Source organism: Streptosporangium sp. NPDC049046 (assembly GCF_040649155.1).
Lineage (GTDB): Bacteria > Actinomycetota > Actinomycetes > Streptosporangiales > Streptosporangiaceae > Streptosporangium.
Genome location: NZ_JBEZEZ010000008.1, coordinates 1 through 114,093, shown reverse-complemented (window position 1 = coordinate 114,093; position 114,093 = coordinate 1). Strand labels below are relative to the sequence as shown.

The window sequence follows — 114,093 nt, the reverse complement described above, 5'->3', positions numbered from 1 at the left end:
CGCGCCGCTCTGATCAGCGTGGGGGCGGACAACGGCTACGGCCACCCCGCCCCGTCGACCCTGGCCGCGCTGCGTCGACTCGGCGCCCGCGTCTACCGAACGGATCTGTCGGGAGACCTCGCCGTGGTGGTCCGCGAGGGGGCTCTGGCCGTCATCGCGAGGGGGGCGGAGACTCGTTCGCGGGCGGCTCGGGGCGTCCGGGCCGAGGTGGGCAGGCTGGTGGGCAGGCTTCCGGGTCCGGTCGCGCCGGTGCGGATCAGTTCCCGCTCCCGGCCTGGCGGCGGAACTCGGTGTCCACATCGGCGGCGTAGACCGACCGGCTGCAGCGCGCGCAACGGTACATGATCGGGCCCTCGTCGAGGGATGTTCCGCAGCGAGGGCAGGCGTGTCGGCGAATGGTGGAGTTTGTCATGGTTCTCACCTCCTCTGGTGTTTCCCAGGGTGCCCGGTGGCACCTGCATTTCGATTGCGAACGGCTTGCCGACGGCCCAGCCGGTCACCGGGACGTGGCATGCTGCTCGACATGGCGGCAATCGATCCGGCACCTGTGATCCTCATCCTCGGCGACGAGGAACTCCTGGCCGACCGCGCGGTGAGCGAGGTGACCTCGGCGGCGAAGGCGGCCGATCCGACCGCCGAGGTGCACGACCTCCCCGGCTCGAAGATGGAGCTCGGGGAGCTCACCCGCATGACGTCGCCCTCGCTGTTCGGCGAGAGGTCCGTGGTGGTCGTCCGCTCGGCCCAGGACCTCGGCAAGGACGTCATCGCCGAGGTCGTCTCCTACGCGGCACACCCGGCGGACGAGACCGTGCTCGTCCTCGTCCATCCGGGAGGAGTGAAGGGCAAGGCCCTGGTCGACGGGGTCAAGAAGGCCGGTGCCCAGGTGGTCTCCGTCACCAAGGTGACCAAACCGGCCGAGCGTCTCGCGTTCGTCAAGGCGGAGCTGAAGCGGGCCGGGCGCACCATCGGGGCCGACGCCGCCTCCGCCCTCCTCGACGCCGTGGGCAACGACCTGCGCGAGCTGGCCGCCGCGTGCAGCCAGCTCGCCTTCGACACCCCCGGCAAGACGATCGACGAGGCCGCCGTCGCGCGCTACCACCGGGGCAGGGCCGAGGTGAGCGGTTTCACCGTGGCGGACTCGGCGGTCGAGGGGCGGCTGGGCGACGCCCTGGAGCAGCTGCGCTGGGCGCTCTCGACCGGTACGGCCCCGGTCCTGCTGGTGAGCGCGCTCGCCGGGGGCCTGCGCTCGCTGGCCAAGGTGGGAGGCGCTCCCCGCAACCTCCGGGGTGGTCAGCTCGCCAGCCATCTCGGCATGCCGCCCTGGAAGATCGACCGGGTCCAGCGGCAGCTGAACGGCTGGGGGCCCGAAGGGCTCGCCCGTGCCATCCAGGCGGCCGCCACAGCCGATGCGCAGGTGAAGGGCGGCGGGGCCGACCCCGCGTACGCGCTGGAGCACATGGTCCAGACCGTGGTCGCCAGTCGCACGGGGCGTTAGGCGGATACGGGGGAGAGGAGCCCCTTACAGGACCGCCGGAAACCGAAGCCGCCGGGGCGGGACGGCGGGAAACGCAGAAACGCCGCATCCCAAAGGGATGCGGCGTTCGCGGAACCTGGGACTACTTGGCGGCCGACAGGGCGGCGGTGCGCTGGGCGATCGCCGACTTGCGGTTGGCGGCCTGGTTCTTGTGGATCACGCCCTTGCTGGCAGCCTTGTCCAGCTGGCGGGAGGCGGCGCGCTGCAGCGCGACAGCCTCTTCGACGTTACCCTGGTCGGCGGCCTCGCGGAACTTGCGGATGGCCGTCTTCAGGGAAGACTTGACAGCCTTGTTGCGCAGCCGGGCCTTCTCGTTCTGCCGGTTGCGCTTGATCTGGGACTTGATGTTCGCCACGAAGAAGCCTCGGTGAATGTCGTTGGATGGGGCGCGCGGGCAGAGAGGGCGCGCCACACGCAGTTGACTAGGCTACCAACTGCCGTGGTCGACACTCAAATCGACAGGCCGGGCAGAGGGATGCCTGATCAGTCTAGCGTGTGGTCCCGATGGCTCGGGCCGGAATCCTCATGGCTTGAACCAGAACTTCTCGTACTCCGCCCAGTCCTCCTTGGTGGCGGCGAAGTCGACGTAGAGCGCCAGGCCGAACCGTTCGCGCGGCTTGCCGTACGAGGTCAGCGCCAGCCGGGCGCCCGTCGCCGCCTTCTCGACGCTCTCGGCCTCGTCGGCCCAGGAGACACCGTGGTCGTGATAGGCCGGGGCGCCGATCAGCACCGTCTTCTCCTCGGGGACGATCTCCAGCGCGAGCGAGGTCTGCCGTACGACGTAGCCGCCGTAGACGGTGGGGAAGGGGAGGTAGGAGTCGTAGGTCATGATCGCCACCTGGTCGGTGAGCTTCGCGACCTCGCGAAAGTAGGCGGGCGACCAGTACTTGTCGTGGCCGAGGGCCGCGCGGACGGCCGGCCGGACGAGCGGGAACGGCTCGATCTGCGGGGTCGAGGTGGAGAGCAGGCCGTCGCCCACGATCGCCCGGGTCTGGGTGAGCAGGTCGAGGAAGTCGGTGTCGCCGTCGCCGATCGGCTCGAAGTTGTAGTGGACGCCGTCGAAGCCGAGCTCCGTGATCGCACGGGCCCCCTCCAGCACGCGCTGCCTGGAGGCGGCGTCGTCGAGATCCAGGACGCCGTCGACCTTCTGGCCGAGCCAGGCGGACACCCTGACCTTGGGGAGTTCCTCGCGCCACCACTTCAGGAAGTCGGCCGCCTTCGGATACGCGCCGGCGGGCAGTGTCCCGTCCGAGTCGAACGGGCCGGAATGGACGTACACGTCCTTGATCCCGGTCTTTCGCAGCCGGGCGGCGAGGGTCCGCACGTCGTCGGCCGTCTTGCGGCCGTCGACCCACGCGTGGCCCAGCCACAGGGCGTCGTGGCCGGTCGTCTTCGCCCATGGGGCGGGTGTCCCGGTAAACTGCAGGGTGAGGATGGCCACGGCCACCCCTGGAAGCGCGAGGAGCAGGGCCGCCACCGTAGCGAGGAACCGCAGGCCGCGCCGTGCTCTGGTCCGGGCAATCACCCGGACATGTCACCATGGAAGACGGCTGGCATGCCAGCCGTATGATCGTCATCAATCTGTTGAAACGGATCCCGGTGCGCATTCAGCCTGGCCAGACCGACCCCGCTGTGCTCCGCAACTTCTGCATCATCGCGCATATCGACCATGGCAAGTCGACGCTCGCCGATCGCATGCTGCAGATCACCGGAGTGGTCGACGACCGTTCCATGCGTGCCCAGTATCTCGACCGCATGGACATCGAGCGCGAGCGCGGCATCACGATCAAGTCGCAGGCGGTCAGGCTTCCCTGGAAGGTCGGCGACACCGACTACGTCCTCAACATGATCGACACCCCCGGGCACGTCGACTTCACCTACGAGGTCTCCCGGTCGCTCCAGGCGTGCGAGGGCGCGATCCTGCTGGTCGACGCCGCGCAGGGCATCGAGGCGCAGACACTGGCCAATCTCTACCTGGCGATGAACAACGACATGACGATCATCCCGGTGCTCAACAAGATCGACCTGCCCGCCGCCCAGCCGGAGAAGTACGCCGCGGAGATCGCCCACCTCATCGGCTGCGAGCCGGAGGACGTGCTGAGGGTCTCCGGCAAGACCGGCGTCGGCGTCCGCGAGCTGCTGGACCACGTGGTCTCGAACGTTCCGGCCCCGGTCGGCGACGCCGACGCGCCCGCCCGTGCGCTGATCTTCGACTCGGTGTACGACACCTACCGCGGCGTGATCACGTACGTCCGGGTGATGGACGGCCATCTGGGCAAGCGTGAGCGCATCCTGATGATGTCCACCACCGCGGCGCACGAGACGCTGGAGATCGGTGTCATCTCGCCCGAGCCGAAGATCGCCGACAAGGGGCTGGGCGTCGGCGAGGTGGGTTACCTGATCACCGGGGTGAAGGACGTCCGCCAGTCGCGGGTCGGCGACACGGTGACCTCCGTGACGCGTCCGGCCCTCCAGGCGCTCAGTGGTTACGAGCACCCCAAGCCCATGGTCTTCTCGGGTCTCTATCCGATCGACGGGGACGACTACCCCGACCTGCGCGAGGCCCTGGACAAGCTCCAGCTCAACGACGCCGCCCTGGACTACGAGCCGGAGACCTCCGCGGCGCTCGGCTTCGGATTCCGCTGCGGCTTCCTCGGCCTGCTCCACATGGAGATCGTCCGCGAGCGGCTGGAGCGCGAGTTCAACCTCTCGCTCATCTCGACCGCGCCCAACGTGGTCTATCGGGTGATCATGGAGGACGGCAAGGAGGTTGTCGTCACCAACCCCTCGGAGTTCCCCACCGGCAAGGTGGAGAAGGTCTTCGAGCCGATGGTCAAGACGACCGTGCTCGTCCCCTCGGAGTTCATCGGCGCGATCATGGAGCTCTGCCAGAACCGCCGGGGCAACCTGCAGGGCATGGACTACCTGTCCGAGGACCGCGTCGAGATCCGCTACACCATGCCGCTCGGTGAGATCATCTTCGACTTCTTCGACCAGCTCAAGTCCCGTACGCGCGGCTACGCCTCGCTGGACTACGAGCCCTCGGGCGAGCAGGAGTCGGATCTGGTCAAGGTCGACATCCTGCTCCAGGGCGAGGCCGTGGACGCCTTCAGCGCCATCGTCCACCGGGAGAAGTCGTACGCCTACGGGGTCGAGATGGCCAAGAAGCTGCGCGAGCTCATCCCCAGGCAGCAGTTCGAGGTGCCGATCCAGGCGGCGATCGGCGCCCGGGTCATCGCCCGTGAGAACATCCGCGCCATCCGCAAGGACGTCCTCGCCAAGTGCTACGGCGGCGACATCTCCAGAAAGCGCAAGCTGCTGGAGAAGCAGAAGGAGGGCAAGAAGCGGATGAAGATGGTCGGCCGGGTCGAGGTGCCTCAGGAGGCGTTCGTCGCCGCGCTGTCCACCGAGTCCTCCACGGACAAGGCCAAGAAATAGCTGAAACGTGCGGGCGAGGCCGCTGGTGACCCAGATCCTGCGGCCTCGCCCGGTATGAGGGGGATCGCTCAGCGCAGGACGCTGTAGAGCGCCGAGGTGAGCGACGCCCGGGTGTCGTCCTGGTCGATGGACCACATCATCGAGCCGCCGAGGCCCTTCAGGCGGATGTAGGCCGCCTTCTGCAGCAGCGTGGCCGGGTCGTCGTAGGACCAGAACTCGTTGCCGTCGTAGAGCCACACGGTCCCGGTCAGCAGGTCGCGGTGGCGCTTGCCCGGCTTCTTCACGAGGATCTTGTAGTCCTCGCTTCCGGCGGCGTAGGTGGCGGGAGCGGGGCCGGTGGCGGTGCCGTACAGGCCGTTCTTCCCGCCGGTGACGCCGGTCCAGCCCTGGCCGTACGCCGGTACGCCCACCACGAGCTTCTTGGCGGGTGCGCCGCGCGTGAGGTAGTCGCGGACCGTCTGGTCCACGCTGTACTTCACCGGGTGGGGGTCGCGCCGGTCGTTGAACAGGTTGCCGTTGTGGCCGGTGACGGTCTCCCACGAGCCGTGCAGGTCATAGCCCTGGATGGTGGCGAAGGTGAGCTGCTTGAAGACGTCGCGGACCTCGAAGCCCGCGTCGATCTTCGCGGCGGCGGCGGGCAGGAAGGCGGTCAGCTCGGTGCGCTGGTCGAACTGGTTCATCTGGCGGCGGATCTCGGCGACGAACAGGGTGAAGTTCCGCTTGTCCTCGGGGCGGATGATGTTGCCGACCTCCCCTGAGGAGCCGGGCCACTCCCAGTCGAGGTCGATGCCGTCGAACACACCGGCCCCGGTGCCGGGGGCGGTACCGGGCAGGTTGCCCTTCAGCCACAGGTCGATGCAGGAGGAGGCCAGCTTGGCGCGGCCCTGGGGGGTCAGCACCGCGTCGGAGAAGTACTTCGAGCCGGTCCAGCCGCCGAGGGAGATCAGGGCCTTGAGCCCGGGGTGCTTGGCCTTGAGCTTCTTCAGCTGGTTCAGGTTGCCGTTCAGTGCCTGCCCTTCGACGTCGGCGACGCCGTCCACGCTCTGCTCGGCGGGCACCGGGCGCTGCCAGTCGGCCCACGGGTCGGGGGAGTAGCAGGAGCCCTCGGCGTTGACGAAGCCGAAGGCGTAGTTGATGTGGGTGAGCTTGGCCGCGGCGCCGCTGGTGTCCATGTCCTTGACGTGGTAGTTGCGACCGTAGATGCCCCACTGGACGAAGTAGGCGACCCGCTTGTAGCGGTCACCGTGTCCCTGGAGTCCTTGAGATGCCTGAGCCTGGGCGGGGGCCGGCGCGGCCACCGCCACGAGACCCGCGGCGAGGGCTGTCGCGATCACTTTACGGAGGAGTCTCTGCACGGGCTTCTCCACTGCTTGGAATAGTAACTTATAGGAAACTTTCCTTTAAGTTTTCCCGGATCGTAGACCTGCGCGATCTGGCCGTCAACGGCCATCGGCGTTTTGACCGGTGGACGGCAGGACGCTTCGACTACCTTGGTAAGGCATGGAGCAGCAGGCGTTCTGCAACCGATGTGGCACCCCTGTGCGCGGGCTGTCGCGATGTCCCGGGTGTGGGGCGTCCACAGGGGGCCTGCCCTCGGCGAGCCGGTCCTCGCCGGCCGGGTTCCCGCCGCTCCAGGCCCCGTCGGCTCAGACGCCTTCGGTGCGGCCTTCCGGGGGCGTCCCTCCGGGCGGGAGCAGGATCCCGCCCGAAGAGTGGCGGCAGGATCCCGCCGACTGGCAGCAGCATCTTCCACCGGACGAGCGCCCCGGGCCGCCCGCGCCGGACGACCCGGCCCCGAGGGGCCGTGCCCGGTCGCCTCGCCAGGACCGCAAGGTCTGGCCCCCGCCTCCGCCGGCCGCGGTCCTCGCCGACGGAGGCGACTCCGGTCGATAGGCGAGGGCCGAGGCTCGAAGCCGACGGCCCTGGCTTCGAGCCGGTCGGTGTCCCTGAGCATCGGATCTTCGGCGTACCGGGCATCGCGGGGAAAGCGGCAGACTTGGGGCGTGCCATCCACACTTCCCGACGGGGATCCCGTACCCGCCTCCGGCGAGCTCCCGGAGAGCGCGCTCGCCGGACTCGGCGAGCGGCCCTTCGGCTTCTACGTCCACGTCCCCTTCTGCGTGACCCGGTGCGGTTACTGCGACTTCAACACCTACACGGCGTCCGAGCTCGGCCCCGGCGCCTCGCAGAAGGACTACGCGGACACCGCCGTCGAGGAGGTGCGGCGGGCGCGGGCCAACCTCGGCACCGCGCGTCTCCCGGTCGAGACCGTGTTCTTCGGCGGGGGAACCCCCACCCTGCTCCCCGCCGGGGATCTGGTACGGATCCTGAAGGCGATCGAGGAGGAGTTCGGGCTCGCCCCCGGCGCCGAGGTGAGCACCGAGGCCAACCCCGAGTCGGTGGATCCCGCCTACCTGGCGGAGCTGCGCGCGGGCGGGTTCAACCGGATGAGCTTCGGGATGCAGAGCGCCCGCGAGCACGTGCTCCAGGTGCTGGACCGCCGCCACACCCCCGGCCGCCCCGCGCGGGCGGTACGGGAGGCGAGGGAGGCGGGGTTCGACCACGTCAACCTCGACCTGATCTACAGCACGCCGGGGGAGAGCAACGACGACTGGCGCGCGTCGCTGGCCGCTGCGATCGAGGCGGGGCCGGACCACGTCTCCGCGTACTCGCTGATCGTCGAGGACGGAACGAAGCTGGCCGCCAGGATCAGGCGCGGCGAGCTCCCGATGCCCGACGACGACGTGGCCGCCGATCGTTACCTGATCGCCGACGCCATGCTGGCCGAGGCGGGGTTCGAGTGGTACGAGGTGTCCAACTGGGCGACCTCGGAGGCCGGGCGCTGCCGGCACAATCTGCTCTACTGGACCGGCGGCGACTGGTGGGGCGTCGGTCCCGGGGCGCACAGCCACGTCGGCGGCACTCGCTGGTGGAACGTGAAGCACCCCGCCGCCTACGCCCGGCGTCTGGCCGAGGGCACCTCGCCCGCGCACGCGCGCGAGGTGCTGGACCCTCAGGACCGGGCGGTGGAGCGGCTGATGCTGGAGCTGCGGCTAGCCCGGGGTTTCCCGCTCGGCGAGCTGGAACGCCCGCCCGTGGTCGCTCGCGCGCTCGCCGACGGCCTGCTGGAGGTGGAGCCGTTCAAGGCGGGCCGTGCGGTGCTCACCCTGCGCGGTCGTCTCCTGGCGGACGCCCTGGTCCGGGATCTCACCTGAGAGCTCCGGGGCACCGGCCGGTCCGCCGGGCGGGTCAGCCGACGAAGCGGATGTTTATCGGATAGCGGTAGGTCTCTCCCCGGTTGGCCGCCAGCGCGGCGACGATCGCCATGACGATCGATCCGACCCAGAGGAAGAACATCAGCAGGAAACCGATGAACACGAACGCCAGGACCCAGCAGACGGCGTAGGCGATCAGCACCGTGAGCTGGAAGTTGAGCGCCTCGGCGGCCTGGTCGCGCGCGTAGGGCGACTCGTCCTTCTTCGCCAGATAGAGCACCAGCGGCCCGACGAAGGAGGTGAGCAGGCCCAGCAGGTGGGCGAGCATCGCCATGGTGGTGTCGTCGCTGCCCGGTCGCGGGCCGTACGTTCCAGGGGGCGCCTGGTGGCCGTATCTCGGCGGGGGGCCGTACGCCCCGTATTCGGGGTATCCGTGCTGGTAACCACCCGGGTAGCCGTCGGAGGCGTACGGGGAGGTGTACGGCGGGTAGCCCCCGTACCGCTGGTCCGGTTGCCCGTGGGATCCGTATTCCTGGCCCGGTGGGGGGTGACCCTGGCCGCCGGGCCCGTATCCCTGGTCCGGGGGCGGGGTGCTCTGCCCCGGCCAGGAGTGGTCCGGCGGAGGGTTGCCGACCCGCCGCGTCGGGTCGTCGGCCGATGGGCCTTCGGGGTTCTCGCTCATGTCCCCTCCTGATGGGTTGACGGCCTATCCGTCCTCGTCCGGAACCGTCACGAAGTCGATCAGCTCCTCGACGGGGCCGAGGAGCTCTGGCTCCAGATCGGCATATGTCGTAACCGATCCGAGAATGCGGCGCCATGCGGCGGCAGGCTCCACATTCCAGCCCAGCGCGGCGATGACACCCTCCTTCCAGGGCACCCCGCGGGGCACCGACGGCCAGGAGGGGATCCTGAGCACCTGCGGTCTGACCGCCTGCCAGACGTCCACGAACGGGTGCCCGACGATCAGTACGTGCGGTGAGGAGATCCGCGCGGCGATCCGGCTCTCCTTGGAACCGGGGACGAGGTGGTCGACGAGCACACCCAGCCGCCGCCCCGGCCCCGGGCCGAACTCATCGACGATCGAGGGCAGGTGGTCGACCCCCTCCAGATACTCCACGACCACGCCCTCGACCCGCAGGTCGTGCCCCCAGACCTTCTCCACGAGCGCGGCGTCGTGCACGCCCTCCACGTAGATCCGGCTCTCCATCGCGACCTGGGCCCGCAGGCCCTCGACCGCGATGGAACCCGACGCGCTCCGCCTCGGGCCGCGCGGCGCGGCGGCGGGTCGTACGAGGGTCACGACCCTGCCCTCCAGAAGGAAGGCGGCCGGCTCCAGCGGGAAGACCCGCCGGCGCCCGAAGCGGTCCTCCAGGGTGACGGCCTCCTTGTCGCAGGCCACCACGGCGCCACAGAAGCCGCCGTCGGCGTCCTCGACGACCAGGTCGAGCTCCGCGGGCACCTGGGGGATCGTCCCCCTGCGCGGGCGCCGCCAGTCTCCCGCCAGAACGTCACGCTCGTACATCACCGACCGCCACCCTCTCTCGCCGGGGATCAGGTGGGACGCTAGCAAACACCGGCGTCACCTGCCGTAGGGTCCCGGCTGTCCCCACTGCCCCATCGACGACGCGGCGGCGGCCTGGCGCTTGCGGGCGCCGCTGCGCTTCACCAGCACGACGATCGTCACGACGATGGCGAGCAGGATCCCGATACCGGGGATCAAGAACAGGGCGGCCACCCCGCCCACCAGCGAGTCGGCGGACAGTTCCCTGCCCACGCCGAAGGTCGTGCCGTCGGCGGGGTCGGCGGAGCACTGGACCTGGTAGTCGCCCGCCTGGTCCACGCCGACCCGCAGGCCCATCTCCCAGGTGACGCCGTCGGATCCCGCGACGGTCTGCTGGATGTCCGGCTTCTGCAGGCGGGGCGTGCTCGTACCGCCGGTGAGCGTGCACTCGAACTTGGTGGGCCCGCCGGTGGCGACGTAGATCGCCGGCTTGTCCGCCGGGTCGAGCGCGACCGTCGCGGTCTCGCCGGGGGCGAACGTCCGCGTCGGGGCCGCGTCGGTGACCGCGCCGAGGATGCCACCGGCGAAGCCGCCGATGCCGACGACGATGCTGACCAGGGCGAGCAACCAGACCCCGACGATCCATCCGATGCCAGGCTTGATCTTTCCGCTGGGAGGCGGTCCCTGCGGGGCGCCGTAACCGGGAGGGGCGTAACCGTACGAGGGGGGCTGCTGGCCGTACGGCTGCTGACCGTATTGCTGGCCGGGCTGCTGCTGGCCGTACTGCTGACCATACGGCTGCTGAGGGCCGCCGTGACCGGGGCCGCGGGAGGCGTCGCCCGGATAAGAACCGAAATCGTTGGACATGTGCAAATTGTGGTGGGTATCGCTTGGATCGCGATAGCAGTTGACTTGACAAAGGCTTGCCGTCATCATCCACCGCTTTCGCTTATCGCGCCTTCCGTGCGGGGGCCGTACACTTGGCACTCGGGAACACAGAGTGCCAAGCCTCGTGTTTCCCTCTGAACGCAGGCAGGGAGGTGACCACGTTGGTCGACGACCGCAAGCTCGCCGTGCTCCGCGCCATCGTCGAGGACTACGTGTCCACCAACGAACCGGTGGGGTCGAAGGCTCTCGCGGACCGGCACAACCTGGGGGTGTCCCCGGCGACGATCCGTAACGACATGGCGATGCTGGAGGAGCAGGGCTACATCGCCCAACCCCACACCAGCGCCGGCCGGGTGCCCACCGACAAGGGCTACCGGCTCTTCGTCGACAGGCTCTCGCAGGTGAAACCCCTGTCGAGCGCGGAACGCAAGGCGATCGAGAGTTTCCTCGCGGGCGCCGTGGACATCGACGACGTCGTCATGCGGACGGTGCGGCTGCTGGCCCAGCTCACCCGGCAGGTCGCCGTGGTGCAGTATCCGACGCTGACCCACTCGACGGTCAGGCACGTCGAGCTGGTGCCGCTGAGCGAGCGCCGGCTGATGTTCGTGCTGATCACCAACACCGGCAGGGTCGAGCAGCGCGTGATCGAGGTGCCCGACGTCATCGACGAGCAGCGCGTGGCACACCTGCGCGCGATGCTCAACGCCTCCCTCGACGGATGCGGGCTCACCAGCGTTCCCGACCGGGTCGCCGATCTGCCGGAGCGGTTGCCCGCGGAGGATCGACCGCTCGCGGCGACTATCCTGTCCGTACTGCTCGAGTCCCTGGTGGACAGGCATGATGAGAAGATCGTTTTTGCCGGGGCCGCCAACCTCGCGGGAGCCGACTTCACCGTCGGGCTCCGCGACGTGCTGGAGGCCCTGGAAGAGCAGGTCGTGCTCATGCGACTGCTCGGTGAGACCTCGGACCTTTCCGCGCTGACCGTGCGGATCGGCTCGGAGAACCCCTACACCGGACTCCAGGGCACATCCATCGTCGCCGCTGGATACGGTTCCGGGGACAAGCAACTCGCCCGGCTCGGTGTGCTGGGCCCGACGCGAATGGACTACCCGGTCACGATGGGCGCGGTGCGCGCGGTGGCACGCTACGTCAGCCAGATTCTGGCTGCATCATAAGAGGTCAACGAAAAGTGGCTAAGAGCGACTACTACGGCACCCTCGGGGTGCGCCGTGACGCCAGTGCGGAAGAGATCAAGAAGGCGTACCGCCGCCTGGCACGCGAGTTGCATCCCGACGTCAACCCCGATCCTGAGACTCAGGAGCGCTTCAAGGAGATCACACAGGCCTACGAGGTCCTGTCCGACTCCGGCAAGCGGCAGATGTACGATATGGGTGCCGACCCGTTCGCCGCGGGCGGCGGTGCGGGCGCCGGGGGCTTCGGCGCCGGCTTCCCGTTCAGCGACATCATGGACGCCTTCTTCGGCGCGGCCGGTGGAGGCGGTGGCCGAGGCCCCCGCTCCCGTGCCCGCCGCGGGCGCAACGCGACCATCAGGGTCGAGCTCGACCTGCGCGAGTCGGGCTTCGGCACCACCCGCGAGCTGGTCGTCGACACCGCCGTGGTCTGTGAGGTCTGCACGGGCTCAGGGGCCGCGGCCGGCACCCACCCCGACACCTGTGACATGTGTCATGGCCGGGGAGAGGTCTCCCAGGTCACCCGGTCCTTCCTCGGCCAGGTCATGACCTCCCGCCCCTGCCCCCAGTGCGGCGGCTTCGGATCGATCATCCGCAACCCCTGCCAGGAGTGCTCGGGTGACGGCCGGGTCCGCACCCGGCGGACCATCAAGGTCCGCATCCCGGCCGGTGTCGAGGACGGCACCCACATCCAGCTCGCCGGCGAAGGCGAGATCGGCCCGGGCGGGGGTCCGCCCGGAGACCTGTTCCTGGAGATCGTCGAGCGTCCCCACGAGATCTTCGAGAGGCGCGGCGACGACCTGCACTGCACCGTGCAGATCCCGATGACCGCGGCCGCGCTCGGCACCATCCTGACCATGGAGACGCTCGACGGCGCCGAGGAGCTCGACATTCGTCCCGGCACGCAGTCCGGGCAGACGATCCCCCTCTACGGGCGGGGCGTGCAACGGCTGAACGAGACGGGCCGAGGCGACCTGCTAATCCATGTGAACGTGGAGACCCCCGCCCGCCTCGACGCTGAGCAGGAGACCCTCCTGAAGGAGCTCGCCAGGCTCCGCGGCGAGGAGCGCCCGCCCGGTAAGTTCGCCCCCGGGCAGCAGAGCTTCTTCTCCCGCCTGCGGGACGCTTTCAATGGCCGCTGACCAGGTCTCAACGGCCGCTCCGCCCCGCTTCCGGTCGCGTCGTCACGGTCCGGCCCGCACCCTGCCCGGTGCAGGTTCCCGGCCGGGGCGTCGGGTCCGTCCCGAGGCATCGTCCCGGTCGCGTTGCCGGGGGCACCTCGGGGCGGTCCGCCCGGACGGCCCATGACCGTCCCGGTCTTCCTGGCGGACCCGGCCGACCTGGCCAGGCCGGAGTTCGTCTTCGGCGGTCCCGAAGGACGCCACGCGGCGGCCGTACGGCGGCTGCGGGCGGGTGAGCGGCTCGACCTGACCGACGGGGCGGGCTCCGTCGCCGAGTGTGTGGTGACCGAGGCGGGCAGAGACTCACTCCGGGTCGAGGTACTGCGCCGCCACGACGTGCCCGTGCCGTCGCCGCGCCTGGTCGTGGTCCAGGGCCTGCCCAAGGGCGACCGGGGCGAGCTGGCCGTGGAGATGATGACCGAGGCGGGGGTCGACGTGATCGTCCCCTGGGCCGCGGCGAGGTGCGTCACCCAGTGGAAGGGCGAGCGGGCGGCCAAGGCGCTGGCCCGCTGGCGCTCCACGGCGCGCGAGGCGGGCAAGCAGTCGCGCCGCTTTCACCTGCCGGAGGTGACGGAGCTCGCGTCCACCGCGAAGGTGGCCGGCCTGTTGTCGGCGGCGGCGTTGGGCGTCGTACTGCACGAGGAGGCCGCCTCCCCGCTGTCCGGCCTGCCTCTCCCCGCGGGCGGCGACATCGTCGTGGTGGTCGGACCCGAGGGCGGGGTGTCGGGGGAGGAGATCGCCGCGTTCCGCGAGGCCAAGGCGGTGCCCGCGCTGCTCGGGCCGACGGTGCTGCGCACCTCGACGGCCGGCGTCGTCGCGGCGGCGGTGCTCCAGACGCGCAGTGGCCGCTGGTAGGGCGCCCCTGCCGACGCGCCACCGATCGCACGGCGACCACGGGGCCCGGGGGATCCGCGCCGTGAGGTCTCGGCAGCCGTGAGACAAAGAACCGGTCATGGCTTGCCGTGGCCGGTTACCAATGCTGGTTTGTGGGTGGGGGACCGGTCATGGCTTGCCGTGGCCGGTTACCAATGCTGGTTTGTGGGTGGGGGACCGGTCATGGCTTGCCGTGGCCGGTTACCAACGCGGGTTGTAGGTGGGGGACCGGTCACGGCTCGCTGTAACCGGTTACCAACGCGGGTTGTGAATGGAGGGCCGGTCACGGCTCGCCGTGACCGGTTACCGCGCTAGTTCTGGATGGGGGCCGGAGCCAGGGTGTTCGCCTCCGTCGGCATGGGGGGCGACACGTCGCTCGAGGGGGCGCACTCGTCGGGCGAGCACGGGCTCTCCGAGGGGGCCGGTGGCCTCGATCGCGACGGCGTCGGGGTCGCCTCGATCTCCTCGCACTTGCTGATGATCCCGCTGGGCTCGACCTCAGGGCTGTCGGGGGGAGTGGGGCAGGTCGGCGTCGGCGTCGGCGCCGCCCGGGGCGTCGGCGCCGAGTCGGTCCTGGACGGCCGGGTGCTGGACGCCGCGCTCCTGGACGGTGTGGGCGTCGGCGGGAGCATGGTGGCGCCGGAGCCGCCCGACCTGTCGAGAGTCGGAAGCGGGGCGTGGGCGGACGGTGGCTGCGAGGAGGCCGCAGGGGGGCGCGAGGTGGCGGACCCGTCGACGGGAGGAGTCGACTCGGCGTACTTGACCCCTTCGGTGCTCACTTGAGGGATCACCTGTTCGCGGAACTGGGGAACCACCATGACGACGGTCGCCGCGACGAGGACCGCACCGGCGACGGAGGCTCCGGCACGCCACCACATCAGCCCGCGGAGTCCGCGCCGCTCGATGCGGCCGCGGATTATCTCCAGCCCGTCCGGGGAGGGAACGACCGAGTTCGCCTCCGCGCTGAGCGCGCGGCGAAGCAGCTCGCCGTACTCATCCGGGGAGTCGGTCATGACAGTTGCTCCAGTGAGGTTCGTAGGGCGGCCATGCCACGAGCCGTGTGGCTCTTGACCGCGCCTTTGCTGATGCCCATCGCGTGGGCGATCTGCGCCTCGGACAGGTCTCCGTAGTAACGCAGGACCAGGGCCTCCCGCTGGCGTGCGGGCAACCCGCGCAGCGCTTCGATGACGGCGGAACGCTCGAACTCGCCGATCGCGCCGTTCTCGGCGCTCGGCGCGTCGGGCATGCCCTTGGGCGCGTACTTCTCGACGACCGCTCGATGCCGAAGCACCGAACGTGATCGGTTGACGACCGACTGACGCAGGTAGGCCAGTGCCTTGTCGGTGTCGCGCAGTCGGCGCCAGGCGCCATGGATGGCGACGAACGCGTCCTGCACGACCTCCTCCGCGGTTGCCATATCGCGGACGAGCAAGACGGCGAGACGGACAAGAGACCGATAGTGCGCGCTGTAGAGCGCGGTAACGGCCATGTCGGCGTCCCATCCGACGGGCACCGCCCCGAGCGACCTGTCGGCCACGAGGGTCTCGGTGGTCACATCAGTGGGACGCTTGGCCTTCCCAGAGGGTTTACGCTCTTCCGGTTCATTAGGGGGCATGACCCAGTCGTGTCCTCGCCAGGCGGCCATATATTGCTGTGCGCAAAGGGCTGTCGTGGTTGAAGTTTTGCACACCCACCATATCCGGGCGGATCTTTGTTTGCGGACGGGAACCATCACCGATTCACAACGTCCTCAGCGGTATGGTGCCTGTCATGGTGAGCGAAGCCGACTGCCTGTTCTGCAGGATCGTGGCCAAGGAGATTCCCGCGGAGATCGTCTACGAGACCGATCACGCGCTGGCCTTCCGCGATGTCAATCCCCAGGCGCCGACCCACGTGCTGGTGATCCCCAAGGACCATTACCGGGACGCGGCGGCCCTCGCCGCGGCCGACCACGGCCTGGCCGACGAGGTGATCAAGGCCGCGCACGAGGTCGCCCTGCTGGAGGGGGTCGCCGAGTCGGGCTACCGGCTGGTGTTCAACACCGGGCCCGGTGCCGGCCAGACCGTCTTCCACGTGCACGGACACGTGATCGGCGGGCGGGGCCTGCAGTGGCCGCCCGGCTGAAAACCGGTAGGCGTGATCTTGACGATCGCGGATAGCATGGCGTTGAAGTTCCGCGCCTATATCTGGAGGCGAACAGGCCGTAAGGCCCGCTCATGTCCGAGACAAACGATTCCAGCAGAACGCCGCCGAGGTCCCGGGGTGCCAGCCGGACCCAGGCGAAGGTGGTTATTCCGGACGATCAGTCGATGGTCAGCCTGCTGGGCTCGCGCGACGAGTTGTTGCGCGTCATCGAGGGCGCCTTCCGCGCCGACATCCACGTCCGGGGCAACGAGATCACCGTCACCGGCAGCCCTGAGGAGAGCAGCACCGTGGTGCGGCTCTTCGAGGAGATGTCCGAACTCGTCCGCGGGGGCGCGCAGCTCACGGCCGACGCGGTCGAGCGCAGCATCGCGATGCTGCGGATGACCTCCGACAGGCCCGCCGAGGTGCTCTCCCTGGACATCATCTCCTCGCGGGGCCGGACCATCCGCCCGAAGACCGTGAACCAGAAGCGTTACGTCGACGCGATCGACAAGTTCACCATCGTCTTCGGCATCGGTCCGGCAGGCACGGGCAAGACCTACCTCGCCATGGCGAAGGCCGTGAAGGCCCTCCAGGAGAAGAAGGTCAACCGGATCATCCTCACCCGCCCCGCCGTCGAGGCGGGCGAGAGGCTGGGCTTCCTGCCGGGCACGCTCTACGAGAAGATCGACCCCTACCTGCGCCCGCTCTACGACGCGCTGCACGACATGCTCGACCCCGACTCGATCCCCAGGCTGATGGCCGCGGGCACGATCGAGGTCGCCCCCCTGGCCTACATGCGCGGCCGTACGCTCAACGACGCCTACATCATCCTGGACGAGGCGCAGAACACCTCGCCGGAGCAGATGAAGATGTTCCTGACGCGGCTGGGCTTCAACTCGAAGATCGTTGTCACCGGAGACGTCACCCAGGTCGACCTGCCGAACGGCACACAGAGCGGCCTCCGGGTCGTCCAGGACATCCTGGATGGCATCTCCGACATTCACTTCAGCCGCCTGACCAGCGCTGACGTGGTGCGGCATAAGCTGGTGGGAGACATCGTGGACGCGTACGGGCGCTACGACGAGACGCAGCGCCAGAGCAGCGCGGTGGAGCAGATCAAGGGCGTGGTCAAGCGTCCCCGAGGGAGATCATGAGAACGGCCGGTCGAGAGGCGATGAGCGTGGAGCGACTCCGGCGCGGAAAACCGATCGGGGCGCGGGGCACGAGCCGGCCGCGTGGCGAGCGGGGAGCGAGGAGCGCCCGATGAGCGTCGAGGTCAACAACGAGTCCGGTGTCGAGATCGACGAGGGGCTCATCGTCTCGCTCGCGGGGCACGTGCTGGAGCGGATGGGCATCAACCCGCTCGCCGAGCTGTCGATCCTGGTCGTCGACGAAGAGGCGATGTCGGTGCTGCACGAGCAGTGGATGGGCGAGCCCGGCCCCACCGACGTGCTCGCCTTCCCGATGGACGAGTTGCGCCCCGGGCCCGGCGCGGGGGCGAGGCAGGAGGGCGACGCGCCCACCGACCCGGCGCTCCTCGGTGACGTGGTGCTCTGCCCGCAGGTGGCCGCCAAGCAGGGGGCCGAGGCCGGGCACGGCACCGAGGCCGAGCTGGAGCTGCTGTGCACGCACGGCATCCTCCACCTGCTCGGATACGACCACGCCGAGCCTGAGGAGCACAAGGAGATGTTCGGCCTTCAGGGCGAGCTTCTGGAGTCGTGGCGGGAGGTGCGCCCCCAGCGGTGAACCTCGCCAACGGGTGGTTGTTCGCGGCCGTCGTCCTCGTTGTGGTCGGCGGGTTGATCGCCAGCGCGGAGACGGCCCTGACCCGCATCTCAAGGGTTCGCGCGGAGGAGTTCTGCCGCGAAGGCCGCCGGGGCGCAGAGCGCCTGCAGGCCATCGTCGCCGACCCGCCGCGCTACCTGAACCTGCTGCTCCTGCTCCGGCTGAGCTGCGAGCTGGTCGCCACGGTGATCGCCACGCTGCTCTTCATCGACTGGCTCGGCGACCGGGGCGGTGCCTACGCCGCCGCCGCGGCCGTCATGATCGTCATCAGCTACGTGATCGTCGGGGTCTCCCCGCGCACGCTGGGGCGTCAGCACGCGGAGCCGATCGCGCTCGCGAGCGCGCCCCTCGTCTACGGGCTGACCCGGATCTTCGGCCCCCTGCCCAAGCTGCTCATCCTGCTCGGCAACGCCGTGACGCCCGGCAAGGGCTTCCGCGAGGGGCCCTTCACCTCGGAGGCCGAGCTGCGCGACCTGGTCGACCTGGCCGAGGAGCGCAGGGTGATCGAGCCCGACGAGCGGGAGATGATCCACTCGGTCTTCGAGCTCGGTGACACCCTGGCCCGCGAGGTCATGGTGCCCCGCACCGACATGGTGTTCATCGAGCGCGGCAAGACGCTGAACCAGGCTCTGTCGCTCGCTCTGCGCAGCGGTTTCTCGCGGATCCCCGTGGTCGGTGAGAACGAGGACGACGTCATCGGTATCGCCTACCTCAAGGACATCGCGCGCCGGGTGCAGGACACCGGTGACGAGGGGCGTGCCGAGCCGGTGGAGTCCCTCATGCGTCCGGCCACCTACGTGCCGGAGAGCAAGCCGATCGACCAGCTTCTCCGTGAGATGCAGGCCCGCCAGATCCACCAGGCCATCGTCATCGACGAGTACGGCGGCACGGCCGGTCTGGTCACCATCGAGGACATTCTGGAGGAGATCGTCGGTGAGATCGCCGACGAGTACGACCAGGAGGCGCCCAGGGTGGAGCCGCTGGAGGGCGGCGCGGTCCGGGTGACCGCGAGGCTCCCGGTGAGCGACCTGGAGGACCTGTTCGGCATCGAGCTTGAGGTCGACGACGTCGAGACCGTCGGAGGGTTGCTGGCGCACGCGCTGGGCCGGGTGCCGATCGCCGGTTCCCACGCGGTGGTGGAGGGTCTCAGCCTGACGGCCGAGAGCCTCGCCGGGCGCCGCAACCGGATCGGCACGGTCCTCGTCACCAGGGCCGTTCCCGCCGAGCCCGACTCGGTCTCGGCCTCCGCCGACCAGTGAGGGGTCCCGGGCCGCCGCGGCGGCCCGGGGAAGCGCCCCATGCGTTTTGGGTGGGTTATCCGTTTACAAGCCATTCGCAAGCCTCTCGCAACCGGGACGCGCGACTCTTCTCTCACGGCACCCGGTCGCGCGGGAGCCGGTGGGGAAGGTCCCGGTGCCCGGAGGGGTTCGCGGTGCGAGGGATCTACCTCAGGGGAGACAGGGTCACGCAGAGCTCCGAGGCTGTTCTGCGTGACTCGCGCAAGGGTGTTCTCGACCGTGAAGTGCGGTTGAGGGCACCCTTAGGCGTTTATTGAATGATTGCCGCTTTTGCCGATGGGGAAGAAAGCGGGTCGGTGGGGACAGGGATGCCTCGCACATGACATCGGGGGATTGGTCATGACACGGGGGATGAGTTTTGTCGTTTTTGTAGTGTTGTGTGGACTTTTATCGGGTGTTTTGGCCGGGTGCGGCGAGCAGGAAAAGGGCGGGGTGCCGGATCACGCCGCAGAGCGGGACCGGCTGCGGGCGGTACTCGGCGAGGCGCGAGGGCTGCCTGACGGGTTCACGGCACGCCCGCGCGCCGGCTGGCGCGCCCCCTTCAAAGCCGTCGACGAGGACTGCAGACTCGTCCTCGACGCCGCCGGAGGCAGGCCGCCGAAGCGGGCGCTGGAAGCGCGGGCCGCCGTGACCTACCAGGGCGACGGGGTCGGGGAACTGGCCGGGTTCGGCCTGGCCTCCTACGACGGCGACGACGCCGCACTCCACTTCGGCGAGCTCGCCGAGGCGCTGGGCGGCTGCCCTGTCGTGCGCACGCCCATGGCGGGTCGCGGCACCGCCTTCAGGGTCTCCGACCTGGACCTGGATTTGAGCGGGGTCGGTGACGGGGTGCGGGCGAGGCGGTTGAACGGCAGGCTGGACGGATACCCGTACGAGATCCACCTGGTGTTCGCGCTCAGCGGTCACACCCTGATCTCGCTGGTGCACGCCGGGGTGAGGGAGGTCGACGCCGCGCGTACCGGGCAGCTCGCCCGCCTGCTGGTCGACGAGGCCGGCACGTGAAAGGGCACGCCGTACCGGCGGATGCGCCGGCAGGATGCGGCCCGCGGTTCGCCGGGAGAACCGGCTTCGCCCCGGCGGGGTTCGCCGGGAGAACCCCGCCGGGGCGAGGCCGGGTCGCGGTGAGGGTCGATGGCTGAATACCCTTGTGCCGTGAGTGACGCGACCCTCGATCCCGAGGACAAGAAGATCATCGTGCTGGCCCGTTCCGCCCGTGCCCGCAACGGCGCCGCGGAGGGGGCCGCCGTGCGGGACGAGACGGGCAGGACCTACTCGGCGACCAACGTGGCGCTGCCGTCACTGACCCTCTCCGCGCTCCAGGTCGCCGTGGCGATGGCTGTCTCCAGCGGAGCGGAGTCACTGGAGGCCGCCGCGCTGGTCACGGCGGGTGAAGGCCCCTCGGATGCCGACACGCGGGCGGTCCGCGATCTGGGCGGTGAGACCGTGCTCGTGGCCGGCCCCGACGGGACACCGCGTCAGAGCTGAGTCCGGTATCGGGGACAATGGTGGACGTGAGTTCCTCAGCTGCTGATTTCCATGCCGGTTTCGCCTGCTTCGTCGGCCGGCCCAACGTCGGCAAGTCCACGCTGATGAACGCGTTGGTCGGCACGAAGGTGGCGATCACCTCCTCCAAGCCCCAGACGACCCGCCGGGCCATCCGTGGCATCGTGCACCGCCCCGACTCCCAGCTCATCATCGTCGACACTCCCGGGCTGCACCGGCCCCGCACGCTCCTGGGCGAGCGGCTGGACAGCCTGGTGCTCTCCACCCTCACCGAGGTCGACGTGATCGGCTTCTGCGTGCCCGCCAACGAGCCCATCGGCAAGGGCGACCGGTTCATCGCGGAGAAGCTCGCGGGCATCAAGAAGACCCCGGTGGTCGCCGTGGTGACCAAGTGCGACCTGGCGACCCGCGAGCAGATCGCCGCGCAGCTGCTCGCGATCTCCCAGCTCGCCGACTTCGATGACATCGTCCCGGTCTCCGCGCAGTCGGGCGAGCAGCTCGACGTGCTCGCCGACGTGCTGGTCCGGCGCCTGCCACCGAGCCCGCCGCTGTACGAGGGAGGCCGGCTCACCGACGAGCCCGAGCAGGTGCTGGTGGGCGAGCTGATCCGCGAGGCGGCCCTGGAGGGCGTACGCGACGAGTTGCCGCACTCGATCGCGGTCGTCGTCGACGAGATGATGCCCAGGGAGGGCCGCGACGACCTGCTCGACATCTACGCGCACATGTTCGTCGAGCGTCCGTCACAGAAGGCCATCGTGATCGGGCACAAGGGCTCCCGGCTCAAGGACGTCGGCAGCCGTGCCCGCGGGCAGATCGAGGCGCTTCTCGGCACCCGCGTCTACCTCGACCTGCGCATCAGCGTCGCCAAGGACTGGCAGCGCGACCCCAAGCAGCTCCGCCGCCTGGGCTTCTACGACTGAGAGCGGCACCGAGGCACTTCGAACCCGGCGAGAGCACGGCGGGTGCCGGTCCGTCTTTGAACGTTGACCGGGTATCACCACCTGATGACGGCCGGATCCGGTTTTTCCCGCAAGGTCGTTGTGACGGCCCGGTGGCTCCGCCTGCCGGGTCTCTACGAGCGAGGATCCGTCATCGTCGCCTCAAGGGCGGTCGCCTCCTCACCGTGCCCGAGCCGCCGCCGCAGCTCGACGGCGTCCCGGCCCAGCGCGGAGACCAGGGTGGCCGGGCCGGCGAGCGGAAGGACGGCCCAGCCGTCCCCCACCGTCGTCTCCGGCGCCCGTCCGGTGATCAGGGTGCTGCCCACGCAGCGGGCGTCACCGTAGACGGCGGAGCTGCCGTCGATCTCCGGATCGCCGACCACGAACTCCTGCCGCAACAGCGGCACCCCGCCGAGAACGGCGTCGAAGCGCGAGTGGCAACGCCCGGGCCGCTCGCCGTACCGGCCGAAGACGATCTCCTCGCGCCAGAACACCCGCGCGTCCTCGGCCAGGTCCAGCCGGACGGCCGTCCGGTGCAGGCAATCCGCCGCGAGCACCGTCGGTTCCGGCGCGAACCGCAGCGAGGCGCCCGCGCCGACCCTGGCCGTGATCGTCATCAGCGACTCGGCTCCCGTGAAACCGGGCAGCACCAGCGTGCTCGCCACCGACCGCACCTCAAGCGCGGTGCCCGGTGCCACCTCGATGTCGAGGGCGAGGTCGTCGCCGCCCAGCGGACCTGCGGCGGTGGACACCAGGTGCACCCGGCCCGGCGCGGTCGCCCGCACCGTGAGCGGCGGTCCGGAACGCATCGTGGCCAGGACGGTCCGGCCGCCGGAGTCCCGCCGGGTGACGATCTCCGCCCGTGCCCTCATCGACCGCCGCCCGGCCCGCCCGGGCTCGGGTCGTAGGGATCGTGCGGACCATGCGGTGGCGTTGTCGGCGGGTGCGGGAGCGGAGTCGGTGACGGACATGAGGTCAGACGCCGGAGTGTTCGTGGGCCCAGGACGAGACCAGGCCGGTGACCCATTCCGAGACCGCGTGCGCGCTCGGGTCCTCCCTGATCGAGGTGAACAGCACGGGCCTGCCCTCCCGTACGGCCGCCGCGTCGCGTGACATCACCGTGAGGTCCGCGCCGACCATCGGCGCCAGGTCGGTCTTGTTGACCACGAGCAGGTCGGCCGTCGTCACGCCGGGGCCGCCCTTGCGCGGGACCTTGTCGCCGCCCGACACGTCCAGGACGAAGATCTGCCGGTCGGCCAGGCCCCTGCTGAAGGTGGCGGTGAGGTTGTCCCCGCCACTCTCCACGATCACCAGATCGAGCGGGCCGAACCGCTCCTCCAGGCTCTCCACCGCGTCGAGGTTGGCCGCGATGTCGTCGCGGATGGCGGTGTGCGGGCAGCATCCGGTCTGGACGGCGACGATCCGCTCGGGATGGAGCACGCCCGCTCTGCGCAGGAAGTCGGCGTCCTCGGTGGTGTAGATGTCGTTGGTCACCACACCCAGGCGCATCGAGGGGCCGAGCGTCCGGCACAGGGCCGCGGTCAGCGCGGTCTTGCCGCTGCCGACCGGGCCTCCGATGCCCAGGCGTAATGCTCGTCCGTGAGGGTCGGCGGCGTGGTGGTGGTCGTCGTGGTTGGCGCCCATGGGGGTCACCGTCCTTCCAGATGGTCGTCAGGAGACGAAGAGCCTCAGATCTGCGCGGATGTGCTGTTCGGCGAGCAGGTCGAGCGCGGGGGCGGCGTGCGCGGGCAGTGACTCCCACGATTCCCACGACTCCCATGACATCCCGGGCCCTCGGGACTTTCCGGTTTCTCCGGACTCCCGCGTCTTCTCGGGCTCTCGGGGTTTTCCGGCTCCCCAGGACTCCCGGGATCGGGACGCAGGCCCGGTGGGGACGGCGGCCGCGACCCTTTCCAGGGCCGGGGCGAGTTCGGCGAGCAGGCGGTGGACGGCCACCGGGTCGAGTCCCAGCAGCCGTACCGCCGCCGTGGCGGGTCCGGTGACGGAGGTGTAGGCCGCCGCGAGGGCGGCCTCGGCGGGGGAGCAGCCCGCCACCGCCGCCACCGCGCCGAGCGCGAGAGGGTGGTGGACCCCCGAGGTGACGGCCCCGGCCAGCGCGTCGAGCATCGGGGAGGGCCAGATTCTCCGCGAGGTGCGCAGCAGCAGCCTGCCCTGCGTGCGGCTCGCCTCCCGCTGGGCGGGCGAGGAGATCCTGGCGTCTGCCTCCGCGTCCAGCCGTACCCAGAGCGAACGGCTCGTCTCCGGATCCGGAGACGAGCCGTTCGCGGGCGTGAGAGCCGGACCGTTCGCGAGAGCGGCGCCGTCAGCCGGGGGGAGGCCGTTCGTCCGCGTGGGAACCTCCGCCGGAGGGCCGCCCGCCGGAGGCGAGAGGCTCGCGGAGAGGTGGGCCGTGCCGAGCTCGCAGGCCGCGGCGGCGAGGGCGGCCGTCACGAGACCCGCGGTGGCGAGGCGGCCCCGCAGAAAGGCGGCGAGGCCGGGAAGGTCGTGGATCGCACCGATCCTGACCGCCTCCTCGACGCCTCCGGAGTGACCGTGACCCCCGGCGGGCAACCGGGAGTCGGCCAGGAGCAGCAACGCGGCGTTCATGCGCTACGGGGCCTCACCTTCGCTTGGACGGGACAGCGGGGCGGTCGATCGGGAACCGGTCAGAACAGGAAGTAGCGCTGGGTCATGGGCAGGGTCTCGGCGGGGGCGGGTTCGATCACCTCGCCGTCGACGCTGACGGCGAAGGTGTCGGGATGGACGTCGATCCTGGGCATCGCGTCGTTGAGCGGCATGCTCTCCTTGCCCCTGCGACGCACGTCGGCGACAGGCAGCAGGCGCCTGCGTACGGCGAGCCGGTCGGCGAGGCCGTCCTCGATCGCGAGGGGGGCGACGAAGTGGACCGACGTGGCGGCGGCGGTGAGCGGGGCGGCACCGAACATCGGGCGCGGCATGACCGGTTGCGGTGTCGGGATGGAGGCGTTGGCGTCACCCATCTGGGCGTACGCGATGACACCACCCTTGACCACCAGGTCCGGTTTGACGCCGAAGAAGGCCGGATCCCACAGGACGAGGTCGGCCAGCTTGCCGACCTCCACCGAGCCGACCTCGCCGTCCAGGCCGTGGGCCACGGCCGGGCAGATCGTGTACTTGGCGACGTAGCGCCGGGCGCGGAGGTTGTCCGCGGGGCCGTCACCGGGAAGCGCGCCCCGGCGGCGCTTCATCACGTGCGCGGTCTGCCAGGTGCGGATGATCGTCTCGCCCACCCGGCCCATCGCCTGGGAGTCCGAGCCGATCATCGAGATCGCACCCATGTCGTGCAGGATGTCCTCGGCCGCCATCGTGGACGGCCGGATCCGGGACTCGGCGAACGCCAGGTCCTCGGGGATGGACGGGTTGAGGTGGTGGCAGACCATCAGCATGTCGAGGTGCTCGTCGAGCGTGTTGACGGTGTGCGGGCGGGTCGGGTTCGTCGAGGACGGCAGGATGTTGCCGTAGGAGGCGACTCGGATGATGTCCGGCGCGTGACCGCCGCCCGCCCCCTCGGTGTGGTACGCGTGGATCATCCGGTCGCCGATCGCCGCGAGCGTCGACTCCACGAACCCGGCCTCGTTGAGGGTGTCGGTGTGGATCGTGACCTGGGTGCCGGTGTCGTCGGCGACCGAGAGGCAGGCGTCGATCGCGGCGGGGGTGGTGCCCCAGTCCTCGTGCAGCTTGAACCCCGAGGCCCCGGCGCGGAGCTGTTCGAGCAGCCCTTCGCGGCTGACCGTGTTGCCCTTGCCGAGCAGCGCGACGTTGATCGGGTAGGAGTCGAGCGACTCCAGCATCCGCGCGAGATACCAGGTGCCGGTGACGGTGGTGGCCTTGGTGCCCTCGGCGGGTCCCGTGCCGCCGCCCACGATGGTGGTCACCCCCGCGGCGAGGGCCTCGTCGAGGATCTGCGGGCAGATCAGGTGGACGTGGGAGTCGATCGCCCCGGCGGTCAGGATCTTCCCGTTGCCCGCGAGGATCTCGGTCGAGGGGCCGATGACCAGGTCGGGGTGGACGCCGTCCATGGTGTCGGGGTTTCCCGCCTTGCCGATCGCGACGATGCGGCCGTCGCTGACCCCGATGTCGGCCTTCACCACGCCCCAGTGGTCGAGGATCACCGCGCCGGTGATCACCAGGTCGGGCGAACCCTCGGCCCTGGTGGTCCTGGCCTGGCCCATCGACTCCCTGATGACCTTGCCGCCACCGAAGACGGCCTCGTCACCCGCTCCGGAAGGGCCCATCGACAGGTCCTCGGTGACCTCGATGAGCAGGTCGGTGTCGGCCAGCCTGACCCGGTCGCCGGTGGTGGGGCCGTAGAGCGCGGCGTAGCGCGATCGTTCAATGAACACCGGGGCTCCCGTCGAGAGGTCCGGCCCACTCGGGGCGGAGGCCGGGGACGATCCGCAGTCCGCCGATCGGTACGAGGGTGACGTCGCGCTCCACACCGGGCTCGAACCGCACCGCCGTGCCGGCGGGGACGTCGAGCCGGGTGCCCCAGGCCGCCTCGCGGTCGAACTCCAGGCCGGGGTTGCAGGCGGCGAAGTGGTAGTGCGAGCCGACCTGGATCGGCCGGTCGGCGGTGTTGACGACGCGGACGGTGACGCGCTCGCGGCCCGGGTTGAGCGGGATGGGCGCGTCGCCGTACTGGATCTCACCGGGTGTCATCGGCGCTCACCGTTCCTGGGATGTGAGGGGCCGGTGGAAAGTCGTGGGCTCTCATGAGATCGGCCGGGGCTCACGGGATCGGGTGGTGGACGGTGACGAGTTTGGTGCCGTCGGGGAAGGTGGCCTCGATCTGGACCGACGACAGCATCTCGGGCACCCCCTCCATGACGTCGTCGCGGGAGAGCACCTTGCGGCCCGCGTCCATCAGCTCGGCGACGGTGCGCCCGTCTCTGGCGCCCTCCATGAGGAAGGACGCGATGATCGCGGTGGCCTCGGGGTGGTTGAGCCGGAGGCCCCGTGACCTGCGGTCGCGGGCGACACCGGCGGCGACGTGGATGAGCAGGCGTTCCTGCTCGTGTGGTGTGAGCCGCATTCCCGGACCATAGGAACCGGCGGTTTCCATGATGTTGCACGTCGATGTCGTGCTGGTTTCCAGGTGGTGCGGATCGTACGAACGGGGGAGAAGCGGCCATCGGTGTCCCCTTTCCTGCGGGTATACCGACGCGTTCCGAAGTGAATATCACGAAATTTGCTGATTTGTCAGGATAAAAAGTGGCGCGGTGTCCGCGCCGCCACGTCCTGTCACAGCGGTGAAATCCCGGTAAAGCGCAATTAACAACTGCGAACTAGTCGGGAAACCTCACTCAGTCACCTTGACGGCAGATAGCTCGGTGCGGGGGCCGTACCGGCAAGGAGGAAAGTCATTGAGGAACACAGTGTGGCGCTCCGGAGTCGTCGCCGTGGCGCTGGCCATGGCACTGACCGCATGTGGAGGCGAAGCCCCTGCGGACAAGAACGCGGCCAGTGCCGGTGGCGGTGAGGACGGTATCAAGGTCGGCATCCTGCACTCGCTCAGCGGGACCATGGCCATCAGCGAGGTGACCGTGCGGGACTCCGAGCTGCTCGCGATCGAGGAGATCAACGCCGCCGGAGGCGTACTCGGCAAGAAGCTGATCCCCGTCGTGGAGGACGGCGCGTCCGACTGGCCGACCTTCGCGGAGAAGGCCACCAAGCTCATCCGCCAGGACAAGGTCGCCACCACCTTCGGTGGATGGACCTCCGCCAGCCGCAAGGCGATGCTGCCGGTGTTCGAGCGGAGCAAGGCCCTGCTGTGGTATCCGGTCCAGTACGAGGGCCTGGAGAGCTCGCCCTACATCTTCTACACCGGCGCCACCACCAACCAGCAGATCATCCCTGGCCTGGACTACCTCAAGGAACAGGGCAAGAAGAAGATATTCCTGGTCGGCAGCGACTACGTCTTCCCCCGCACCGCCAACAAGATCATCAAGGCGTACGCGGCGGCGAACGGGATGGAGATCCTCGGCGAGGAGTACACCCCCCTCGGTCACACCGAGTACAGCACGCTGACCAACAAGGTCGTCCAGGCCAAACCGGACGCGGTCTTCAACACCCTCAACGGTGACAGCAACGTCGCCTTCTTCAAGCAGCTCAACAGCGCGGGGGTCACCGCCGAGAAGATGCCCGTCCTGTCGGTGAGCGTCGCCGAGGAGGAGGTCAAGGGCATCGGCGTCGACAACATCGCCGGCCACCCCGTCGCCTGGAACTACTACCAGACCACGGAGAACCCGGCGAACGAGAAGTTCGTCGCCGCGTTCAAGGCCAAGTACGGCGCCGACAAGGTGACCTCCGACCCGATGGAGGCCGGATACAACGCCGTCTACCTCTGGGCCGAGGCCGCCAAGAAGGCCGGAACCGTCGAGGTCGAAGCCGTCAAGAAGGCCGCCGGGGGCATCGCCCTGGAGCGCCCCGAGGGCCTGGTCACCATCGACGGCGAGAACCAGCACATGTACAAGACGGCGAGGATCGGAGTGATCCAGCCCGACGGCCTCATCAAGGAGGTCTGGAACTCCGGCGAACCGATCAAGCCCGACCCCTACCTCAAGGGCTACCCCTGGGCGAGCGGCCTGGCCAACGGCTGACCCCCTCTCAGACCGGCTCCGGACCGGGCCGTGACCAGATCACGGGCAGCACCGTGGCGCACCCACAATGCGGCACGGCCCGCTCCGGAGCCAGACACTCCTAGGAAGGGGATTCGGTGGAGGCCTTCCTCAACCAGCTCCCGATCGGCCTGTCCATCGGCGCCGTACTGCTCCTCATCGCCCTCGGCCTGACGTTCACGTTCGGCCAGATGGGCGTGATCAACATGGCCCACGGCGAGTTCATCATGGCGGGCGCGTACACCGCCTACCTGCTCCAGGACCTCACCGGCCGGATGGCCGTGATCGTCGCCCTGCCCGTCGCCTTCCTGGTCGCCGGGCTGATGGGGCTCATCCTCGAACGGACCGCGATCCGCCACTTCTACGGCCGCCCGCTCGACACCCTGCTGCTCACCTGGGGCGTGAGCCTCGTGCTGCAGCAGCTCGCCCGCGACCTGTTCGGGGCGCCCAACGTGCAGGTACAGGCACCCACCTGGCTGCAGGGCGGCATCGCGTCCCTGCCCTACAACCGGCTCTTCATCTTCGCCCTCGCCATCGTCACCGTCGTCGGCATCTGGGCCTACATGAACCGCACCGGCCAGGGGCGGCGGATGCAGGCGGTGATGCAGAACCGCCAGCTGGCCGCGGTCAGCGGCATCAACACCGCCCACGTGGACCAGCGCACCTTCTTCATCGGCTCCGGCCTGGCCGGGGTCGCCGGAGTGGCCCTCACCCTCATCGGCCCCGTCGGACCCGCCCTCGGCACCTACTACATCGTCGACGCCTTCCTCGTGGTCGTCGCCGGAGGCCTCGGCCAGCTGCGCGGCGCCGTCATCGCCGCCGCCGGCCTCGGCCTGCTCAACTCCTACGCCGAGTTCTGGAGCGACGCCAGCCTGGCGAAGGTGATCGTGTTCGCCGCGATCATCGCCTTCCTCCAGTTCCGGCCCCAGGGCCTGTTCGTACTCCGATCGAGGGCGCTGACATGAATCTCGCACGTCTCAGGGGGCCCGGGGTCTTCGCGGTGGTGGCCGTGCTCGCCCTCGTGGTCGCGCCGCTCCTGCTGGAGCCCTTCCGTCTCGGCCTGCTGGCCAAGTATCTCTGCTTCGCGATCATCGCCCTGGGCATCGGCCTGGCCTGGGGGCAGGGCGGCATGCTCACCCTGGGCCAGGGCGTGTTCTTCGGCCTCGGCGGCTATGCCATGGCGATGCACCTGAAACTGGTGGACGCCCAGGGCGACCTGCCCGACTTCATGGTGTGGAGCGGGGTCGAGCAGCTGCCCGCCCTGTGGAAACCGTTCGCGAACCCGGTGTTCGCGCTCGCCATGGTCGTCGTCGGGCCGATGGCGATCGCCACGGTGCTCGGCCTGCTGGTGTTCAGGCAGCGGGTGCGCGGCGCCTACTTCGCGATCCTCACCCAGGCGCTCGCCGCCGCGTTCGTCATCCTGCTCGTCGGCCAGCAGGGCCTGACCGGCGGCACCAACGGCCTGACCAACTTCTACGACCTGTTCGGCCAGGACCTGGCGGCCGACTCCACCCAGCGCGGGCTGTACTTCGCGGTCGCGATCGTCACGGGACTGCTCTATCTCGGTGCCCGCCAGCTGGTCAAAAGCCGCTTCGGGCGGCTGCTCGTCGCGATCAGGGACGGCGAGGACCGCGTCAGGTTCCTCGGCTACGACCCCGCCAGGATCAAGACCGTCACCTTCGCGCTCTCAGCGGGCATGGCCGGGCTCGCGGGGGCCCTGTTCGTGCCCGTGGTCGGCATCATCTCGCCCGCGCTGCTGGGAGTGGTCCCCTCCCTCGAACTCGTCGTCGCGGTCGCGGTGGGCGGCAGATTCGCGCTGGCCGGGGCGATCCTCGGCGCGGTCGTGATGGGGTACGCCAAGACGTCCTTCAGCGAGCAGTTCGCCGACGGCTGGCTCTACCTGCAGGGCGCGCTGTTCATCCTCGTCATGACCCTGGCCCCCAAGGGGATCCTCGGCGTGGCGGCGTCGGCGCGCGACGCCTGGGCGCGCAGGTCGAGACGTCGTACGGACCCGGAACCGCCGCCCGCGGACGCCCCCGGAGTGAGAGTCATGGAGGAGGTCGGATGAGCCCGATGATCGAGGTGCGCGGGCTGTCGGTGGTCTTCGACGGCTTCCGCGCCATCGACGGCATCGACCTCACCGTCGAGAAGGGGGAGCTGCGCTTCCTGATCGGCCCCAACGGGGCGGGGAAGACCACGCTCATCGACGTCATCACCGGCCTCACCCGCCCGACCACCGGCGAGGTCGTCTTCGACGGGAAAAGCCTGGTCGGGCAGCGCGAACACAAGATCGTACGGCTCGGCGTCGGGCGGACCTTCCAGACCTCGGTGGTCTTCGAGGAGCTGACCGTCCTGGAGAACCTCGACCTGGCCGCGTCGTTCCGCAGGCCGCTCTGGTCGCTGACCCGGCGCAGGCGGGGCATCTCAGACGCCGTCGCCGAGGCCCTGGAGACCACCGGCCTCAAAGAGCTGGCCGACCGGCCCGCGGGGGTGCTCTCCCACGGTCAGCGGCAGTGGCTGGAGATCGGCATGCTGCTCACCCAGAGTCCCAAGCTGCTCCTGCTGGACGAGCCGGTGGCCGGTATGTCCAAGGACGAGCGGGAGCGCACCGGCGAGCTTCTCACGTCCGTGGCGAACGACCACACGGTGATCGTGATCGAACATGACATGGAGTTCCTGCGCAGGTACGCCTCGCAGGTCACCGTCCTGCACGAGGGCAAGGTGCTGATCGAGGGGTCGGTCGACGAGGTTCGCGACGATCCGCGCGTGCAGGAGGTCTATATCGGAAGGAAGCGCAGCGATGCTGTCGGTACAGGAACTTGACGCCGGGTACGGCAGGGCCCGGGTGCTGTTCGGAGTCTCCCTGGAGGTGGAGCCGGGGCAGCTGATGTGCGTGATGGGCCGCAACGGGGTCGGCAAGACCACCCTGCTCAACACGGTGATGGGCGTGCTGCCCGCCACCGCGGGATCGGTCACCTTCGAGGGCCGCGACGTGACCCGCATGCCGCCGCACGAGCGGGTCCGGCTCGGCATGGCGTACGTCCCCCAGGGGCACGAGACGTTCCCGCAGCTCAGCGTGCTCGGCAATCTGCAGGTCACGCTGGAGGCCGCCAAGGGGTCGCAGGAGGCGCTGGAGGAGGCCCTGGAGACCTTCCCGCGTCTGAAGCCGCTGCTCAAACGGCGCGCCGGATTCCTGTCCGGCGGGCAGCAACAGCAGCTCGCCATCGCCCGCGCCCTCGTCACCCGTCCCAAGCTGCTCATCCTCGACGAGCCCACCGAGGGCATCCAGCCGTCGATCGTCATCGAGATCGAGGAGGCGATCGAGCGGCTGCACGCCACGGGCCTGTCGGTTCTGCTGGTCGAGCAGTATCTGGATCTGGCGCTCCGCCTCGCCGACCGTTTCCTCATCCTCGACGCCGGGCACGTCGTCCACTCTGGCGCGGCCGAAGAACTGCGCGGGGAGGGAATTCACCGTCTTCTCGCCGTCTGATCCGCAGAAAATCCGAATCGGACTTCCAATATCAAGAAGGGCCCATTTGATCACTTCTTGATGAAGAGCCTCCCGCGGCGGGTGACGACGACATAATCTGCCCAGAAAAGCGGAGTCCGGGGGTGTCATGGCGAAGGAACCTGCGGACGGGGAGACGGGCCTGGAAAGGGCTCCCTCACCTCCCGAGAAGCAGCGCCGGTCTTCCCCGGGAGAGAGTGGCGGCTTGGCCGCGGGCTCGGGGGAGACCGGCCCTCCGGCCGTCGGCGAGCGCGAGACACCGCCCGGCGGGGCGATCGGCGAGCCGGACGGTGGTGCCTCCGGTGCCCCCGCCGCCCCCGGCTCGCGAGGCGACGAGGGACGCGACCGGCAGGGGCGTGATCCCGATGACCGCCACGACCGCGATCAGAGGTCTGATGACCGCTATGACCGTGACCGGCGGGGCGACGATCGGTATGAGCGTGACCGGCGGGGTGGTGATCCCGATGACCGAGATGACCGAGATGACCGCTATGACCGGGACCGCTGGAACGATGACGGGTACGGACGCGACCGGCGCGACGGCGGACGATATGAGCGCGGCCGGAGGTCTGACGACCGCTATGACCGTGACCGCCGGGACGATGACGGGTACGGACGTGACCGGCGCTACGACGACCGCCATGATCGCGCTCCGCGATTCGACGACGCGGACGTCAAGGGCTTCCAGCCCGGGCCGCCGACCACCCCGGCCGGAGCGCCGGGGCCGCCCCGCAGGCGCCGTTTCCGCCGTTTCCGGCTGGCCGCCTGGATCGCGCTGGTCCTCGCCGCGGTCGTGGTCGGGGTGTCCATCGCGTGGGTGAACGGGCCTCCCACCGAGGCCGAGCTGCGGGAGAAGGCGGGACTCCTCAACAAGGACAGACTGTTGATCGGGGTGAAGGAGGACACCCCCGGCATCGCCCTGCGGGAGCCGGGCGGGACCGGTTTCACCGGCTTCGACATCGACATCGCCTACATGATCGCGGCGGATCTGGGATTCCGGCCCGACCAGGTCGACTTCCTCGCCATCGAGACCGAGGACAGGGCGCGTATGCAGGCCCGCGACACGGACGGCACGTTCGTCAAGGTCGACCTCGTGGTGGCGACCTTCAGCGTGACGCCGGAACGCAGGGCCGACCCCTCCGTCGGTTTCTCCACGCCCTACCTCTACACCGAGCAGTCGGTGGTGACCAGGGCCGACTACCCCGACGACAACGTCGCCTCGCTGGGTCAGCTTGAGGGCAGGAAGGTCTGCTCACTCGGCACCTCGACCTCCCTGGCCGAACTGAGGAAGGCGATCAAGACCGATCCCATCGCCGAGCTCCTGATCAGCAAGTGCGTGGACCGTCTGGCGGACGGTGTGCCGAGCGACAGGGCGGCCGAGGCGGTGACGACCGACGCGGCGCTGCTGGCCGGGTTCGTCGCACAGCCGGAGAGGAAGCTGCGCCACCACGACATCGCGCTGGAGAAGACGGAGATGTGGGCGGTCAACGCGGGTTCCAACCGCGCGCTGCGTACCCTGGTCGACCTCGCGCTCTACCGCTCCTACGCCGATCCGGGCAACAAGATGTGGGAGGAGGCGTACGAGAAGCACATCCGGCCGTTGCTGGCGGCCAACCCGGGGGTGGACGTGGCGCAGGCGCAGCAGCCGTGCGCGCTTCCCCCGGACGTACGCCGCTGGCCCTGGGAGCGGACCCTCCCCGTGCGGGATTGCCCCTCCGCGCCTTGAAGCCCAACGCGCGGTTGAGGGACGCGCCGAGGAACCAGGAGTGGTTCCTCACGCTGCTGCCGGTGTTCCCGATCGTCCTGCTGGTGATGCGGCTGTGGTACGCCAGCAGGCAGGACACCCAGACGCTGCTCCTGCTCGTGCAGACCATCAGCCCGCTGGGCCTGCTGAGCGCGGTCCTGCTGACCACGGTGTGGGTGCTGCCCGTCGTCGTGGTCGGGGGCAGGCTTCTCGGCACCCTCTACTGGATCAGCACCGGCCGCTTCTCGTGGCTGGTGCACAGCGCCCAGCGGCTGCCCGGCTGGGTCGTGGTCCTCGCCGTCGCGATGGGTGTGTGCACCTGGCAGCTGCGCTTCCTGCCGACGCTCGCGATGATGTCACTCGCCCTGCTCGGGCTGACCGTGCGCGAACGGTTCCCGGATCACGAGGAGCTGCGGACGACGTTCTGCTACGCGCTGCCGGTGATCGCCGCCGTGCTGTCGTACGTCATGCTGTGGCCGGCGATCGTCTCGGCGTTCACCGCGCGGGACGTGGCGACCGCGATCCTGCTCACGCTTCCCCCGGTGTTCGCGGCGCTGCTGACCGGTCCCGTGCCCGAGGCACCGGCCAGGGTGCTGACCCACGGCATCGCGATCGGGATGGCGGTGTTCACACCGTTCCTGGTCGGCGTGGTCGTGATGAGGGCGCCGATCCTCCCGCTGATCGCCATACAGATCAGCGTGGAGAGTCCGACCGCGAAGAGGCCCGCCGAGGTGGTCGTGGGTTACATGGTCGCCAGCGACGACCAGATGACCACCGTCCTCAAGCGTGACGGTGCCGTGGAGTTCATCCAGAACGACAGGCTGCAGTCGAAGGTGCTCTGCCCCGATCCCGGTGAGGTGCCCAGGACGTGGGTGAACCTGCACGGCTGGTACGTCGAACAGAGTGTGATCTCCTGGCTCGCCCCGGCGTCGCAGCGGACTTCGGCGGACTCGCGCTGCGAGGGCCGTCCGGAGAAGGCGACCGGCCCGCTGTCACCGTCCTCCGACCGGTCCCCGGATCCGTCTCCACATCCGTCTCCGAGTACGGAGAAGTCTCCGACCCCGCCAGGTCTCCGACTTCCGCCGAGTCTCCGTCCGTGACCGAGCCGCGCGCCGGGTGAGTGCGGCGGAGCGGCAGGGGCGGGCGAGCGGGAGTGACGGGTCAGCTCGCGGGCCGGCCGACGCACTCCCTGTGACGAATTTTCGGGCGAACGGTCACTGACGGTAGTCTTCGACCTCGTCGATCGGGCGGGGGGCCGCCGAGTCGGGGTCCTCGCCGAACTCGCGGAGCGCCCGGCGCTGCCTGAGCAGGTCCCAAGCCTGGTCGAGAGCCTCCTCCAGCTGCTTGATCCGGTTGTTCTCCTCGTGTGAGGAGATCGAGTGCGAGCCCAGCTTCGCCCGGAGCTCCCGCTCCTCGGCGATCAGCTCGTTGATGTGGGCGAGGATGTCGCCGTCCTTCATGGCCGTTCCCCCTGTCAGAGTATTTCTGGACTGTATCCGATCAGTGGATCGTCGCACCGGGGGAATCGGGCGGCCTCGCGCGGCGGCCGTCGTGGGCGGCGCCTCCCGTACGGACGGGATCTGGAAGATCTTCGAAGTCCCGCGATGTGAGACCGAGGCACGGGGATCCTGAGACGTCTGCTAACGTGCTAGGCATGCTGCGCGGTCTGCTTCTTAGCTGCCGCGACGAGGGCCTGTAGAGGCCGGCTCCCTCGTCGCGGAGCGAGCCATGCGCGTCGGCCACGATTGTTTTCCCAGTCGAGGAGCCTTGCATGTATCCGCAGCAGCAACCCAGTCCCATGCCCTTCACGCGTTACCAGTCCTTCGCGCCGGTCCGGCTGGACGACCGCACCTGGCCCGGCAAGGTCATCGACCGAGCCCCCCGATGGTGTGCCGTCGACCTGCGTGACGGTAACCAGGCACTGATCGATCCCATGGACTCCCACCGCAAGCTCAAGATGTTCGAGTTGCTGGTGAAGATGGGATACAAGGAGATCGAGGTGGGCTTTCCCGCCGCCTCCCAGACCGACTTCGACTTCGTACGGCAGATCATCGAAGAGGACCTGATCCCCGACGACGTGGTGATCCAGGTCCTCACCCAGGCGCGGGCCGAGCTGATCGAGCGGACCTTCGAGTCGGTGCGCGGGGCCAAGCAGGCGATCGTCCACCTGTACAACTCCACCTCCACCCTCCAGCGGCGGGTCGTCTTCGGCCAGGACCGTGAGGGCATCACCGCGATCGCGGTCGAGGGCGCCAAGCTCTGCAAGAAGCTCGCCGCCCAGATGGACGACACGGAGATCTACTTCCAGTACTCCCCCGAGTCCTTCACCGGCACCGAGCTGGAGTACGCGGTGGAGGTCTGCGATGCCGTCAACGACGTCTGGCAGCCCACCCCCGACCGCAAGGTCATCATCAACCTGCCCGCCACCGTCGAGATGGCCACGCCCAACGTCTACGCCGACCAGATCGAGTGGATGCACCGCAATCTCGCCCACCGCGACTCGATCGTGCTGTCCCTGCACCCCCACAACGACCGAGGCACCGCCGTCGCCGCCGCCGAACTGGGCTACATGGCGGGGGCCGACCGGATCGAGGGCTGCCTGTTCGGCAACGGTGAGCGCACCGGCAACGTCTGCCTGGTCACGCTGGGCATGAACCTGTTCTCGCAGGGCGTCGACCCCGAGGTCGACATCTCCGACATCGACGAGATCCGCCGGGTCACCGAATACTGCAACCAGCTGCCCGTCCACCCGCGCCACCCGTGGGGCGGCGAGCTCGTCTACACCGCCTTCTCCGGCTCCCACCAGGACGCCATCAAGAAGGGCTTCGAGCACCTGGAGCGTGACGCGGCCGCCGCGGGCGTTCCGGTCGAGGAGTTCACCTGGGCGGTCCCGTACCTGCCGATCGACCCCAAGGACATCGGCCGCACCTACGAGGCGGTCATCCGGGTCAACAGCCAGTCCGGCAAGGGCGGCGTCGCCTACATCATGAAGGCCGACCACCACCTGGACCTGCCGCGCCGCCTGCAGATCGAGTTCTCCCGCGCGGTCCAGGCCCACACCGACACCGTCGGCGGCGAGGTGAACGCCACCCGGATGTGGGAGGTCTTCACCGACGAATACCTGCCCAACCCGGCCAGCCCGTGGGGCCGTCTGGGTCTGCTGGCCCACCGCACCACCTCCAGGGGTGACGGCAAGGACGCCATCAGCGCCGATCTGCGCCTCGACGGTGAGATCCGCGAGGTCGAGGGGGTCGGCAACGGTCCCATCTCCGCCTTCTGCGACGCCCTGGCGAGGGTCGGCGTCCAGGTGCGCGTCCTCGACTACGCCGAGCACGCCATGAGCGCGGGGACCGACGCCAAGGCCGCCTCCTACATCGAGTGCGAGATCGCCGGCCGCACCCTGTGGGGTGTCGGCATCGACTCCAACACCACCACCGCCTCGCTCAAGGCCGTCATCTCCGCGGTCAACCGCGCCGGCCGTTAGCGAAGGACCGTACGGCACGATCTGCCGTAGGAGGTTTCGACAGAGGCCCACAAGGCATCGACGTCGCTCACCCGACCGCGCCCACCGCGAAATCCGCCCGGGCGCGGTCGAGTCGTCTCCGCTCGCCTTCCGGTGCCGGAGACGCTCGTGACCTCAGGGCGAAGACGGTGTCGCGGTCGTCCTGGGTGGCTCCGAACAGTTGGCCGTGTGTGGTGGGTGACTATCTGCCTTCATGGTGTTCGGGGGGCTTCGGGCATGTTGGCCACGTCAGGCGCACTGCCTCGGTACCACTGGCCTGAGCGGGCGACGGGGCCGACTGTGGTTCTGGTGAATCGGCGGGCGAGGTGTTCGAAGGCGCCGGCGAGTTCGTCGGGGCCGACGACTTCGAAGTCGGCGTCGTAGCGGGCGATGGCTGCGGCAAGGCTGGGCCAGGACCAGGATCCGAGGGTGAGCCGGCAGCGGTAGGGGCCGATCTCCTCGACGACTCCGTCGCGGGTGTAGAGGGCCACGGTGGCGGCGGGCAGGTCGAGGATCACCGTGCCCTGGCAGGGCCAGTTGCCCGAGGAGTCGCCGGAGCCGCGGAACGTGCCGGTGACGAAGGCGGCGACGTCTCCTCCGGGCAGTACGCGTGGGGTGAACCGGGGCCCGTTGGGGGTGTGCGTGGTGATCCGGTCGGCGCGGAAGGTGCGCCAGTCGTCGCGGTCGAGGTCCCAGGCGATGAGGTACCAGCGTCCGTCCCAGGTGATGACGTGGTGGGGTTCGACGCGGCGCGGGGGTTCGTCTGCGGCCCCGGCGGCGTAGTCGAAGCGCAGGATCTCGCGGGCGTGGACGGCGGCGCTGACAGTCAGGAGTACGTCGCCGTCGACCGGGGCGGCCGGTCGGGTGGCAGGGGGTTCGACGGCGGTGACGCGCACCGCGTCGACGCGGTGCCGGAGCCGGGAGGGCATGACCTGCCGGATGGTGTTCAGTGCCCGTTCGGCGGGTTCGGCGAGGCCGCTGCCCGGGGTGGTGGCGGCGATCTGGAGGGCGATGGTGAGGGCGACGGCCTGTTCGTCGTCGAACAGCAGCGGGGGGAGGTCGGTGCCGGCGCCGAGCCGGTAGCCGCCGTCGGGACCCTTGACGGCGGCGATGGGGTAGCCGAGCTCGCGGAGCCGGTCGACATCGCGGCGCACGGTGCGCAGGCTGATGTCCAGGCGATCGGCCAGCACCGTGCCGGACCAGTCCCGGCGGGTCTGCAGCAGCGACAGCAGGGCCAGCAGTCGGGCGGAAGTCTTCGGCATGAACCTGATTCTGTCCGAAGTAGGTGCCACATCCTGTCACCTACCCCTGCGAATCTTCGTTTCGAGCCGGCCAGCCACCGCGACCCGGACACCCCTTTTTTTCGCCGGTGCTCTTACCACCCCATACGGGCCGTACCGCGCCTGGAAAATCAACAAGGAGTCACCCACATGGCCATTTCCACCACCACCCACCTGAACTTCCGCGGCGACGCCCGCGCGGCGCTGGAGTTCTACCAGACCGTGTTCGGCGGCCACCTCACCACCATCACCTACGGCGACTTCGGCATGCCGAAGGACATGCCCGACGCCGACAAGATCGTCTTCGGCCAGGTCGCGGCCGACAACGGTTTCGCCGTCATGGCCTACGACGTGCCCGGCCAGGCACCGGCCGCCGCCGTGCCCGCCGCCACCACTCGTGAGCACGGCATGACGCTGACCGGCGAGCGGTTCTTCGTGTCCGTCCGCGGCGAAACCGCCGAGGAGGTCGGCGCGTTGTGGGACAGGCTCGCCGACGGCGCCGACCTCATCGAGAAGTACGGTCCCTCGCAGTGGGCGCCGGGCTTCGGGATGCTGACCGACCGCTTCGGCGTCACCTGGATCCTCGATGTCGCCGCCCCCTACGCTGGCTGACCACCGCACCCATCCGGTCCGAGTCCGGCCCGAGGCGGCCTTCCCGGGCCGCCTCGGACCACCCGGCCTTCAGCCCCGGGCCCCGGCCTTCGTCATCAGCCATCCCGCGGTCACCTCGGCGATCATCGGAAACCCACGCCCTCACCGCGGACGGTGCCATCTGCGGTGTGATCGATCATGCTCGCGGACCTTTGCCCCGAGCGGCCGTTCGGAGACGCCCTCGACCGGTGAATTCATGGCATTCCGTGGCGAGTCACTGCGAGACATCCCCGCGTTATCGACGTAGCCTCTTCGCAGCTCAGGTACGACTCGCTCCCCCCGAATAAACCGAAAACGACTTATCGGTTATATGCGAAATTTGTATTTATCGGGGGAAACTATGCGATGTATTCTCGGCCTGGCCACCGCCGGGCTCGTCATCCTCAGCGGTACCGCCACCGCGGACACGCAGTCACCACCGAACCACATACCCGACCCGCCCGTGGCCCAGTCGGTCGCCGATCCGCCCCCGGTTCCGCCCAAGCCCATCGCGACCCCGCCCGTTCCGATGCCGCTCTGGCCCACTTCGATCCCGCGCCCGCCGTGGGGTCAGCCCATCCCGCCTCCGCCGATTCCGGCCCCGATGCCGCCCCGCCCGCCGTGGCCGACGGCCGGAGGCCCGTACGCCAAGCACCTCACGCTGACCGTCTCGCGCATAGGCAGGAAGCGGACCATCCGCCTCGGATGCGCGCCGCCCTACGGCATGCACCCCGAGGGAAGCCAGGCATGCTCGCTACTGCTCAGGGCGCAGGGCGACCCCGCACGCATCAGGCTGCCCTGGAGGGCCTGCCCGCAGTACTACGACCCCATCACCGTCACCGCGACAGGCACCTGGAACGGCCGCTTCATCAGATACCAGCGGACCTTCAGCAACCAGTGCGAGCTGCGCACCGCGACAGGGCCGATCTTCTCCTTCTGACACCCGTCCCGTGAAACACGCCGCTCCGGGCACGGGGCGGCGTCCGGGACACGGGAGGGCCCGCTGATCGGTGCCGGAGAGGATCGAGCGTGCCTGCCGTGGAACGGCGGGCCCGATCCCCGGTCCCCGTTCCCGCGAAAGGCTCCTACGGCGGCGAGGGTGCCCACGTCGCCGTACGGGCCGTTCCCCCTCACGCGTCCTGAACCGGGGGAAGGACACAGGTCGGTGGCCTCATGACATGGGTCGACGATGCTCACGGCCAGGAGTGGATCCGCGACAGGACGGGGGAGACGGCGATGGGCGAGCGGCCCGGGAAAACCGTGCTGTCCTCCTCCCAGCGGGCGGCGATGCGAGATCTGCTCGCCGAGGACCGCGAGAGGACGGTGGCCCAGATCGCGGCGCTGACACGTGACTGGGACGACCTCGTCGAGGCGTCGGCGCTGGTGGGCAATGACGACGAGCACGACCCGGAGGGGGCGACGATCGCCTTCGAACGGTCCCATCTCCAGGCCCTGCTCGACAGGGCGCGAGCCCATCTCGACGATCTCGACGAGGTGGCGGGGCGACTTCGGCGGGGCACCTACGGCGTGTGCGACGACTGCGGGCGCCCCATCGCCCTGGAGCGCCTGAAGGCACGCCCGATCGCCAGGACCTGCATCGAGTGCGCGGCCCGCGGCCGATGAAGGCCCCCGGTGATGTCCAGACATTTCTGAACTAACCTGGGGGCGGCAATGCCCGCCGTCGCGTCTCGCGCGATCACCGGTCATGAGCCGTGCTCGCGCACGGCCACGACCGCGACCGCCCGGCCGCGATCCGTGCCCCCGCCCGGTCGCCCGAGTGAGTCCGTGTCCCGGCACGATCACCGCGTGTGGCGCGCATCCGCCGCGTACGGCCTGGCGTGAGGCGTGGAGAGGGCACATCGTGACCAGAGGGTTGCTGAACTGGGCGGGCAACATCACCTACGGCGCCGCGCGGATCCACCGCCCCGGCGACGTCGAGGAGCTCCAGGAGGTGGTCGCGGGCAGCGCCGCCATCGGGGCGCTCGGCACCCGCCACTCCTTCAACGAGATCGCCGACCGTCCCGGCGGTGACCTCGTCTCGCTGGAGGGCCTGCCCGCCGCCTTCGAACTCGACCCGGAGCGGGGCACGGTCACGGTCGGCGGCGGGGTGCGCTACGGCGAGCTGAGCCGGTGGCTGTACGGCGAGGGCTACGCGCTGCCCAACCTCGGCTCCCTGCCGCACATCTCGGTCGCCGGCGCCTGCGCCACGGCCACGCACGGTTCCGGCGTCGCCAACGGCAACCTGGCCACCGCGGTCTCCGGCCTCGAACTCGTCACCGCGGACGGTGAGATCACCGTCCTCAGCCGCGAGAAGGACGGCGACCGCTTCGCCGGGGCGGTCGTCGGCCTCGGCGCGCTGGGCGTCGTCACCAGGGTCGTCCTCGATGTCGTCCCGGCCTTCGAGGTGCGGCAGTACGTCTACGAGAACCTGCCGTGGGCGCGTCTGGAGGAGCACTTCGAGGAGGTCCTCTCCGCCGCGTACAGCGTGAGCCTGTTCACCGGCTGGATCGGCCCCCGGATCGACCAGGTGTGGGTGAAGCGCCGCGAGGACGAGTCCGGTCCGTGGGAGGCGGCGCCGCGCTGGCTGGACGCCACGGCGGCCACGGCCGACCGGCACCCGCTGCCGGGGATCTCCGCCGTCAACTGCACCGCGCAGATGGGCGTCCCCGGCCCCTGGTACGACCGGCTGCCGCACTTCCGTCTGGACTTCACCCCGAGCAGCGGGGAGGAGCTCCAGTCGGAGTATCTGTTGCCGCGCCGCCACGCCCTCGCCGCGCTCCGCGCGCTGGACGCGGTCAGGGACGTCATCGCCCCCGTCCTGCAGATCTCGGAGATCCGTACCGTCGCGGCGGACGACCTGTGGCTGAGCACCGCCTACCGCGAGGACGTCGTCGCCGTCCACTTCACCTGGAAGAAGGACTGGCCCGCGGTGAGCCGGGTGCTCGCCGTGGTCGAGGAGTCGCTGGAGCCCTTTGAGGCCCGCCCACACTGGGGCAAACTCTTCCTCATGGGACCCGATCGCCTGAACTCCCTGTACGACCGGCTCCCGGACTTCCGGCGCCTGGCCGCCGACCTCGATCCCACGGGCAAGTTCCGTACCCCGTTCCTCGACGCCCGTGTCTTCGCTTCCTGACGGTTCCCAGCCTCAACCTTGATCCGGACATCAACTCACAAGCGGATCTTACGATCGGATCAGGGTAGTCAACTCCCATCACAGTGATAACAGTGCGATATCCACCGTTAGAGCTCGTGAATCCAGCGCTGGTGATGAGGGGGAGAGCATGGAACGCAATACGGTCGTGCGCGCGATGCACGATGTCGGGCTGGCCGCCTGGTTCGGGGGATCGTTGATGGGAGCGATCGGCCTCAACGGTGCCACCGCCGCGGTGAGCGACAGGAGCGAGCGCCTGCGGGTCGCGAACGCGGGATGGGGCAGGTGGGCGCCGGTCAGCGCGGCGAGCGTCGGCGCCTTTCTCGTCGGCTCGCTCGGTCTGCTGTCCGCCAACAGGCGGCGCGTGGCGTACCAGCGCGGGGTGGGGGCGAGCACCGCGGCCAAGGCCGTGCTGACCGCCGGGGCGCTCGCCGCGACCGCCTACACCGGGGTGCTCGGTGCCAAACTCGCGGACGCGGGCGACGTGCCGGTGGAAGGTGCCGTGAAACCGGAGAAGGAGACTCCGGAGGACGTCGCCAAGACACAACAGCAGCTGCGTCTCATGCAGTGGGTCGTCCCCGCCGTCACCGGGGTGCTCGTCGTGCTCACCTCCCTGCACGGAGAGCAGCAGCGGCCGGGCCAGGTCATCCGGGGAGCCGCGCGCAAGAAGTTCTCCCGGTAGAGGGCCTGCGGCCCTTCACACGGTCTCACGTGGACCGTCGTCCCACGGCCCCTCGGGGCCGTGGATCGCCGGGTGCCCGTCTGACCGACGCCAGGAAGACCCTGGAATTCAATACCTTGAGTACGGCGCGATCGCCCCTCTCTCTGCAACCTGGTGTGACATGTGACGACAAATAGCGTCCATGCCGAGGCCCTGCTGTGCGGGGTGAATTACCCGGCCAACTCGTGACGTATCAGACAGACAGCCCGAGGGTGCGGGCCTGACAGCGCATGGCGTGGTCGAAGGCCGACGCGGGATCGAGGATCGCGTTGTCGAACTGGCCGAACACCTCGAAGTTGATCCAGCCGAACAGGCCGGTCCAGGAGATCAGACCGCGGACGACCACGTCGTCGGGGACGTCGGGTATCAGTTCGCGCACGCGTGCGGCGTCCTCGTGGAAGGACGGCGGGACGGGCGGGTGGGTGGTGTCGGGCGGGTTCAGCGCTCCGGCGCGGTGGGCATCGGAGACGATCCGGCCGTAGACGGCGGTGTCGCGGACCGCGGCCGGGACGGTGTCCTGGGGGGCGCGGTAGCCGGGGACGGGTGAGCCGTACAGCAGGGCGTACTCGTGCGGGTGGGTGAGTGCCCAGTCCCGCACGGCGTGGCAGACCGCCATCCACCGCCTCCCGTGGTCTTCCGGCGGGACGGCCGCGTCGGCGTTCTCCACGGCCTCGCCGATGGCGTTGTAGCCGTCGATGATCAGGGTCGTGAGCAGGTCGTCCCTGGACGGGAAGTAGCGGTAAATCGCCGAGGAGGCCATGCCCATCTCGCGGGCGACGGCGCGCAGGGACAGGCCGCTCGCGCCGTCGACGGCGAGCTGCCTGCGGGCGACGTCGGTGATCTCGCGGGTCAGCTCGGCCCTGACCCTCTCGCGTGCGCTGAGGCTCGAACTCATGTCGCGACCATATCAGAGCACTGTCAAAAAACGAGAGCACTGCTCTTGACGAGCGGTGCTCTCTAGCGAGAGCATTGCTCTCAGAACGGAACGGGTAAGCCACCGCACAGGAAGAGGAATCATGGCCAAGCACGTCATCGCCGGAGCCGGACAGGTCGGCTCGGAGGTCGCCAGGCTGCTGACCGGGCAGGGGCACGAGGTCGTCCTCATCAGTCGCTCGGGCTCGGGCCCCGACCTGCCGGGTGTCCGCAGGGTCGCCGCCGACGTGAGCGACCGCGAGAAGCTGACCGCCCTGACCCGGGGCGCCGCCGTCCTCTACAACTGCGTCAACCCGCGCTACCACGAGTGGGCGCGCGACTGGCCGCCGCTCGCCGCGTCCCTGCTGGGAGCCGCCGAGACCACCGGCGCCGGATACGTCATCCTCGGCAACCTGTACGTCTACGCGGCGCCCGACCGGCCGATGAGGGAGAACGACCCCCTCGACCCGCCCAGCGCCAAGGGCGCGATCCGGGTGAAGGTGTGGCGGGACGCCCTGGCCGCGCACGAGGCGGGCCGGGTCAGGGTGACCGAGGTGCGCGGATCCGACTACTTCGGCCCCGGCTGCCTGGACCAGTCGCACCTCGGGGAGAGGTTCGTCCCCGCACTGCTCGCCGGCAGGACCGTCCGCTTCGCCGGAGACCCCGACCAGCCGCACAGCTGGACCTATGTGCCCGACGTCGCGCGGACCCTGGTCGCGGCGGGTGAGGGCGAGGACGCCTGGGGTCGCGCGTGGCACGTCCCCACGAACGAGCCGATGCCGGTGCGCGAGGTCGCCGAGCGCCTGTGCGCGCTCGCGGGAGTGCCCAACCCGGGGGTGAAGGCCCTGCCCCACTGGATGCTGCGCACCGGCGGGGTCTTCTCACCGATGCTCAGGGAGCTGGAGGAGTTGCGTTACCAGTTCGTCCGTCCCTTCGTCCTCGACTCCGACGTCTCCCAGGCGGCCCTCGGTCTCGCGCCGACCCCGATGGACGAGGCGCTGGCCGCGACGCTCGCGTGGTGGCGCGGCCGCCTGGCCGTGGCGGCGTGACGGCGCGCCTTCGTACGCGGGGACGGGTGCCACGACGCTCTGAAGGCGGGCGCGGACCATCGGGCACACCCGGTACGCGGGACGGGGGAACGCCGGTTCCCGCCGCCGGGGAGGGCCGGTATGTCCGGGCCGGTGTGCGGCACGTCCCCGACGGTCTCAGGAATGCGGCGCGCGTGCCCGGTGGGCGTCGGCGACCCGGCCGACACCGATCACATGGGCGGCCTCGCGCAGGGTGATCCCGCACTCGGCGGAGACCGCCGCGGTCGTGTCGAACGCGTCCCGCACGATGCCGCGAAGCCTCGCGTCGACCTCGCGCGCGCTCCAGCGACGCGCCTGCATGTCCTGGAGCCACTCCAGGTAGGAGACGATCACACCTCCGGCGTTGGCCAGGATGTCGGGGACCACGGTGACGCCCGCGTCGGCGAGGACGCGGTCCGCACCGGGCGTGGTGGGGGAGCTGGCGCCCTCCACGACCAGGCCGGCCCTGATCCGGGTGGCGTTCTCCTCGGTGATCGCCCCCTGCATGGCGGCGGGGACGAGCACGTCCACGTCGAGCTCCAGCAGTTCCTCCGCCGGCAGTGCGTCCGCCCGGCGGTAGCCGCGTACCCCGCCGGTCTCCTCCGACCAGGCCCGCAGGTCGTCGATGTCCAGGCCGGAGCGGTCGATCACGGCCCCGGTGCGGTCGGAGACCGCGATCACGAGGCAGCCCGCGTCGGCGAGGTAGCGCGCGGCGGGGGCGCCGACCTTGCCGAAGCCCTGGATCGCGACGGTACGGCCCTCGGGGGAGCCGCCCAGAGCCCTGAGCGCGGCGATCCGCACGCCGCGGGCGGTCGCGGTCCCGGCCGTGTCGGGCACGCCGCCGGGGGAGACGGGGCCGCCGATCGTCACGCCGGGCACCGGGTAGCCCGCGTTCACCGAGTAGGTGTCCATGATCCAGGCCATGGTGCGCTCGTCGGTGCCGACGTCGGGGGCCGGGATGTCCCGCTCGGGACCGATGACGGGCAGGACCTCGTTGACGTAGCGCCGGGTGACCCGTTCCAGCTCGCGGGCGCTCAGCGAGGCCGGGTCCAGGGAGACGCCGCCCTTGGCGCCCCCGTAGGGGATGCCGGCCAGCGCGCACTTCCACGTCATGCCCATGGCCAGGGCGGTGACCTCGTGGACGTCGGTGCGGGGGTGGAAGCGGATGCCTCCCTTCGCCGGGCCGCGGGTAGTGTTGTGCTGCACCCGGAAACCCTGCACGACGTCCATCCGGCCGTCCTCGCGGCGGACCGGGACCGAGACGGTGAGCGAGCGGCGGGGGGTGGCGAGCATGGTGCGCAGGCTGTCGTCCAGGTCCAGCCGGCCCGCGGCCCGGTCGAGCTGGAAGAGCGCGGAGTCGAGGGCCTGTCGGCCGGGACTGACGGGAGCGGTGGCGGCCGGCGTCGTCGACGGCACCGTGAGCGTTCTCAAGGGATACCTCCGTACGGTGAGCGAAGCGCCCTTGCTCCGCTCGGGGCACATGGTCACGATCAGACTAGGCGCGGTTTTTTGCCCGCAGGGTCGGGCCGTGTTTCGTTCTCATGACTGATTCGCGGATCGGGTCGCGAGCCTGCGAGCAGGAGGTGTGTTGTTATCTGCCTGCTCCCCTGGGCAATCTGGGAGTAAAACATAGATTTTCCAGAATCCGGTCAGGATTCCTACCGTTGTGCAGCCGAGGGGATGAAAGTGCCGGAACTTGTGGTCGGGCCGATGTTGCGTTACGTGGACGAGACGAGCGCGTCGGTGTGGATGGAGACGAGCGAGCCGTGCGAGGTGACGGTCGAGGTCGGCGGCGTGCGCTCGGAGGCGAGGACGTTCACCGTCCACGGTCACCACTACGCGATCGTGGACGTGGAGGGCGGAGGCGCCTACGAGGTGCGCCTGGGCGGGGAGACCGTGTGGCCCCTGCCCGATCAGCCGCCGAGCCGCATCCGCCTGCTCGGCCCCGACGGTCCGAATCGCGTCATGTTCGGCTCCTGCCGGACCAGCGTGCCGCACGACCTCGTGTACACGATCTCCCACGGGGTGGACGTGCTGCGCGCGTACGGTGGCACGCTGCCCGAGACGCCCGACGAGCGCTGGCCCGACCTGCTGCTGCTGCTCGGTGACCAGGTCTACGCCGACGAGCCGTCCGCGGAGATGCTGGAGTTCATCGCGGGCCGCAGGGACACCGAGCCGAAGAAGGAGATCGCCGACTTCGAGGAGTACGCCGAGCTGTACCGCCTGGCGTGGACCGACCCGGAGATCCGCTGGCTCCTCTCCACGGTGCCCAGCGCGATGATCTTCGATGACCACGACCTGCGCGACGACTTCAACACCTCCATCTCCTGGCGTACGTCGATGGAGGAGGTGCCGTGGTGGCGGCACCGGGTGATCTCCGGGATCGGCGCCTACTGGGTCTACCAGCACCTGGGTAACCTGTCGCCGGCGGAACGCGCCTCGGACGAGCTGCTCAGCAAGGTGTGCGCGGCCGAGGGGGACGGCGCCGAGGTCCTCGACGCCTTCGCCGAGCACGCCTACGACGTTCCCGCCGACAGCCGGTGGAGTTACGCCCGCGACCTCGGCGACACTCGCCTGATCATGCTCGACTCCCGCTGCTCCCGCCAGCTCGACCCCGATGACCGGCGCATGATCGACCCGGTGGAGTGGGAGTGGCTCACCGAGCAGCTGCACAAGGGGGGCGCGAAGCGCTTCGTGATCGGCTCCTCGGTGCCGTTCCTGCTCCCCGCGGGCATCCACCACATCCAGAACTGGAACGAGGCCCTCGCCCAGGGGGCCTGGGGCAAGACCGTGGCGCGCTGGGCCGAGGCCCTGCGCCAGGCCGTCGACCTGGAGCACTGGGCGGCCTTCCGCCGCTCGTTCGAGGACCTGTCCAAGCTGCTGGCCGGGCTGGGAAAGCCGGTGATCATGCTCTCCGGCGACGTGCACTACTCCTACGTGGCCAAGGCGCGCGACCTTCCCGTCTACCAGCTGGTCTGCTCCCCGATCCGCAACCCGCTGAGCCGCACCCTCCGCCTGGCCAACATCGTCGCCCAGTTCGGCATCGCGAGCCTGGTCGGCCGCACACTCTCCCGCACGGCGAGGATTCCCAAGCCGCCCTTCAAGTGGCGGATCACCGACGGCCCGTGGTTCTCCAACGCGGTCGCGACCCTCTCCCTGGACACGGCCCCCACGTCGGTCCGCTGGGACACCGCCACGGGAACCGAGGTATCGGAGATCACCGTCGTGAAGCTGGAGGAGGGCTAGCGAAGCGCCCTCCGTTCCCCCGCGCTCCGAAGAGGGCCGGGGGCCGTCGCGATCTTCCGGCCGGGGGCCGGTCGGCGGACCGCGGCGCTCTTCTCGCGCGCCGGGAAGTATGTGAGGCGTGCTCACCTGGGCGGATGCGGAAATCGCTTACCGGGGGCCGCGGGCGTGCTCGTTTTGATCATAAAAAACGTTGACATCGAACGTCACTCGGTTTTACATAGTGATCATCAGCGCTGATTTGCCCCTTTTCTACCAGGTGACACAGCTTTGTGCTGCCGTCATCTCTTTTTCTGGTGAGGCGCATGTCAACGTTACGGGGCCTGGCGGCCGTACTGGCCGCCGGGGTTATCGCTACGGGGTCAACAGTTGCGATCGACGTTCATGGAGGGGCTCCGAGAGCCGTCGCCTCCTCGGCGGAGCCGGTGGCTCCGACGGATGAGCAGGCCGGCAGGATCGCCCGCGAGACGGGCCGCAGTACGGAAATCCTCGCCAAGCGAGGTGAGAGCAGGGAGGTCTTCGCCAATCCCGACGGTTCCTTCACCGCGGTGGAGCACCTTCGCCCTGTCAGGGTCCGGCAGGACAGTTCCTGGGTGGCGCCGGACGTCACCCTGATCCGCAGGCCCGACGGGTCCATCGGGCCCAAGGCCTCCACCGTCGACCTGACCCTCTCCGGGGGAGGGGACGAGCCCATGGTGCGGATGGCGCGCGCCGGCCGGGAGATGTCGCTGAAGTGGCCGGAAAAGCTGCCGGAGCCGGAACTGCAGGGCGACTCGGCCGTCTACCGCTCGGTGCTCAAGGACATCGACCTGGTCGTTCGGGCCGACACCGACGGGTTCGCGCACACGCTCGTCGTGAAGACCAGGGAGGCGGCGGAGAACGGAGCCCTCGCCCGGCTCGGCTTCGACCTGGGCGAAACCGAGCTGGCGGTGCGCGCCGAGCCGGACGGGCGACTGCGTGCCGTCGACACCGAGGGAGGGGGCGCGGTCTTCGAGGCCCCGTCGGCGATCATGTGGGATTCCGGCACGCAGGCCGGGAGCACGCCTGCTGAGACGGCGCCTGCTGAGACGGCGCCCGCAGAGACGCCCGCAGAGTCGGCGCCCGCTGAGACGGCGAGGCGCACGACGGCCGAGCCGGAGGAGGACCTCGCCAGGGGCCCCGCCCCGACCTCGAAGGTGGCCGATGTCGGGACCGCCGTCGAGGACGGTTCGCTCACCCTCACCCCCGAGACCACGCTGCTGACCGCCCCCGACACACGGTTCCCCGTCTACATCGACCCGGTGTGGAAGACGGTCAAGGCGTCCGCCTGGGGATATGTCTCGCGTACCTACCCGAGCACGTCGTACTACAAGTTCAGCGGCAAGGCCGACTCCGGCATGGGCTACTGCTCGGGTGACGCCAGGTGCGCGCCCTCGGACGTGAAGCGCATCTTCTACCGGATGCCCACCAGCGCCTACGCGGGCAAGCACATCATCTCCGCGGAGTTCGTCGCCAAGGAGACCTGGTCCTACTCCTGCGACGGCCGTACCGTGCAGCTCTGGCGGACCAAGGGGTTCGTCGAGGGCTCGACCTGGAACTCCACCAAGGACAACTGGCTCGAACACCTCGCCACCCGGGACGTGGCGAAGGGCTGGTCCTCCGACTGCCCGGGTGGCGACGTGGAGTTCAACGCGACCGCGGCGGTGAAGGACGCCGCGGCGGGCAAGTGGTCGACCACCACGTTCGGACTCAGGGCCGGGTACGAGACCGACCCGAAGGGGTGGAAGCGGTTCGCCGACGACGCCTGGCTCCGGGTCAACTACAACACCCCACCGCCGCAGCCGAAGATGTCCAACCTGACGATGGACCCGGGCGGCAAGTGCGTCTACTCCCCGGCCCCGGCGGTGCGGGTGCCCCCGACGCTCTCGGCGGTGCTGCACGACTCCGACTCCGCCGACGCCAAGAAGGTGTACGCCGAGTTCCAGGCCAGCTGGGACGGCGCGACGAAGTGGACCTCCGGCAGGATCGGCCCCAAGACCACCGGATCGACGTTCCAGGTCAAGATGCCCTCGACGATCCCCGAGAAGAAGACGATCGCCTGGTCGGTACGCACCTGGGACGGCTACCAGTACAGTCCGTGGAGCTACGCGGGCGACGCGACCGGCTGCTACTACACCTATGACAAGAGCGTGCCGGCCGCCCCCGCGCTGACCTCGACCGCCTACCCCAAATCGGATCCCGAGGACGAGCTGGACCCGTGGTACGACGGGGTGGGCCGCTACGGACGCTTCACCGCCACCTCCACCTCCACCGACGTCGTCAAGTACTGGTTCGGGATCAACGGCAACCCCACGCAGGCCAACGAGCGCAAGCCCGCCACCAACGGCGGGCCGGTGACGATCGACATCGCGCCCGAGCACGCGGGACTGAACTACGTCACGGTCCAGGCCTTCGACGCGGCCGGCAACGTCAGCGAGATCGGCCGTCACGCCTTCAGGGTCAAGACCGGGGCGCCGGCGAAGGCGGAGTGGCCGCTGGACGAGCCCATCGACTCCCCGCAGGTCACGGATGTCGGGGGAACCTTCCCCGCCACCGTCACCGGCGGCGTCACGCTGGGGGTGGACGGCGTCTCGAAGAGCGCCGCGCAGTTCAACGGCTCCACCGGGTACGCCAGGACGACGGCCCCGGTGGTGAACACCACCACGAGTTTCTCGGTGTCGGCGTGGGCGAGGCTCCCCGAGGTCAAACCCACCCACGCCGGAGTGATCGCCACCCAGGCGGGCACGGCTCGACCGGGCTTCGAGCTGTACTACTCCTCCTCCTACGACCGGTGGATCTTCAACAGGTTCAGCACCGACAGCACGAGCGCCACGATCGTGCGGGCGATAGGGGCCACCGCGCCGCAGGGCGGGGAGTGGGCGCACCTGGTCGGCGTGTACGACTCGGTCGCCAAGCACATCAGGCTCTACGTCAACGGCAAGCTCGCCTCGACCACCGCGTTCACCACGCCGTGGAACGCCACCGGACCGGTACAACTCGGCGCGAGCCTGTACAGCACGGTCCCGGACGCGTTCTTCCCCGGTGAGATCGACGACCTGCGGATCTTCGACCGGATCGTCACCGCGGAGGAGGTCGGCAACCTCTTCAGCCAGCACCCGGTGGTGAACGCCCGCTGGAAGCTGAACGACTCGGCCTCGGCGGTCCGGGCGAGCAAGGCGTACTGGAAGCTGGACGAGGCGGCGGGCGCGACCCGCGCCGAGGAGGTGGGCGGCGTCCACCCGGCGAGCAAGGTCGGCACCGTCACCTTCGGGACGACCGGGAAGTCCGGCAAGGCCGTCACCCTCAACGGCACGAACGGGTACCTGAAGACCACCGGGGCCGTGCTCGACACCACCAAGAGCTTCTCGGTGTCGGCGTGGGCGAGGCTCCCCGCCACCAAACCCACCCACGCGGGGATCATCGCCACCCAGACCGCGTCGGTGAAACCGGCGTTCGAGCTGTACTACTCCTCCTCCTACGACCGGTGGATCTTCAACCGTTTCAGCGCGAACAACGCCTCCGCCACGATCATCCGGGCGCAGTCCACCTCGGTGCCGCAGGGCGGGGTGTGGACGCATCTGACCGGGACCTACGACGCGGCGGCCAAGCAGATCAGGCTCTACGTCAACGGCAAGCTGGCCTCGACCACGGCGTTCACCACGCCGTGGAACGCCACCGGACCCGTGCAGCTGGGCGCGGGTTCCTACGACGGCGCGGCCGGGTCGTTCTTCCCCGGCGAGATCGACGACCTGCGGATCTTCGACCAGGTCGTCACCGACTCCGAGATCGCCACGCTGGCCTCGGGATCCCCGCTGACCATCGCGGCCGACGACGGCACCGCGGGCCGGCACGTCACCCTGTACGGCAACGCCCGCATCGACCAGGGCGCAGGCTGGGTCGGCACCCCGCCCGGCGCGCTGGTCCTGGACGGTGACGGCGACTACGCGGCCAGCGCCGGTCCCGTGGTGCGCACGGACGACAGCTTCACCGTCGCCGGCTGGGTGACCAGTGCGGGCCGTCCCGGCCGGCCGGCGACGGTTTTCAGCCAGGAGGGCGCGGTCAACAGCGCCTTCACCCTCCGCTACCGGCCGGACCCGGCGGATCCGGTCAACGCGGGCGGCTACCAGATCGAGATGCCGGACTCCGACGCCACCGGAGCCACCCGCCCCACCTCGGAGCACTCGGCCTTCCAGTCGGGCTTCGAGTGGGACCACGTGGCGATCGCCTACGACGCGCTCCAGGACGAGATGCGGCTCTACGTGAACGGGGAGCTGGAACAGACCGAGGAGCAGGTGTCGTGGCGGTTCAACGTGCTGGGCTTCAACGCCACGAAGGGATTGCAGCTCGGCCGGACCAAGGGCGACGGCGCCTGGGGCGAGTACTGGCCCGGCGTGATCGACGACGTGTGGGCCTTCCAGGGAGTCGCCACACAGGAGCAGATCCAGATGCTGGCCGCGGGCAACGAGCTCGACACCGAGACCGGCCCCTGACCTGAGGAACGGGATCGCGGGCCACGGCCCGCGATCCCCTTCCCATCCCCATTTCCCGAGGTGCCCCGGCCGCCGCGTACGGCGGCCGGTGGCCTGCGCCTGTGCGGAGGATTTTCATGAAGGGGTTATACGAATCGGGTACCCGGCGTTGGCTGGCCGTGTTCACGGCACTGGTCACCGCCGCGGGCCTGCTGGTGGCGCCACCGGCGCACGCCGGGGCCGGGCCGGACGGAGAGCGTCCCGAGGTCGAGAGCGCCGAGCGCGTGGTGCCCGGCAGGGCGGAGACGGTGAGGCCGCGCAAGCCCGACCCCGCGGCCGCCGAGCCAGACCCGGCCCCGGCGGGCTGGCCGGAGCCGGGAGTGACCGAGGCGAAGGTACCGGCGAGTGGGGAGGCGGTCCGCGCCGGGAAGCTGCCGGTCCGGGTACGAGCTCCCCAGTCGCGGGCCAGGGGGGCGGCGCCCCCCGTGGAGGAGGTGAAGGTCCAGGTCCTGGAACGGGCGGCGGCCCGGCGGGCCGGCGTGGACGGGGTCGTGCTGACCGTGGGCGGTCCCGGGACCGGCCAGGTCGGTGTCGAGCTGGACTACTCCGGGTTCGCCGGAGGTTTCGGCGGGTCCTACGGCAGCCGGCTGCGCCTGGTCCGGCTGCCGGCCTGCGCGCTGACCACCCCTGACGCGCCGCAGTGCCGTACCGGCACCGAGATCCCCTCGCGCAACGACACCGAGGCGAGAACGCTGTCGGCCGAGGTGACGGCCGCACCGCAGGCGACGGTGCTCGCCGCGGTGGCGGGGGAGTCCAGTGAGAAGGGCGACTACAAGGCGACGGCGCTGTCGGCCTCGTCGACCTGGGCGGTCTCCGAGCAGTCGGGCGACTTCGCCTGGTCGTACCCGATGCGGGTGCCGCCCGTCCCCGGTGAGCTCGCGCCCAAGGTGGAGATCGGCTACTCCTCGGGTGCGATGGACGGCCGCACGTCCAACACCAACAACCAGCCGTCCTGGGTGGGAGAGGGATTCGACTACTGGCCCGGCTACATCCAGCGTGGCTACAAGCCGTGTGCCGACGACGGGGCTCCCAAGGACCAGTGGGGCACCCCGCCGGGCGACCAGTGCTGGGCCTACGACAACGCCACGCTCAGCTGGAACGGCAAGGGCGGCGAGCTGGTCCAGGCCGCGGACGGCACCTGGCGGATGAAGAACGACGACGGCACGCGTATCGAGCGGGTCAAGGACACCGGGAAGGCCAACGGCGACAACGACGGCGAGTACTGGAAGCTGACCACCACCGAGGGCGTGCAGTACTTCTTCGGCATGAACCGCCTGCCCGGCTGGAGCACCGGCAAGGAGGAGACGAAGTCGACGTGGACCCACCCGGTCTTCGGCGACGACGCCGACGAGCCCTGTCACGGTTCCACGTTCGCCACCTCCTGGTGCCAGCAGGCCTACCGGTGGAACCTCGACTACGTCGTGGACCCACGGGGCAACGCCATCTCCTACTTCTACACGCAGGAGGGCAACCGCTACGGCCGCAACCTCAAGCCCGCCGACGACACCCCCTACGTGCGGGGCGGCTGGCTGGACCGGATCGACTACGGCCAGCGCGCCGCCACCCTGTTCTCGGCGAAGCCGTCGGCCAGGGTGGTCTTCGGCCTCTCGGAGCGCTGCCTGTCGGCGACCGCCGCCGACTGCGCGGAGGACAAGATCGGTGACCATCCGACCAGGTGGCCGGACGTGCCCTGGGACCTGAACTGCGCCGCGGGCACCGAGTGCAAGGGCACCAAGGGCACACTGGCGCCCACCTTCTGGTCACGCAAGCGGCTGACCAAGGTCACCACCCAGGTGCTGAAGGCGGACGGAGCCTACCGGGACGTCGACTCCTGGAAGCTGGACCACCTCTGGGGCGACGCCGACATCGACCGGGCCCTGCTGGTCAAGTCGATCCAGCACACCGGTCATGCGGCGTCCCCGGCCGTCACGCTGCCCCCGGTGACGTTCAACCACGTCCAGTTGCCGAACCGGGTCGACAAACTGGGCGACGACATCGCGCCGTTCGTCAAGTACAGGGTCGGGGCGATCTACGACGAGTCCGGTGGCCAGATCGACGTCAACTACTCCGACGCCGACTGCACGCTGTCCTCGCTGCCGACGCCGGAGACCAACACCCGGCGCTGCTTCCCGGTCAAGTGGACACCGGCCGGTTACGCCGACCCGATCCGGGACTGGTTCCACAAGTACGTGGTCACCCAGGTCGTGCAGAGCGACAGGACCGGCAAGGCGCCGGACATGCTCACCACCTACGAATACCTCGACGGCGCCGCCTGGCACTACGACGACGACGACGGCATGACCAAGGAGAAGTACAAGACCTGGTCGCAGTGGCGCGGTTACGGCCGGGTGCGGATCAAGACGGGAGGCTGGAACGACCTGCGCTCCCAGAGCGAGCGCCTGTTCCTGCGGGGCATGGACGGTGACCGGCTCGACGCCGACGGCGGCACCAAGAAGGTCTCCGTCGCCGACGGCGAGGGCGGAACGCACGTCGACCACGAGGCGCTGCAGGGTTTCGAGCTGAAGCGGACGGAGTACGAGGGGGTCGGCGGCGCGGTGGCCGTCAAGACGGTCAACACGCCGTGGCGCCGGCAGACCGCCAGCCGCACCAGGAGCTGGGGGACGGTCACCGCGAACCTGACGGACGTCGCCAAGAGCCACACCTGGACCGCGATGGACGGAGGGAAGTGGCGGGAGACCGAGATCGTGACCTCCTACGACCCCGACACGGGTCTCGCCACCCAGGTCGACGACAAGGGCGACCTGGCCACGGCGGCCGACGACCGGTGCGTCAGGACCACGTACGCGCAGGACAAGACCGCCTGGATGCTGAAGTTCCCCTCGCGGGTGGAGAGCCTCTCGGTGGCCTGCTCGGTCACGCCCGACCGGTCCAAACACGTGATCGAGGACGGGCGCTCCTTCTACGACGGCAAAGCCTTCGGCGCGGCGCCGGACAGGGGAGAGGTCACCAGGGTCGAGAAGATAGCGAGCCACAACGGCACCGCCGCGACGTACGTTCCCACCGAGATCTCCACCTACGACTCCTACGGCCGTGAGCTCACCACCAAGGACGCCGTGGGCAACGTCACCACCGTCGCCTACACCGACACCGCGGGCCTGGCCACGCTGGTGAAGACCACCGGGCCACCGGTCACCCCCGGCGACCCCGGTACGGCCCACGTCACGAGCGAGGAACTCGACCCGGCCTTCGGCTTCGAGACGGTCAAGGTGGACGCCGGAGGCAAGCGGACCGACCTGGAGTACGACGCGCTGGGCCGCCTGCTCAAGGTGTGGATGGCAGACCGCTCCAAGGCGGCCAAGCAGACACCGAACCTGGAGTTCAGCTACCGGGTTTCCGACGGTCAGATCATCGCGATCGGCACGAAACGGCTGACCGCCGAGGGCGGCCAGACCGAGCCCACCTACGAGCTGTACGACGGCAGGCTGCGGCTGCGTCAGACCCAGGACCCGGGGCCGGACGGCGGGCGGCTGATCTCCGACAAGCTCTACGACTCCCGGGGCAACGTCGCGCGCGAGTACGGGCAGTACTACTCGACCGGGGCGCCCTCGACCACCCTTTTCGGGGCCTTCGACGGCAACGTCGAGTCGCAGAAGGTCTTCGAGTTCGACGGCCGCAATCGGGTGACCGTCGAGCGGTTCCTCGTCGGCAACGGCGAGACCCAGGAGAAGTGGCGCACGATCACCTCGTACGCGGGAGGCCGGGTCACGGTCGACCCGCCGACCGGGGACACGCCGGTCACCACCTTCACCGACGCGCGCGACCACATCGTCGAGCTGCGCCAGTATCGGGGGGACTCGCCGACCGGCGACTTCGACCGGACCCGCTACACCTACACCCCGCTGGGCAAGCTCGCCACGGTCGAGGACGCGGCGGGCAACACCTGGACCCACCACTACGACCTGCGCGGCAGGGAGATCCGGGTGGACGACCCGGACAAGGGCACGACCAGGTCCGCCTACGACGACCTGGACCGGGTGACCTCCACCGAGGACGCCAGGGGCGCCAAGCTGTTCACCACCTATGACGCGCTCGGCCGCAAGACCGAGGTCCGCGAGGGGTCCGCGACCGGCAACGTCCTGACGGCGTGGACCTACGACACGGTCCGCAAGGGGCAGCTCTCCAGCTCCACCAGGAACGCGGGCGGCCAGGCGTACACGACGACCGTCAACGCCTACGACAACCTGGACCGGGCGATCCGGACCACCATCACCGTCCCGGAGACCGAGAAGGAGCTGGGGGGCAGCTACCAGTTCGACACCCGCTACAAGCTGGACGGCACGGTGCAGTCCGCCACCTTCCCCGCCTCGGGGGGCCTGGCGGCCGAGACCGTCGTCTACTCCTACGACGAGCTGCGGCGGCCCACGGCCACCTCCGGTCTCACCTCCTACGTGACCAGGTCGATCCACAGCCTCACCGGCAAACCCGAGCAGTACGAGCTCTCCACCGGAGGCAAGAAGGTCTGGCTCACCAACTCCTACGAGTACGGCACACAGCGGCTGAAGTCGGCGCGGGTCGACCGTGAGGACGTCGCCGGTGTGGACCGCCACGCCACCTACACCTACGACGCGGCGGGCAACGTCACCGCGGTCTCCGACGTCTCCCGGTCCGGCACGGACACCCAGTGCTTCTCCTACGACCACCTGCGCAGGATGACCGAGGCGTGGACGCAGGGCACCCAGAGCTGCGCCACCACGCCCGCGGCGAACCTCGTCGGAGGGGTGGCACCGTACTGGCAGTCGTTCGGCTACGACGCGACGGGCAACAGGACGAAGGAGGTCGAGCACGGCGTCGGCGGGGCCGCCGACACCCAGCGTGTCTACGGCTACCCGGCCGCGGGGTCCCCGCAGCCGCACGCGCTGGCCTCGGTGACCCAGACCGGGGCCGCGGGTGCTCGCGTGGAGAGCTACGGCTACGACGCCACCGGCAACACGACCAGCCGTAAGATCGGCGCCGTCGACCAGAAGCTGGACTGGGACGTCGAGGGACGGCTGAGCAAGGTCACCGACGGGGCCAAGGTCACCTCCTATCTCTACGACGCCGACGGCAACCGGCTGATCCGCAGGGAGCCGACCGCCACGACCCTGTACCTGCCGGGCATGGAGCTCCGGCTGGACACCGCGACCGCGAAGGTCGCCGCGACCAGGTACTACGTCCACGACACGGTCGCGGTCGCGGTCAGGACCACGGCGGGGGTGACCTTCGTCGCCAACGACCACAACGGCACCGGTGAGCTCGCGGTCAACGCCGCGACCCAGGCGGTCTCCCAGCGCCGCTTCAAGCCCTTCGGCCAGCTTCGGGGGGCACCGCCGGGGTCATGGCCCTCGGAGAAGGGGTTCGTCGGCGGCACCGTCGACTCCTCCACCGGCCTGACCCATCTGGGCGCCCGCGAGTACGACCCGGCGACCGGCCGCTTCATCAGCGTCGACCCGATCATCGACCCGCAGGACCCCCAGCAGATGAACGGGTACGCCTACGCGAACAACAACCCGGTCACCTTCACCGACCCGGACGGCAAGTTCTGGGGAAGCTGGATCGCCGCCCTGCTGGCGATCATCCGGGCGCTGGCGGCGCTGCTCAACGGCGGCGGTGGCGGCCACAAGGGCGGCGGCGGCAACGGTGGCGGTGGCGGTGGTGGTGGCGGTGCGCCGCACCGCCCGGCGCCGAGCGGCGGCGTGAGCACCTCCTACGGCAAAACCGTCAAGACCAACACCCTCAGCAGCGTCGATCCCCGCAAGTTCACCGCGCTCGGCTGGCTCGCCTACGGCTTCGGCGGCCCGTCCGACATGCTCAACACCTGGGGAACCAACGTCGCCGAGAAGGGGCGGGTGATGGGTGGCATCTACGCCCTCAAGGCGGCGAGCTACCCGCAGGGAAACTGGAAGTCCAGCTGGTTCTGGAACGGGCTGCGCAAGTGGTACGACGCCAAGTCGGTCAGGGTCGAGGCGCGCGGCATCAAGTGGGGCGGACGCCTGGCCAAGGCAGGGAAGTTCCTGGGCCGGTTCGGACTGGTGACCACCTTCGCCGACGGCGCGCTGACCCAGTGGAACTCCGACAAGGGAAAGGACATCAACAAGGGCGAGAAAGCCCTGCGAGCCGGTATCCGCGGCGCCGCGGTGGCCGGCGGCGCCTACGCGGGTGCCACCATCGGGGCCGCGGCGTGCAGCCCCGGAGTGGTCCTCGCGGCGGTCTGCGGTGCGGCCGGCGCCTACATCGGAGGTATGGTCGGCGGAGTCGTCGGTGACACCGCCATCGCCGCCTACGACAAGGCGCGAGATCCGGTGGTGAACACCGCCAAGTCCATCGGTTCCGGGATCAAGAAGGGATGGAACAAGCTCTTTGGATGAGACAGCCGTGCTGACGGGGTACCCGCACGCGCCGGTGTGGGCGGTGCTCGCCACCGCCCTCATGGCGGTCCTCGGGTTCGTCAACCATCGCCGGTTCCGTGGAGCGGACGCGCAGAGCGTGTGGGCCGAGCGCTACTTCGACGAGGCCAAGCCGAAGGAGTGGCGCAACCTGCCCTTCGCCCAGGTCCCGGGGGCGATCATGTTCTCCCTCTGGGCGGTGCTGCTGGCCTACACCTGGGTGTCCGGGCAGGAGATCCTCGACGCGCTCGTCGGGCTCGGCTTTCTCGGGTCCTTCGTCTTCGGCGGGATCGCCGTCAAGCGGCTCTACCGGCCTCCGGCCAAGGCGAGGCCGGCCTGGCTGGTGGCGGAGGAGGAACGGCGCAGACGGCTGGGCCTGACCACCCGCGACGGCTGGACCACCTAGGAGTTGCCTTCCGGTCCCCGCCGCTCGGGGACCGGGAGACGGAAACGTGAGGAGCCGGTGCGGCTCTCCCGTCCTGGACGGGAGAGCCGCACCGGCTCCGTCATGCCCGGGCTCGGCCGGGGTGGTTCACTTCGCCAGTTCGGCGAGGGCCGCGCCGAGCTGGTCGACCGCCCAGAGGAGGTCCTCCTCGGAGACGACGATCGGCGGGGCGAGGCGGATGGTCGAGCCGTGGGTGTCCTTGGCCAGCACGCCGTGGGCCATGAGCGCCTTGGAGACCTCACGCCCGCTCGCCAGCGACGGGTCGATGTCGACCCCCGCCCACAGGCCGCGCCCGCGCACGGTGACCACGCCGTGGCCGATCAGCCCGCGCAGCCTCTCGTGCATGACCTCGCCGAGCTCCCTGGCCCGCGCCTGGTACTCGCCGGTGCCGAGCATCTCGATGACCGCGTTCGCGACCGCGCAGGCGAGCGGGTTGCCACCGAAGGTGGAGCCGTGCTGCCCCGGCCTGATCACACCGAGCACGTCCTCGTTCGCGGTGATCGCCGAGACCGGGACGACGCCGCCGCCCAGGGCCTTGCCCAGCACGTAGATGTCGGGGACGACGCCCTCGTGGTCGCAGGCGAAGGTCTCGCCGGTACGGCCGAGACCCGACTGGATCTCGTCGGCGATCATCAGGATGTTCTCCGCGGTGCACAGCTCACGGACCTGGGTGAGGTAGCCGTCCGGCGGTACCAGCACCCCGGCCTCACCCTGGATGGGCTCGAGCAGCACCGCGACCGTGTTGGCGTCGACGGCCTCGCGGATCGCCTCGACGGAGCCGTACTTCACGATCCTGAAGCCGGGGGGGTAGGGGCCGAAGCCGCCCCGGGCGTCGGGGTCGGTGGAGAAACCGACGATCGTGGTGGTCCGGCCGTGGAAGTTGTCCTCCATCACGATGATGTTGGCCTGCTCGGCGGCCACGCCCTTGACCTCGTAGCCCCACTTGCGGGCCACCTTGATCGCGGTCTCCACGGCCTCGGCGCCGGTGTTCATCGGCAGGACCATGTCCTTGCCGGTGAGGTCGCCCAGCCCGGCGGCGAAGGAGGCGAACTGGTCGTGGAAGAAGGCGCGGCTGGTCAGGGTGAGCCGCGACAGCTGCTCCTGCGCCGCTGCGATGATCTTCGGGTTGCCGTGCCCGAAGTTCAGGGAGGAGTAGCCGGACAGGCAGTCGAGGAACCGCCTGCCCTCCACGTCGACGACCCAGGCGCCCCGCGCCTCGTGGATCACGATGGGCAGGGGGTGGTAGTTGTGCGCGCTGCGGCGCTCACTCAGCTCGATGAACTCGTCGGTGCCGGTCATCCGATGATCCGCCCCTCCCCGATATGTCCGGTCCGCCCGGTACGTCTGGTCTGTGGTTGTCATGCCCCGCCCTGTCCCCGGATCTCCAGCGTGCAGCACTTGGGGCCGCCACCCGCCTTGCGAAGCTCCGACAGGTCCACCGCGATGACCTCGAAGCCCCGGCGCTTGAGTTCGAGCTGCAGGTCGGAGGCCTCGGCGTTGATCACCACGTTGACGCCGTCGCTGACGGCGTTGAGGCCCAGCACGGCCGCGTCGTCCTCGTTCGCGATGACGGCCTCGGGGAAGAGGGTGCGGAGCACCTCCTGGCTTCCAGGAGAGAAAGCCTCCGGGAAGTATGCCACGTTATGTCCGTTAAGCGGGAAGAGTGCGGTGTCCAGGTGGTAGAAGCGGGGGTCCACCAGCTGCAGCGTCACCACCGGGCGACCGAGGAACTCCTGGGCCTCCTTGTGCGCGGTGATGTCGGTACGGAACCCGGTCCCGGCCAGCACCAGGTGGTCGAGCGTGAGGAAGTCCCCCTCGCCCTCGTTGGTGAAGGCCGCCTCACGGACCCGCCGGTAGCCGTTGTCGACGAACCAGCGCAGGTACGCGGGTCCCTCGGCCGCGCGCTGCGGGTGGGTGAACCGCGCACCGTACACGCGGCCGTCCACGACCAGCGCGCCGTTGGCGGCGAAGACCATGTCCGGCAGGCCCTCCACCGGGTCGATGAGGCTGACGCGGTGCCCGAGCTCCTCGTAGACGCTCTTGAGCGCCTCCCACTGACGGATCGCCACCTCGCGGTCGGCCCCGGCCTCGGGGTGCATCCACGGGTTGATCGCGTACTCGACCGCGAAGTGGTCGGGCCGACACATGAGGTAGTGCCTGGTCATGGATAACCCCCGCGTGTGAAAGGTCGTGGTGACAGCCGCCCATCACGGTCCCGATGGCGGCGTCATCAGCCTAGGAAGCGCGTTCTCGCAGGCCAAGAGCCTGCTTTTGCGCGTCGGCGCGGGTTTCCCGCGTGCTTCAGGTCAGAAACGTCGATTCGTTGTGCGGGGCGATGAAGGGCTCGCTGCGCGAGGTCACCAGGGGTGCCTCGATCAGCCGGGAGAGCACGATGGAGCTCTTGGTCCGCACCACGAACGACTCGGAGGCGATCCGCTCGATCACCCTCTCCACGTGCCGCACGTCGGTGGCCCTGATGTGCAGCAGCGCGTCGGCCTCACCGGTGATGGTGCACGCCGAGACCACCTCCGGATGGCGGCCGATGGCCACCCCGATCTCCGACGGCGAGGTCTTGCCCGCGCAGAACAACTCCACGTAGGCCTCGGTGGTCCAGCCGAGCGCCGCGGGCTCCACCCGGGCGGTGAACCCGGTGATGGCGCCGGTCTCGCGCAGCCGGTCCACCCGGCGTTTCACCGCCGACGCCGACAGGCCGACCCGCTGCCCGATCTCCGCGTACGTGGCGCGGGCGTCCTCGACGAGCGCCCCGATGATGTCGCGATCCAGCCTGTCCAGTTCCACGAAGACCTGTATACCGCTTCGGACGGGCGCGGGTTCGCGACGGGCGCCGGTGGCCCGCGCCCGGAAGACACGAACGCCGCCGGACGGATCATCCGTCCGGCGGCGTTCGCCGTTCGTGCAGCCCCGATCAGTCCTGATCAGCCCTGATCGATCTTGATCAGGTCCGGTCGGACCGGGCCGGAGCAGCTCAGGTCTGGTCGGCCTCGCCGGTGGCCTGCTCCTGGGCCTCCTCGGGGGAGGTCTCCAGGTCGTCGCTCGCCTGCGCGGCGTTCGCCGTCTGCTTGTCCAGGCCGACCCAGCTCGTCACGCTCTCCACCGCGAACAACACACCGAGATAGAGCGTGAGCGCGGCCAGCACCCACGTCATCACGCCCAGCACGGCGCCGACGCTGATGATCAGCAGCCGGAGCTCCCAGCCGAGCCCCGCCCTGAACACCCAGGGGGCGGGCCAGATGCTCTGCCGCGTCCGGTACACCGTGTCGTAGGTGTGGTAGCCGATCACGTAGATCAGCACGTAGAGCAGCCACTTGGGCGCGTCGACCGCGAGGCCGACGAGGATGATCGTGAGGAACTCGGTCCCCCGGATCAGCGGCGGCGCGAGCCAGTCGAGCTTGCCGAGATGGTCGCGGGCCGCGGTGGGCAGCACCAGGACGATCATGACCAGTGCCGGGACGAGCAGGATCGGCCCCTCCACCAGTATCCCGGTCACGGCCATCGCGATGATCGCCAGCAGCGCGGCGAGCGTGGCGGGAACCGGGGGCAGCCCCGGCCCCACCTTGTCGCGGAGCAGCGTCACCAGCGGGCCGTCGTCGCGGTAGGCGAGCAGCCGCGCGGTCTGCACGCGCAACCGCTCCTCGTATGGATCCGGAACGGGGGTGGTCTGCGGCTGGGTGATCATGCGAGAGACCTCATCAGGCGTCCGGTGAGCGAGTAGGCGGCACCGATGCCGCCCCAGATGATCAGGGTGAGGAAGGTGATCCTGGCGTCGAACAGGGCGCTGACGATCGCGATGGCGGCGAAACGCTCGCCGATGGGGAACACGATCATCTTGCGGGCCCAGTGCACGGCGCGGTATCTGCCGGCCCTGCCCCACATCTTCAGCAGGCTGCGGATCCCGCCGGTCACCGCGTTCTTGCGCTCCTCCAGCGCCTGGCGCAGCCCGGTGTCGGCGCTCACCGTGAGCGGGACCGACGGCAGCGGCGACGGGGGCTTGCGCCGGTTCGCCGCGCCGTAGGAGAAGTCGAGGAGGTGCCTGATGGACTGCACGCCGAGCGCGATCAGCGCGAGCGTCCAGACGTCGCCCACCCCGGAGACCGCCGCGCCGACCGCCAGGCCCGCGAAGACCACGTATTCCTTGAACCGGTCGAACGTGGCGTCCAGCCACGCCCCGAGCACGCCGAACTTACGGGCGTATCGTGCGACCTGGCCGTCCACGCAGTCGAACACGAACGCGAAGTAGATCAGCACCCCGCCCGCGACCATCCCGGCCCGCTCACCGGTGGCGAAGCACAGCGCCGCCGCCACGCCCAGCGCGATGGAGATCAACGTGACCTGGTTGGGGGTGAGCCCCCGCCTCGCCGCCCATCGGGCGATGAACCGGGAGTAGGTGCTGACGAAGTACGTGGTGAAGAAGCCGTCGGCGCCCTTCACCGCGTTGTCCAGCCGCGCCCTGTCCTCGTTGAACGTGGACATCTCGGCCAGCGCCTCCGCGGCCTGCTCGGGAGTGGAGACCCGGCGGAAGAACAGGTCCCGGCGGCCGCGGATGCCGACGGAGACGCCCTTGCGCACCAGCCCCAGCACCAGCAGCTGGACCAGGTCGTCCTCGGGCCCCAGCAGGTGGGCCATGTCGGCCAGCTCGCGGGCGGCCTCCGCCAGGACGGGCGCGTGCTTGTGGTGCAGGTGCAGCGGGCCGAGCAGGACCGAGTTGGGCCTGGTCACCCCGTGGAAGGCCGAGCCCACCGAGATGACCCGGGACCTGCGGGCGCGCACCCTGACGGGCAGGCCCTCCAGCGTCCGCGCGCCGATCTCCGGCAGCGCCTCCTCGATCGGGACGTCCGGGACGACGACGTCGCCGTTCTCGTCCTCCTCGCGCGGCTCCTTGGCGATCAGCGCGAGGGCTCCGCGCTTCGACTTGGTGATCTGGTAGATCAGCTCGTCGTGGATCAGCGAGTTGGCCGGAAGGAGAAGCAGGTTCTCGGTGGCGTTTTCGACCGCGTCGGCCACGGCGCGCAGGTCACCGGCGAGGTCGGAGGTCTCGACAAGGCTGCCGGGGAAGCCCCGGTGGGCGGCGGCGTCGCCCGAGCGGACGATGGTCACCGGCTCGGAGTCGAGTGAGGCGAGCTGGCCGTGCAGCTTGCCGATCACCGTGGGGCAGCCGGGAAGCGCGGGCAGGGGCAACGCGGCGGGCGTCACCTGGCCGGGAGCGGCATCGGGGCCGGGCGATGAGCCCAGCAGGACCACGCGGGGCATGGCACCCTTTCGTGCGGAGACGGTGTGAGGCGGTGTAACCGGGGGCGGCATTTCGCCAGGGGCCAAAGTTTAGTGAGTTTTAGGTGAACAACACGCACCAGTGATCTATCCGTGTCGTTTGATCATGGTTCCACCTCTGCCAAGTGGACCGTCCCACTAGACTGTGCGGGTGAGTCTGTACCGTGACGACGGCATCGTGCTGCGCACCCACAAGCTGGGAGAGGCCGACCGTATCGTCACCGTGCTGACCCGCCGGATGGGCAAGATCCGGGGCGTCGCCAAGGGGGTCCGGCGGACAACATCACGATTTGGCGGACGGCTCGAACCGTTCACCCACGTCGATCTCCAGCTCCACACCGGCCGCACGCTCGACATGATCACCCAGGCCGAGACCATCAGGCCGTACGGCGAGTCGCTCGTCTCCGACTACCCGCGCTACACGGCGGGCACCGCGATGCTGGAGACCGCCGACCGCCTGGTCATGGGGGAAAAAGAGCCGGCGCTGCGCCAGTTCCTGCTGCTCGTCGGCGGTCTGCGCACGCTCGGCTCAGGTGATCACGAGGCCAGGCTCGTCCTGGACGCCTACTTCCTGCGCTCCCTCGCGGTGGCCGGTTACGCCCCCGCCCTGGAGGCCTGCGCCCGCTGCAAGGCCGTCTCGGTACGGGCCTTCGCCATCGTGGCCGGTGGCGTCGTGTGCGGCGCCTGCCGCCCCGCGGGAGCGGCGGTGCCCGAGGGAGAGACGCTCGCTCTGATGGTGGCGCTGCTCAAGGGCGACTGGTCCACCGCGGACGCCTCCGTCGCCCGGCACCGCGCCGAGTGCAGCGGCCTGGTCGCCGCGTATCTCCAGTGGCACCTCGAACACGGCATACGCTCTCTTCGACACGTAGAAAGGGAGCACGCCACGTGAACGTCCGCCCACCCGTCCCGCATCCCTCCGGTGCCACCCCGCCTCCGATCCCGCGTGACCTCGTGCCCCGGCACGTGGCGATCGTGATGGACGGCAACGGACGGTGGGCCAAGCAGCGCGGCCTGCCCCGCACCGAGGGCCACAAGGCGGGTGAGGCGTCGCTCTTCGACGTGATCGAGGGCGCGATCGAGCTCGGCGTCCCCTACCTGTCGGCCTACGCCTTCTCCACGGAGAACTGGAAGCGCTCCCCTGACGAGGTCCGCTTCCTGATGGGTTTCAACCGCGACGTCATCCGCCGCCGCAGGGACCAGCTTCACGCGATGGGCGTGCGGGTCCGCTGGGCCGGTCGTCCGGGACGGCTGTGGAGGAGCGTCATCCAGGAGTTGCGCGACGCCGAGGAGATGACCAAGGACAACTCCACGCTGACCCTGCAGTTCTGCGTCAACTACGGAGGCCGGGCCGAGATCGTGGACGCCGCCCTGCGTCTCGCGCAGGACATCGCCGACGGACGGGTCAAGCCGGGCCGGGTGAAGGAGGAGACCTTCGCCCGCTATCTGGACGAGCCACAGATTCCCGATGTCGATCTGTTCGTGCGGTCCTCGGGGGAGCAGCGCATCTCCAACTTCCTGATCTGGCAGACGGCGTACGCCGAGATGGTCTTCCTCAACCGCCTCTGGCCCGACTTCGACCGCCGCGATCTGTGGGAGGCGTGCGAGACGTACGCCAAGCGCGACAGGAGATACGGAGGAGCGGTGCCGAACGTGGTCGCGCCCGCACGGGACACCTCGGATGGCGCCGCGGGATGAGGCGACACCGGCCCCGGCGTTGGTCGGCGCCGGCCGGCTCAGGCTGAGCTGCCTGGCCGGCGCCTCGGGCCTCGCGGGGCCGGCACCCCGGTCGTCAGGCCTTGACCTCGCGCAGACGACCGGTCTCCACCTCGTAGACGAAACCACGTACCGAGTCGGTGTGCGGGATGAAGGGGTCGTTCCTGATCCGGTGGAGCGACTGGACGACGTCCTCGTCGAGGTCGGTGAAGGCCTCGGCCGCCCACTCGGGCTTCACCCCGACCTCGGCCTGGATCTGCCGCTTGAAGTCGTCGTCGGTGAAGGTGAGCATGCCGCAGTCGGTGTGGTGGATGAGGATGATCTCCCTGGTGCCGAGCAGACGCTGGCTGATGGCCAGGCTGCGCCGCTCGTCGGCGGTCACCACGCCGCCCGCGTTGCGGATGATGTGCGCGTCACCCTCCGAGAGCCCGAGCAGGGCGTACGGATTGAGACGGGCGTCCATGCAGGCCAGCACGGCCACCCCGAGCGCGGGCGGCATGGGCAGGTGGCCCTTGCGGAAGGTCTCCGCGTAACGTTCCGCGTTGGCGAGCAGGTCGTCGGTGACGCTCATGAGCTCTCCTCGGGGGTAGGCGACATCACGTCATAACCTACCCGCATTACCTACTCAGTCAATAGGTATTAGCGGAGAGTGACATCAGGCCCGGCGTCGTGCGCGGTAGGCGGCGACGTGCATCCGGTTTCCACAGGTGCGGCTGTCGCAGTAGACCCGCGAGCGGTTGCGTGACTCGTCCACGAAGACGTGGTCGCAGTCGGGGGCCGAGCAGGTGCGCAGGCGCTCCCACTCGTCCTCGACGAGCAGGTGGGCGAGCGCGACCCCAATGTCGGCCGCGAGGTGGTCGTGGAGCGAGGCGTCCGGCGCGAAGTAGTGGACGTGCAGGGGGTGGCCGTCGTGCTCGGTCAGGCGCGGGGTGATGCGGGTCCCGCTCAGCAGGGTGTTCAGCCGGATGACCGCGGTGGGCTGGTCGGGGGCGGTGAAGACCTTGTGGAAGGACTCGCGTAGCGCGCGCACCTGGGCCAGGTCGGCGGCGTTCAGCTCGCCGATCCCGCTGACCTCCCAGCGTGCCACGAAGTCGCTGAGTTTCCGCAGGTCGGTCAGGGTGTCTTCGCCTCCGGTGGAGGGGGAGGTGTTGACCAGGTCGACCGCGGTGGCGAGTGAGTGCACCATGTCATGTCCGAATGGCATGTTGACTCCCGTATAAGCGATTGCAGCGTGAGGGCGCGTACGGCGGCTCGCCGTGTCGGAAGCGTATCTCTCCGGTGAACCTCCGGTGCCCTCTCGCGCACGCCCGTCGCGGCGGCGTGCCCCGTGTTATAAGGCATTCTATGCAATTATGTCCTGCTATTGCATGATATGTCCGATGGGTTAAAAATCGCTTTCCTCGCACGCGCGGCCTCCCGGGCCGTCCGCTCAGGCGCGGCTCGGCGTGCGCAGCGGTTTGGCGGCGGTGGAGCAGGAGGCGCAGGTGCCGAAGACCTCCACCGTGTGGGTGATCTCGGTGAAACCGTGCTCGGAGCCGATGGCCTCGGCCCACCGCTCCACCGCGGGCCCGGCCACCTCCACCGTACGGCCGCACCTGCGGCAGACCAGGTGGTGGTGGTGGTCGCCGCTGGCGCACGCCCGGTACACCGACTCGCCGTCGTCGGTTCTCAGCACGTCGACGTGGCCGGTGTCGGAGAGCGCCTGGAGCGCCCGGTAGACGGTGGTCAGTCCGATCTTGGCGCCTTCCGCGCGCATCTCCGCGTAGACGTCCTGCGCGCTGCGGAAACCCTCGCTCTGCCGGAGGATCGCGTGGACGGCATCACGCCTGTTGCTCATGACTGAACTCCTGAGATCGGCTTCGACGTACGAATCTACCGAGCCCGAGGGCGAGGACGAACCCCGCGAGAGCGACGACGACGATGATCGCGCCCGGTGGGACCTCGACGTAGAAGGAGGAGGTCAGACCACCGACCGTGGAGATCATTCCGAACAGCATGGAAAGAAGCATCGTGCTCACGAACCCCCGGGTGAGCTGCTGACTGGTCGCCACCGGCACCACCATCAACGCGCTCACCAGAAGCAATCCTACGACGCGCATGGCGATGACCACGGTGAGCGCGGCGGTCACCGCGATCAGCAGGCTGAGGAAGCGGACCGGCAGGCCGCCGGCCTTGGCGACCTCCTCGTCCTGGCACAGCACGTAGAGCTCCCGCCCGAAGACGGTCACCACACCGAGCACCGCCACCGCCAGCAGGCCGATCACCCACACGTCCTCGACGGTGACGCTGCTGATCGAGCCGAACAGGTAGGACATCAGCGTGGCGTTGCTGCCACCGGGAGCCAGTGAGATGAGCAGCACGCCTCCGGCGATACCGCCGTAGAACAGCAGTGCGAGCGCCACGTCCCCGCTGGTCCTGCCGCGCGCGCGAACCAGCTCGATCGCCACGGCGCCCAGGATCGAGACCACCACGGCCGTCAGCACCGGGGCGGTTCCGGTCAGGAAGCCCAGCGCCACCCCGGTCAGCGCGACGTGCCCGATGCCGTCACCCAGCAGGGCGAGGCGGCGCTGCACCATGAACGTGCCGATGGCGGGGGCGGCCAGGCCGACCAGGAGGGCGGCGATCAGTGCCCGCTGCATGAAGTCGAACCGCAGAAGCTCGATCACGGGATCGGCCTCCAGTCGAGCGGGCTCACGGGCTCCTCCTCGCCGTGCGGATGCACATGGTCGTGGCCGGGCAGCGCGTGCGTGCCGACCGCCCGGGGCGGCGGGCCGTCGTGGCACACGTACCCGTCCCTGAGGACCACCGCGCGGGTGATCAGGGGTTCCAGCGGGCCCAGCTCGTGCGCGACCAGCAGGACCGTCTTGCCCTGGTCGACGAGCGTGGACAGGGTCTCCGCGAGGAGCCGCTGGCTCTCGGCGTCGACGCCCGCGGTGGGCTCGTCCATGACGAAGGTGTCCGGCTCCCCGGCGAGGGCACGGGCGATCAGCACCCGCTGCTGCTGCCCGCCGGACAGCGCCTGCACCGGGTCGGAGGCACGGTGGGCCATTCCGACGGCCGCCAGGGCCCTGCCGGTCGCCTCGCGGTCGGCCGCACCGGTCGGCCGCAGGCGTCGCTGCCTCGCGATCCTGCCGGAGGCGACGACCTCGCGGATCGTGGTCGGCACGCCCCCGCCCACCGAGAGCCGCTGGGGCACGTAGCCGATCCGCCACCAGTCGCGGAACCGGGCGGGGGTTTTGTCGTACAGGAAGGTCTCGCCGCCGGACAGGGGGACGAGGCCGAGCAGGGCGCGGATGAGGGTGGACTTCCCCGATCCGTTCGCACCGAGCACCGCCACCGCCTCACCTGGCTCGACGGACAGGTCGATGCCGCGAAGCACCGGACGGCGGTCCAGGTTGACCTGGCCGCCGTTCATGGTGAAGACCGTTTTAGTGGATGTCACGTGTGACCTTTACGAGCAGCTGAGTGCTTCCTGGAGGGTGGAGAGGTTCTGGCGCATGGCGGACAGGTAGTCGCCGTTCGCCGGCTGGCTTTCCACGGGGTCGAGGACCGCGGTCTTCGCACCGACCTCCTGGGCGAGGATCTCCGCGACCTTCGGGCTGACGAGGGTTTCGGTGAAAATCGTAGTTACTTTCTCCTGCTTGGCCACTTTTGCCACTTCGGCGAGGCGGGCGGGAGAGGGCTCGGCATCGGGATCGAGGCCGCTGATGCCGATCTGGTGCAGCTTGTAGCGATCGGCGAGATAGCTGAACGCGGCGTGGGCGGTGACGATCGCGTCCGAGGAACAGGTCGCCAGGCCCTTGGCCAGCTCCTGGTCCAGGGCGGTGAGTTCGGTGACGGTGGCGGCGGCGCGGTCCCGGTAGCCCTGCGCGTGCGCGGGATCGGCGGCGGCCAGCCTCTCGCCGAGCTTGGTGGCGACCGTCGCGAAGCGGGCCGGGTCGAGCCAGAGATGGGGGTCGTGGCCGACATCCCCGTGCTCGTGTCCCTCCTCGTCGTGGTGCTCCTCCTCCGCGACCGCGGGAAGGGGGGTGATCGCGGTGGCCGCGTCGAAGGCCCGGTCGGCGGCGTGCTGCTCGACGGCCTCGTCCACCGCGGGCTGGATCCCCTTGATGTAGACGACGAGTCCCGTCTTCTCCAGCCCGCCCACCTGCACCGGGGACAGCTCCAGGTCGTGCGGCTCGACGCCGGGTTTGGTCAGGCCCGTGACGGCCGCGTCGGGGCCGCCCACCCGCTCGGCGAGCCACTGCAGGGGATACATGGCCGCGGTGACGGTGGGCTTCCCGTCCGCGGAATCACTTGAGGCCCCCCCGGGTGAGCCGCTGGCCGGACCGGCCTCCGTGCCGCAGGCGGCGGTGGCGGCGAGGAGGACGGCGGAGGCAGCCAGGCTGACATTACGTATGCGGATACGTCGGGAGGACTCGGACATCATGCCATCTAGTATGCGCGCAAATGAAAACGATTGTCAAAATCGAGCGCGAAGGAGTTCGCGGAAGGAGCCGGCACATGTCCCAGGGGAGTCACCGCGCGACGGCCGAGAGGGCCACCTTCGGCCGGGAAGGACTCCGCTGCCCGGCGTTGCCCGGCTCGTTTCGGATGCCCCCGCGTGTCCGGCACCGGATAACGATGCCGTACGTCGCGGTGGTAACCGGGGAGAGGGGGCGGGGAACGGGGGTGACGGCCTCGGCGAGGTGCCGGCCAGGCCGTCCTGTACGCGTCCCGCCGTAGCCCCCTGCGAAGACCCTGGAGACCGAAGAGTTGGTAAGGGTTCCGGAAGAGGAGAAGGCGGCGTCAGAAGGCGCCGAAGCGGTCGGCGGCGAGCAGGATCAGGAAGGTGAGCAGCGCGACGCGCAGGAGACGCCCCCCGGCGCCCAGAGACGGCCACGACATGTAGGCGAGCCAGCCGACGAACCCGATCACCGGAAGCACGGCGAGACCGCCCCAGAAGGACGGCACCGCGAAACCGGCCAGCAGGAGGGCCACCAGGACCACGGGGACGATCCAGCGGGGGAGCTGGAACAGGAAGACCAGCGGGGCCGCGCTGCGCTGCTCGACCTTCCGCCTCAGCCCGGTCGCCCCCGGCGTGAAGAACTGCTCACCCGGGGGCAGCGGGCGCCTGCCCTGCCTGGGGCGGGGCTGTGCCAGCGGGTGTGCGGGCCGTTCCTCACGCTTTTCTGCCACGGGTCGAGCCTAACGCCACCACGCCCGCCACGACATGCCCGGATCCCGGATCCCAGCCCCGGAGCCGCCCGGCATGCCGGGACCTCGGACCCGCTCGCCATGCCGAAATCCCGGACCCGATCACCGGAAGTACGGCGAGGTCGCCTCAGCCCCCGGACCCGCCCACCGTCTCCGGACCTCGGATTTCGGACCCGTTCGTCGTGTCGGCCCCCGGGAGCGTCCGCCGGGCCGGGAGCCGGCTCTGGCATGCTGGGCGGGTGCTTGCTCTCATCCGCTACTCGGTGCCACCCGGCCAGACCGAGGAGTTCACGCTCCGGGCCCACGAGATCGTCGACACCCTGGCCGGGCAGCCGGGCTACGTGAGCGGCCGGGTGTCGAGGTCGGTGGACGAGCCGGAGCTGTGGGCGCTGGTCAGCGAGTGGGAGGGCGCGGGCTTCTACCGCAGGGCGCTGGGCGCGGCGCGGATGGTGATGTATCCGCTGATGACACTCATGATCAACGAGCCGAGCGCGTTCGAGGACGTCGAGCGTCCCTGACCTTTCGCCCGGCGCCCAGGAGAGGCTTTGCCGGGGGCGAAGCGGGCGGCGTGGTTTATCCGCACGTCCCGTGAGCCCGTCTCCCCTAAGCTGGGGGCTCAATCAATTCCTCGCCGACCTCCAGCCGGATGGAGATTCTCCCTTATGGCACGCCGCACCGACATCATGGACACCATCGTCAGCCTCGCCAAACGGCGTGGTCTTGTGTATCCCTCCAGCGAGATCTACGGCGGCCTGCGCGCGTCGTGGGACTACGGTCCGCTGGGCGTGGAGCTCAAGAACAACGTGAAGCGGCAGTGGTGGAAGACCGTGGTGCAGGGGCGTGACGACGTGGTCGGCCTCGACTCCTCGGTGATCCTCGCCCGAGAGGTGTGGCAGGCCAGTGGTCACGTGGAGACCTTCACGGATCCGTTGACCGAGTGCCAGTCGTGTCACAAGCGCTACCGGGCCGACCACCTCGAAGAGGCGTACACCGAAAAACACGGGAAGCACCCCGTCAACGGCCTGGCCGACATCGCCTGCCCCAACTGCGGCACCAAGGGCGCCTTCACCTCGCCGAAGCAGTTCAGCGGCCTGCTGAAGACCTACCTCGGCGCGGTCGAGGACGAGTCGGGCCTCGCCTACCTGCGTCCCGAGACCGCCCAGGGCATCTTCATCAACTACCTCAACGTGCAGCAGTCGGCGCGCAGGAAGATCCCGTTCGGCATCGGCCAGATCGGCAAGTCGTTCCGCAACGAGATCACCCCGGGCAACTTCATCTTCCGCACCCGCGAGTTCGAGCAGATGGAGATGGAGTTCTTCGTCAAGCCGGGCAGCGACGAGGAGTGGCACCAGTACTGGATCGACGAGCGCTTCCGCTGGTACACCGACCTGGGCATCAACAAGGACAACCTGCGCATCTACGAGCACCCGCAGGAGAAGCTCTCCCACTACTCCAAGCGGACCGTCGACATCGAGTACCGCTTCAACTTCACCGGCACCGAGTGGGGTGAGCTCGAAGGCATCGCCAACCGCACCGACTTCGACCTGACCGCGCACAGCAAGGCCTCCGGCACCGACCTGAGCTTCTTCGAGCAGGACACCGGTGAGCGCTACGTCCCGTACGTGATCGAGCCCGCCGCCGGCGTCGACCGCGCCACGCTCACCTTCCTGATCGACGCCTACACCGAGGACGAGGCGCCCAACGCCAAGGGCGTGATGGAGAAGCGCACGGTCATGCGCCTCGACCACCGGCTCGCGCCGGTCAAGGTCGCGGTGCTCCCGCTGTCGCGCAACGCCGACCTGTCGCCCAAGGCCAAGGACCTGGCGGCCCAGCTCCGCCGCCGGTGGAACGTCGAGTTCGACGACGCGGGCGCGATCGGCCGCCGCTACCGCCGCCAGGACGAGATCGGCACGCCGTTCTGCATCACCGTCGACTTCGACACCCTCGACGACCAGGCGGTGACCATCCGCGAGCGCGACTCGATGGCCCAGGAGCGCGTGGCTCTCGACCAGGTCGACTCCTACCTTCGTCAGCACCTCAACGACTAAGGGCCCGCCCCACCCGACCGGTCACGGCCGGCGACCCCGTTCGCGGGGTCGCCGGCCGTTGTCGTTCCCGCGTGGCTTCCCGGTGCGGCTCTCCTCCCGCTCGTCTCCGAACGGCCCGCCTTCCCCCTCGCCTCCGCCCCGGTGGCTCCCGGCAGGGGCTTTTCCCCGGGGGGAGCCGGGCGAAAGACGAGATAAAAAGCGGGCTTACGGCGGTTTTCGGGTCCTTTTGATGACATCAGGGTGATCGTTCGTTCAATGAAGGGGGAGAACGATGGCGCACGTATCACCCTGGAAAGCCGTTCCCGGGGTCGTGGCCCTCGCCGGGGTCGTCTTCCTGCTCACCGGAAGTGCCGCTCACGCCGACCCGCGACCCACGCACGACGCGGTCGAGTTGCGGCTGCTCGTCGACGACTGCCCCGCCTCGACCTCCGCGACCGCCCGGTGACCGGGTACGCGGAGCACGTGCGGGAGATCCCGTCCGGCATGGACGGCGGAGCGGAAAGGGCGCCGGAGAGCACCGTGCTCGGGCGGGCGTTGTTCGAGGTCAAGCGGGTGATCGTCGGACAGGACCGGATGGTCGAGCGCCTGCTCGTCGCGGTCCTCGCCAGGGGGCACTGCCTGCTGGAGGGGGTTCCCGGCATCGCCAAGACGCTGGCGGCCGAGACGCTCGCGGGCGTCGTGGGCGGCTCGTTCGCCCGGATCCAGTTCACTCCCGACCTGGTGCCCGCCGACATCGTCGGCACCCGTATCTACCGGCCGTCCACGGAGAGCTTCGACACCGAGTTGGGCCCCGTGATGGCCAACTTCGTGCTCGCCGACGAGATCAACAGGGCTCCGGCCAAGGTCCAGTCGGCGTTGCTCGAGGTGATGGCCGAGCGCCAGGTGAGCATCGGCGGTCGCACCCACCCGGTGCCCGCCCCGTTCCTGGTCCTGGCGACCCAGAACCCGATCGAGTCCGAGGGTGTCTACCACCTGCCGGAAGCCCAGCGGGACCGCTTCCTGATGAAGATCGACGTGGGATACCCGAGCGAGTCGGAGGAACTCGCGATCCTCTACCGGATGAGCATCGGCCGGCCGGTCTCCCGGCGGGTGCTCGATTCGGAGCGACTGCTTGAGCTCCAGAGGGCCGTGGACGACGTCTTCGTCCACCACGCCGTCGCCGAGTACGCGGTCCGGCTGGTGTACGCGACCCGGGAGCCCGCGCGGTTCGGGCTGGCGGACGTCGCACCGCTGCTGGCCTACGGCGCGAGCCCTCGGGCGACGCTCGGCCTGGTGGCCGCGGCCCGCGCGCTGGCGCTGCTGCGCGGCCGTGACTACGTCCTGCCCGAGGACGTCGCGGACCTGGCCGGCGACGTGATCGCGCATCGGCTGGTGCCGTCGTTCGACGCGCTGGCCGACGACGTCCCCCCACGCCGGATCGTGGACCGGGTGGTCACGGCGATCCCGATGCCCAGGATCGCCCCCGGGCAGGGAGAGGCGGCCTGATGCGGCACCTGCTGTCCGAGCGGGTGCTCAGGCGGCTGGAGCTGACGGTCGTCAGGCGTCTCGACGGGCTGCTCCAGGGAGATCACCGAGGGCTCACCCTCGGACCCGGTGGCGATCTCGCCGAGGCGAGACCGTACGCGCCGGGTGACGACGTGCGCCGGATGGACTGGAACGTCACCGCTCGTACGGCGGAGCCGCACGTACGCGACATGATCGCCGACCGTGAGCTGGAGACCTGGGTGTTGCTCGACGCCAGCGCCAGCATGGACTTCGGCACCGCGCTGATGGAGAAACGGGAACTCGCGCTCGCCGCCCTCGCGGCGATCGGTTTCCTCACCGAGCGGACGGGCAACCGCGTCGGGGCGCACATCCTGCACGGCGGTGAGGTGCGGCGGTTCCCCGCCAGGAGCGGGCGCCCGCATCTCATGGCGCTGCTCGGCGCCGTGTTCTCGCTGCCGCGCACCGAGCCGGGCATCCCGGCGCCGCGCCTCGGACCGGCCGCCGACGATCTCCGCCGCGTGGTGCGCCGCCGCGGGCTCGTGGTCGTCGTCTCGGACTTCCTCGACCCTCCGGAGACCTGGGAGAGGGCGTTACGCCATCTCGCGCTGCGCCACCAGCTCCTCGCGGTGGAGGTCGTGGATCCCCGGGAGCTGACGCTGCCCGACGTGGGGGTGCTCACCCTCGTCGATCCGGAGACCGGCCGCCGCAGGGAGGTCTCCACGGCCGGTGGTCGTCTGCGCGAGCGCTACGCCGAGGCCGCCGCGAGTCAGCGGGCGGCGATCGCGACCGCGCTGCGCCGGTCGGGCGCCGCGCACCTGCGGCTGGACACCGATCGGGACTGGGTCCGCGACCTGGTCCGTCACGTCGTGCTCCAGCGCCGCCTGGCGCGGGCCCGTGGGGCGAGTGGTGCGAATGGTGCGAGAGGTGGTGTGGCATGACCTTTCTGTCCCCTGTCTGGTTGTGGCTGCTGGTGCCCGCGCTGATGATCGCGGTCCTCTACGTGGTCATGTACCTGCGGCGCAGCCGCTACGCCCTGCGGTTCACGAATCTGGACCTGCTGGACAAGCTGGCGCCCAGGAGGCCCGGGTGGCGCAGGCACGTGCCCGCCACGGCGTTCATGGCGATGCTGGTGCTCCTCGTCGTCGGGTTCGCGCGGCCGACGGCCGAGGTGCGGGTCCCGAGAGAGGAGGCGACGATCGTCGTGGCGTTCGACGTCTCGGCGTCGATGCAGGCCACCGATGTGGCGCCCGACCGGTTCACCGCGGCGCGGGAGGCCGCGCGGCGGTTCGTCGAGGACCTGCCCTCCCGGTTCAACCTCGGCCTGGTCACCTTCTCGTCCTCGGCCTCGGTGAGCGTGCCGCCCACCGACGACAGGGCGGCGGTGCTGTCCGCGATCGACCGGCTCACCACGGACGCCGGTACGGCGATCGGCGAGGCGGTGTTCTCGTCCCTGGACGCGATCGACGCCCTGGAGGCCCAGGAACGGCCGCCCGCCCACATCGTGCTGATGTCCGACGGGTCGAGCACCATGGGGCGGTCACCGGAGTTGGCGGCACAGGAGGCGACCTCCAGGGGCGTGCCGGTCTCGACCATCGCGTACGGCACCTCCGAGGGCACGATCCAGCTGGGCGGCAGGGAGACCCTGGTGCCGGTGGACGGCCCGGCGCTGCGCGAGCTGGCGGAAGGCACCGGCGGGGGTTTCTACGAGGCGGCCTCCGGTGACGAGTTGCGGGCGGTCTACGACGACATCGGCAGCTCGGTGGGCTACCGGACCGAGCGGCAGGAGATCTGGCCGTGGTTCGTCGGGGTGGCCCTGCTGGGGGCGGTCGTGGCGGCCGGAACCTCCCTGTTCTGGTTCTCAAGGATCCTGTGAGGAGTCGGCCATGGTGACATCGCACGATCGGCTCTCGGGTCTCGGACGGCCTCGCGGACCGGGTTTCACACCGGGGGACCCGCCCCTGGCCGCGCCACCGGAGGAGCCGGGGCCGCGCACCGGTCCGGCGGCCACCGCGCGGAAGGCGGGGGCCGCACGCGTCCTGGTCGCCGCGGCGCTCGTCGCCGCGGTCACCGGCGGCGCGGCGGGCGTCGCGGGGGCCCGGCTGGCGGGAGACGGGCAGGCGGCCCCGGTGGCGCTGCCCCGGTCCACCGCGGGCCCGGTCGGCTCGTCCGGCCCCGCGGGGGCCGCGGGCGGCCTCAGCGGTACGGCGGCCAAGGTGTTGCCGAGCGTCGTGTCGGTCGAGTCGGGGCGGGGCTCGGGATCGGGCTTCGTGATCGACGGCTCGGGGCACCTGCTCACCAACGCGCACGTCCTCACCGGTGGCGCGGGCGTCACCGTGGTGCTCAACGACGGGCGGCGCCTGCCCGCCACCGTCGTGGGCACCGACGCGGCGTACGACCTGGCGGTGCTCAGGGTGAACGACACCCGCGCTCTGGTCCCGGCGGAGCTGGGGAGGTCCGCGGATGTCGCGGTGGGCGACCAGGTGCTGGCCATCGGTTCCCCGCTGGGCCTGGCGGGTACGGTCACCGGCGGCATCGTCAGCGCTCTCGACCGCCAGGTGAGGCTGGGCGGGAACGGGAGCGGGGGCGGGCAGACCGCTCTGCAGACCGACGCCTCCATCAATCCCGGCAACTCCGGAGGCCCGCTGGTCAACGCCAGGGGCGAGGTGATCGGGATCAACACCGCGATCGCGACGCTCTCGCGGCGGGGGAGCGGGTCGATCGGCATCGGTTTCGCCATCCCGATCGACCGGGCGGCCCCCGTCGCCGAGCGGATCATCCGGGGGTGACGGGGTGACGGGGCGAACAGAGGCGGACGAAAGCGAAGGGAAGGAAATGCGAGGGAAGAGAAGCGCGGTATGGCGGTGGCATCCGCGTTTCCGGCCGCGCACGACCTAGGTTCGTACCATGCGACTGCTCGTTGTCGAAGATGAGGAAGATCTGGTCGACGCCCTGCGGGTGGGGCTCGTCCGGGCCGGATACGCGGTCGACGTCGCCTACGACGTGGCCCAGGCGCGGGAAAAGCTCCAGGTCAACTCGTACGACCTGGTCCTTCTCGACCTCAACCTGCCCGGAGGGGACGGCTTCGAGGTGTGCAGGGCGCTGCGCGGCACCGACCAGGGCCAGGCCGTGCGGATCATCATGGTGACCGCGCGGGACCGGCTGGACGACCGGGTCAGAGGGCTGGACGAGGGCGCCGACGACTACCTGGTCAAGCCGTTCGCCTTCCCCGAACTCCTGGCCCGCGTCCGCGCGCTGCTGCGCAGGGAGCCCGGCGGCGGGACGGCGATCCTGCAGGTGGGCTCGCTGCGGCTGGACACCTCCCGGGTGGAGGCTCACTCGGCCGGACGCGAGCTGGGACTCACCCCCAAGGAGTTCGGTGTCCTGCACTATCTGATGACCCGTCCCGGGCACGTCGTCTCCGCCGAGGAGCTCTTGGAACACGTCTGGGACGAGCACACCGACCCGTTCACCAACACCGTACGGGTGACGGTGGGAAACCTGCGGCGCAAGCTCGGAGCCGACGCCGTGATCGAGACCGTGGTCAGCAAGGGCTACCGGCTGAGGGAGGACACGTGAGGTTCTCCTTCGTGCAGACGATCCGCTTCCGGCTCACCGTGCTTTACTCCAGCCTGCTGTTCCTGCTCTGCGCCCTGGTCATCGGCGTGCTGTACGTCGCCGTGGCCAGGAGCGCGGAGGAGCGGCCCTACACCGTCCAGCAGGCCAAGCTCTACAGCGTCGACACCGAGCGCTACGTGGGCAAGGCCCCCGTCGTCGAACTCGCCGAGGTGGAGAACGCGGTCAACCTGCTCACCCTGCGGACCCTGCGCGACTACTCGTTCCTCACCCTGGGCGGGCTCTTCCTGGTGAGCTTCGGCATCGGCTGGGTGCTGTCGGGCCGGGTGTTGCGTCCGGTGCGCTCGATCACCAGGGCCGCCGCCGAGATCCAGGGCACCGACCTGTCGCGGCGGATCCTGCTCACCGGTCCGAAGGACGAGCTCCGCGACCTCGCAGACACCGTCGACACCATGCTCGGCCGCCTTGAGGGCGCCTTCCTGGCGCAGCGGCGGCTGATCGACGACGCCTCCCACGAGCTGCGCAGCCCGCTGGCCATCATCCGGGCGAATGTGGACGCCGTCCTCGCCTCGCCCGACAGCACCGAGGAGGAGCGGATGCGGGCGGTGGCCATCGTGGACCGGGCCACCACCCGGATGACCCGCCTGGTCGAGGATCTGCTCGCGACCGCACGCCGGTCCGCGCCCGCGCTCGCCGACGCCGAGGTGGACGTGGGCGCGCTCGCCGCCGAGGCGGCCGAGGAGTTCACCACGCTCGCCGCGGGACGCGGGCTGTCGATCCGCAAGGCGCTGCCCGCCGGACTGCGCGGGGTGGGGGACCACGACGCCCTGCGCCGGGCCGTGGGCAACCTGCTCTCCAACGCGGTACGGCTCGCGCCGGGCGGGAGCGAGGTCGTCGTGGCCGCAGGTCGCACCGGGGGCCGCAGGGAGGGCTGGATCTGGGTCGCGGTGCGCGACGCCGGCCCGGGGGTGCCCGAGGACGACCAGGCGCGGGTGTTCGACCGTTTCTGGCGCGGCCAGACCAGCCGCCGCGACCGGCACAGCGGGCTTGGCCTGGCGATCGTCCGCCAGATCGTGGAGTCGCACGGCGGGCACGTGCGGCTGTTCTCCCGGCTGGGCGAGGGGAGCGTGTTCGTGCTGTGGCTCCCGTCGGGAGAGGGGCCCGCGGAAGGCGATGTCCCCGACCTGAACCCTCTCGCGGAAGTGGGCCTGACGGGTCGCTGAACCGGCCGTGAACGGGGTTGAATGCCGGAAAAATTGGTTTATACCAATTGGTGTAAACCAATTTTCCGAGTGATCGATATCCTTACGCATTTGGCCGTGATTTGAATTGGATTAGACCGGTGCACGTGCTCTGAGCTGTGATAATGCTGTTTCACGTGGTGGGTGCCGTTTCGTTGCCTTGTTCGTCGGTAGAGTCCGGATGGAGGCGGAACCAGACATCGTTCTGAAGTCGCAGAAGGAGCAACCGTGCCGAAGTACGTTTACGACTTCACCGAGGGCAACAAAGATCTAAGGGATCTGCTCGGCGGTAAGGGAGCGAACCTCGCCGAGATGACCAACCTCGGGCTGCCGGTTCCCCCCGGCTTCACCATCACCACCGAGGCGTGCCGGAGCTTCCTCGCGAACGGGACCCTGCCCGAGGGGATGCAGGAGGAGGTCTCCGCGCACCTGGCCGCCCTGGAGGCCGCGATGGGCCGCCGCCTCGGCCAGGCCGACGACCCGCTCCTGGTGAGCGTGCGCTCGGGGGCCGCCTTCTCCATGCCCGGCATGATGGAGACCGTTCTCAACATCGGGCTCAACGACGACTCGGTTCACGGACTGGTCAAGCAGGCGGGCGGCAACGAGCGCTTCGCCTGGGACTCCTACCGGCGCCTCATCCAGATGTTCGGCAAGACCGTCCAGGGCATCGACGGCGAGCTCTTCGACGGCGCCCTGGAGGAGCTCAAGGACGGCCGCGACGACCTGGAGCTGGAGGCGGCCGACTTCAGGCGCCTGGTCGCGACGTACAAGGAGATCGTCTACGCCAAGACCGGCGAGGACTTCCCCGCCGACCCTCACCGGCAGATGCGCATGGCGGTGGAGGCCGTGTTCGCGTCGTGGAACGCCCCCCGCGCGGTGCTGTACCGCCGCCAGGAACGCATCCCCGCCGACCTGGGCACCGCGGTCAGCGTCTGCTCGATGGTCTTCGGCAACTGCGGCATGGACTCGGGCACCGGGGTGGCCTTCACCCGCGACCCCGGCAGCGGCCAGCAGGGCGTGTACGGCGACTACCTGCAGAACGCCCAGGGCGAGGACGTGGTCGCGGGCATCCGCAACACCATGCGGCTGCAGGAGCTGGAGAGCCTCGACAAGCCCGTCTACGACGAGCTCATGCGGACCATGGAGACGCTGGAGAACCACTACCGCGACCTGTGCGACATCGAGTTCACGGTCGAGCGCGGCAAGCTCTGGATGCTCCAGACCCGCGTGGGCAAGCGGACCCCGGGCGCCGCGTTCCGCATCGCCGTCCAGCTCGTCGACCAGGGCGTCATCGACCTGGACGAGGCCGTGACCCGCGTGTCCGGCGACCAGCTCGCCCAGCTCATGTTCCCCCGCTTCGCCGACGACGCCGGCACCAAGATGATCGCGAGGGGGATGAACGCCTCGCCGGGCGCGGCGGTCGGCAAGGCCGTCTTCTCCACGGCCAGGGCCGTCGAGCTCGCCGGGCGCGGAGAGGCCGTCATCCTGGTCCGCCGCGAGACCAACCCCGACGACCTCGCCGGGATGATCGCCGCCCAGGGCGTGCTGACGAGCCGCGGGGGCAAGACCTCGCACGCCGCCGTGGTCGCGAGGGGCATGGGCAGGACCTGCGTCTGCGGCGCCGAGGAGCTGGAGGTCTCAGCCAGGGACCGCACGTTCACCACGGCCTCCGGCCTCGTGGTCTCCGAGGGAGAGGTGATCTCCATCGACGGCACCAGCGGGGCCGTCTACCTCGGGGAGGTGCCCGTGGTCCCCTCCCCGGTCGTGGAGTACTTCGAGGGCTCGGGTGACCGGGGCGACGAGCTCGTCCGCGCCGTGCACCGGATCATGTCCCACGCCGACGAGGTACGCAGGATGGCCGTACGCGCCAACGCCGACACCGGCGAGGACTCCGCGAGGGCTCGCAGGTTCGGCGCCCAGGGCATCGGCCTCTGCCGCACCGAGCACATGTTCCTCGGCGACCGTCGAGCCCTGGTCGAGGACCTGGTGCTGGCCGTCTCCGACGAGGAGCGCGAGCGGGCGCTGGCCGCGCTGGAGCCGCTGCAGCGGGCGGACTTCACGGAGATCTTCCAGGCGATGGAAGGCATGCCCGTCACGATCCGCCTGATCGACCCGCCGCTGCACGAGTTCCTGCCCGACTACACCGAACTGTCGGTACGGGTCGCCCTCGCCGGTGACGCGGCGGAGGAGAAGGACCGCAAGCTCCTCGCCGCGCTCAAGCGGCTCCACGAGGAGAACCCGATGCTGGGCCTGCGCGGCGTGCGGCTCGGCCTGGTCATCCCCGGCGTGTTCGCCATGCAGGTCCGGGCGATCGCGGCGGCGGCCAAGGCGGTGCCGGGCAGCCGCCCGGAGATCATGATCCCGCTGGTGGCCGCCGTCCAGGAGCTGGAACACGTGCGGGACGAGGCGCGGCGGATCCTCGCGGAGGCCGAGGTCGAGGCGCTGATCGGCACGATGATCGAGGTGCCCCGCGCGGCGCTCACCGCCGGGCAGATCGCCGAGGCCGCCGAGTTCTTCTCGTTCGGCACCAACGACCTGACCCAGATGACGTGGGGCTTCTCCCGGGACGACGTCGAGGCCGCCTTCTTCTCCAAGTATCTGGAGCTGGGCGTCTTCGGGGTCTCCCCGTTCGAGACCCTGGACCGCGACGGCGTCGGCAGGCTCGTGGAGATCGCCGTCGAGCAGGGCCGCGCGACCCGGCCCGACCTGAAGCTGGGCATCTGCGGCGAGCACGGCGGTGACCCGGACTCGATCCACTTCTGCCACCAGGCCGGTCTCGACTACGTGTCCTGCTCGCCGTTCCGCATCCCGGTCGCCCGTCTGGAGGCCGCCCGAGCCACCCTGGTGTGCGAGGGCTCCGACACCCGCTGACCCTCGCGGTCGGCACCCTGACTTCGCGGGAAGTCGCCTCCGGCGCCGCCGGGGCGACTCTCCGCGGAGCCGGTCCCCGCGGCCCGTCCCACCCTCACCCGGGGCGGCCGCGGGGACCGGTACACCTCACGCCCGCGACGCCCGCGCTCCCGGCGGGCGGGAACGGTGGCCGCGGGTCGCGCTCCCTCGGTAGCGCTCCCGAAGGAGCGCGCGAACGGGCGGGGAACGGCGCCGCATACCCGATAACCTGGTGTTTTCTCGCCGTTCCGCATAGCAGGTGCCTTTCGCGGATAAAATCAGTGCACTTATGCATGGTTATGACGAGCACGATCAGGTCAGGTGGGTGCCGGAACCACCCGGCAACCCGGAAAGAAGCCCGTTCGAGCGCGATCGGGCGCGGGTGCTGCACAGCGCCGGGCTCCGGCGGCTGGCCGCCAAGACCCAGGTCGTCGGCCCGGGAGAGACCTTCGGCAGCGGCCAGCACATCCCCCGCACCCGGCTGACCCACTCCCTGGAGTGCGCGCAGATCGGCCGTGAGATGGGGGAGACCCTCGGCCGCGACCCGGACCTGGTGGAGACCGCGTGCCTCGCCCATGACCTCGGCCACCCGCCGTTCGGCCACAACGGGGAGACGGCGCTCAACGACCTCGCCGCGGGGTGCGGCGGCTTCGAGGGAAACGCGCAGAGCCTGCGCCTGCTGACCCGGCTGGAGGCGAAGGTCGTCACCGAGGACGGCCGCAGCGCCGGGCTCAACCTCACCAGGGCCTCCCTGGACGCCGCCGTCAAATACCCGTGGACCCGCGAGAGAAGCGCCAAGTACTGCGTCTACGACGACGACATGCCGGTCTTCGAATGGATCAGGGAGGGCGCTCCGGAGGGGCAGGTGAGTTTCGAGGCGCAGATCATGGACTGGGCCGACGACGTCGCCTACTCCGTGCACGACCTGGAGGACGCCCTGCACTCCGGCGGCGTGCTGCTGGAGGCGATGCGCGATCCGGCGGAGCGCCGCGAGGTCTGCGCGACCACCCGCGAGTGGTACGCCCCCGACGCCGAGCCGGGCGAGCTGGAGGACCTCTTCCACCGTCTCATCACCCAGCCGCTCTGGCCCCGTCACTTCGACAGCTCGTTCGCCGACCTCGCCGCGATCAAGGGGCTCACCAGCTCGCTCATCGGCCGCTTCTGCAGGTCCGCCGAGGTCGCCACCCGCGAGGCGTACGGACCGGCGGCCGGACGCTACAGCGCCGACCTGATCGTGCCCAGGGCCACCCGCCTGGAGTGCGCGCTGCTCAAGGGGGTCACGGCCCACTACGTGATGAGCAGCGACGCGCACAGCGCCAACCAGGTCAGGCAGCGCGAGCTGATCCACGACCTGGCCCACCACATCATGCTGGGCGCCCCGGGGACCCTGGAGCCCGCCTTCAGGCCCGCCTTCACCAGGGCCGCCGGTGACGCCGGCCGGCTTCGCGTGGTCGTCGACCAGATCGCCTCGCTCACCGACACCTCCGCGGTCGCCTGGCACCGCGCCCTCGCCGGCCGCTGACCGGGCCCTGTCGCGTTCCCGGCGCGCCTTCCGGCGACGGGGACGACCCTCCTTCGTCAGTGGCCGACTGTCAGGGGCCGACCGGTGGACGGGCGAGCCCGCCCTGTCACGTTCCCGGTGTCAGGTGCCGCCGTTCAACGGGATCTGCACCGGCTCCTGCGACGGCTCCGACCTCCTCTTGGTGGGCTTCTTCGTCGGCGTGGGCTGCGGTTTCGACGCGCACAGGGTGAAGCAGCGGGGAGCCGCCCCGGTCTGCTTCATCACGGCGAGCATCTCCTCCCTGGGGGAGAGCGTGGGATTGCCCTTCAGCCAGGCGTCCAGGTAGTCCCAGGGCTTGACCATGCCCCGGCGTACCCACCACATCGAGGGCGAGGTCTTCCAGGAGATCGCGAAGTAGAGGTTGCTCGCGGTCGAGCGGGCGTTGCCCGAGTTGCCGACCTGGCCCAGGACCTGACCGGCTCTGACGCGCAGTCCCGGCCGTACCCCCAGGGCGATCTTGTCCAGGTGGCCGCCGAGGTAGCGGACGCCGTCGTCGCCGATCACCGTGACGAACCGGCCCTCACGGTCGGCGCCGCGATCGGTGGAGGGTTTCCACCGGTTCTTGGTGTTGACCTCGTCGACCACGCCGTTCACCGGGGAGACGAACGAGCAGCCCTTGCCCGCCCAGATCGTGGTCTTGGGCAGAACCAGGAGCCTGCTCTCGTAGGTGACCGAGCAGCCCTTCACCGGGAAGACGTAGGTGTGCTCGGAGACCTTCGGCGGCGGAACCTGCACCGGGGAGTCGGCCTTGGGGCGGTCGACGGCCGTGGGAGGGGGAGCGGAGGTGGGAGTCGCCTGGGGCATGGTCGCGGTGACCGACGAGGCCGGCGCTCCGGCCGCGGACTCCGCTCCGGGGGTCGGGGCCGCAGTACCGATGCCCGCCACCCCGCCCGGCGGCGCACAGGCCGCGGTGACGAGCGCCGCGCCGGTCACGGCGGCCAATCGTGCTATATGCCCCGATCGCATGATCTCCACCCGCGTACATTATCGAGAATCCGCCTTTACCTTTGTAACCGACGTCCTGGTTGGTCAGGACCAATTCGGGAAAGTCATCGTTCCTCCTGTCCCTCCCGTCCCGGTGGTCCCCCTGGCCTGCCGGAAGATCGAAGCGGGAGCGGGCCCGGCTCCCCGCCCCGATCTGTCGGGAGGCCGGACTAGACTCGCGGCGTGGCAAGCCGGATCAGTGATGAGGACATCGCGCTCGTACGGGAGCGCTCGCCGATCGCCGACATCGTGGGTGAGCACATCCAGCTCCGCAACGCCGGCGGCGGCAACCTGAAGGGGCTCTGTCCCTTTCACGAGGAGAAGAGCCCGTCCTTCAACGTGACCCCCACCCGGGGTTACTGGTACTGCTTCGGTTGCGCCGAGGGCGGTGACGTCATCACCTTCGTCCGGCGCCTGGAGCACCTGTCGTTCGGCGAGGCGGTCGAGCGGCTCGCCAACCGGGCGGGCGTCCAGCTCCGCTACGAGCAGGGCGGCTACGTCCCCGGGCGCGAGCAGGGCGAGCGCATCCGCCTGATCGAGGCGCACCGGGCGGCGGCCGAGTTCTACGCCTCCAAGCTCTCGGCCCCCGACGCCGCGATCGGGCGCAGGTTCCTGTCGGAGCGCGGGTTCGAGCGGGTCGACGCCGAGCGTTTCGGCGTCGGATACGCCCCCGCCGAGTGGGAGGCCCTCTCACGGCACCTGATGGCGAAGGGCTTCACCACCGCGGAGCTGATCAAGGGCGGGCTGGCGAAGGAGGGGCGGCGTGGCCCGATCGACCGTTTCAGGGGACGGCTGGTCTGGCCTATCCGCGACATAACCGGAGACGTCATCGGTTTTGGCGCACGGAAATTGAACGATGCCGAAGACGGGCCGAAATACCTGAACACCCCGGAAAGCCCGCTTTACAAGAAGAGCGAGGTCCTCTACGGGGTAGACCTGGCCAAGCGCGAGATCTCCAAGCGCTCCCAGGCCGTGATCGTCGAAGGCTACACCGACGTGATGGCCTGTCACCTGTCGGGCGTGCCGACGGCGGTGGCCACCTGCGGCACCGCGTTCGGCGAGGAGCACATCAAGGTGCTCCGGCGGCTGCTGCTCGACCAGTCGGGGTCGCGGGGTGAGGTGATCTTCACTTTCGACGGCGACGCGGCCGGCCAGAAGGCGGCCCTGCGCGCCTTCGCCGACGAGCAGAAGTTCGTCACCCAGACCTTCGTCGCCGTGCAGGCCGACGGCCTCGACCCGTGCGATCTGCGCGTCAGGCAGGGCGACGCGGCCGTGCGCGACCTGATCGCCGGGCGCGAGCCGCTGTTCGCCTTCGCCATCCGCAGCGTGATCTCCCGCTACGACGGGAGCACCAACGAGGGGCGGCTCTCCGCCCTCGACGCCGCCGCCCCGATCGTGGCCGGCATCAAGGACAGGTCGCTGCGCCGGCTGTACGCCGTCGACCTCGACCGGTGGCTGGGCTTCAACAACGAGCAGTTCGTCCTCGACCGGATCGCCGAGGTCTCCGCGGCGGCCCAGCCGCGCGCCCAGCGCCCCGCGGGACCCCGTAAGGTCGCCGACCTCACCGACCCCGGGGTGCGGACCGAGGCGGAGGTGCTCCGGCTGGCCGTGCAGCGTCCCGCGCTGCTCGGCCCCGGCTTCGAGGCGCTGGGAGCGGAGGCGTTCACACTCGCCGAGCACACGGCCCTCTACCGGCTGATCGTCGACTCCGGCGGCACCGCCGCCGCGGGGCAGGGCGGACGCGAGTGGGTCGACCTGTTGCTGCGCGGGGCCGAAGACTCCCTGCGCGGGGTCGTCACCCGGTTCGCCGTCGAGGAGCTGCGGGCCGACCTGGCGAGCGAGGAGCGCTACGCCTCGGCGATGCTGGCGGCCCTGGAGCTCGTCTCGGTGACGCGGGCCATCGAGCGGCTCAAGTCGAGGATGGAGCGGACGAACCCGGTCGACGAGCAGCAGGAGTACAACCGGCTGTTCGGAGAGCTGGTCGCGCTGGAGCACCAGCGGCGCGTGCTCAGGGAGCGCGCGGCCGGGAGCTGACGGCCGGGAGCCGACGGCATAAATGGCATTAATATCCGCGCACTGATTACACCAAACCCGAATAAGGTCTCGATCCGATAATGATCGTCGCCTTACCTTCGGTGACAAAAATAGGTCTGCCATTTAGGGGACCCAATACAGCAGACTGTCTCCCGTGGGTGCATCGGTGCTGCCAAGTGGGCCGCCATCGGTAGACCAGGTGGCCGACCTCGTCACGAAGGGAAGAGAGCGCGGAAGCGTCACGGTCGATGACGTGGCCGCCGCTCTCGACAAGTCCGAGCTGCCGTCCGACGCGCTCGAACGCGTCGTCCGGATGCTCGCCGAGAACGGAGTGGAGGTTCTTGAGCCCCAGGGCGATGAGGAGCCCGCCCGGGCCGATGAGGAGGATGTCGGAAAAAGGGCCCCGACCAGCGATCTTGTCCGCATATACCTGCGGGAGATCGGTCGCGTCCCCCTGCTCACGGCAGAGGAGGAGGTGGAACTCGCCAAGTCCATCGAGGCGGGCCTGTTCGCCGAGGACAAGCTGACCAGCGTCGTCTCACGCATGGTCTTCCCGGAGTTCAAGGAGCTCGCCTGGCAGGGCACGCGGGCCAAGCAGCGGCTGATCGAGGCCAATCTGCGGCTGGTCGTGTCAATCGCCAAAAGATATGTGGGACGCGGGATGCTGTTCCTGGATCTCATCCAGGAGGGCAACCTCGGGCTCATCCGGGCGGTCGAGAAATTCGACTACACCAAGGGCTACAAGTTCTCCACATACGCCACCTGGTGGATTCGCCAGGCGATCACCAGGGCCATCGCGGACCAGGCGCGCACCATTCGAATTCCGGTGCATATGGTCGAGACGATCAACAAGCTGGTACGGGTCCAGCGCCAGCTCCACCAGGATCTCGGCCGCGAGCCCGCGCCCGAGGAGATCGCCCTGGAGATGGACCTGCCGATCGACCGGGTGATCGAGATCCAGCGGATCGCCCAGGAGCCGGTCTCGCTCCAGTCGCCGATCGGCGAGGAGGACTCCGACCTCGGAGACTTCATCGAGGACGCCGACGCGGTCGTGCCGATGGAGGCCGCGGCCTTCATCATGCTGCAGGACCAGCTCGACGACATCCTCGCGACCCTCTCCGATCGCGAGCAGCGCATCATCCAGCTGCGCTTCGGGCTCGCGGACGGACATCCCCGCACGTTGGAGGAGGTCGGCAGGGAGTTCGGCGTGACGCGCGAGCGCATCCGGCAGATCGAGTCGAAGACCCTCGCCAAGCTCAGGCACCCGACGAGGGCGCAGATGCTTCGCGACTACCTCGACTGAGGAGCCACACGGCGCGGGCCCCGGGAACCTCCGTTCCCGGGGCCCGCGCCGTTCGGCCGACCTCACCACCGCGGCCGTCAGGGCGCCCTCTCTCCGGGCCGGTGCCGCTCTCGCCGATCACCTGGAGCTCGTTTTCCCGGGCAGAACCTTTCCGGTGGTCCGGTACCGGTCACCTGGAGTCCTCGCCCTCCCGAGGGAATCTTTCCGGTGGTCCGGCGCGGATCACCCGGTCTCCCCGCTTCCCCGGTTCGTGCCGGTGCGGTGGTCCGGCGCCGATCACCAGGGATTCCTGTCGTGGTGATCACTCCAAAAGCCCCGGTTTTCCGGGGCGTACGGCGTTCCTGTTCGGCGCATTCGGGGGGCCGGGCTGTTCTCCTGGGCGATACAGGCGCAGACTGGGCGGATGGAGTCGCGAGCGGCGGTCGACGACGCCGCGCTCGGGCGCGAGGCGTGGTCCGTGCTCGACGCGAACTGGACGGGGTCCGCGACCGTCCCCGCGCCCGGCCTCTACCCCCACCAGTGGAACTGGGACTCCACCTTCGTCGCGATCGGCCTGGCCCGCTGGGACACCCGCAGAGCGGGGACCGAGCTGATCAGCCTGCTGGCCGGGCAGTGGGCGACCGGAATGGTGCCGCACATCGTCTTCCATCCCGTCCACGCGGACGGATACTTCCCCGGCCCCTCGGTCTGGCGATCCCGGGAGCACCCGGCCTCCCCCCGCACCGTGTGCACCTCGGGGCTGACGCAGCCACCGCTGCACGCGCTCGCCCTGTGGTGGATATGGCGGCACGCGGCCGACCGCGACACGGCCGTGGCCCTGGTGCGGCGGCTCTATCCGATGCTGGTCGCCCAGCACGACTACCTCGCCACCCGCAGGGACCTCGGCGGGGGAGGGCTCGCCGCGATCGTGCACCCGTGGGAGTCGGGGATGGACGACAGCCCCGCCTGGGACGCGCCCCTGGAGGGGCTCCCCCCGGTCCGTCCCGCCTACCGGCGGCGCGAGGAACTCCCCGAGTGGCGTACCGACAGCCGCCACGACCGCTACATGGCGCTCGCCCTGGGCTGCCGGGACTCCGGCTACGACCCAGCCTATCTGCGGGACGAGCACCCGTTCGCGGTCGAGGACCCGATGTTCAACGGGATCTGGCTCGCCTCCTGCCAGGCCCTCACCGAGCTGGCCCCGGTGGCGGGCGCGGACGCGGGCCCGCACCGGGAGGCGGTGGAGCGGATCCGCGCGGCGCTGCTGGAACGCCTCTGGGACGGCGGGGTCTTCCGTGCCCGCGACCTGCGCGGCGACCGGCTCAGTCCCGTGTGCACGGTCGGCTGCTTCGGGCCGATGCTCGACGAGGGGATGCCCGGTGAACGGGTCGCGGATCTGGTGAGTGTGCTGGAGTCGGCCCGTTTCATGGGGGCCGCCGGATATCCGGTGCCGAGCTGCGAGATCCGCGCACCGCAGTTCGACCGGTCCTGCTACTGGCGCGGGCCGTCCTGGGTGAACACCAACTGGCTGCTGCGCCGGGCGGCGGCCGTGCACGGCCTGGAAGGGCTGGTGCGGGTGCTCGGCTCGGGCACCCTGCGCCTCGTACGGCAGGCGGGTTTTCGCGAGTGCTTCGACCCCTTCGACGGCAGCGGGCGCGGCAGCCGGGACTTCTCCTGGTCGGCGGCGCTCACCCTCGACCTGCTGGCGGATACCGTGGAACGGTGAAGCTCTTCAATCGCATGCCCCCCGAGGTCCGCGCGGCCGCCGTCCCCGGCGACCGGGTGCTCGCCTACGCGGAGGGCCCCGACGGCTACGTGATCGCCGCGGACAAGGCCCTCTACCTGGGCGGCGAGCGCGTGCCCTGGTTCCAGGTGGATCGCGGGGTGTGGGACGAGGAGGGGCTGACGGTCACCACCACCGACGGGCGCTCGCACCGGGCGCTGCTGCCCGAGCCGGGCCGGATCCCCGAGGCCGTGCGGGAGCGGGTGATCGCCTCGATCGTGGTCAACCACTACGTTCCGCTGGACGCGCGCGGGGGAGTGCGACTGGTGGCGAGGAAGGCCGACGCCGACCGGCTGATCTGGGAGTTCGTCTTCGACGCCGGCCTCGACCCGGACGATCCGGGCCTGCGTGCCCTCGCGGAGCAGGCGCTTGAGGAGACACGCCGAAGTTTCGGCGTCTGAGATTTCTGGACCGGGCGCGTCGGTGAGGCCGCTCGCTCCCCCGGACGTCGGACTCTCCATAGGAGTCCGGGTGCATGGGCGAAAGCCCCTCCCGAAGACTTACGAGTCAAAAAGCGCGTGAGATCGGTCCCCGGACACGCGAAAGGCCCCCGTAGGGGCCCTTCGCACCGGCGGGCCGTGCTCGGCCCGTGGCTGCCGACGGAGCGGCGGCAGGAAGATCAGTAGGGTGCGTTGGTCTTCTGGTTCTCCGGCCAGCCGGTGCCCGTGTCGTCGTGCTGGTCGCTGTGCCAGCCGTTGGTCGAGCGCAGGAACGGCAGCCGGTTCTTGGCCACGTCGCTCACCTTGGTCCTCGCCACATCCGTCGCCTGGGAGACCTTGGCGCCCATCAGGCCGGCCGTCTCCTGCACGGCGGGGTTGTCGGAGACGCGCTGGGCCAGCCGCTTGATCTGCTCGTAACGTTCCCGGCCGGCGCGGCTCCCCAGGATGTAGCCGACCGCGAATCCCACTCCGAGCATCAGTCGATAACGCATGTCCACCTCCACAAACATGTTCCGCGGACCCTGTCCTGTGATCACTCGCGGATCGCCTCGTCTCGCCCCTACCCCGGAGTATCGATGCGACACACACCCACGGAGTGCGCTAATCTATTCCTGCGCCGCAAGGAACGGGGGGCACCCGGTCCGACCAGCGCGAAGCGCAATCCCGTGTAGCTCAATCGGCAGAGCAGCCGGCTGTTAACCGGCAGGTTATAGGTTCGAGTCCTATCGCGGGAGCCAGTTGAAAGGCCCCGGAAGCCCAGCTTCCGGGGCCTTTGCCGTCTTCTGTCCTGATTCAGTCAGCCTCCCGCGTTCCAGTTCGCCGGACAAACCACTGTGAATCCCAGAAAATAGGGAACGCCACGCCCGGCGCCGCCATGATCTTGGCGGGCGGACCGGTGCGCGGCTGCCGCGGACAACAGCGATCGCAGCGGGGAAGGGCCGCCGCGTCGAGGGCACCGCGCCGCCCGGAACGGTCGCCGTGCCCGTGAGCCACAATGGGTGGTTTTTCTGTGCTGACCTGGCGAAGGTCCCGGCGGAGCACGCCGGATTCGATGCGCGACGTCCCCGGTGTACTCGGGCCCGTGGGCATTCCCGACGGTGTCCCTGACGGTGTTTCCAGGGGCGTTCCCGAGGTGCCCCCGGTCGACGTGGCGGCGGCCGAGGATTACCTCAGGCTTTTCCACGCCGAGAACCCCGGGGCGGGAACCCTGCGGGAACGCCTGCGTGAGGTCCGGCAGGAGATCGCCGGGACCGGAACGTACACGCACACTCCCGGCGAGCTGATCTTCGGTGCCAGGGTGGCCTGGCGCAACAGCGGCAGGTGCATCGGGCGCCTGTACTGGCGCTCGCTGCGGGTGCGCGACCGGCGACACGTCACCACGGCCGAGGGGGTCGCCGTCGAGTGCGTGAACCACCTGCGGGACGCGGCGCCGAACCGCAGGATCCGCCCGACGATCACGGTGTTCCCTCCCGATCGGCCGGGGGCTCCGGGGCCGAGGATCTGGAACGAGCAGCTCATCCGCTACGCCGGATACGCGACGAAGGACGGTTCGGTCGTCGGCGATCCCCGCTACACCGATTTCACCGCGATGCTGCGCGAGCTGGGCTGGGCAGGGGGGCCGGGAAGTCCCTTCGACGTCCTCCCGCTGGCGATCTCGATGGGGGACGGGCCTCCGCTGCTGTCCACGATCCCCGGCGACGCCGTGCTGGAGGTCGCGCTCTCACACCCCGCCTATCCGTGGTTCGAGCAGCTGGGACTGCGCTGGCATGCGGTTCCGGTCATCTCGAACATGTGCCTGGAGATCGGCGGGATCTGTTACCGGGCGGCCCCGTTCAACGGCTGGTACATGGGGACCGAGATCGGCGCCCGCAACCTGGCCGACGCCGACCGCTACGACCTGATGCCGGTCATCGCCCGGCGGATGGGCCTGGACACCGAGAGCGACCGCTCACTCTGGCGGGACTACGCGCTGGTGGAGCTGAACGTGGCGGTCCTGCACTCCTTCGAGCGGGCCGGGGTGACGATGACCGACCACCACACCGAGTCCAGACATTTCCTGATGCATCTGGAACGCGAGGAGAAGGAAGGACGGGTCTGCCCAGCCGACTGGTCCTGGATCGTGCCCCCCATCTCGGCCTCGGCCACCCCGGTCTTCCACCGCTACTACGAGGACCGGCAGCTGTCACCGAACTTCGTCCACCATCCGGACTCCCTGGAGCGTGCACTCGGTCACCGGACTGCAACGGGGGGTTAATCCGGGGGAAACGTACCGGCGATGCACTTGCAGTGACCCACCTCATGGTGGGGCGCACCTAGGGTTCCGCCGCAGCCGACGCCGGATGTCACGACCGTGAGGTCGTACGGCGTCGGCGCGGGACTGGTCCGAGAGGTGCAGGCGGCCGCGTGGCCGTTCCACGGCGGGACAAAAGCCCGGGAGGCCGGCCGACCCCGGCTGCCCTCCGGCCGGGTTCCGAGCTGATCGGAGCTCCATGCACTGGCACCCGTCCGCTTCCGACCCCGCCCGCCAGGGCCCCTCGTCCGCGGCACCCTCGGCGCCCGACAGGTACGGCCCCGAGGCCCGCTTCGCCGTCGACCGCGAGGCCGAACTGCCCACCACCAACTGGGAACGCGAGGTCGCCTGGGCCCTGGAGGTGGGCCTGCAGGGCGCCGACTCCATCGTCGACCGGCGCATCCCGACCTTCTCCCGAGGAGAACTCCCGCACTTCGCCGGGATCAACACCTTCCTCAAGGCCCCGTACGTCGAGGACGTGCGGCGCTGCGGGGAGTACGACGTGGCGATCCTGGGGGCGCCGTTCGACGGCGGCACCACCTACCGCTCGGGCACCCGCTTCGGACCGCAGGGCATCAGGAAGATCTCCGCCCTGTACGGCCCCTACAGCTTCGAGCTGGGAGTGGACCTGCGCGAGTCGATCACGATGGCCGATCTCGGGGACGTGTTCACCATCCCCGGCAACATCGAGAAGACCTTCGACCAGATCTCCAAGGCCGTCTCGCACGTCTACTCCAGCGGGGCCTTTCCCGTCGTCCTGGGCGGCGACCACTCCATCGGGTACCCGACCGTGCGCGGCGTGGCCGAGCACCTCTCGGGAAACCTCGGGATCATCCACTTCGACCGGCACGTGGACACCCAGGAGACCGACCTCGACGAGCGCATGCACACCACGCCGTGGTTCCACGCGACCGACATCCCCAACGTGCCGCCGCAGAACCTGGTGCAGATCGGCATCGGCGGCTGGCAGGCGCCCCGGCCGGGGGTGAAGGTCGGCCGCGAGCGCGGCACCACGATCATGACGGTCACCGACTGCGTGGACATGGGCATCGAGGCGGCGGCCGAGCGCGCGCTGGAGGTCGCCTGGAAGGACGCCGAGGCCGTGTGGCTCTCCTTCGACGTCGACTGCCTGGACGCCGCGTTCGTCCCCGGCACCGGCTGGCCGGAACCCGGCGGCTTCCTGCCGCGCGAGGTCCTGAAATTCATCCAGATCATCGCCGACGCGGCGCCGCTCGCCGGGATCGAGGTCGTGGAGTGCTCGCCGCCCTACGACAACGCGGAGATCACCTCGTTGATCGCCACCCGCGTCATCTGCGACACCCTCGGCTGCCTGGTCCGTTCCGGGCACCTGCCCACGAGGAAGGGAGCCTCCTGATGCTCCGCCGCCCGCCTCTCACCCTCCGCCGGTCTGTTTCGTCCAGGCCGCCCGGCCGGACCGGGTCGCTCGGGTCGTTTCGTTCGTCCCGCGCTCCGTTCTCGCTCCGCCTGCTCGTCTCGCTCTTCCTCCTCGCCGCCTGCGCGGCGTGCGCCTCCACCCCGGGCGGAGCCGCCGAGCCCGCCGCCTCCGGCGGCGAGAAGACCCTCACACTGGGCTTCTCCGCCTGGCCCGGCTGGTTCCCCTGGCAGGTCGCCCAGGAGAAGGGACTGTTCGCCAAGAACAACCTCGACGTCGAACTGAAGTACTTCGACAGCTACACCGACAGCCTGACGGCGCTCGCCACCGGCAACGTCGACGCCAACAGCCAGACGCTCAACGACACCATCGCCTCGGTGTCCGGCGGGGCGAAGCAGACGATCGTGCTGGTCAACGACAACTCCACCGGCAACGACCAGATCATCGCCAGGTCCGGCATCTCGGCGGTGGCCGACCTGAAGGGCAAGACCGTCGCGGCCGAGCAGGGAACGGTCGACCACTACCTGCTGCTGCTCGCGCTGCGGAAGGCAGGGCTCACCGAGAAGGACGTCACCTTCAAGCCGCTGCCGACCGATGCCGCCGCCGCGGCCTTCAAGGCCGGCCAGGTGGACGCGGTCGGGGTCTTCGCCCCTTTCACCACCACCGCGCTGGAACTGCCGGGTTCCACGGCCATCGCCACCTCCAAGGACTTCCCCGGCGCCATCCCCGACCACCTGGTGGTGGCCGCCTCGCTCGTCGCCGAACGGCCGCAGGAGGTGCAGGCACTGGTGAAGACCTGGTTCGAGACCCTGGAGTGGATCGCCGCCAACCGGGCCGACGCCACCGCGATCATGGCCAAGCGGGCGGGGGTGAGCGAGGCCGACTACACGAGCTACGACGCGGGGACCACGATCTTCTCCCTGGGGGACAACCTCGCCGCCTTCGAGCCCGGCGACACCGGTGACCACCTCGACAACCAGGCGTCCCTGATCGCGAAGTTCCTCGTCGACTCGGGCCTGGCCGACACCGAGCCGTCGCTGGACGGTCTGTTCGAGCCGAAATTCGTCAGAAGTCTCAAGCCGTGAGAGCCGTGAGAGCCGTGCGGGCTGTCAGAGCGGTGAGAGCGGTGGAAGCCAGCAGAGCGGGAGCACCGACATGGAGACGCCGACATGGAGACAACGCCGGGTGACGACCGGCTGTGGCCGGGGCGGGTCCAGTTCGCCCTGCTCGCCACCCGGAAGGTCGAGGCCCTCATGAGCGCGCGGACCGTGGAGCCCGCCGCACCTCCCGACGAGGGACGGCGGGACTGGGAGCCGCTGCCCCGGCGCTCGGACCGTCCCGGACGGCTGAGAAGACGCACCCCCGGCTCCGGCACGTTCCTCGGGAAGGACCGATCCGGAGCGGGAGGTCCGTCCGTCCGGGCCCGCTGGGGCCTGCGGGCGGCCTCCGTGCTCGTCCCGCTCGCCCTCTGGGCGGCCGTCAGTACGGCAGGGCTCGTCGATCCCACCTTCCTGCCCTCCCCGCTGGCCGTCCTGGAGGCGTTCGCGGAGATGCTGGGCAGCGGGCAGCTGCTCGACGACACCCTCGCCAGTCTCGGCAGGGTCGGGGCCGGCTTCGGGCTGGCGGTGCTGATCTCGGTGCCGCTGGGCGTCGCGATGGGCACCTCGGCCGTGGCGCTGGCCCTGCTGGAACCGGCCGTCGGCCTGCTCCGCTACATGCCGGCCGCCGCTTTCATCCCCCTGCTCATCATCTGGCTCGGCCTCGGCGAACCCTCCAAGATCGCGATTCTCGTGCTGGGCGTGGTGTTCTTCAACACGCTGATGGTCGCCGACGCCGTACGGCGGGTGCCCGGTGAGCTGGGCCAGGCCGCGGCCACCCTCGGCGCCAGGCGCGGCGAGATCCTCAGGAAGGTGACCTGGCCGTACGCGCTCCCGGCGGTCGTGGACGCGGCGCGGATCAACGCCGCCGCCGCGTGGAACTTCGTGGTGGTGGCCGAGCTCATCGCCGCCGAGTCGGGGCTCGGCTACCGGATCGTCCGGGCGCAGCGGTTCCTGCAGACCGACAAGATCTTCGCGGTGCTCGTCGTGATCGGGGTCGTCGGCCTGCTGATCGACGTCGCGCTGCGCCTGCTGCGCGATCGCCTCGGGAGGTGGGTGGCGTGAGGTGCGTGCCGATCGGTGTCATGCCACGGGTTCCGGGTGACCGCTTCGGGAGGTGGACGGCATGACCCTTGTACTGCGCGGCGTGGCCAAGGACTACGGCGCCACGCGCGTCCTGGACGGCATCGACCTGTCGATGGAGCCAGGCGAGTTCGTGTGCGTGGTCGGGGCGAGCGGCTCGGGCAAGTCGACGCTGCTTTCTCTGATCGCCGGGCTCACCCCGGCGAGCGCGGGATCCATCTCGCTCGCCGGGGCGCCCGTCACCGGTCCCGGTCCCGAGCGCGGGCTGGTCTTCCAGTCGGGCGCGCTGTTCCCCTTCCTCACCGTCGCGGAGAACGTGGCCTTCGGGTTGCGACTGCTGCCGATCTCCAGGGCGGACCGGGAGCGGCGGGTCCGCTGGTACCTCGGCGAGGTGGGACTGTCGTCCCTGGCGGGCGCGCTGCCCCGGCAGCTGTCCGGCGGGCAGCGTCAGCGGGTGGCGATCGCGAGGGCGCTCGCGTGCGAGCCGGCCGTGCTGCTGCTCGACGAGCCGTTCGGGGCGCTGGACGTACAGACCAAGGAGGACATGCAACTCTTCCTGCGCCAGGTGTGGCGCGACACGGGCACGACCGTGCTGATGGTCACCCACGACGTGGAGGAGGCCGTCCTGCTCGCCCAGCGGGTGCTCGTCTTCGCCTGCGGTCCCGGCAGGGTCGCCGCCGAGGTGCCGATCGACCTGCCCGCCTACCGGGCGCTCACCGTCAAGCGCACCTCCTCCTTCCTCGGCCTGCGCGCCACGGTCGAGGATCTGGTCCGCTCGCACATGCTGACGCCGGAGAGGGAGAAGGTATAGAACGATATTCTGTGGCTCTCCGGGCGGGGAGCCCTCGGCGGACTGTCGAAGGGGATGCGCAATGGCCGATCCGGTGTTGTCGTCGATCGAGCGGGGCGTGCTGACGCTGACCCTCAACCGCCCGGACCGGCTCAACGCCTGGACCGACGAGATGGGCCGTCGCTACTTCGACGAGCTGGCCGAGGCCGAGAAGAACCCCGAGGTCCGGGTGATCGTGGTGACCGGCGCGGGGCGGGGATTCTGCGCCGGTGCGGACTTCCAGACGCTCACCGCCCTCCAGGACGGCTCCTACGCGGGGCGACCCGACCCGCGTCCCACCACCTTCCCGACCACGATCCGCAAACCGGTGATCGCCGCCGTCAACGGCGCCTGCGCCGGGCTCGGCATGGTCCACGCCCTGCTCTGCGACCTGGTCTTCACGGCCGCCGAGGCGAAGTGGACCACTGCCTTCGCCCGGCGCGGCCTCATCGCCGAGTACGGCATGTCGTGGATCCTGCCCCGCCTGGCCGGTCAGGCGAGGGCGATGGACCTGCTGCTTTCTGGCCGCACCTTCACTGGCGCCGAGGCGTACGAGCTGGGCCTGGCCGGCCGGTCGGTGCCGGGGGAGAGGCTGATGGAGGAGACGCTGGCCTACGCCCGCGAGCTCGCGACGCACAGCTCCCCGGCCTCGATGGCGGTGATCAAGCGTCAGGTCTGGGGTGACTGGCAGCAGAGCCTGGAGGCGTCGGAGTCGGCCGCGAAGCGCCTGATGGCCGACTCCTTCGCCCGGCCGGACTTCGTCGAGGGCGTCGCGAGCTTCGTCGAGCGCCGCGCCCCTGACTTCCCGCCGCTGTAGCCCGGCAGCCTCGTGGGCTCCGATGGCGTGTCCGGCGGCATTCGGCTCACCGGGCAGGAACGCCACCGGGTTTCCGGCGCGCACGGGGGCGTGACGTGGGCGGCCTCGGAGGGCGCGGGGTTCGGTCACGGCGTGGGCGGTGTGCGGTCGCCGACGATCAGGTGGGTGGCTTTTCGGTGACGAGCACCGCGAGGCCGTCGAGGATGCGTTCCATGCCGAAGGCGAACTCGTCGTCCTCGCCGCCCGGCTTGTCGAAGACCCGGGCTTCGAGAAGCTCGTGGATCTCGGGGAAGCGCTGGGCGTCGGTGAGCCTGGCGAGTGACCTGCCGTAGCCGGACAACGCCTCCTCGTCGGTGACCTGGGAGGTGCGGTGGGCGTCCTGGAGGTCGGCGAGGAGCGCCACCTCGGTCCTGACGAAGCCGTTGACCAGCAGCAGCGCCGCGAGCTTCGTGTCCGCGTCCAGTCCGGTGCCGCGCAGGCAGCGCAGTCCGGTCTCCAGCCAGGCGACGTGGTTGGGCATGATGCCCGGTCCGGTGATGGGGATGCGCAGCGACCAGGGGTGTCGCTGCAGGGCGACGCGCATGGCGGCGCCCCATCGGTGGACGCCCTGACGCCAGTCGTCGCCCTGCTCGGGGAGCGGGGGAGGCGGGCCGAGCACCGCGTCCGTGATGAGCATGAGCAGGTCGCCCTTGGACGAGACGTAGCGGTAGAGCGCCATCGTGGAGACGTCCAGCTCGGCGGCGATCTTGCTCATCGAGACCGCGGCGAGCCCTTCCGCGGAGCCCACCCGCAGGGCGGCCTCCACGATGTGCTCCAGGCTCAGGCTGCGTTTGGGGCCCTTGCCGGGCCGCTCGCGCAGGCCCCAGGCGATCTCCACGCTCTCCGGCACTTCCATCGCGCTCCCGGGCTTGACCGTCCTTTTCTGTGAGTGTATACCTTACGCAATATCGTGTATGTCATAAACAGTAGAGCGTACGCCATACACAGGAGGGGTAGTGGATACAGCGATAGAGGCGGTCGGCCTCACCAAGTCCTACGGCAGGGTCGCCGTCCTGAAGGGCGTCGACCTGCGCGTCGCCAGGGGGAGCGTGTACGCGCTGCTCGGCTCCAACGGGGCGGGCAAGACGACGACCGTACGCACCCTGGCGACGCTGGTCGGGCCGGACGGGGGACGGGCCACGGTCGCCGGGTTCGACATCGTCCGCGACCGCCGCCGGGTGCGCCGCGCCATCAGCCTGACCGGCCAGCACGCGGCGGTCGACGAGTTGCTGACCGGCGAGGAGAACCTCCGGATGATGAGCCGCCTGTCCGGCCTGTCACGCGCGGGGGCCCGCCGCAGGGCGGCCGAGCTCCTGGAGCGGTTCGACCTGGTAGAGGCGGGAAAGCGGCGGGTCGGCACGTACTCGGGTGGTATGTGGCGACGCCTGGACCTGGCTGCCGGGCTCGTCGGCGCACCATCGGTGATCTTTCTCGACGAGCCGACGACCGGGCTCGACGTGCGGAGCAGGCAGGCGATGTGGGAGGTGATCACCCGCCTCGCCGACTCGGGGACGACGGTCTTCCTCACCACCCAGTACCTGGAGGAGGCCGACAGCCTCGCCGGCAGGATCGCGCTGCTCGACGGCGGACGGGTGGTGGCGGAGGGCACCGCCGACGAGCTCAAGGCGAGGGTCGCCGCCTGGCGGCTGAACCTCGTACTGGCCGACGCCGGCTCGTTCGCCGAGGTGACGCGCCTGCTCGGTGCGCGTGCCGTGCACGCCGATCCCGCCAGGCTCACCGTCGAGGCGGCCACCGACGGGAGCGCCGCGCAGATCCGCGCCCTGCTGGACGAGGTGGATCCCGGGCGTTCCGCGGTCGAGAGGTTCACCGTGCGAGGCGCCACGCTCGACGACGCGTTCCTCGCCCTGACGGACAACCTGACGGACAATCCGACGGACAAGGAGCGGGCCGGTGTCTGACCTCACGGTGATGGACGTCTCGACAAGCGAGGAGCGGCGAGTGTCCGGTCCCGTGGTCGAGTGCGGGGGGCGGGCCGGTGTCTGAGCTCGTCGCCTGGCCGGTCATGACCGACCGCGCCGTCCGCCTGTCGCTGCGCAACCTCGACGCGCTGATCACCTCGTTCCTGTTGCCCGTCATGATCATGCTGATGTTCGTCTACCTGTTCGGCGGCGCGATCCAGACCGGCACCGACTACGTCACCTACGCCGTCCCCGGCGTCCTCGTCATGTGCGCCTCCTACGGCGCCTCCCTGACCGCGGTCGCCGTCAGCCAGGACATGAGCCGGGGGATCGTCGACAGGTTCAGGTCGATGGACATCGGGGGGGCGGCGTTCCTGGGCGGGCACGTGGCCGCCAGCACCGTGCGCAACCTCACCTCGCTCGTCATCGTGTTCGTCGTCGCCTTCCTGCTCGGTTTCCGGGCGGACGCGGACCTGGCGGGCTGGGCCGCGGCGGCGGGCATCCTGGTGGTGTTCGTCCTGGCCGTCTCCGCGGTCTCCGCCGTGGTCGGCCTGCTGGCCAGGACGCCGGAGGCCGCGGGCGGCTTCACCTTCGCGGTGATGTTCCTGCCCTACCCGAGCAGCGCCTTCGTCCCGGTCCACACCATGCCCGCGTGGCTGCACGGGTTCGCGGAGAACCAGCCGGCCACGCCGATCATCGAGTCCGTGCGCGGCCTGCTGCTCGACACGCCCGTGGGGAGCGACCCGTGGAAGGCGCTGGCCTGGTGCGGCGGTTTCCTGCTGGTCTCGGCGCTGCTGTCCGGCAGGTTGTTCCGTAACCGCGCCTGAGGTGGCCGGAGGGGACGCGCTCAGCTGACCAGGGTGAGCCAGTGCGGCGCGTCCCCGAAGGGGGCGGTGCGGGTGGTGACCGCCTCCATCAGCCAGGCGGCCGAGGCGCGGGCGCTCTCGACCACGTCGGGCGGGTAGGCGTACCTGACCCGGTGCTCCTCGAACTCGTCCTCGTCGTCCAGGAAGACCCGGCTCCGGCGGCCCTTCAGCAGGTTCTCGCGGACCCTGATCACGTCGAGGTCGAGGTCGATCATGGTGACCTGGCCGTCGCTCCACCGCGGCACCGTGGAGATGTCGCAGTAGATCTCGTGCTTGTGCGGTGCCGTGTTGAACGCGGCCGTCCACCAGGCGTCGCGGGGGAAGAGCATCACGAACGGATGCGGCCAGGCGACCGCGGGGCCGTCGCCCTTGTGGCCGCTGGAGTTGGCCACGCAGCCCGTCCACACCCCGTGCTCGTCCTCGCCGAGCAGCAGGCCGCGGTGGTGCCAGTGCAGTGACCCGTCGTACTTGCGGTAGACCACGTTCACGCTCTCATAGGACATTCCCCGACATTAAGGCTTGACAGAGATCTATGTATTTCCTACCTTCTAAATAGGTTAAGAGTGTCAGTGCGAAGCCCCGGCTGGCTGACCGGCAACCCTCGCACCGCGGCGGGGTGCCCCCGGGGGAGACCAGGCGGCACGGTGGGCGTGCCGCAAGCGCGGACCCCCTCACCGGGGTCACCACGACATGTCCGGGAGCGCCAGATGCCGAAGAGCAGCACACTGAACCACGCGAGCCCCGTCGACCTCGACACCCACGGCCACTACCGGCCCGGTGGCAGGCCCGGCCTGCGCTACCCCTTCACCGGGCGGATCGGCACGACCGCCTTTCCCGCCGAGCCGGGGCGCTACCACCTCTACGTCGCGGCCGTCTGTCCGTACGCGCAGCGCGCCGCCATCGTGCGCTCCCTCAAGGGACTCCAGGACGTGGTCTCGCTCTCCTACGTCGACGACGAGCGCGACGGACGCGGGTGGGCCTTCCGTGAGCGGCGCGGGGCCGACCCGGTCAACGGCTTCACCACCCTGCGGCAGGCGTACGAGACGACCGAGCCCGGCTTCGACGGGCACGTCTCCGTACCGGTCCTGTGGGACAGGACGAGCGGCCGCATCGTCAGCAACAACTTCCCCGACATCACGATCGACCTCGCCACCCGGTTCGGCGGCGACCCAGAGGCCGACCTCTACCCCGAGGAGCTCAGGCCGGAGATCGACGAGCTCAACACGAGGATCTACGAGATCGTCAACACGGCGGCGGGCCGCGTGGCGTCGGCCGCCACCGAGACCGCGTACACCGAGGCGCGCGCAGAGGTGATCGCCTTCCTGGACGAGCTGGACGACCGGCTGACCGACCGCAGGTACCTGTTCGGCTCGGGGATAACCGAGGCGGACGTACGGCTCTGGCCGACCCTGCTCCGCTTCGACCTGAGCGACAACCCGGCGGCCAGGATCAGCGAGCGCCCGCTGACCGTCTTCACCAACCTGTGGGCCTACGCCAGGGACCTGTACGCCCACCCCGCCTTCCGCGAGAACACCGACTTCACCGTCATCTCCCCCTTCCGCGGCGAGACCGACCCCTGGCGTGTCCCGGTCGAGCCGCTGTACGCCGACTGGGACGAGCCGCACCGCAGAGCCGCCGTATGAGCGCCTCGATCGCCGTCGTCGGCGCGGGACCGACGGGCACCTGCCTGGTGGAGCGGATCTGCGCCAACGCCGCCGACCTGCTCGGCTGGCCGTCGCTGGACGTCCACGTGATCGACCCCCACCCGCCGGGCGGCGGGCGCGTCTGGCGGCGCGACCAGCCGGACCTGCTCTGGATGAACTCCACCGCGGCCGACGTGACGCTCTTCACCGACGAGTCGGTGCGGTGCGAGGGACCGATCCGCCCTGGTCCCACGCTGGCCGAATGGCTCGGCGGAGACCCCGGCAGGTTCGCCACCCGCCCCGCGCAGAGCGGCTACCTCTCCCACGTCTTCCGCCACACGGTGGCGACCGCGCCGCGCGGCGTCCGGGTGCACGTGCACGCCACCCGCGCCGTCGACCTCGCCGACGTCCCCGGCGGCCAGGCGGTGAAGCTGGAGAACGGCGGGACGATCGAGGTCGACGCGGTGATCCTCGCCCAGGGACACGGCGACGTGACCCCGACGAGCGAGGAGGGCACGCTGGCCCGCCTCGCCACACGTACGGGGCTGCGCTATCTACCCACCGGCTACGCGGCGGACCTCGACCTGGACGGCATCCCCGCGAGGGAGCCGGTGATCGTACGGGGGATGGGGCTCGCCTTCGTCGACCTGATGGTGCTGCTCACCTCGGGCCGGGGCGGCCGGTTCGTCCGCGAGTACGACGGGGAGCTCGTCTACCTGCCCAGCGGGCAGGAGCCTCTCCTGCACGTGGGTTCGCGGCGCGGGGTGCCGTACCACTCCAAGACCGGCTACTCCTTCAAGGGCGCCCGCCCGCCGGTGCCGCGCTTCCTCACCCGCGAGGCGCTGGGCGAGGGACCGTGGGACTTCCGCAGGGACGTGTGGCCCCTGGTCGCCAAGGAACTGGCCTTCGCGTACTACCACGAGCTCATCACCGCCCACCCCAAGCGCGTCAAGCTGGGCTGGGAGGAGTTCGAGGAGGGCTTCGCGGCCGAGGAGTGGCGCAGCCTCGGGATGCGAAAGCTGATCCGCCAGGCCGTGCCCCGGCACCCGGACCGGCTCGACTTCGACCGGCTCGACCGGCCGCTGGACGGCATCCGGTTCGGCGACCACGCGGGCCTGCAGAAGTGGATGCACGGCTATCTCGCCGTCGACCTGGAACGGCGCTCCGACCCCACGCACAGCGCCGACCACGCCATGATCCTCGGACTGCTCTCCGTCTACGGCGTCCTCGCCGAGCTGGGCATCTCCGACCCGTGGTTCGGCGGCTTCTTCAGCTACGTCGCGAGCGGCCCGCCGGGACCCCGGCTGGAGGAGATGCGCGCCCTCGCCAGGGCCGGAGTGGTCACCTTCCTCGGCGCGAACCTCAAGGTCGACCACCATGAAGGACGCTGGCGGGCACAGAGCCCCACCGTGCCCGGCGGCGTCGCGGCCACCACCCTCGTCGAGGCCCGGCTGCCCGCGCCCAGCGTGAGCCGGGCCGTCGACCCGCTCATCAGCGCGCTCCGCGACCGCGGCGAGCTCGACGAGGAGTCGGGCCTGGTGAACGTGCGGACCGCGGACCGCCGCCTGCTCGACAGGTCAGGCAGCCCGCACCCCCGCAGGTTCGCCCTCGGCCCCTGGGTCGTGGGCGGCAGGGCCACCGCCGGCTTCGCCAGGCCCCGCCTCAACGCCCCGCTCTTCCGCCACGCCGACGCCCTCGCCCGGATCGTGCTCTCCGAGGCCGCCGGAACCCAGATCAGACGGCACGTCGCGTGAACCACCCCGATCGCCATACCCGGCGTGTCGTCGAGCCGGCCGGACGCGCCGTACCGAACAACGCCGCACAACACGCCGTACAGAACAACGCCGTACAGAACAACGCCGTACAGAACGCCGTGCAGAAGCACGTCGCGGAGAAGCACGTCGTACAGAAGCGCAAGGAGAAGAACGTGAAGTTGCGATGGGGCGCCCTGACGCTCGCCGGAGTGCTGGCGCTCGCGGCGTGCGGAGCCGAGAGCGGGGCCCCGAGCGCGAAGGCCGGTGCGGACGGCGGTGGCGATGGAGGATCGCTCGTGTGGGCAGTGGAGACACAGCCGATCACCTTCAACCCGCACCAGTGGGGCCAGAACAAGGCCCGCCTCCTGGTCCACAACCAGTTCGACGCACTGATCGCCCGGGGCGTGAACGGTGAGTTCCTGCCCTGGCTGGCCACGTCCTGGAAGGTGTCGGAGGACGGCCTGACCTACACCTTCGAACTCCGCGACGACGTCACCTTCCACGACGGCGAGAAGTTCGACGCCGCCTCGGTGAAGGCGAACCTCGACCAGCTCGTCGCACCCGGCTACAACGCCGCGCTCAGCGCCATCCAACTGCGCAACTTCGAGAAGGCCGAGGCGACCGCGCCGTACACCCTGAAGGTCACGCTCAAGGCCCCCGACGGACTGTTCCTCGACTTCCTCTCCTCCCCGTACGCGGGCCAGGTCTCCCCGAAGTCGCTGAAGAACGCGAAGGACCTCAAGGCGGGCGGCGTCGACGTGGTCGGCACCGGGCCGTTCATCCTCGACCGGTTCACCCCCGGCCAGGAGGCCCACTACAAGCGCAACCCCGACTACAAATGGCCGCCCACCGGCGCCGCCCACCAGGGACCGGCGCACCTGGCCGAGATCACCTACCGCTTCCTGTCCGAGGCGGCGGTACGGGTCGGCGCGCTCACCTCCGGGCAGGTGCAGGTCATCGAGGGCGTGCCCGCCACCGAGATCGGCCTCATCAAGAGCGACCCCGAGCTGAAACTGGAGACCAGCCTCAACTCCGGAAGCGCGTTCTCCTACTACTTCAACGTCTCCCGCCCCCCGTTCGACGACAAGCGAGTCCGCGAGGCCTTCCGCGACGCCGTCGACGTGGACGCGGTGCTCAACTCCGTCTACCAGGGCACCGCCAAGCGAGCCTGGAGCGTCATCGGCCAGGGCAGCCCGCAGTTCTACGACCCCTCCCTGGAGAAGACCTTCGGCAACAACCCCGAACGGGCCAACCGGCTGCTCGACGAGGCGGGCTGGAAGGAACGCGACGCCGAGGGCTTCCGGGTCAAGGACGGCAAGCGGCTCACCGTACGCACCGTCAACGCCGCGCCGTTCGTCCGCGACCGCCGCGACGTCCTCGCCCAGGCCGTCCAGGCGGCCGTCAAGCAGAGCGCCGGGATCGACTTCCAGGTCAAGATCGTTGATCAGGGCACCGCGCAGAAGGCCGTCGAGGACAACGAGTACGAGGTCTTCGAGAACTCGCGCGGCGACACCGACGCCGGGGCGGCGCTCAACCTGATCCTGGCGAAGGACGCCGCGATCAACCGCACGAAGTTCGGGAGCGCCGAACTGGACAAGCTGCTCGCCGACGCGTCGGCCGCCTCCGACGTCGCCAAGCGCAAGGAGCTCTACGCGAAGGTGCAGAAGACCGTGATCACCGACGAGGCGCTTCTGCTCCCGCTCTACGTTCCCGCCGACCAGGTCGCCTACAGCGCCTCGGTCACCGGGATCACCTTCGAGCCGGTCTCCGGCACTCCCAACAGTGCTTACGACATCCGGATAGGGACGTGAGCACCCTTTCACTCACCCGGCGGCGGGGGCTGGCCGCCGCCGGGTGGCTCGGCCCGGTGGGCCGGCGGCTCGGAGCGGGCGTCGCCGTGCTCTGGGCCGCCGCCACCGCGGCCTACCTCGCCCTGCTGCTCGCCCCCGGCGACACGATCGACGTGCTCGTCGGCGACGGCATCGACACCCCCGAGCGGCGGGCGGAGATCATCGCCGAGTGGGGGCTGGACCGCTCCCCGCTCCAGCAGTACGGCGACTATCTGCTCCGCCTGCTCCAGGGAGACCTGGGCCGCTCCTACATCCTGCAGCGCGGCGTCGGCGACATCCTCGCCTCCCAGATCGGGCCGACGATCCGGCTCGCGCTCACCGCAGCCCTCCTCGGGGTCGTCCTCGCCCTGCTGCTCGCCCTGACCACCGCGGGCCGCCGCCCATGGCTCGGCGGCCTGGTCGGACTGTCGGAGCTGGTCATCGTCTCGGTCCCGCCGTTCCTCATCGGCATCCTGCTGCTCGCCGTCTTCTCCTTCACTCTCGGCTGGTTCCCCGTCTCCGGGGACAGAGGACTCGCCTCCCTGGTACTGCCAGGACTCGCGCTCGGGCTGCCGATCGCGGGGGTGCTCGGCCAGGTGCTCCGCGAAGGGCTGGAACGGGCACTTGAGGAGCCGTTCGCGGTGACCGCCCGCTCGCGCGGCATCACCGAGTGGCGGCTCGTCGCCCGGCACGCCCTGCGTCACGCGCTGCTCCCCGCCGTCACCCTCACCGGCTGGTTCGTCGGCTTCCTGCTCGGCGGAGCGATCATCGTGGAGGCCGTGTTCGGCCGACCCGGGCTCGGCCAGGTCACCGTCGGCGCGGTGAACAGCAAGGACATGCCGCTGGTGATGGCGGTCGTGCTGATATCCGCCCTCGCCTACGTGACGGTCAGCACGATCGTCGACCTCGCCTACCTCGCGATCGACCCCCGCCTGAGGAGGAGCCGATGACGACCCCGTCGCGCGAAGAGCCGGTGACGGTTCCACCGGCGGTTTCGCCGAGGTTGGAGTCGACGGTGGTCCCGCCGCGGGAGGTGCCCTCGCCGTACCACCCGAGGAGGAGCCGATGACGACGGTCACGGAGGTCCCGGGTGTCGCGACCGCCGCCCCGGCACCGGCCAGGCGCGGGTACGGCCTCAGCGCGCCGCTGGTCGCACCGCTGCTGTTCCTGGCGGTCGCCGCCGTCGCCGCCGTGGCACCGAGCCTGCTCACCGGTGTCGACCCGCTCGCCGCCGACCCGCTGCACGCGCTCGCCGGGCCGAGCGCCGAGCACTGGTTCGGCACCGACCACCTCGGCCGCGACGTGCTGTCGCGCGTCGTCCACGGCGCGGGACACTCGCTGAGCATCGGCGCCGCCGCCGTACTGCTCGCCGCGGGGGCCGGAACCCTGCTGGGCGTCCTTGCGGGACTGTCCCCCCGCTACGTCGACGAGCTGCTCAGCCGCCTGTTCGACGTCGTGGCGACCTTCCCTGAACTGCTGCTCGCCCTGCTGGTCATCGCGATCACCGGCCCCGGCACCGGCAACGTGATCCTCGCGATTGGCATCGCGCAGATCCCCAACTACGCCCGGGTGATCCGCGCCCAGACGTTCGTGGTGCGCCGCTCCGGCTACGTCGAACAGGCGGTCACCTTCGGCCTGGCCAGACCGATACTGGTCGCCCGCCACGTGCTGCCCAACGTGCTCGGACCCCTGCCGGTGCTCGCCACGATCGGCATGGGCACCGCCATCATCGCCACCTCGGGGCTCAGCTTCCTCGGCATGGGCCCGCAGCCCCCCAGCCCGGAGTGGGGCTCGATGCTGTCCGAGGCCCGCAACTACCTGCGCGTCGCCTGGTGGAGCGTGCTCTTCCCCGGCCTCGCCGTCACCGGAACCGTCATCAGCCTGACGCTCGTCGGGCGCCGCCTGCAGCGCCGTTTCGAGGGGAGAAACCGATGAGCCTCATCGACGTCGAGGACCTGCGGGTCGGCTTCCCCAAGGCCGGAGTACAGGCCGTACGGGGGGTGAGCCTCTCGATCGAGGCGGGCGAGTGCGTGGCGATCGTCGGGGAGTCCGGCTCGGGCAAGAGCGTGACGGCGAGGACCCTGGTCGGGCTGGCCGGACCCGGCGCCGAGGTCACCGCCTCCCGGTTCGTCGTGAACGGCGGGGACGCGCTCCGCTTCGGCGCCCGCGACTGGCGACGGCTGCGCGGCCGGTTCGCGGGGCTCGTGCTCCAGGACGCGCTCACCTCGCTCGACCCGCTCCGTACCGTCGGCGACGAGATCGCCGAGGTGCTCACCACCCACGACGTCGTCCCCCGCACCGCCCGGAAGGAAAGGGTGATCGAACTGCTGGAGGCGGTCGGGGTCCCCGAACCCGAGGTGCGGGCCCGGCAGTACGCCCACCAGCTGTCCGGAGGGCTGCGCCAGCGCGCCCTGATCGCCTCCGCGATCGCCGCGAGCCCGCCGTTGATCATCGCCGACGAGCCGACGACCGCGCTCGACGTCACCGTGCAGGCCCAGATCCTGCGGCTGCTCGCCGCCCGCAAGGCCGAGGGCACCGCACTGCTCATGATCAGCCACGACCTCGCCGTGGTCTCCGCCGTCGCCGACCGCGTACTGGTGATGAAGGACGGCGTGATCGTCGAGGAGGGGGCGACGGGACGCGTGCTGACCGAGCCCCGCCACGACTACACCAGACTGCTGCTCGCCGCCGTCCCCTCCGCGGTCTCGCGCGGCACCCGCCTGTCGGCCATCGCCTCCGGGGGAATCGCACTGCGCACCCCGCTGCCGGAGCGGACCGTCGACCACGCCGCGCCGATCCTGGCGGTCTCCGGGCTCTCGGCCGCGTACGGCTCGCGCACGGTGGTCGACGACGTCTCCTTCGAGGTCTACCCCGGCGAGACGCTCGGCATCGTGGGGGAGTCGGGGTCGGGCAAGACCACGGTCGCCCGGCTCGTCCTCGGACTGCTCGAACCCGCCTCGGGGGAGGTCCGGCTGGGCGGCGAGCCCTGGTCGGGGATCCGCGAGCGCGCCAGGCGTTCCCGCAGGTCCCGCATCCAGGTGATCTCCCAGAACCCGCTCGACTCCTTCGACCCCCGCTACACGGTCGGCCGCCTGGTCGCGGAACCCCTCCGGGGCGCCTTCCTCGAACGCGGCCCCTCGCGCGCCGTTCCTTTCCGGAACGGTTCCTCGCCCGGCGTCTCTTCCGGGGACGGCTTTCCTCGCGGTCGCTCTTCCCGGAACGGCTCAGCGCGCGGCGTTCCCACTGAGAACGGCTCCCCGCGCGGCGTTCCTTTCCGGCACGGCTCCTCGCGAGAGGCCCTCTTCGACCGGGTGACCCAACTGCTGAACCGGGTCGGCCTCCCGGCGGACATCGCCGACCGGCACCCCCGGCGCCTGTCCGGAGGCCAGCGCCAGCGGGTGGCCATCGCGAGAGCCCTCGCCACCCGCCCCGACGTGCTCGTCTGCGACGAGCCGGTCTCCGCGCTGGACGTGTCGATCCAGGCCCAGGTGCTCGACCTGCTCGCGGAGATCCAGGCCACCGACGGGACCGCGCTGATCTTCATCTCCCACGACCTCGGGGTGGTCCACCACGTCGCCGACCGGGTACTGGTCATGCGCGGCGGGCGGGTCGTGGAGGAGGGGCACGTGGATGAGGTGTTCTTCCTGCCCCGGCACGACTACACCCGCGAACTGCTCGGCGCGGTGCCCAAGCTGGTGTCGACCGAGCCCTGACCCTCGGACCGCAGGTGCGGGGCAGGACCGGCACCCACCGCGAGCGGGGCGAACCCGACCGATGAAGGTCGCGGACGCCGGGGGCAGGAGCGGCACTCACCGTGAGCCGGGTAGAACCGGCACCCCGGGTGCGACAGGTGATCCGGTACGTCGAGACGGATCGGATCAGAGCAGCCGACGGGCACCCTGGGCCGGGGTCGCCGGGTAGATGTCCGGTGCGGTCCAGCCGCGCTCGGCGTAGGCCCCGGTCACCGACTCCCGTACCGACTCCGCCCGGTCGTCGGCGACCAGCGCGATCGCCGAGCCGCCGAACCCGCCCCCGGTCATCCGAGCCCCTCGTGCCCCGCCCCTGACCGCCGCCTCCACGGCCACGTCCAACTCGGCGCAGGACACCTCGAACTGGTCGCGCAGCGACAGGTGAGAGGCGTTCAGCAGCGCACCGATCTCCCGTACCGCCCCGGCGCGCAGCAGCCCGATCACCGCCTCCACCCGGTGGTTCTCGGTCACCACGTGCTGGGTGCGCCTGCGCTCGTCGCCGCTCAGCTTCGCGAGGGCGCCCGCCAGATCCGTGACATCGCGCAGCGCGTCGACCCCCAGGCGCTTGGCGGCGTTCTCGCAGTCCTTGCGGCGGCGGGCGTACTGCCCGTCGGCGAGTTCGTGGTGCACCCCGGTATTGATGATCAGCAGCTGCATGCCGTGGCTCGCCAGGTCGAACGGGATGCTCCTGGTCCCCAGGGTCCGGCAGTCCAGAAACAGTGCCTTCCCCTCCTCGCCGAGGGCGGAGGCCGCCTGGTCCATGATCCCGCACGGCATGCCCACGAAGTCGTTCTCGGCCTTCTGGGCGGCCAGGGCGATCTCCATCTTGGTGAGACCGAGCCCGTACAGCTCGTTCAGCGCCGTACCGATCACCACTTCCAGCGCCGCACTCGACGACAGACCCGCCCCTTGGGGGACGTCCCCGTCGATCACCACATCCGCCCCGCCGACCGGACGCCCCTGCCCTGACCCTTGTCCCTCGTCTGTTTCCCGCCCCTGCCCTCGTCCTTGCTTCCGCTCCGCCTCGCCGAGCGCCCAGAACACCCCGGCCGCGTAGCGTGCCCAGCCCTCGGCCTCGTCGGGCGTCGCCAGCGTCACCGGCTCACCCGCCTGCAGCGACCGCAGCCTGATCACCCCGTCCTCGCGCGGCGACACCGCGGCGGTCACCCCCCAAGGCAGCGCGAACGGCAGGACGAACCCGTCGTTGTAGTCGGTGTGCTCCCCGATCAGGTTGACCCGCCCGGGAGCGTGCCACACCCCGGCCGGCTCCATGCCGTACGAGTCCCTGAAAGCCCCAACAACGCGCATGATCCAACACTCCTCAACACGGCTCACCCGTAGGGTATCGATTCCATCGGAGCCGGGTTCCGCGCTCGTTCCCGCCGAAGGTCACATCTTGAACCCGTCCCGCCCGGCAGATGTGCGAACAGCCGCCACGTTTGGTTGAATGCCGCGTACGGCGTGCGCGAGGGGCGGTAGCTCAGCCGGTTAGAGCAGGGGACTCATAATCCCTGGGTCGCGGGTTCGAGTCCCGCCCGCCCTACCCCTTGTGATCACACGAAAAACGCCCTTGACCTGCAAGTTCGCGGTCGAGGGCGTTTTCGTCATGTCCGGCTGCTCACGGCTGTCACTGATCGTTTGCGGGTGGCTGTGCCGAATACGTGCCGAAGTTCCAGGGAGATCGTCAAGCTTCTCCGAGTGCTTCGGCGATCCGGCGTTTGGCGGTCTCATCCTGGCCGACGATGCACTTGGCGTAGATCGGGCGCTCCCCCTTGAATGTGGACACCTTGGAAACTGGATCTTGAGGTCCAAGGGAAGAGATGTCCCTGATGGTGATGAAGAACTACCCGCCCGAGTTCAAGGCCGACGCGGTGGCGCTGGTGTTGTCGAGGCCGGATCGGACGACCACGTCGATCACGCGGGACCTGGGCGTCGGCCGCGAGACGCTGCGGCTTTGGGTACGCGCCGCGCAGGCCCGGGGCGGGGGCGGGCAAGCGGCCGGCGGAGCCACGGCTGGTAAGAGTGCGCCGGGCGGCCACCTACCCTCGGATGACGTGCTGGAACAGGAGAACAAGCAGCTCAGGGCGCGGATCCGGGAGCTGGAGCAAGAGCGCGACATCCTGCGTAAGGCGACCAAGCTTTTCGCGGGCGAGACGAACTGGTGAACCGCTTCCAGTTTGTTGAAGATCACAAGGCGCTCTACGGGGTGAAGCGGTTGTGCCGGGTGCTGCAGGTGTCACGCTCGGGTTTTTACCGGTGGCTGAAGGGCGCCGCGGCGCGGCTGGCCCGCCGCCAGGCCGATGAGCGGCTGGCCGAGCGGATACGGCGGATTCACGCCGAGCATGAGGGCACCTACGGCGCGCCCCGGATGACGGCCGAACTACGCGCGGCCGGAATGAGGGTCAACCACAAGCGGGTGGAACGGGTGATGCGCGAGCACGGCATCGCCGGGCTGCATCTACGCAAAAAGGGTCCGCACCACCATCTCGGAGCTGGACGCCGCGCCGGTGGCGGACCTGCTCCAGCGCGACTTCACCGCCGAGCGGCCCAAGACCCGCTACATCGGCGACATCACCTATCTGCCGGTCGGTGGAGGCCAGTTCCTCTACCTGGCCACCGTGGTGGATCTGTATTCGCGCCGGTTGGCCGGTTGGTCGATCGCCGACCACATGCGCGCCGAGCTCGTCGTCGACGTGTTGCAGGCCGCGGCGCAGATTCGGGGCGGCCGCCTGGACGGGGCGGTGTTTCACAGCGACAACGGGGCCCAGTACTGCTCGCAGGAGTTCACGCGAGCCTGTCGCCGGCTCGAGGTCACCCGCTCGCGCGGTGCGGTCGGCACCAGCGCCGACAAGGCGGCGGCCGAGTCCTTCAACGCGAGTCTGAAACGCGAGACGTTGCAGGGCGCATACGGCTGGTCCGACGCCCGCACCGCCCGCCTGGCCGTGTTCGGCTGGATTACCCGCTACAACACGATCCGGCGGCACTCCCGCCTCGGCCAGCTCAGCCCGATCGACTACGAGAAGACGGCAGATAACCTGAAGCCCGCCGCCTGAAATCGGTGTTCACGTTCATGGGGGAAGCCCCCCTTCGATACGGCGAACTGATCGGCTAGAGCTTCCTCGCTGGGAAGACGCTGCCCCTGACCAAGCGACCCACCTTCTATCTGTCCGCGAAGAGACTGGGCTATGGCCTCGTATCGCGCCGCAATGGGGCCACGCCCGCCAGCTGTTTCCCCTACGACTCGTCGGCCCTTGCCCATCTCGCTAGCCAACACTCCGAGATTCTCCAGCTCGGCAAGAGCTTGCCGTACAGTCCCACGAGCAACGCCATAGGAACGCACAAGCGAAGCCTCGGACGGCAGCATGCCCCCGACGGGAGGTTCGCCACTTCTGATCCGAGTGTGTAGGTCATCTGCTATGCGGATGTAGACGGGTAGGTCGTGGCCCTGACTCATCGTGCTCCCTCGGAGAGGACATCTCATCGAGGCCATGGCAGCCTGTACGGATCCTGCGCACAGTCGCGCAGGATCCGTAGATTCGTGCACTACGCGTGCTTGTCGTATCCATGCGTGGCTACTCGTCGTGCTCCCTTGCCTACTCTTACGCTTCTCTACACCTTGTCAAGATCGACACACCAGCCGACTTGCTCGGGGAGGACCATGAAAATCGCTGTCGGGCTGCTGGGACCACGAGTAGCGTTCGGCCTGTGTCCCAACCCACGCGCCGACAGTTTGGCCTTATGCCAACCAAGCCAGACACCCCTGGATACTCGGAAGATTTACGGGTTCGCGCTGAGCAGGTGCTGAACGGAACGAGCCTGGTCGAAGCTATCCTCTATGGACATCTTCTTCTTGAGCAAGCTCTTGACCTGCGTATACAAGCGCGCTTCGAGCGATCGGACGCTCTGACGAACTCCCGTGTTGACGACGCGCGAACGGTGACCCCGTGGCGACGGCCGAATACTGACCCCCTTGTAGTCACTCTGGAGGGTGATCAAGGTGGAGGACTGGG

At 69.9% G+C, this 114,093-nt stretch carries 100 protein-coding genes, 2 tRNA genes, 1 pseudogene and 1 riboswitch (1 of these 104 only partly in view); of the genes and pseudogenes, 66 read left to right on the top strand and 37 right to left on the bottom strand.

The features are described 5' to 3' along the window. On the top strand, positions 1-345 hold the final stretch of the coding sequence (locus AB0B96_RS13395) for a ComEC/Rec2 family competence protein (protein ID WP_362898440.1). Its footprint begins 2,130 nt before the window's first position; only the last 345 of its 2,475 coding nucleotides appear in the window; its start codon lies off the left edge, out of view; the stop codon is at positions 343-345. A gap of 178 nt (positions 346-523) precedes the next feature. Beyond that, positions 524-1,495: a DNA polymerase III subunit delta gene (gene holA / locus AB0B96_RS13390; RefSeq protein WP_350944580.1), complete on the top strand. Its 972-nt coding sequence runs from the start codon at positions 524-526 to the stop codon at positions 1,493-1,495. A gap of 121 nt (positions 1,496-1,616) precedes the next feature. On the opposite strand, the gene rpsT is transcribed toward holA, so the two are convergent. Together rpsT and AB0B96_RS13380 are read right to left on the bottom strand one after the other, a co-directional pair. Further along, positions 1,617-1,889 carry a 30S ribosomal protein S20 gene (rpsT, locus tag AB0B96_RS13385; protein WP_362501329.1) on the bottom strand — a complete coding sequence of 91 codons (273 nt, stop codon included), beginning with the start codon at positions 1,887-1,889 and terminating at the stop codon, positions 1,617-1,619. Positions 1,890-2,057: 168 nt separating this feature from the next. After that, positions 2,058-3,011: a hypothetical protein gene (locus AB0B96_RS13380; protein WP_362898437.1), complete on the bottom strand. Its 954-nt coding sequence runs from the start codon at positions 3,009-3,011 to the stop codon at positions 2,058-2,060. Between the two features lie 89 nt (positions 3,012-3,100). Between AB0B96_RS13380 and lepA the strand changes: the two genes are divergently transcribed. Further along, positions 3,101-4,972, top strand: a complete 1,872-nt coding sequence (gene lepA, locus AB0B96_RS13375; protein ID WP_350944575.1) for a translation elongation factor 4 — start codon at positions 3,101-3,103, stop codon at positions 4,970-4,972. Between the two features lie 68 nt (positions 4,973-5,040). On the opposite strand, the gene AB0B96_RS13370 is transcribed toward lepA, so the two are convergent. After that, positions 5,041-6,327: a glycoside hydrolase family 18 protein gene (locus tag AB0B96_RS13370; protein WP_350944573.1), complete on the bottom strand. Its 1,287-nt coding sequence runs from the start codon at positions 6,325-6,327 to the stop codon at positions 5,041-5,043. A gap of 648 nt (positions 6,328-6,975) precedes the next feature. On the opposite strand from AB0B96_RS13370, the gene hemW reads away from it, so the two are divergent. After that, on the top strand, positions 6,976-8,187 hold the full coding sequence (gene hemW, locus AB0B96_RS13365) for a radical SAM family heme chaperone HemW (protein WP_362898434.1): 1,212 nt from the start codon (positions 6,976-6,978) through the stop codon (positions 8,185-8,187). A 34-nt stretch (positions 8,188-8,221) separates the two neighbouring features. Here hemW and AB0B96_RS13360 read toward each other — a convergent pair whose 3' ends face one another. From AB0B96_RS13360 to AB0B96_RS13350, 3 genes are read right to left on the bottom strand one after another with little or no spacing between them, the layout of a single operon-like run. After that, a complete protein-coding gene (locus tag AB0B96_RS13360; protein WP_362898433.1) occupies positions 8,222-8,869 on the bottom strand; it encodes a DUF4870 domain-containing protein in 648 nt (215 codons plus the stop codon). Between the two features lie 24 nt (positions 8,870-8,893). Further along, positions 8,894-9,709: a DUF3097 domain-containing protein gene (locus AB0B96_RS13355; RefSeq protein ID WP_362898432.1), complete on the bottom strand. Its 816-nt coding sequence runs from the start codon at positions 9,707-9,709 to the stop codon at positions 8,894-8,896. A 57-nt stretch (positions 9,710-9,766) separates the two neighbouring features. Further along, positions 9,767-10,555: a hypothetical protein gene (locus AB0B96_RS13350; protein ID WP_350944567.1), complete on the bottom strand. Its 789-nt coding sequence runs from the start codon at positions 10,553-10,555 to the stop codon at positions 9,767-9,769. A gap of 182 nt (positions 10,556-10,737) precedes the next feature. On the opposite strand from AB0B96_RS13350, the gene hrcA reads away from it, so the two are divergent. The 3 genes from hrcA to AB0B96_RS13335 all read left to right on the top strand — a co-directional run bounded on the left by hrcA (position 10,738) and on the right by AB0B96_RS13335 (position 13,802). Further along, positions 10,738-11,751, top strand: coding sequence for a heat-inducible transcriptional repressor HrcA (gene hrcA / locus AB0B96_RS13345; protein ID WP_362502214.1), 1,014 nt, complete (start codon positions 10,738-10,740; stop codon positions 11,749-11,751). Positions 11,752-11,765: 14 nt separating this feature from the next. Continuing rightward, complete coding sequence (gene dnaJ, locus AB0B96_RS13340; RefSeq protein ID WP_362898431.1) at positions 11,766-12,908, top strand: molecular chaperone DnaJ; 1,143 nt, start codon at positions 11,766-11,768, stop codon at positions 12,906-12,908. 162 nt (positions 12,909-13,070) lie between these two features. Then, positions 13,071-13,802, top strand: a complete 732-nt coding sequence (locus tag AB0B96_RS13335; RefSeq protein WP_362898430.1) for a 16S rRNA (uracil(1498)-N(3))-methyltransferase — start codon at positions 13,071-13,073, stop codon at positions 13,800-13,802. Between the two features lie 329 nt (positions 13,803-14,131). Here the strand turns inward: AB0B96_RS13335 and AB0B96_RS13330 are convergent, their stop codons facing one another. Both AB0B96_RS13330 and AB0B96_RS13325 read right to left on the bottom strand, forming a co-directional pair. Further along, positions 14,132-14,833 carry a hypothetical protein gene (locus tag AB0B96_RS13330; RefSeq protein WP_362898428.1) on the bottom strand — a complete coding sequence of 234 codons (702 nt, stop codon included), beginning with the start codon at positions 14,831-14,833 and terminating at the stop codon, positions 14,132-14,134. Beyond that, positions 14,830-15,309: a SigE family RNA polymerase sigma factor gene (locus AB0B96_RS13325; RefSeq protein ID WP_043655278.1), complete on the bottom strand. Its 480-nt coding sequence runs from the start codon at positions 15,307-15,309 to the stop codon at positions 14,830-14,832. Before AB0B96_RS13325 ends, AB0B96_RS13330 begins: the two co-directional genes overlap by 4 nt. Before the next feature lie 284 nt (positions 15,310-15,593). Between AB0B96_RS13325 and AB0B96_RS13320 the strand changes: the two genes are divergently transcribed. The 7 genes from AB0B96_RS13320 (at position 15,594) to era (ending at position 21,453) form a co-directional block, all read left to right on the top strand. Next, positions 15,594-15,944: a histidine triad nucleotide-binding protein gene (locus tag AB0B96_RS13320; protein WP_362898764.1), complete on the top strand. Its 351-nt coding sequence runs from the start codon at positions 15,594-15,596 to the stop codon at positions 15,942-15,944. Positions 15,945-16,036: 92 nt separating this feature from the next. Further along, positions 16,037-17,101 (top strand): PhoH family protein, encoded by a 1,065-nt coding sequence (locus tag AB0B96_RS13315; protein ID WP_350944561.1) that lies wholly within the window; start codon positions 16,037-16,039, stop codon positions 17,099-17,101. 109 nt (positions 17,102-17,210) lie between these two features. Then, entirely contained in the window at positions 17,211-17,693 is a 483-nt protein-coding gene (ybeY, locus tag AB0B96_RS13310; protein ID WP_344742683.1) for an rRNA maturation RNase YbeY, read from the top strand. Beyond that, complete coding sequence (locus tag AB0B96_RS13305) at positions 17,690-18,991, top strand: hemolysin family protein (RefSeq protein WP_350944557.1); 1,302 nt, start codon at positions 17,690-17,692, stop codon at positions 18,989-18,991. Before ybeY ends, AB0B96_RS13305 begins: the two co-directional genes overlap by 4 nt. A gap of 471 nt (positions 18,992-19,462) precedes the next feature. After that, the gene (locus AB0B96_RS13300) at positions 19,463-20,032 is read left to right on the top strand and encodes a hypothetical protein (RefSeq protein WP_362898425.1); all 570 of its coding nucleotides are present in this window, start codon (positions 19,463-19,465) and stop codon (positions 20,030-20,032) included. Positions 20,033-20,161: 129 nt separating this feature from the next. Then, positions 20,162-20,515 (top strand): cytidine deaminase, encoded by a 354-nt coding sequence (locus AB0B96_RS13295; protein WP_350944553.1) that lies wholly within the window; start codon positions 20,162-20,164, stop codon positions 20,513-20,515. Between the two features lie 17 nt (positions 20,516-20,532). Further along, a complete protein-coding gene (gene era, locus AB0B96_RS13290; protein WP_362898423.1) occupies positions 20,533-21,453 on the top strand; it encodes a GTPase Era in 921 nt (306 codons plus the stop codon). Between the two features lie 152 nt (positions 21,454-21,605). Here era and AB0B96_RS13285 read toward each other — a convergent pair whose 3' ends face one another. From AB0B96_RS13285 to AB0B96_RS13260, 6 genes are all read right to left on the bottom strand, one after another. Continuing rightward, entirely contained in the window at positions 21,606-22,442 is an 837-nt protein-coding gene (locus AB0B96_RS13285; protein ID WP_362898421.1) for an urease accessory protein UreD, read from the bottom strand. A 4-nt stretch (positions 22,443-22,446) separates the two neighbouring features. Continuing rightward, positions 22,447-23,115: an urease accessory protein UreG gene (gene ureG / locus AB0B96_RS13280; protein WP_350944549.1), complete on the bottom strand. Its 669-nt coding sequence runs from the start codon at positions 23,113-23,115 to the stop codon at positions 22,447-22,449. Between the two features lie 27 nt (positions 23,116-23,142). Continuing rightward, complete coding sequence (locus AB0B96_RS13275; protein WP_362898419.1) at positions 23,143-24,078, bottom strand: urease accessory UreF family protein; 936 nt, start codon at positions 24,076-24,078, stop codon at positions 23,143-23,145. A gap of 59 nt (positions 24,079-24,137) precedes the next feature. Continuing rightward, positions 24,138-25,853, bottom strand: a complete 1,716-nt coding sequence (locus AB0B96_RS13270) for an urease subunit alpha (RefSeq protein ID WP_362898417.1) — start codon at positions 25,851-25,853, stop codon at positions 24,138-24,140. After that, entirely contained in the window at positions 25,843-26,169 is a 327-nt protein-coding gene (locus tag AB0B96_RS13265) for an urease subunit beta (protein ID WP_350944545.1), read from the bottom strand. The genes AB0B96_RS13270 and AB0B96_RS13265 overlap by 11 nt, the downstream gene beginning before the upstream one ends. A gap of 70 nt (positions 26,170-26,239) precedes the next feature. Beyond that, entirely contained in the window at positions 26,240-26,542 is a 303-nt protein-coding gene (locus tag AB0B96_RS13260) for an urease subunit gamma (RefSeq protein ID WP_350944544.1), read from the bottom strand. A gap of 379 nt (positions 26,543-26,921) precedes the next feature. Here AB0B96_RS13260 and urtA point away from each other — a divergent pair, with 379 nt between their 5' ends. The 7 genes from urtA (at position 26,922) to AB0B96_RS13225 (ending at position 34,479) form a co-directional block, all read left to right on the top strand. Beyond that, positions 26,922-28,109, top strand: coding sequence for an urea ABC transporter substrate-binding protein (gene urtA, locus AB0B96_RS13255; protein ID WP_350944843.1), 1,188 nt, complete (start codon positions 26,922-26,924; stop codon positions 28,107-28,109). Positions 28,110-28,225: 116 nt separating this feature from the next. Next, complete coding sequence (gene urtB, locus AB0B96_RS13250) at positions 28,226-29,092, top strand: urea ABC transporter permease subunit UrtB (protein ID WP_350944542.1); 867 nt, start codon at positions 28,226-28,228, stop codon at positions 29,090-29,092. After that, positions 29,089-30,195: an urea ABC transporter permease subunit UrtC gene (urtC, locus tag AB0B96_RS13245; RefSeq protein WP_350944540.1), complete on the top strand. Its 1,107-nt coding sequence runs from the start codon at positions 29,089-29,091 to the stop codon at positions 30,193-30,195. Before urtB ends, urtC begins: the two co-directional genes overlap by 4 nt. 5 nt (positions 30,196-30,200) lie before the next feature. Next, positions 30,201-30,950, top strand: a complete 750-nt coding sequence (gene urtD, locus AB0B96_RS13240; protein ID WP_362898761.1) for an urea ABC transporter ATP-binding protein UrtD — start codon at positions 30,201-30,203, stop codon at positions 30,948-30,950. Next, positions 30,928-31,617, top strand: coding sequence for an urea ABC transporter ATP-binding subunit UrtE (urtE, locus tag AB0B96_RS13235; RefSeq protein ID WP_362898413.1), 690 nt, complete (start codon positions 30,928-30,930; stop codon positions 31,615-31,617). Before urtD ends, urtE begins: the two co-directional genes overlap by 23 nt. Positions 31,618-31,744: 127 nt before the next feature. Further along, entirely contained in the window at positions 31,745-33,361 is a 1,617-nt protein-coding gene (locus AB0B96_RS13230) for a transporter substrate-binding domain-containing protein (protein ID WP_362898411.1), read from the top strand. Continuing rightward, on the top strand, positions 33,358-34,479 hold the full coding sequence (locus AB0B96_RS13225; RefSeq protein ID WP_362898409.1) for a hypothetical protein: 1,122 nt from the start codon (positions 33,358-33,360) through the stop codon (positions 34,477-34,479). The genes AB0B96_RS13230 and AB0B96_RS13225 overlap by 4 nt, the downstream gene beginning before the upstream one ends. A gap of 114 nt (positions 34,480-34,593) precedes the next feature. On the opposite strand, the gene AB0B96_RS13220 is transcribed toward AB0B96_RS13225, so the two are convergent. Further along, complete coding sequence (locus AB0B96_RS13220; RefSeq protein ID WP_350944534.1) at positions 34,594-34,839, bottom strand: DUF2630 family protein; 246 nt, start codon at positions 34,837-34,839, stop codon at positions 34,594-34,596. Between the two features lie 311 nt (positions 34,840-35,150). Here AB0B96_RS13220 and leuA point away from each other — a divergent pair, with 311 nt between their 5' ends. After that, the gene (leuA, locus tag AB0B96_RS13215; RefSeq protein WP_362898407.1) at positions 35,151-36,863 is read left to right on the top strand and encodes a 2-isopropylmalate synthase; all 1,713 of its coding nucleotides are present in this window, start codon (positions 35,151-35,153) and stop codon (positions 36,861-36,863) included. A 230-nt stretch (positions 36,864-37,093) separates the two neighbouring features. On the opposite strand, the gene AB0B96_RS13210 is transcribed toward leuA, so the two are convergent. Beyond that, a complete protein-coding gene (locus AB0B96_RS13210; protein ID WP_362898405.1) occupies positions 37,094-38,143 on the bottom strand; it encodes a YafY family protein in 1,050 nt (349 codons plus the stop codon). 168 nt (positions 38,144-38,311) lie between these two features. Here AB0B96_RS13210 and AB0B96_RS13205 point away from each other — a divergent pair, with 168 nt between their 5' ends. The 5 genes from AB0B96_RS13205 to AB0B96_RS13185 all read left to right on the top strand — a co-directional run bounded on the left by AB0B96_RS13205 (position 38,312) and on the right by AB0B96_RS13185 (position 42,624). Then, positions 38,312-38,773, top strand: coding sequence for a VOC family protein (locus AB0B96_RS13205; RefSeq protein WP_362898403.1), 462 nt, complete (start codon positions 38,312-38,314; stop codon positions 38,771-38,773). Between the two features lie 379 nt (positions 38,774-39,152). Next, positions 39,153-39,731, top strand: coding sequence for an SSI family serine proteinase inhibitor (locus tag AB0B96_RS13200; RefSeq protein ID WP_362898401.1), 579 nt, complete (start codon positions 39,153-39,155; stop codon positions 39,729-39,731). 233 nt (positions 39,732-39,964) lie between these two features. Next, a complete protein-coding gene (locus tag AB0B96_RS13195) occupies positions 39,965-40,414 on the top strand; it encodes a TraR/DksA C4-type zinc finger protein (protein ID WP_362898399.1) in 450 nt (149 codons plus the stop codon). A gap of 238 nt (positions 40,415-40,652) precedes the next feature. Further along, on the top strand, positions 40,653-41,924 hold the full coding sequence (locus tag AB0B96_RS13190) for an FAD-binding protein (protein ID WP_362898397.1): 1,272 nt from the start codon (positions 40,653-40,655) through the stop codon (positions 41,922-41,924). Between the two features lie 148 nt (positions 41,925-42,072). Then, positions 42,073-42,624 carry a hypothetical protein gene (locus AB0B96_RS13185; protein WP_362898395.1) on the top strand — a complete coding sequence of 184 codons (552 nt, stop codon included), beginning with the start codon at positions 42,073-42,075 and terminating at the stop codon, positions 42,622-42,624. Between the two features lie 232 nt (positions 42,625-42,856). Here AB0B96_RS13185 and AB0B96_RS13180 read toward each other — a convergent pair whose 3' ends face one another. After that, positions 42,857-43,558 (bottom strand): TetR/AcrR family transcriptional regulator, encoded by a 702-nt coding sequence (locus tag AB0B96_RS13180; protein WP_362898393.1) that lies wholly within the window; start codon positions 43,556-43,558, stop codon positions 42,857-42,859. Between the two features lie 121 nt (positions 43,559-43,679). Here AB0B96_RS13180 and AB0B96_RS13175 point away from each other — a divergent pair, with 121 nt between their 5' ends. Next, entirely contained in the window at positions 43,680-44,624 is a 945-nt protein-coding gene (locus AB0B96_RS13175; protein WP_362898391.1) for an NAD-dependent epimerase/dehydratase family protein, read from the top strand. 156 nt (positions 44,625-44,780) lie between these two features. On the opposite strand, the gene AB0B96_RS13170 is transcribed toward AB0B96_RS13175, so the two are convergent. Then, on the bottom strand, positions 44,781-46,073 hold the full coding sequence (locus AB0B96_RS13170; protein ID WP_362898389.1) for a Glu/Leu/Phe/Val dehydrogenase: 1,293 nt from the start codon (positions 46,071-46,073) through the stop codon (positions 44,781-44,783). Between the two features lie 255 nt (positions 46,074-46,328). Here AB0B96_RS13170 and AB0B96_RS13165 point away from each other — a divergent pair, with 255 nt between their 5' ends. From AB0B96_RS13165 to AB0B96_RS13150, 4 genes are all read left to right on the top strand, one after another. After that, positions 46,329-47,888 (top strand): alkaline phosphatase D family protein, encoded by a 1,560-nt coding sequence (locus tag AB0B96_RS13165; RefSeq protein ID WP_362898387.1) that lies wholly within the window; start codon positions 46,329-46,331, stop codon positions 47,886-47,888. Between the two features lie 422 nt (positions 47,889-48,310). After that, positions 48,311-52,393 (top strand): LamG-like jellyroll fold domain-containing protein, encoded by a 4,083-nt coding sequence (locus tag AB0B96_RS13160; protein ID WP_362898385.1) that lies wholly within the window; start codon positions 48,311-48,313, stop codon positions 52,391-52,393. Positions 52,394-52,509: 116 nt separating this feature from the next. After that, positions 52,510-58,797 carry an RHS repeat-associated core domain-containing protein gene (locus tag AB0B96_RS13155; RefSeq protein ID WP_362898383.1) on the top strand — a complete coding sequence of 2,096 codons (6,288 nt, stop codon included), beginning with the start codon at positions 52,510-52,512 and terminating at the stop codon, positions 58,795-58,797. Beyond that, the gene (locus tag AB0B96_RS13150) at positions 58,790-59,221 is read left to right on the top strand and encodes a hypothetical protein (protein ID WP_350944513.1); all 432 of its coding nucleotides are present in this window, start codon (positions 58,790-58,792) and stop codon (positions 59,219-59,221) included. Before AB0B96_RS13155 ends, AB0B96_RS13150 begins: the two co-directional genes overlap by 8 nt. A 126-nt stretch (positions 59,222-59,347) precedes the next feature. Here AB0B96_RS13150 and rocD read toward each other — a convergent pair whose 3' ends face one another. The 5 genes from rocD to AB0B96_RS13125 form a co-directional block, all read right to left on the bottom strand. Continuing rightward, complete coding sequence (gene rocD, locus AB0B96_RS13145; protein ID WP_362898381.1) at positions 59,348-60,559, bottom strand: ornithine--oxo-acid transaminase; 1,212 nt, start codon at positions 60,557-60,559, stop codon at positions 59,348-59,350. A 59-nt stretch (positions 60,560-60,618) separates the two neighbouring features. Then, on the bottom strand, positions 60,619-61,425 hold the full coding sequence (gene ddaH, locus AB0B96_RS13140; RefSeq protein ID WP_350944511.1) for a dimethylargininase: 807 nt from the start codon (positions 61,423-61,425) through the stop codon (positions 60,619-60,621). Positions 61,426-61,561: 136 nt separating this feature from the next. After that, entirely contained in the window at positions 61,562-62,059 is a 498-nt protein-coding gene (locus AB0B96_RS13135) for an Lrp/AsnC family transcriptional regulator (RefSeq protein WP_350944510.1), read from the bottom strand. Between the two features lie 187 nt (positions 62,060-62,246). Beyond that, positions 62,247-62,957, bottom strand: a complete 711-nt coding sequence (locus tag AB0B96_RS13130) for a DUF5941 domain-containing protein (RefSeq protein WP_362898378.1) — start codon at positions 62,955-62,957, stop codon at positions 62,247-62,249. Further along, complete coding sequence (locus AB0B96_RS13125) at positions 62,954-64,528, bottom strand: CDP-alcohol phosphatidyltransferase family protein (RefSeq protein WP_362898375.1); 1,575 nt, start codon at positions 64,526-64,528, stop codon at positions 62,954-62,956. The genes AB0B96_RS13130 and AB0B96_RS13125 overlap by 4 nt, the downstream gene beginning before the upstream one ends. Before the next feature lie 169 nt (positions 64,529-64,697). On the opposite strand from AB0B96_RS13125, the gene recO reads away from it, so the two are divergent. Next, complete coding sequence (gene recO / locus AB0B96_RS13120; protein ID WP_350944506.1) at positions 64,698-65,435, top strand: DNA repair protein RecO; 738 nt, start codon at positions 64,698-64,700, stop codon at positions 65,433-65,435. Beyond that, entirely contained in the window at positions 65,432-66,241 is an 810-nt protein-coding gene (locus AB0B96_RS13115; RefSeq protein WP_362898373.1) for an isoprenyl transferase, read from the top strand. The genes recO and AB0B96_RS13115 overlap by 4 nt, the downstream gene beginning before the upstream one ends. 94 nt (positions 66,242-66,335) lie before the next feature. Here AB0B96_RS13115 and AB0B96_RS13110 read toward each other — a convergent pair whose 3' ends face one another. The 7 genes from AB0B96_RS13110 to AB0B96_RS13080 all read right to left on the bottom strand — a co-directional run bounded on the left by AB0B96_RS13110 (position 66,336) and on the right by AB0B96_RS13080 (position 71,437). Beyond that, entirely contained in the window at positions 66,336-66,830 is a 495-nt protein-coding gene (locus AB0B96_RS13110; RefSeq protein ID WP_362898371.1) for a carbonic anhydrase, read from the bottom strand. Positions 66,831-66,914: 84 nt separating this feature from the next. After that, positions 66,915-67,463: a CGNR zinc finger domain-containing protein gene (locus AB0B96_RS13105; protein ID WP_350944502.1), complete on the bottom strand. Its 549-nt coding sequence runs from the start codon at positions 67,461-67,463 to the stop codon at positions 66,915-66,917. 225 nt (positions 67,464-67,688) lie between these two features. Next, positions 67,689-68,096 carry a transcriptional repressor gene (locus AB0B96_RS13100; protein ID WP_350944500.1) on the bottom strand — a complete coding sequence of 136 codons (408 nt, stop codon included), beginning with the start codon at positions 68,094-68,096 and terminating at the stop codon, positions 67,689-67,691. After that, positions 68,080-68,925: a metal ABC transporter permease gene (locus AB0B96_RS13095; protein ID WP_350944498.1), complete on the bottom strand. Its 846-nt coding sequence runs from the start codon at positions 68,923-68,925 to the stop codon at positions 68,080-68,082. The genes AB0B96_RS13100 and AB0B96_RS13095 overlap by 17 nt, the downstream gene beginning before the upstream one ends. Beyond that, complete coding sequence (locus AB0B96_RS13090; RefSeq protein WP_350944839.1) at positions 68,922-69,674, bottom strand: metal ABC transporter ATP-binding protein; 753 nt, start codon at positions 69,672-69,674, stop codon at positions 68,922-68,924. Before AB0B96_RS13090 ends, AB0B96_RS13095 begins: the two co-directional genes overlap by 4 nt. A 36-nt stretch (positions 69,675-69,710) precedes the next feature. Further along, positions 69,711-70,517 (bottom strand): metal ABC transporter substrate-binding protein, encoded by an 807-nt coding sequence (locus AB0B96_RS13085; protein WP_362898368.1) that lies wholly within the window; start codon positions 70,515-70,517, stop codon positions 69,711-69,713. A 530-nt stretch (positions 70,518-71,047) separates the two neighbouring features. Further along, positions 71,048-71,437: a DUF6703 family protein gene (locus AB0B96_RS13080; RefSeq protein WP_362898366.1), complete on the bottom strand. Its 390-nt coding sequence runs from the start codon at positions 71,435-71,437 to the stop codon at positions 71,048-71,050. A gap of 257 nt (positions 71,438-71,694) precedes the next feature. On the opposite strand from AB0B96_RS13080, the gene AB0B96_RS13075 reads away from it, so the two are divergent. The 11 genes from AB0B96_RS13075 to AB0B96_RS13025 all read left to right on the top strand — a co-directional run bounded on the left by AB0B96_RS13075 (position 71,695) and on the right by AB0B96_RS13025 (position 84,213). Then, entirely contained in the window at positions 71,695-71,973 is a 279-nt protein-coding gene (locus tag AB0B96_RS13075) for an antibiotic biosynthesis monooxygenase family protein (RefSeq protein WP_362898364.1), read from the top strand. Between the two features lie 144 nt (positions 71,974-72,117). Further along, positions 72,118-73,503, top strand: a complete 1,386-nt coding sequence (locus AB0B96_RS13070) for a glycine--tRNA ligase (RefSeq protein WP_350944490.1) — start codon at positions 72,118-72,120, stop codon at positions 73,501-73,503. A 271-nt stretch (positions 73,504-73,774) separates the two neighbouring features. Next, entirely contained in the window at positions 73,775-73,948 is a 174-nt protein-coding gene (locus tag AB0B96_RS13065) for a hypothetical protein (RefSeq protein WP_350944488.1), read from the top strand. 38 nt (positions 73,949-73,986) lie between these two features. Next, positions 73,987-74,988 (top strand): AAA family ATPase, encoded by a 1,002-nt coding sequence (locus AB0B96_RS13060; RefSeq protein WP_362898758.1) that lies wholly within the window; start codon positions 73,987-73,989, stop codon positions 74,986-74,988. Beyond that, positions 74,988-75,926, top strand: coding sequence for a DUF58 domain-containing protein (locus tag AB0B96_RS13055; protein WP_362898361.1), 939 nt, complete (start codon positions 74,988-74,990; stop codon positions 75,924-75,926). The genes AB0B96_RS13060 and AB0B96_RS13055 overlap by 1 nt, the downstream gene beginning before the upstream one ends. Next, entirely contained in the window at positions 75,923-76,861 is a 939-nt protein-coding gene (locus tag AB0B96_RS13050; protein ID WP_362898359.1) for a VWA domain-containing protein, read from the top strand. The genes AB0B96_RS13055 and AB0B96_RS13050 overlap by 4 nt, the downstream gene beginning before the upstream one ends. Before the next feature lie 10 nt (positions 76,862-76,871). Continuing rightward, complete coding sequence (locus tag AB0B96_RS13045; RefSeq protein ID WP_362898357.1) at positions 76,872-77,774, top strand: trypsin-like peptidase domain-containing protein; 903 nt, start codon at positions 76,872-76,874, stop codon at positions 77,772-77,774. 118 nt (positions 77,775-77,892) lie between these two features. Next, on the top strand, positions 77,893-78,564 hold the full coding sequence (locus AB0B96_RS13040; protein ID WP_350944480.1) for a response regulator transcription factor: 672 nt from the start codon (positions 77,893-77,895) through the stop codon (positions 78,562-78,564). Next, positions 78,561-79,784: a HAMP domain-containing sensor histidine kinase gene (locus AB0B96_RS13035; RefSeq protein ID WP_362898355.1), complete on the top strand. Its 1,224-nt coding sequence runs from the start codon at positions 78,561-78,563 to the stop codon at positions 79,782-79,784. The genes AB0B96_RS13040 and AB0B96_RS13035 overlap by 4 nt, the downstream gene beginning before the upstream one ends. Positions 79,785-80,030: 246 nt before the next feature. Next, on the top strand, positions 80,031-82,673 hold the full coding sequence (gene ppdK / locus AB0B96_RS13030; RefSeq protein ID WP_362898353.1) for a pyruvate, phosphate dikinase: 2,643 nt from the start codon (positions 80,031-80,033) through the stop codon (positions 82,671-82,673). A gap of 307 nt (positions 82,674-82,980) precedes the next feature. Then, entirely contained in the window at positions 82,981-84,213 is a 1,233-nt protein-coding gene (locus AB0B96_RS13025; protein ID WP_350944476.1) for a deoxyguanosinetriphosphate triphosphohydrolase, read from the top strand. Positions 84,214-84,333: 120 nt separating this feature from the next. Here AB0B96_RS13025 and AB0B96_RS13020 read toward each other — a convergent pair whose 3' ends face one another. Beyond that, on the bottom strand, positions 84,334-85,218 hold the full coding sequence (locus AB0B96_RS13020) for a peptidoglycan DD-metalloendopeptidase family protein (RefSeq protein WP_350944836.1): 885 nt from the start codon (positions 85,216-85,218) through the stop codon (positions 84,334-84,336). A 201-nt stretch (positions 85,219-85,419) separates the two neighbouring features. On the opposite strand from AB0B96_RS13020, the gene dnaG reads away from it, so the two are divergent. The 4 genes from dnaG (at position 85,420) to AB0B96_RS13000 (ending at position 90,736) form a co-directional block, all read left to right on the top strand. Next, positions 85,420-87,270 (top strand): DNA primase, encoded by a 1,851-nt coding sequence (gene dnaG, locus AB0B96_RS13015; protein ID WP_350944474.1) that lies wholly within the window; start codon positions 85,420-85,422, stop codon positions 87,268-87,270. A 166-nt stretch (positions 87,271-87,436) separates the two neighbouring features. Next, positions 87,437-88,573, top strand: coding sequence for an RNA polymerase sigma factor RpoD (gene rpoD / locus AB0B96_RS13010; protein WP_362898350.1), 1,137 nt, complete (start codon positions 87,437-87,439; stop codon positions 88,571-88,573). 403 nt (positions 88,574-88,976) lie between these two features. Next, positions 88,977-90,278, top strand: a complete 1,302-nt coding sequence (locus AB0B96_RS13005) for a hypothetical protein (RefSeq protein WP_362898348.1) — start codon at positions 88,977-88,979, stop codon at positions 90,276-90,278. Further along, positions 90,275-90,736 carry a hypothetical protein gene (locus AB0B96_RS13000; protein ID WP_350944471.1) on the top strand — a complete coding sequence of 154 codons (462 nt, stop codon included), beginning with the start codon at positions 90,275-90,277 and terminating at the stop codon, positions 90,734-90,736. Before AB0B96_RS13005 ends, AB0B96_RS13000 begins: the two co-directional genes overlap by 4 nt. A 218-nt stretch (positions 90,737-90,954) precedes the next feature. Here the strand turns inward: AB0B96_RS13000 and AB0B96_RS12995 are convergent, their stop codons facing one another. Next, entirely contained in the window at positions 90,955-91,266 is a 312-nt protein-coding gene (locus AB0B96_RS12995) for a YtxH domain-containing protein (RefSeq protein ID WP_362898346.1), read from the bottom strand. Between the two features lie 170 nt (positions 91,267-91,436). On the opposite strand from AB0B96_RS12995, the gene AB0B96_RS12990 reads away from it, so the two are divergent. The 7 genes from AB0B96_RS12990 to AB0B96_RS12960 all read left to right on the top strand — a co-directional run bounded on the left by AB0B96_RS12990 (position 91,437) and on the right by AB0B96_RS12960 (position 98,284). Continuing rightward, positions 91,437-91,512: transfer RNA gene (locus AB0B96_RS12990), tRNA-Asn, on the top strand. 344 nt (positions 91,513-91,856) lie between these two features. After that, a complete protein-coding gene (locus AB0B96_RS12985; protein ID WP_362898344.1) occupies positions 91,857-93,029 on the top strand; it encodes a nitric oxide synthase oxygenase in 1,173 nt (390 codons plus the stop codon). Between the two features lie 235 nt (positions 93,030-93,264). Beyond that, positions 93,265-94,440 carry an agmatinase family protein gene (locus AB0B96_RS12980; RefSeq protein WP_362898342.1) on the top strand — a complete coding sequence of 392 codons (1,176 nt, stop codon included), beginning with the start codon at positions 93,265-93,267 and terminating at the stop codon, positions 94,438-94,440. Then, entirely contained in the window at positions 94,440-95,543 is a 1,104-nt protein-coding gene (locus tag AB0B96_RS12975; protein WP_362898340.1) for an ABC transporter substrate-binding protein, read from the top strand. Before AB0B96_RS12980 ends, AB0B96_RS12975 begins: the two co-directional genes overlap by 1 nt. 84 nt (positions 95,544-95,627) lie before the next feature. After that, positions 95,628-96,620, top strand: a complete 993-nt coding sequence (locus AB0B96_RS12970; protein ID WP_362898338.1) for an ABC transporter permease — start codon at positions 95,628-95,630, stop codon at positions 96,618-96,620. 61 nt (positions 96,621-96,681) lie between these two features. After that, positions 96,682-97,449, top strand: coding sequence for an ABC transporter ATP-binding protein (locus AB0B96_RS12965; protein WP_362898336.1), 768 nt, complete (start codon positions 96,682-96,684; stop codon positions 97,447-97,449). 61 nt (positions 97,450-97,510) lie between these two features. Continuing rightward, on the top strand, positions 97,511-98,284 hold the full coding sequence (locus tag AB0B96_RS12960; protein WP_362898334.1) for an enoyl-CoA hydratase-related protein: 774 nt from the start codon (positions 97,511-97,513) through the stop codon (positions 98,282-98,284). Between the two features lie 157 nt (positions 98,285-98,441). Here AB0B96_RS12960 and AB0B96_RS12955 read toward each other — a convergent pair whose 3' ends face one another. After that, positions 98,442-99,179, bottom strand: coding sequence for a TetR/AcrR family transcriptional regulator (locus AB0B96_RS12955; protein ID WP_362898332.1), 738 nt, complete (start codon positions 99,177-99,179; stop codon positions 98,442-98,444). 100 nt (positions 99,180-99,279) lie between these two features. Between AB0B96_RS12955 and AB0B96_RS12950 the strand changes: the two genes are divergently transcribed. Together AB0B96_RS12950 and AB0B96_RS12945 are read left to right on the top strand one after the other, a co-directional pair. Further along, positions 99,280-100,242, top strand: coding sequence for an ATP-binding cassette domain-containing protein (locus tag AB0B96_RS12950; RefSeq protein WP_362898330.1), 963 nt, complete (start codon positions 99,280-99,282; stop codon positions 100,240-100,242). A gap of 77 nt (positions 100,243-100,319) precedes the next feature. Beyond that, entirely contained in the window at positions 100,320-101,069 is a 750-nt protein-coding gene (locus AB0B96_RS12945; RefSeq protein WP_362898328.1) for an ABC transporter permease, read from the top strand. Between the two features lie 20 nt (positions 101,070-101,089). Here AB0B96_RS12945 and AB0B96_RS12940 read toward each other — a convergent pair whose 3' ends face one another. After that, a complete protein-coding gene (locus AB0B96_RS12940; protein WP_362898326.1) occupies positions 101,090-101,611 on the bottom strand; it encodes a DUF402 domain-containing protein in 522 nt (173 codons plus the stop codon). A gap of 52 nt (positions 101,612-101,663) precedes the next feature. Beyond that, positions 101,664-101,776: riboswitch (SAM riboswitch) on the top strand. Between the two features lie 39 nt (positions 101,777-101,815). On the opposite strand from AB0B96_RS12940, the gene AB0B96_RS12935 reads away from it, so the two are divergent. The 6 genes from AB0B96_RS12935 (at position 101,816) to AB0B96_RS12910 (ending at position 110,047) form a co-directional block, all read left to right on the top strand. Beyond that, positions 101,816-102,751 carry a glutathione S-transferase C-terminal domain-containing protein gene (locus AB0B96_RS12935; protein ID WP_362898324.1) on the top strand — a complete coding sequence of 312 codons (936 nt, stop codon included), beginning with the start codon at positions 101,816-101,818 and terminating at the stop codon, positions 102,749-102,751. Beyond that, complete coding sequence (locus AB0B96_RS12930) at positions 102,748-104,505, top strand: FAD/NAD(P)-binding protein (protein ID WP_362898322.1); 1,758 nt, start codon at positions 102,748-102,750, stop codon at positions 104,503-104,505. The genes AB0B96_RS12935 and AB0B96_RS12930 overlap by 4 nt, the downstream gene beginning before the upstream one ends. Next, positions 104,502-106,316 (top strand): ABC transporter substrate-binding protein, encoded by a 1,815-nt coding sequence (locus AB0B96_RS12925; RefSeq protein ID WP_362898320.1) that lies wholly within the window; start codon positions 104,502-104,504, stop codon positions 106,314-106,316. The genes AB0B96_RS12930 and AB0B96_RS12925 overlap by 4 nt, the downstream gene beginning before the upstream one ends. Further along, positions 106,313-107,284, top strand: coding sequence for an ABC transporter permease (locus tag AB0B96_RS12920; protein WP_362898318.1), 972 nt, complete (start codon positions 106,313-106,315; stop codon positions 107,282-107,284). Before AB0B96_RS12925 ends, AB0B96_RS12920 begins: the two co-directional genes overlap by 4 nt. Before the next feature lie 115 nt (positions 107,285-107,399). Beyond that, the gene (locus AB0B96_RS12915; RefSeq protein ID WP_362898316.1) at positions 107,400-108,269 is read left to right on the top strand and encodes an ABC transporter permease; all 870 of its coding nucleotides are present in this window, start codon (positions 107,400-107,402) and stop codon (positions 108,267-108,269) included. Then, positions 108,266-110,047, top strand: a complete 1,782-nt coding sequence (locus tag AB0B96_RS12910; protein WP_362898314.1) for an ABC transporter ATP-binding protein — start codon at positions 108,266-108,268, stop codon at positions 110,045-110,047. Before AB0B96_RS12915 ends, AB0B96_RS12910 begins: the two co-directional genes overlap by 4 nt. 165 nt (positions 110,048-110,212) lie before the next feature. On the opposite strand, the gene galK is transcribed toward AB0B96_RS12910, so the two are convergent. Then, positions 110,213-111,391 (bottom strand): galactokinase, encoded by a 1,179-nt coding sequence (gene galK, locus AB0B96_RS12905; RefSeq protein WP_362898312.1) that lies wholly within the window; start codon positions 111,389-111,391, stop codon positions 110,213-110,215. Between the two features lie 161 nt (positions 111,392-111,552). On the opposite strand from galK, the gene AB0B96_RS12900 reads away from it, so the two are divergent. Both AB0B96_RS12900 and AB0B96_RS12895 read left to right on the top strand, forming a co-directional pair. Further along, positions 111,553-111,626: transfer RNA gene (locus AB0B96_RS12900), tRNA-Ile, on the top strand. A gap of 286 nt (positions 111,627-111,912) precedes the next feature. Continuing rightward, positions 111,913-113,136 (top strand): annotated as a pseudogene (locus AB0B96_RS12895) (IS3 family transposase). On the opposite strand, the gene AB0B96_RS12890 reads toward AB0B96_RS12895, so the two are convergent. After that, positions 113,097-113,537, bottom strand: a complete 441-nt coding sequence (locus tag AB0B96_RS12890; protein WP_362898310.1) for a GntR family transcriptional regulator — start codon at positions 113,535-113,537, stop codon at positions 113,097-113,099. The pseudogene AB0B96_RS12895 and the gene AB0B96_RS12890 sit on opposite strands and share 40 nt — an antisense overlap. Before the next feature lie 323 nt (positions 113,538-113,860). Then, a partial coding sequence (locus tag AB0B96_RS12885; RefSeq protein ID WP_362898308.1) for a hypothetical protein occupies positions 113,861-114,093 on the bottom strand: 233 nt, incomplete at its 5' end.

What these genes read in the sequence shown, in the direction of transcription:
- AB0B96_RS13315 (WP_350944561.1), top strand. Translation starts at nt 16,037, where the DNA reads ATGTCCGAGACAAACGATTCCAGCAGAACGCCGCCGAGGTCCCGGGGT.
- AB0B96_RS13205 (WP_362898403.1), top strand. Translation starts at nt 38,312, where the DNA reads ATGGCCATTTCCACCACCACCCACCTGAACTTCCGCGGCGACGCCCGC.
- AB0B96_RS12955 (WP_362898332.1), bottom strand. Translation starts at nt 99,179, where the DNA reads ATGGAAGTGCCGGAGAGCGTGGAGATCGCCTGGGGCCTGCGCGAGCGG.
- AB0B96_RS13295 (WP_350944553.1), top strand. Translation starts at nt 20,162, where the DNA reads ATGGCTGAATACCCTTGTGCCGTGAGTGACGCGACCCTCGATCCCGAG.
- AB0B96_RS13025 (WP_350944476.1), top strand. Translation starts at nt 82,981, where the DNA reads ATGCATGGTTATGACGAGCACGATCAGGTCAGGTGGGTGCCGGAACCA.
- ureG (WP_350944549.1), bottom strand. Translation starts at nt 23,115, where the DNA reads ATGGGCGCCAACCACGACGACCACCACCACGCCGCCGACCCTCACGGA.
- AB0B96_RS12940 (WP_362898326.1), bottom strand. Translation starts at nt 101,611, where the DNA reads ATGTCCTATGAGAGCGTGAACGTGGTCTACCGCAAGTACGACGGGTCA.
- AB0B96_RS13325 (WP_043655278.1), bottom strand. Translation starts at nt 15,309, where the DNA reads ATGGCCGTTACCGCGCTCTACAGCGCGCACTATCGGTCTCTTGTCCGT.
- AB0B96_RS13045 (WP_362898357.1), top strand. Translation starts at nt 76,872, where the DNA reads ATGGTGACATCGCACGATCGGCTCTCGGGTCTCGGACGGCCTCGCGGA.
- AB0B96_RS13195 (WP_362898399.1), top strand. Translation starts at nt 39,965, where the DNA reads ATGACATGGGTCGACGATGCTCACGGCCAGGAGTGGATCCGCGACAGG.
- AB0B96_RS12915 (WP_362898316.1), top strand. Translation starts at nt 107,400, where the DNA reads ATGACGACGGTCACGGAGGTCCCGGGTGTCGCGACCGCCGCCCCGGCA.
- urtE (WP_362898413.1), top strand. Translation starts at nt 30,928, where the DNA reads ATGCTGTCGGTACAGGAACTTGACGCCGGGTACGGCAGGGCCCGGGTG.
- era (WP_362898423.1), top strand. Translation starts at nt 20,533, where the DNA reads ATGGTGGACGTGAGTTCCTCAGCTGCTGATTTCCATGCCGGTTTCGCC.
- AB0B96_RS13265 (WP_350944545.1), bottom strand. Translation starts at nt 26,169, where the DNA reads ATGACACCCGGTGAGATCCAGTACGGCGACGCGCCCATCCCGCTCAAC.
- AB0B96_RS13040 (WP_350944480.1), top strand. Translation starts at nt 77,893, where the DNA reads ATGCGACTGCTCGTTGTCGAAGATGAGGAAGATCTGGTCGACGCCCTG.
- AB0B96_RS12930 (WP_362898322.1), top strand. Translation starts at nt 102,748, where the DNA reads ATGAGCGCCTCGATCGCCGTCGTCGGCGCGGGACCGACGGGCACCTGC.
- AB0B96_RS12970 (WP_362898338.1), top strand. Translation starts at nt 95,628, where the DNA reads ATGGAGACAACGCCGGGTGACGACCGGCTGTGGCCGGGGCGGGTCCAG.
- AB0B96_RS13155 (WP_362898383.1), top strand. Translation starts at nt 52,510, where the DNA reads ATGAAGGGGTTATACGAATCGGGTACCCGGCGTTGGCTGGCCGTGTTC.
- AB0B96_RS13230 (WP_362898411.1), top strand. Translation starts at nt 31,745, where the DNA reads ATGGCGAAGGAACCTGCGGACGGGGAGACGGGCCTGGAAAGGGCTCCC.
- AB0B96_RS13180 (WP_362898393.1), bottom strand. Translation starts at nt 43,558, where the DNA reads ATGAGTTCGAGCCTCAGCGCACGCGAGAGGGTCAGGGCCGAGCTGACC.
- AB0B96_RS13085 (WP_362898368.1), bottom strand. Translation starts at nt 70,517, where the DNA reads ATGTATCCCCTGCAGTGGCTCGCCGAGCGGGTGGGCGGCCCCGACGCG.
- AB0B96_RS13260 (WP_350944544.1), bottom strand. Translation starts at nt 26,542, where the DNA reads ATGCGGCTCACACCACACGAGCAGGAACGCCTGCTCATCCACGTCGCC.
- AB0B96_RS12890 (WP_362898310.1), bottom strand. Translation starts at nt 113,537, where the DNA reads ATGAGTCAGGGCCACGACCTACCCGTCTACATCCGCATAGCAGATGAC.
- AB0B96_RS13020 (WP_350944836.1), bottom strand. Translation starts at nt 85,218, where the DNA reads ATGCGATCGGGGCATATAGCACGATTGGCCGCCGTGACCGGCGCGGCG.
- AB0B96_RS12910 (WP_362898314.1), top strand. Translation starts at nt 108,266, where the DNA reads ATGAGCCTCATCGACGTCGAGGACCTGCGGGTCGGCTTCCCCAAGGCC.
- AB0B96_RS13125 (WP_362898375.1), bottom strand. Translation starts at nt 64,528, where the DNA reads ATGCCCCGCGTGGTCCTGCTGGGCTCATCGCCCGGCCCCGATGCCGCT.
- AB0B96_RS13350 (WP_350944567.1), bottom strand. Translation starts at nt 10,555, where the DNA reads ATGTCCAACGATTTCGGTTCTTATCCGGGCGACGCCTCCCGCGGCCCC.
- AB0B96_RS13105 (WP_350944502.1), bottom strand. Translation starts at nt 67,463, where the DNA reads ATGCCATTCGGACATGACATGGTGCACTCACTCGCCACCGCGGTCGAC.
- AB0B96_RS12980 (WP_362898342.1), top strand. Translation starts at nt 93,265, where the DNA reads ATGCACTGGCACCCGTCCGCTTCCGACCCCGCCCGCCAGGGCCCCTCG.
- AB0B96_RS13355 (WP_362898432.1), bottom strand. Translation starts at nt 9,709, where the DNA reads ATGTACGAGCGTGACGTTCTGGCGGGAGACTGGCGGCGCCCGCGCAGG.
- AB0B96_RS13360 (WP_362898433.1), bottom strand. Translation starts at nt 8,869, where the DNA reads ATGAGCGAGAACCCCGAAGGCCCATCGGCCGACGACCCGACGCGGCGG.
- AB0B96_RS13335 (WP_362898430.1), top strand. Translation starts at nt 13,071, where the DNA reads ATGACCGTCCCGGTCTTCCTGGCGGACCCGGCCGACCTGGCCAGGCCG.
- AB0B96_RS13055 (WP_362898361.1), top strand. Translation starts at nt 74,988, where the DNA reads ATGCGGCACCTGCTGTCCGAGCGGGTGCTCAGGCGGCTGGAGCTGACG.
- urtC (WP_350944540.1), top strand. Translation starts at nt 29,089, where the DNA reads ATGAATCTCGCACGTCTCAGGGGGCCCGGGGTCTTCGCGGTGGTGGCC.
- AB0B96_RS13210 (WP_362898405.1), bottom strand. Translation starts at nt 38,143, where the DNA reads ATGCCGAAGACTTCCGCCCGACTGCTGGCCCTGCTGTCGCTGCTGCAG.
- lepA (WP_350944575.1), top strand. Translation starts at nt 3,101, where the DNA reads ATGATCGTCATCAATCTGTTGAAACGGATCCCGGTGCGCATTCAGCCT.
- AB0B96_RS13070 (WP_350944490.1), top strand. Translation starts at nt 72,118, where the DNA reads ATGGCACGCCGCACCGACATCATGGACACCATCGTCAGCCTCGCCAAA.
- AB0B96_RS13060 (WP_362898758.1), top strand. Translation starts at nt 73,987, where the DNA reads ATGGACGGCGGAGCGGAAAGGGCGCCGGAGAGCACCGTGCTCGGGCGG.
- AB0B96_RS13185 (WP_362898395.1), top strand. Translation starts at nt 42,073, where the DNA reads ATGGAACGCAATACGGTCGTGCGCGCGATGCACGATGTCGGGCTGGCC.
- leuA (WP_362898407.1), top strand. Translation starts at nt 35,151, where the DNA reads ATGTATCCGCAGCAGCAACCCAGTCCCATGCCCTTCACGCGTTACCAG.
- AB0B96_RS13065 (WP_350944488.1), top strand. Translation starts at nt 73,775, where the DNA reads ATGGCGCACGTATCACCCTGGAAAGCCGTTCCCGGGGTCGTGGCCCTC.
- AB0B96_RS12960 (WP_362898334.1), top strand. Translation starts at nt 97,511, where the DNA reads ATGGCCGATCCGGTGTTGTCGTCGATCGAGCGGGGCGTGCTGACGCTG.
- rocD (WP_362898381.1), bottom strand. Translation starts at nt 60,559, where the DNA reads ATGACCGGCACCGACGAGTTCATCGAGCTGAGTGAGCGCCGCAGCGCG.
- AB0B96_RS13100 (WP_350944500.1), bottom strand. Translation starts at nt 68,096, where the DNA reads ATGAGCAACAGGCGTGATGCCGTCCACGCGATCCTCCGGCAGAGCGAG.
- AB0B96_RS13330 (WP_362898428.1), bottom strand. Translation starts at nt 14,833, where the DNA reads ATGACCGACTCCCCGGATGAGTACGGCGAGCTGCTTCGCCGCGCGCTC.
- AB0B96_RS13220 (WP_350944534.1), bottom strand. Translation starts at nt 34,839, where the DNA reads ATGAAGGACGGCGACATCCTCGCCCACATCAACGAGCTGATCGCCGAG.
- ddaH (WP_350944511.1), bottom strand. Translation starts at nt 61,425, where the DNA reads ATGACCAGGCACTACCTCATGTGTCGGCCCGACCACTTCGCGGTCGAG.
- AB0B96_RS13200 (WP_362898401.1), top strand. Translation starts at nt 39,153, where the DNA reads ATGCGATGTATTCTCGGCCTGGCCACCGCCGGGCTCGTCATCCTCAGC.
- AB0B96_RS12995 (WP_362898346.1), bottom strand. Translation starts at nt 91,266, where the DNA reads ATGCGTTATCGACTGATGCTCGGAGTGGGATTCGCGGTCGGCTACATC.
- AB0B96_RS13110 (WP_362898371.1), bottom strand. Translation starts at nt 66,830, where the DNA reads ATGAGCGTCACCGACGACCTGCTCGCCAACGCGGAACGTTACGCGGAG.
- AB0B96_RS13130 (WP_362898378.1), bottom strand. Translation starts at nt 62,957, where the DNA reads ATGATCACCCAGCCGCAGACCACCCCCGTTCCGGATCCATACGAGGAG.
- urtD (WP_362898761.1), top strand. Translation starts at nt 30,201, where the DNA reads ATGATCGAGGTGCGCGGGCTGTCGGTGGTCTTCGACGGCTTCCGCGCC.
- AB0B96_RS12975 (WP_362898340.1), top strand. Translation starts at nt 94,440, where the DNA reads ATGCTCCGCCGCCCGCCTCTCACCCTCCGCCGGTCTGTTTCGTCCAGG.
- holA (WP_350944580.1), top strand. Translation starts at nt 524, where the DNA reads ATGGCGGCAATCGATCCGGCACCTGTGATCCTCATCCTCGGCGACGAG.
- AB0B96_RS12965 (WP_362898336.1), top strand. Translation starts at nt 96,682, where the DNA reads ATGACCCTTGTACTGCGCGGCGTGGCCAAGGACTACGGCGCCACGCGC.
- urtA (WP_350944843.1), top strand. Translation starts at nt 26,922, where the DNA reads ATGGCACTGACCGCATGTGGAGGCGAAGCCCCTGCGGACAAGAACGCG.
- AB0B96_RS13005 (WP_362898348.1), top strand. Translation starts at nt 88,977, where the DNA reads ATGGAGTCGCGAGCGGCGGTCGACGACGCCGCGCTCGGGCGCGAGGCG.
- galK (WP_362898312.1), bottom strand. Translation starts at nt 111,391, where the DNA reads ATGCGCGTTGTTGGGGCTTTCAGGGACTCGTACGGCATGGAGCCGGCC.
- AB0B96_RS13285 (WP_362898421.1), bottom strand. Translation starts at nt 22,442, where the DNA reads ATGTCCGTCACCGACTCCGCTCCCGCACCCGCCGACAACGCCACCGCA.
- ybeY (WP_344742683.1), top strand. Translation starts at nt 17,211, where the DNA reads ATGAGCGTCGAGGTCAACAACGAGTCCGGTGTCGAGATCGACGAGGGG.
- AB0B96_RS13090 (WP_350944839.1), bottom strand. Translation starts at nt 69,674, where the DNA reads ATGAACGGCGGCCAGGTCAACCTGGACCGCCGTCCGGTGCTTCGCGGC.
- AB0B96_RS13050 (WP_362898359.1), top strand. Translation starts at nt 75,923, where the DNA reads ATGACCTTTCTGTCCCCTGTCTGGTTGTGGCTGCTGGTGCCCGCGCTG.
- AB0B96_RS13275 (WP_362898419.1), bottom strand. Translation starts at nt 24,078, where the DNA reads ATGAACGCCGCGTTGCTGCTCCTGGCCGACTCCCGGTTGCCCGCCGGG.
- AB0B96_RS12935 (WP_362898324.1), top strand. Translation starts at nt 101,816, where the DNA reads ATGCCGAAGAGCAGCACACTGAACCACGCGAGCCCCGTCGACCTCGAC.
- AB0B96_RS13175 (WP_362898391.1), top strand. Translation starts at nt 43,680, where the DNA reads ATGGCCAAGCACGTCATCGCCGGAGCCGGACAGGTCGGCTCGGAGGTC.